The following is a 94,794-nucleotide window of genomic DNA, read 5'->3' on the forward strand; positions in this document are numbered from 1 at the left end:
CCGCGCTGCATTGTCAGCGCCTCAATCGCCACATAAGCCGGTTTGTTATCCGCCAAATACTTATCAAAGGCTTTTTGTACGGTCTTGACCTCGCCGCGCTCAAACAATACCTGTCCGATATGTGCACGCCCAACTGCTTGCGGATTGCCACTGGCTTTAGCAAGAACAGCTTGCCACAGCTCATCGTAATCGATAGTAAGCAACGTACTGAGTTTTTCAGTGATACGTTGACCACGTGTGGCACGGCTGTCTTGCAGCTGCTGTAGTGTGGCGTGCATTTTTTCGCGGTCCGTAAAATCAAGACCAAGTACATGAATGATTTTATTGGTCGATTTATTTTTACCATAGCCGCCGCTCAAGGTATGTTCACAGCTGATTTCTACGCCATTGATCAATTGTATATTGCAAGATTCAGCCATGGCGCGCGCTTCATCGATACCGAGCAAGGTATCATGATCGGTCAAAGCTAGTACATTAATCCCAACGCTATGGGCGCGTTGTACGACTTCTGCCGGTGCATAAGTGCCATCAGAGCGGGTACTGTGGCAATGTAAATCAATTTTCATAAAGCGAGCCTTAGAGTTTTGAATATTCTTGAGTAAAATAAGGTTAAAAGCGCCAAAGCAGGTCATATCAGAGGATTATCGTGTTGATTGCTTTTTTTTGGCGCAGTAGACGTGTAAACTAGCGCATACGTTTTGGTTGGATATTTTATTTGCTATGAAAGCCTTATTAGACTTCATTCCTTTAATCGCGTTTTTTATTGCCGCTCGTTACAATGGTATTTTGGCGGCAGCCGGCGCATTACTCGTTGCCACTATTATCGTCTATGCGATTCACTTTGTGCGTCAAAAAGGCAAATTCGACAAACAACAATGGGTCGTTTTATTGTTAACCATCGTTTTTTGCGGTGGCACTTTGCTGTTACGTGACGATATTTATTTGCGCTGGAAATCACCGATTATTAACGGTATTTTTGCCCTAACGCTATTGGTCAGTGCCGCAATCAACAAGCCTTTGATGCAACTGGCAATGAAAGATGTCTTTTTGCTCACGATGAGTGGTTGGAAAAAACTGACTATCGCTTGGGCATTGTTTTTTGCCATGATGGCTGTCCTACATTATATCACGGCATTTACCATGTCTGATGAGGCTTGGATCAACTTTAAAACTTATGGCTGGATTCCGCTTATGTTGGTATTCGTAGTTGCTCAATTTTTATTATTAAAAAAGCATCTAAACCCTGCATTAACGGATAAGTCTGTTAAATAAAAAAGTTACATCATAGCTGACATCTTGTAGTAGATATTTTGTTATTTCTGAATGCCAATGAGAACCATGATGGTTTATTAAGTCCGATGAGACAAATGATGCATCATGGTTCTCGATTCAAATGCTTTATTTTTATTATTAATTGAGGAAGCAGCATGTCCTTATTCGCCATTATCGGTCACGACGTAGCAGGCAGTAGCACGCAACGTCAGCTGACGCGCCCAGAGCACGTTGAACGCTTACAAGTCTTGAATCGTGAGCAGCGGTTGATTATCGCAGGACCAACCCCCATCGAGCACGGCAAAAATGAGATGTCAGGCAGCCTTATCATCGCTGATTTCGACTCGCTTGCGGCGGCTCAAGATTGGGCAAGCGCTGAGCCGTATCTGCGTGACGGTGTCTACAGTCATGTCGACATCAAGCCATTTATCCAAGCATTACCAGCAGTGACTGACAACTCCGTAGCCAATCTAAAAAACACACCATCAGATGAGGTAACATCATCGTGATTCAGCGGTTACGCTCATTAAAAAAGCCTATTCATAAGAGTGGTTCTGCTAGCATTGGTTCTACTAGCATTGGTTTTGCAAGCATCATATTCATGGCTGCCGTATCGGTGCACGCAGCACCAACACTGACTGCTCAAACCGAACCTACAGCAAGGATTGCACCTGCACTAATTGCAGCCAACAATGCCTCTCAAACTCAAACAGCTACTCCGGTGACAGAAGTAGCTACCGCAACAAAGCCTGCGACCAATATTAACGATACCTTGGCAGCACAACTTCAGCCATCAAATAAAGCCTTATCTGCCGCCAATCAAGAATTGCTAAGCCGTAATGCCCAGCTGCAGCGCCAAGTCAATGATTTGCACACTCAAGCAAACGTCTTGGTTTATGAAAGTAAAGGTCAATTGTTTTTATATGGCGCATTTACCGTTTTGATTAGCCTATTGGTTGGTATTTTTATCTCATGGCTGGTGTTTGTCCGCCGTGAACGCTGGTAGCCGTTATTTCTCCCGCTAACATTGAGTGGCAAACTGATGACACTGGTAATAAAGTGCCGGTATCAGGCGAGTTTGGTGATGTGTATTTTTCGCACGCAGACGGTTTAGCAGAATCGCGCCATATATTTTTGGAGAACAACCAACTTTCAGAACGTCTAGCAAATCTTTCAGCGAAACAATGCTTTACGATCTGCGAATTGGGTTTTGGTACAGGACTTAACTTGCTCGCGACTTGGCAGCTTTGGCGACAGCTTCGATTAACACACCCGCACTTAGCAAGCGCCCGTTTGCATTTTATTACCACCGAAAAGTACCCCATACCCTTTAGCGACTTAGCAAAGATACTTGCTCCATGGCCACAGCGTGCACCTGAACTGGCAGCATTGATTGAGCAATTTTTAGCCAGCTATCCGCCCCTTATCGCTGGTTGTCATCGGCTAAGTTTTATTGAGGATAATTTAACCCTTGATATCTGGTTGGGCGACGCTAATGACAGCTTAGCAAGTTTGGGGTTTGAGACTGCTATTAAACGCCCTTATATTGATGCCTGGTTTTTAGATGGACTTGCGCCTTCTTGCAATGAGATATCATGGACAGAGCGTATTTTTAGCCAGATGCAACACTTGTCACGTGCTGGCACGACTGTTGCTACCTATAGCTGCGCGAGTATCGTCAAACGTGGATTGCAGTCGCAAGGTTTTGTCATTAAAAAGAGCAAAGGATTTGGGCCTAAGCCTGCGATGCTTACGGCCGTTATGAGCGAGATGTCATCTCTAGATGAGCGTATTTCATCCTTATCCAATAAGGCGCCTTTGTCCAATTATCCTAGTAATGCAGTCGTTATTGGTGCTGGCGTGGCAGGACTACTGACTGCATGGTCGCTTGCCAATCGTGGTATAAGCGTCACGGTGCTCGATAAAGACGCGCCGTTAGCTGGTGCATCCGGTAATCCACGCGCCCTACTTGCCCCCAATATGACGCCTATTCATCATGTCTATGAGCATCTGCATTCTATTGGCTATTTATACAGTGGTCGATTATATCGATACTTTAATCAGCAAGCCGCTATCCAAAAGTCGCCATTGATACTTGAGCAAACTGGCACGCTAGATTTGTTGATAAAAACCAATATTGGTACGGCGCAGATTGCAGACTATCCAGATAGCATGGCAACCACCATCAGCACTCAAGAAGCATGCGATATAAGCGGTTTAAACAATAAGGGTTTGGTTAATAACCTGTATCTGCCACAGGCGGGTTTGGTCAATCCACAAGCCTTGAAAACTGTTATCCTTGCGCACCCCTCTATTACCTATCAGCAGCTTCAAATTACCAATATTGAAGAGACTCAAGATAACGTCGTTCTGACAGGCGTTGAAGGTGATGATAGCGATGAAAGTGTTAACCAAAAATCTGTCACGATCACTACCGACCATGTTGTGATTTGCGCAGCTTACGAAAGCCATCAATTGGATAAACGTATCGTTAAGTGCCGTACCATCCGTGGTCAACTGTCTTGGTTTACCCCAACTGCTGAGCAACTGACCAAGCTGCCTAAATTACCGCTTAAATACAGTGGCTACTGTGCGCCATTTATCGGACAAAGCGGTGATGGGGAGCTGAACCCAATTAGCAAAAGCCAGCCACAGTTTTTACTTGGGGCAAGCTTTATAGATGGTGATGCCAATACTGATATCCGAAGTGAAGAAAATCAGCAAAATTATGATAAATTGCTTGAGGATATTCCTGAATTAAGCGATATCTTGCCAGATGATATCCGTGCATGGCAGGCGCGTGCTGGCATTCGCACCCAAACACTTGATTATCATCCACTGGTCGGTCTGCTTGCGCAAAGTCAGCGTTTATGGACCATGTCAGCAATGGGTGCAAAAGGTTATGCCTTAGCACCCATATGTGCCGAAGCCTTAGCAGATATGATGTTAGGCTGTTTTACGCCATTGTCTAGCGTTATGTTGACGCGCTTATCGCCCAATCGGGTACGGCTGCATAAAGTGCAAAAATCACATAAAAGATCGCTTTAACCTTGAGCTAAGCCACTCTACTCATTAATAAATGATTTTAGCTTAAGCGGTAGCCGAGTCTTGTATTTGTGACAACATACAAGCATACTCAGCAAAAATGGCAGATGGCTTACCTTGGTGGTTACCGTAAATATTCTATTAGATAGTACCGCTAATGATAGACTGTCCTTAGCGTTTAAAATGCTTGAACAATCATTATAAATGGATAGCTATCTTATTATGAAAACTTACTTTTTTACTTTTATAAAGTCAAAACCTTACTTTCAAGCTGCAGCTGCCGTTTTTTTAAGCCTATCACTATTGAGTGCCTGCCAAAAAACACCCGAGCCTGAAACAGCTAATGAGACAACCACAGAAGCGGCAACACAAACGACGCCAGTCACCTCTAATATTAATGCACCGACAGTTGCTGATGAAGAGGCCTCTACTACAACTCCAGAAACAGATATTAGCTTAAAAGAGCTAGAAGGCAATCTTGGCACAACTGATACCTCAATCGATAACCCCGCTCCAGCGCCCAATCCAGAGCAAGCCATCAAAGGTGCCCAAATCACCGATGTTCGCTATAAAAGCGCCGCAGGCGAATCGTTATCCGTTACCTTTGAGACCTCGGCAGCAGGTATGCTTAATGCCATCATCACCTTACCGAACAAACCCAAAATGACCTTGAGCGCACCTGAAGGTCAAGGGAACAATCCTACCTATCGCTCAAGCAATGGTCAGATTCAGCTGGTCAGTCATGCTGGCGGCGGCACGATAGATTTCATCCAAAATAATAAAATGACAAGCTTTGATGCTGTTAGTGCCGATGCAGAAGTCATCACAGAGTAAGCGTTATAATCATAGCAACAGGCAATAAAAAGGCGGCAAACGTTGATATCGTTGCCGCTTTTTTTGCTATTGATGTGACTTATTTTACCTTTGATTAAGCAAACCCCGTTGTTTTTCCAAACAAACTCACCAGCCAGCTTATTACCGTCCACAAGCCCCAAGCGATAATAACAATCACCATGAGCCCCAACATATCAGGAATATGCAGATACAGCCAAGCAATCACTGGATTGCGCCAAAAAGCCCCAAAGCGACTCTGCTGCTTATCTTCGAGTGATTGATGCAAAAATGGTCGATCCATATGGATGGTTTCAGTGATGCCATACTCGTTTTGCAAATGTTCATGGACGATACCCAACGTTTTACGACTGGGACGGATAAAGATATCAAGCAGCGTCCCGATACCCGGTACGATACCAACGACCATATCGATAAGCGCCAATCTGACAGCAGGTGTCATTTTATGCGCCGGTACACCCAGCTGACGACCCAATATAAACGCATAACTTGTCAATGCCAGACCCGCCAAGTCACCTGCCAGCGGAATGGTCGAAAGTGCGGCATCAGCGCCCATGCCTTGTTTGGTAAAAGGCACACGCACCAGAGAATCCATGGTATTGGCAAACTTTGCCAGCTTACGCTCAGTAGCAATGACTTGCTCGCGTGTGAGCCCATGCTCAGCAAGTCTTGCCTCATAATCACGCTTAGGCGTATCATGCGCGGCTGATTTTTTGGCTTTTAATCTCGAAAATTTATTAAGCTTATCCATTAAACGTCGTCCATATACAAGCGATGGCTATAAGAGCAAAGACGTAACGCCCTACCCATATATTGGCTAAAAATGCCTGAAAACAGGCTAAAGCGTTGCGACTGGCACAAGCGCTGTTTTGCTTGGCAAACATCATGGCAACTAAAGCCAAGCCAAAGACTGGCGTAAGCCCTAAACTGGTCGGTGCAAAATAATGCCACATCACCACGCCCATGATGATTAAAAACAGCGTCTGTAGTAATGAGATGATAATCACATCATAGCGACCAAATAATATCGCGGTTGATTTGACCCCTATCTTTATATCATCCTCGCGGTCAGCCATCGCATATTGAGTATCATAAGCGACTGTCCAGCACATATAGGCAATGAATAATAACCAACACCAAATATCAGGCGCGCCTTGTATCGCCACATACGCCATCGGTATCGCCCAACCGAAAGCTGCGGCCAAAAATACTTGCGGCAAATGGGTATAACGCTTCATAAAGGGATAAATAAAAGCCAATATCACGGCACCAAGCGACCAATAAAATACTTGAATGGGTAAAAATAGCAGCAGACTGGCGCTTAATAACACCAACACTAAAAAAGCTGCAATGGCCTCTTTAGCAGACAGACGACCATCGGCTAACGGTCGACCTTTGGTGCGGCTGATATGACCGTCGACTTTACGATCGGCAAAATCATTGATCGCACAGCCTGCCGCTCGCATCAATATCGCCCCAAGGGCAAAAATAATAAAGACACTAAGACTCGGTAGACCGGCTGTCACGCCCGCGCCTTGTTGCTGCGCCTGCCCCATCGCAGCGAATAACACGCCCCATAATGTTGGCCATAGTAGCAGCTCAATACCGACTGGCTTATCAAAGCGCGTTAGCTGAATATAGGCTTGTAGTTTGTCATTAAATGTCATGGCGTTTTCATTATCATTGATAGCAGGTTTTGCATAATGGTTTCATGGTCTAAAAATATGAAGCATAAAATTTGATACATAACAGTTTGCTAGCATAAAAGCCGCTAGACTTGTTGCCACATCTTATTTGCTTCAATAAGTGATAACTCAGGATATTGTTTGCGTAAAGCTTTAATGGCAGGGGTTTTATTTTTCTTTGCTGCTTGTTGGCGCAAAAATGCCACTTGCTCTTGTGGGTTACTAAGCTCTCTTAAACGCGCTTCAAGCCTCAAAATTCTGGTACGTAGCATAATATTGATTAGTAATAGCGCCGCACCCATCACCCAAACGATTAACACAGACATTCCCTGCTCCTAAACTCGTTAAACGTAAACACTCTGATTGTATTCACTAAATATATTTATAGTCGATACCATATAAAATAGATACGTTATTTTATGACGCAAGACTGGGATGACTTTTTCTAGTTTGCTGTGCCTACGCCGACAGAGACTACAGTCAGTGAAAAGTAATATCGACACATTATGTACTGCGGGTATAAATTTTTCTTGCTTGCTGTGCCTACGCAGACAGAGGCTGCAAAAAATTTATACCCGCAGCACCGTAGCGTTTTTAGAGTATTTTGACTATACAAAAAAATCATCCCAGTCTCGCGGTATCATCTCTACATTGAACTGACTATATCATTATCAAACGAAGTAGCCGTCAAAACGCAGCGCTTCATTACTCCAGCTCTCACTTGGCGCTAGATGAGCAAGCAGGGGCGCAAATTGTGGACGCTTAACAATGACGCGACCTTGCTTTTGTCCCTGCTGTCTGACCATCTTCTGCGCGCTTTGTAGCAATTGTAGCTCTTCATCTAGCGTTGGCGGACGCGCCAATTGATGTAATGCTTGCATATGCTTACCTACTTTTGCCCCTTTGCCCGTCTTACTGTCTTGATAGCTGTCTTTTGGAAACATAGGGTCAAGATATACCACATCAACGGCTTGATCATTAGCAGTAACTGATTCATTGTCAAAGCTTGCAAAATAACTGAGTGCATTGGTATTAATAATATGCAAACGTGACATCAATTTTTGCCAATTTGGCAACGCATTCATACGCAGCTGTTCTGCTAACAACAGTAGCGCCATCAAAGGCTGCTGCTCAAGCATGGTAACTTGGGCACCAGTACTGGCCAATATTAAACTATCATGACCAAAGCCTGCGGTCGCATCAATCACGTAACTATCCGCGGTGATTCTCGCTGCCTGCAATAACAACTCAGACTTGCGCCCTGCACTGACTACGCGCCTCTGCAGTTTATCCCATTCGGGGGTAACGCTTAATCCATCACTCAGCCATGACAGTTTGTTTTTATCATCTAATAAGAGTACAGGCTGAGTGAATTCTTGACTTAATTGCTGACGACGTTTTTGAGTGATTTTATCGACTAATATCTCAGCAATTAGGACGAGTGGCAATTTATGCTCAGCTATCAGCGCTTGCAGGCTCTCAACTTGGACTGCCTGCGACTCGCTAATATAAAGTAATTGGCAGTGCATAATGTGACCACTCTCTTTAAAATCTGTGCGTGAAGCAGTCATTGCTACTTTCCTTATGCGCCTTATTAAGCCAGCCCTACAATCGACTCTAGCCTGCCATCTGATAGCCAAAACCCCAAGCGGCTACTAATACCAATACACCGGTGATAATACGTAACCATGCAAAGATTTTAAAGTCACGGCGACTGACCCAAGCGACCAATAAGCGAATACAAAGCAAAGCGATGATAAAGGACACGACAGTACCGATACCTAGCACCAACCAATCTTCGCTACTGGTTAAAACGTCACGATGCTTAATAAAATCTAGGAGAGCCGCACCAATGATGACAGGAATACCCAAAAAGAAGGAAAACTCAGCGGACGCTTTACGTGAGACGCCAAGCCATAGCGCACCAATAATGGTCGCACCTGAGCGCGATGTGCCGGGTATCAATGCCAAACATTGCAGCAAACCTATCATCAAAGCTGTCTTTAGGCTTACGTCTTCTGCTTCTTCTGCAATAATGGCTTTCGGGCGATTCTCGACATAAAATATCAGCAGACCGCCGATAATCAGCATAATAGCTACGACAATAGGATTAAATAAGTAGGCTTTAATCTCATCAGCAAAAGTAAAACCAACAATCATCACCGGAATAGTGGCGACAATCAAGCTAAGTCCAAGCTGACGCGGATTACTCATGCCCTCTGCTTTACCCGTCAGCAGCCCCATTAGTGCTTGCCACAATCTGCCCCAGTAGTCATATATGACTGCTAAGATAGCCCCAAACTGCACCACCACCACAAACAAATCGACTTTTTCTTTGGTCCAAAAACCCATCAAATCAGCGGATAAAATTAAATATCCTGTGCTAGAGATGGGCAAAAACTCAGTGATACCTTCAACGATACCCATGATCACAGCTTGAATTAATAAAATGATATCCACAACATTGTTCCTAAAGAAGCCAAAAACAGTACAGGCGTCTGTTTTATATTGTTATATTCATACTGCTATTGTTATCGCTTGCGCGTGCAAAGCTTAAGCACTTTATAAATACTTTATAAGCACCTTATAAACACTTTATCTAGGAAGACCATACTACGCCTTACCTTGTTCTTTGAGCGTTTTCCATGCCTGATTGCGTAAGTACTTTGGTAGCGCTTGCGCCGCTTCCGTTCCACCATTAACCATAAACTGAGCAATGCCGAGCTGCGCTATCGCAGTAGCGTCAGGATGAATGTCAGCATAAATATTCTGAGCGTCATGCAGGCTCAATAAACCGGCACCATTACCAACAATAGGAATATCTAGCGTTGTCTGGCTATCATAATCCAGCAACTGCTCGCTATCTTCGCCATTTTCTTGATTAACGGGCTGCATAATATTATCTATTAATTCATAATGCCCAAAATATACCTGCTGCATACGCGCATCAAGGGCACTATATACTTCGCTCAAACCTCGCCGCTCATACGCTGCTTGCGCAATCGCCTGTAAGCTTGAAACGCCCACACAAGGAATATCATGCGCAACCGATAGCGCTTGTACGACAGCGGTATTAATACGTATACCGCTAAAAGCACCGGGGCCTCGGTTAAAAATAAGCGCTTGTATGTCAGCCAGTTTTAGCTGCGCCTCAGATAATGCCGCGTCAATCATCGGTAATATCTGCTGCGTCTGCTGGCGTTTGCCCGTTTCAGTTTGATTTGATATAACCTTGCCGCTGCTGTCTAAAATAGCAATCGAGCATTGATCAAACACCGTATCCATTGCTAAAAACATCATCACCTCGACTTATTCTCTTGGCATCATAAAACAGCGCCTATCATAGCATTTAGGACAGATTAATTGACCGACTTTCTATATTTTTCATAATTTTTAATAGTTTCTTTGTGAGAATTTACTTAAACGGTTAAAACATAAAAAAACCTCAACGCTATTCAGCCGTCGAGGTTTTATAAAAAAGTATTGCAAATAGCTTTTAATTAATTAAAAACGTGTCTTAAACTTCTTCGGCGCTTGGTTTTGTAGCTCTTGCATCTGCTTTTGCATCTCTTCAGTACTTGGCATATTATTTGAATCCAAACCCATCTGTTTTGCCATTTGCTGCGGATTCACATCTTTTGCGCCGCCTTGCTGACCACCGCCGAATAATGGACCACCGCCGCCAGCTCCACTGCCGCCGCCCATTAATCCTTGCATCGATTTCATCATTTTGCTGATGCCTTCAGGCTTTGAAATCATCTTCATCATTTTTGCCATTTGCTTATGCTGCTTGAGCAAACGATTGACGTCTTGAATCTCACGACCGGAGCCTGCAGCAATACGGCGCTTACGACTTGGATTAATCTTATCTGGATTTTTGCGCTCAAATGGCGTCATAGAGTTAATCAAGGCTTCCATCTCACGTACTTTTTCTTCAGGCTTAGCCTCTTCGACAGCTTTTTGCATATCCGAGCCGCCCATACCCGGCATTTTATCTAAAAAGCCTGCCATGCCGCCCATGCTTTTCATTTGCTGAAACTGGGTCAATAGATCCTCAAGGTCGAAATCACCGCCCTTTTGCATCTTTTTCGCCATTTTTTCGGCTTTATCACGGTCAATTTTTTGCTCAACTTCTTCGACAAGGCTTAAGACGTCACCCATACCAAGGATACGTTGGGCGATACGTTCAGGATGGAACAGCTCTAACGCATCTAACTTTTCACCGCGACCCAAAAACTTAATTGGCTTACCAGTAATGGCGCGCACAGAAAGCGCTGCACCGCCGCGAGCATCACCGTCAGTCTTGGTCAAAATAACGCCCGTTAATGGCAGCGCATCGTTAAAGGCTTTGGCAGTATTTGCCGCATCCTGACCAGTCATCGCATCAACGACAAATAAAGTCTCAGAAGGATTGACCGCAGCGGTTAACGCCTTGATTTCATCCATCATGGTTTCATCGATAGCCAGACGACCTGCTGTATCAATAATCAAAATGTCTTGATATTGGATTTTGGCTTCTTCGATAGCACGTAAGGCGATATCAATCGGATTCTCGTCGCTACTTGAATTGACGAACTTGGCATTGACTTGCCCAGCGACTTGCTCAAGCTGGGCAATCGCCGCTGGACGGTAAACGTCAGCTGAGACCAACATGACTTTTTTCTTATGGCGCTCTTGTAAAAACTTTGCCAATTTACCAGCAGTCGTCGTTTTACCGGCACCTTGCAGACCTGCCAGTAGGTAAACAACGGGAGGCTTGCCTGTCATCTCAAGCTGCTGATTGGCACTGCCCATCATTTCGGTCAGCTCATCATGGACGATTTTGACAAATGCTTGACCTGGTGCCAACTCTTTGAGCACTTCAGCACCAAGCGCTTGCTCTTTGACACGCTTGACAAAATCGCGAGTAACTGGCAGTGCCACATCGGCTTCTAATAGCGCCATACGTACTTCGCGCAAGGTGTCTTTGATGTTGTCTTCGGTTAATTGTCCTGTCCCTGCGATATTGCGCAGGCTCGACGACAATCGTTCTGTTAAAGTATCAAACATAAATAACTCTCAGTTAAAATAATTCTTGATTAAACTTAGCTCTGACTCATATTGAAACTTGGCTCTTAGTAGAGGTTGGCTTCGCGAGTTAAAGCGCTGATAAATACGATTTGAGTATGCGATGGCAGGCATTGAAGCTCAATTGCCAAGCATTTATCAGGAATACATAAGATGGTGCTCAATTGAGTGCCATTTTATGATAAATTGGGTAATTATTCTAATAATACCACTTTAGCATGAAATTAAGCGCGTATTTTGCGCGCATTATGAGATGAGGTTCTTTATCTTGCAACTTGCATTCTTACTTGCTGCGATGGCTTACCTCTTAGTCAGCATCTATATTGGTTGGGCGCTGATTCAGGATAAATCTATCCATAAAAGCACAAGCCTAAGCTTATTGTTTGTGGGTATGTTGGCACATGCAGCGCTGCTCTATCCGCACGTAGTCACACTTTATGGGTTAAATTTTAATCTTTTTAATATCATCAGCTTGATCAGTTTGTTCTTCTTATTTTTCTACGTCATGTTCTCTCTATATCGACCTATTGTCAGTCTGGGTATTCTCGCCGCACCGACCGCCCTTACGGGTATGATAATTGGCTATGTAGGGCGCGCGCCTTATCGTCCGATTACGGATATTAGCATTGGGCTTGAGGCTCATATATTGCTATCGCTTGCGGCTTATTGTGTGCTGCTGATGGCAGCGGTACAGGCGCTATTTCTGCGCATACAAATATGTGAGCTTAAGCATCAATCTATTCACCGCTTTTGGGTCAACAAGCTGCCGTCACTTCAAAGCATGGAGAGTCTATTATTCGATATGTTATTGGTCGGCTTTGTCCTGCTGAGCATTGCACTGGGAATTGGTTTTATCTACGTAGACGACTTGATGGCGCAGCATCTTGTCCACAAGACAACTTTTAGTCTGCTGTCATGGCTGCTATTTGGCGCATTGCTCATCGGTAATTGGCGTGTTGGGTGGCGCGGAAGACGTGCTGCCAACATGACCATTTATGCTTTTATTTTATTAGCCATTGGTTTTGTTGGTAGCAAGTTTGTGCTGGAGATGCTGCTGTAAATACGGTTATCTAATAAGAATATGGTTAATCCACTTCTAAAAGGCTACAGAACTACTGCTTAGCAAATTTCAATCAAAACGATTTTAATTAAAAACCACTGTCTTATTCCCTGCTACGATTACGCGATTTTGTACATGCCAATTGACGGCGCGTGCCAATACATTGCGCTCGATATCACGACCAATGGCTCGCAGCTCGGTGACGCCTTGACGATGGGTCACGCGGTGCACATCTTGCTCAATGATAGGTCCTTGATCGAGCTCAGTGGTCACATAATGCGCGGTTGCACCGATAAGCTTCACGCCTTTATCATAAGCTTGGCGATAAGGATCGGCACCGACAAACGCTGGCAAGAACGAATGATGAATATTGATAATCTGCATCGGCCAGCGCTTTACAAAATCTGACGACAATATCTGCATATAGCGCGCTAAGACTAATAAGTCATTGCCTGCCATCAAGTCATGAATTTGCTCTTCTGCTTCTACCTTATTGTCTTTGGTCACTGGAACGTGATGAAAAGCGATACCAAAGTTTTCTACTGATTGGCGCAAATCTTCGTGATTGCTAACGACTGAGGTAATCTGACAGTCAAGCAATCCGCGCTGATGACGCCATAATAAGTCTAATAAAGCATGGTCAAATTTAGATACTAAGATACCAACTTTGGTTTTAATGCCATTATCATGTAAGCGCCATTCCATATTGTGGCGTTTGGCAACGGTATGGGCAAAGCTGGCTTCAAAGTTATCGATAATCTCGCTCAATCCTGCCAAAGCAAACTCTAAACGCATAAAGTATTGACCGCCTTCATGGGCAGTTGAGTACTGATCTAACGTAATGATATTGCCGCCATAACGATGAATAAACTCAGATACCGCTTGTACGATACCGGCTTGGTCACGGCATTTAATCAATAGTGTGGCTGTAGCAGTGATAGCGGGAATCTCTTTAAATGACACTTGGAGTGACGTTTTCGGTGAAGTAATCGTTGCAGTGTCTGACATAGTGCGCTCAATTAGAAATTAAATCAAAATTTGCTACTGAAAATCTAATAGCAGTACTATAGTCAACGAACAATAAATCCGATACAATAACCGTTATGGCATATTCAAAAGATTACCGACAAATGATATTAAGGAAACTAGAAGACGATCACACCTATCGTCAACTTGCTCTGGAGTATCAAATAAGCACCAGCACCATACAAAGCTGGTGTAAAAACATTGATGGTGTAGAGCGTCAGTTTAAACCAACAAAAATAGATAATAAAGCACTCATACTAGATGTTGAGTTACATCCTGATGACTATCACTATGAGCGCGCAAGACGTTTCAACTGTAGCGATAGAGGCATATCCAAAGCCTTAAAGCGTCTCGGTATTACCCAAAAAAAAGACATTAAAACATCCTAAGGCGGACGCTGAACTAAGATGCCTATTCCTGGAACAATTGCACCAGTTTGAGAAAGATAATAGACCCATTGTATTTTTAGATGAAAGTGGCTTTAAATCTCATGATAACAGGCCTCACGGTTACTCCAACAAAGGACAAAAATGCTTTGGTGAGTATAATTGGCAGTTAAAGAACCAGACTAATGCTATAGGGGCAATTTATAACAATCAATTATTTGCTGTCGGACTTTATGATTGTAGCGTTAACAGTGACGTTTTTCATAGTTGGGTAAGCCAGTTACTACTGCCTAATCTTCCTGAGAACAGTGTTATCGTTATGGATAATGCTACTTTCCATAAAAGACAAGACATACAAGAGCTTATCGAAGATGCAGAACATGCCATTTTGTGGCTTCCACCTTATGGTCCAGATTTAAACCCTATTGAGCAAGTCTGGGCTTGGGTTAAACGCAAACGTAAAGAGTGGCGTCTAGATTGTATTGATACTTTGTTCTTTTATTTCTTATGGCTGTGTGGTAGTTTTTAAGTTCGTTGACTATATTTTATATAGTGAGTTTATTACAAAAGTGTTATAGCGCTATTGGTATGAATTATTCGCAGCCTCTGTCTGCGTAAGCACAGCAAGCAAGGAAAATTCGCCCCAGTAGTGCTTTATAATATTTGTATTTCTTTTGCTTAAGACTGACTATACTAAATATATCCATACAAAAAAATCGCCCTCAAGAGGGCGATTTTTTTGTAGCTTATTTTAAATAATAATTATCTAAACAATAACTAAATAACAATTTACATGTTCGGATAGTTAGGACCGCCGCCGCCTTCTGGCGTTACCCACGTGATGTTTTGTGAAGGGTCTTTGATATCACAAGTTTTGCAATGGACGCAGTTTTGCGCATTGATGACAAATTTAGCACCTTCGGCATCTTTTACGATCTCGTACACGCCAGCTGGGCAATACAAACGTGCTGGCTCAGCATATAGTGGCAAGTTGATAGTGACAGGCACCGTTGGATCGGTCAGTTTTAAATGTACGGGCTGATCTTCAGCATGGTTGGTGTTTGAGATAAATACTGATGATAATTTATCAAAGACCAATTTGCCATCCGGTTTAGCATAGGTTGGCTGATAGGCATGAGCCGCACGCTCCAACTGATCATAATCCTTTTGATTATCATGGATGGTTAAAGGCATTTTGCCACCAAGCAAGTTTTGCTCGATAAAGGTAAAGGCGCCGCCCATCCACTGACCCATACGGTGCATGGCTGGAGCAAAGTTACGCGCTTCATAGTTGTCTTGATACAACCACGACTCTTTATACATGGTGCTATACGCTTCTACGTCATCATGTTGGCGACCGGCTTGCACTGCCTCAAAAATCGCTTCAGCAGCGAGCATGCCTGACTTCATTGACGTATGCGTGCCTTTGATTTTGGCAGGGTTCAAGAAACCGGCATCATCACCTGCCAATACACCACCTGGGAAAGTGAATTTTGGCAAGGAGTTTAAACCGCCTTTGGTCAATGCACGAGCGCCGTAGGACAGACGTTTACCACCTTCCAATATGTTACGAATAAGAGGATGCAATTTTAGACGCTGCATCTCATCAAATGGAGACATATATGGGTTTGAGTAGGATAAATCGATGACCATACCAAAGCTTACTTGATTGTTTTCATCGAAATATAACCACCAACCACCAGACGAGCCAGTGTCCGTCAATGGCCAGCCTGAGCCATGCATCACTACGCCTTCTTCATGCTTCTCAGGCGTCACTTCCCATAGCTCTTTTAGACCAATACCATAATGCTGCGGATCTGAGTCTTTATCCAAATCAAAACGGCTGATTAAGCGTTTGCCCAAGTGACCACGGCAACCTTCGGAAAAGATAGTGTATTTACCAAGCAGCTCATAACCTGGCTCAAAGCTATGCTTCGCTTCGCCACTGGCAGCCACTCCCATATCGCCTGTAAGGACGCCTTTGACTGAACCATCATCATTATATAAGATTTCATCAGCAGGGAAGCCTGGGAACATCATGACTTCTAATTCTTCAGCTTGCTGAGCCAACCAACGAACGACGTTGCCCAATGAGACAATATAGTTGCCTTCGTTATGCATGCTGGCAGGAATGATTGAATCCATCAGTTTGGTAGATTTGGTCGCGGAACCCAGCATATAAACGCGGTCTTCAATTGCAGGAACGTTTAGCGGTGCACCTTTTTCTTTCCAATCTGGAATCAGCTCATCCAAAGCGCGCGTTTCTATGACCGCACCAGATAGAGTATGAGCGCCAAACTCCGAACCTTTTTCGACCACACAAACCATGAACTCATCGTTACCTGCTGCGATGGCAAGCTGGCGTAAACGGATGGCAGCTGAAAGACCGGCAGGCCCACCGCCCACGATGATGACATCAAACTCCATCGATTCACGTTCAACTTCAGGCTCTGCTGCGACAGGTTCGATAGCAGGTTCTGGCGCTTTGTCGACGACAACCGCCTCAGCAACTGGCTCAACGGCTTGCGTCTCTACAACGGCTTGCGTATCTACAATAACGGGCGTTTCTTCAGCGAGCACTTCGGGTGTCACCACTGCTGGCTCTGTATTTGGCGTGTCTGTCACATTTGGCGTGTCGATATTCACAGTATCGCCATCAATAACTGGCGTTTGATTGTCTTGCTCTTGCATACCTACTCCTAAACTTGTAGTGGCTTATCTCAGGGCATCATTAGCTTAACAATTGAATAATAAGGCTTGCGGCGCTAACTTTACTCAGACATATGGCTGCCCGATAAAAAGGGTCTTTACGGTATCAGTTGACGACGTTATGGTGAAAATGTTTTTAAAAAACTTCAACACATAACGTAAGATGTGTCGTTAGTACAACGCCCACCAGACTATTTTAAATAAAAAATCGTTACTTATTATAAAAGAAAAGTCGCACAAACACGATACGCATTTCACAACATCAGTGTTAAGGTAAGATTAAGACGGTGGGGGTACAATGACGATATTGTCTCATCATACCCGAAACTAAAATTTATAGTAATAACAGATTTGCCAAACTTTGATTACTACGTAAAGGATTTTACGATGACAGATAACAATAAAGACATCAATGCCGCGACTGTAAAAGATGCTAAAGCCTCTAATGACAAGCTATCCGAGCTAAATAATATAGACAACTTGAGCCACTACCTAAAGTCTGCGGCAGGGACACGTGAAGGGCGTGCCATACCGCCACTAGAAAACTGGCATCCTAAGCAAATTGATGATATGGATTTGGTCATCAAAGCCAACGGTGAGTGGTGGCATGAAGGCGGACACATGACCCGAGAGTCATTAGTCAGTCTGTTTGCTACTATCTTATGGAAAGAAGAGAAAGACGGGGTGACTGAGTATTTTTTAAAGACGCCCGTACAAAAACTGCGTATCCAAGTAGAAGATGCGCCACTATTGATTAATGATGTTGGCATCGTCAATGAAGATGCTAATAGTTGGCTAGAATTTACCACGACAACGGGTGATGTGGTTCGCTTAGATGATGAGCATCCTATTATTTTACGTCCTTATGACGTTGTTAATAACTTTATTAAGGACAATGGTGATGAAAACGAAAATGATTGCTCTACTGATACGGGTGCGCCTCATAACAACCAAAGTGTAGCAGACAAACACTCAGCAGCTGACGTGCCAATACGCCCTTATATGCTGGTTCGAAATGGGTTGACGGCACTTATTGGTCGCAATGTATTTTATCATTTAACCGAGATTGGCGAATTGACAGAACAAGATGGTAAGACCACACTAACCCTGCAAAGTGGCGGCAGCACTTATACATTATCGATGCCATCTATTTAACGGTGAATAATGCGCTATAATTAGCCAATAATTGCTATCGCTTTCAGGCAAAACCTATTATCTATTTATAGCCCTCTTTATTCATAGATTTATTGTTGAGAGTGATGTTAGTGAGCTTTATCAGTAGGGTCGGTATGACGGTATTTTTAACAAAACGGCGGTAAAATACGATGAAAATCGCCGCTGATGTCGTTACTAATAGGGTCAATGCTCATTCAAATATTTTTGATAACAATACCTCTAAAAAAGCGATGGTCAATAGTGTGACATATAGTCAGAAAATAGATAATAAAAGGATAAAGGCAGATCGTAGTGCGCCCATTGGTGTATTTGATTCTGGCATCGGTGGATTGTCTGTTTATCTACATTTAGCGCAGCAACTATCCGATGAGCGTTACATTTATTATGCAGACACCTTGCACGTGCCGTATGGAAATCGTGATAGTGAAGATATTAAGGCATTGACATTAGCGGCAGTAGATTGGCTATATCAGCAAGGCTGCAAGCTTATTGTCATTGCGTGTAATAGTGCTTCTGCCGATGCGCTAGAGATAGCAAGAAATCATTATCCGCAGCTGCCGATCGTGGGTTTGGTACCAGCATTAAAACCTGCGGTATTGGCCAGTAAAAGTGGCCATGTGGCAGTACTGGCAACCAAAGCGACTTTAAACGGAACGTTACTTAACGATGTCATTGCTAAGATAGCCAGTCCAAGTGCAACCAGAGTGACAAAGTATTTTGACCCGCAACTGGTACCTTGGGTAGAATCAGGCATGCCAGAAAACAGTGAAACTGCTAAAAATCTGCGTCATCAATTACAAGTATTTGCAAAGGATGGGGTAGACCAGCTGGTATTAGGATGTACGCATTATCCGTTCTTCAAAGATTTTGTGATGCAAGAGATCAAAGAGCAAAAACTGTCGATGCAAGTGGTTGACTCAGGGCAGGCAATTGCCGAGCGTGTCAAGCAATTATTGATAGCCAATAATTTGTCAGCATTGCCTATAGATGGGTTGGATAGAAACAGTGTCGTGAATGTCAGTTTGAGTGATCATCAGATTAAGCCACCGTTGATATTTTATGCGACCAAATACGACAAACAGATAGATTTGCTGCTAGCACGCTTACTTGGCGAGCAAACGCATTTACAGCACTACTAGGGTTCGTTATTCGCAGCCTTTGTCTACCTAGACCCAAGGCACAAGCCACAGCAAGTAAGAAAAATCAATCCCAGTAGTGATTGCTAGTATTTCTTTTATTTAGGACTGATTATATGCTCACTTTTATTATTAGTATTAGATGCTTATAGGATTAATGTCAATACAGCTGTTATAATCCCGTAGTATATTAATGGAATTGGAAATAAATTAAACGCATTCTAGCAATAGTATGCTAGGCTTGTATTTGCCAAAAAGAATATTTAAATTGGGTATTATTGCGCTATTTTTAGAGAACTTACGTTTTTTGACCAGCTAACTAAGATTATTTGACCAGCTAACTGAGATTAGAGGTGATCGTGCCAAATCGTCGCTACCATATTCATGTTGTATGTGCTGATAACCACCAGTTGTTGGTATTGGATAGTATTTCGATATTTTTTCAAGGGCGCGCCTTCTTAACCTATGATGTCTCTAGTAAATTACCCAAAGCCTCGTTATATGGGCGTCAATGCATTGATGCTTGTGACTATGCTTTGATGGTCATTGGCGATAGCTACGGTACTGCGCAAAATACCGGTGTCAGTCAAATGCATTTGAGCTATCTAAATGCTAAGGCGAAGCTCAAGCCTCTCTTAATATTAATAAAAAAACATCATACCGGTGCCAATATCAGTCGGCAGTTGCAGGAGTTTACCAGTATGGTGACCTCAAAGACGGATAAGATTTATTATTATGAGACAGAAAATGACATTGAGCAATTGCTTATCCAAGCCTATTATAAAATGGTTGCCAGTCATCAAATAGGTGCCGGATGGGTTAGGGTTGATGAAGAGGCAATGGAGTCTAACAAACCTTCGGTATCTGAGACTCTAGCGGCTAATTTGGCAAATAATAGAATGACAAGGCAAGAGAATACTGTCGCCCCTACTCAGAGTATGGACGATAATGTCAGTAAGCCAATCGTATTGACAGATACCTTTGAGATTCACTATAAAGCTCAAGCTTATGAAGGTGGTAATTTGACCGATGTTACCAGACCTATGGTATTAGCGTGGCAAGACGTGTTAATCACTCTGATAAAAATGCCGGCTACCTTTTCAAGCTATGGCTTACAAAGCGGTATCAACCGCTTAATCGCCACTCGAGCTGAGGTCTATATCAAGCGCGAGATGCCAAATGTCCATGCTGTGGCACGTTGCCAAATCTCTCAAGATGATCTCAATCATCTCCAGCGGCAACTGATTGCTGCTAATTGGATACAACTGACTACCTACGGAACACGGGTCACACAAGAGCTTTGGAAGCTGACTTTTTATGCAAAAGGTTTGCTTGGTGAAAAAAAGACAGCGATAGAAAATACTCTTATACCAATCCCTGCCAGCTAGCTTATAGCATCTGCTATAATTATGAATTATCTTCGCTATCACTCGTATAGTCAGTCCTAATTAAAAGAAATACAAATGTTATAAAGCACCACTGGGATTCATTTTTCTTGCTTGCTGTGTCTACGCAGACAGAGGCTGCGAATAATGAATCCCAGTAATGATGTACTCTTTTAAAAGTAGATCAACTATAGAACCTCATAAAAATCATGTTTTACTAACACGTTTTTTGTCTATGGCTACGTTTTGTAATACAAAGTATACGTCGTACCAGTTGTCAATCCCTTTGATAATCGTAATAATGAAAAGATAAACACATAAGAATACTGAATAATTAAGGAGAACAGACGATGAGTAATGCCAAAAATGATGCGTTAAAAAGTGAGTTGGATGGCTTAGAGCAAACCATGCATGAGGCAAGTCAGTTTCATACGTTGGAAGAGCAAATAGCAGATATGAAGCGCCGCGGTATCGATCCTACCAAAGCCTACAAAGAGTTGGATAGCAAAGAAGAAGATGCAGATTGGGGTGATGCTACATGGAAAGAAAATGGCAAGTGGGAGCCTAAGACGCCGGCAGATTTAGATGACAAAGCCCGTGAGAACTGGGATGGTGACAATGGTAAACCTAATCCACCGCCTATCGTTTGATTCTTGAGTATTAAAGTTATAGTTAAAATATCTCAAAAACGCTACAGTGCTGCTGGTATACATTTTTTGCAGCCTCTGTCTGCATAGGCACAGCAAGCAAGAAAAATTAATATCAGCAGTACTTGATGTATCGATATTACTTTTCTCTGACTGTATGATATAAACTGTGTCAAGCCATAAATAAGTAGACAACTGACAGAATAAAAAAGCCACGCTTAATTAGCGTGGCTTTTTATTTTTAGTCATCATTGAAAGATATTACCCTATTAAGAGCCTTCATCAATACGCACCAGTTTAATGACACCATCAGTACCTGCTACGCGGCGATATCGCATTGATCGCGTTGTGCCTGAGTTTGATGGACTGATCGCTGTAGGCTGCGAGTAGCTGTTAGGGGTAGTGTTTTGCTGTTGGATCAATTGTCCCATACGATCAGCAGGGGCAGGGTTTAAAGGACGACTGTTTGCTGGTTGTCCATATTGATTGCCATATGAGTTATTATGTGTGGTATTACCAACGATGGCACGATAAAATTTCTGCCCTGCGCGTCCATCAGCCGGAAAAATACCACGGCTAGACTGGTATTGCTGAATGGCAGTACGAGTATTATCACCGATAATGCCATCGACTGCGCCAATATCATACCCTGCATTTAATAATGCTTGCTGAATCGCTCTGGATTCTTGACGACCAATACCAGGGTCGTCGGTTGGCCACGCCGTGATAAAGTCAGTTTTACTGCTACTCTCGCGAGTAATCAAATCTGATAAATGAGCAATCGCCAGTGCATAGCTTTCTGAGGCATTGTAGGAATAAAAAGTATCGAAGTTTTTACCGACTAAGAATGCAGGACCGTCAGGACCTGCGGGTAATAATAATCCAGCACTACTCAAGTCAGAAGGCAATGGGCTACCATTAGCAAGGGTTAAGCCTTGATTGCGCCAGTGGCTCATTGATTTTTTATCTTTACGATTAGAGGCTGCCCAAAATCCACTTGGCAGTTTTACCTCATAACCCCATGCTTCGCCTGAACGGTAGCCGCGCTTATCCAAGAAGTTTGCCGTAGAAGCAAGCGCATCGGGAACACTATTAACTAAGTCGCGGCGACCATCACCATCAAAATCAACAGCCAATTCTAAAAACGTGCTTGGCATAAATTGCGTTTGCCCAAAAGCGCCTGCCCATGAACCTGTCATGTCACTTGGCGCAATATCGCCATTTTGCACGATTTTTAAGGCATTGGCATACTCACCTTGAAAATAGCTTTGACGACGATCAAAGCAAGATAAGGTTGCTAAAGACTCAAATAAGGGTTTTTTTCCCAATGTCTGCCCAAAGTTAGACTCCACGCCCCAAACGCCTAAGACATGTTCAGCTTTGACACCATAGCGTGATTCAATTTTACGCAACGTATCCGCCCATTGACGGTTGGCACGGATACCATCATCTACTCGTTCGGTATCAACAAGTGATGACAAATAATCCCAAACGTCTTTTTGAAATTCTGGTTGATAGTTTAGCGATGCAATCACACTCGGGTCAGGCTGAGAGGGGCGATAGTTATTAAAGGTATAACTATCAACATCGCGAAATTTGCTAGAGTTTTTTAGCCCATCTAAACACTGTTGAAACTGAGCATTAGACAAGTTTGGGGCGTCTGATTGAGCAGCTTGGGCGGTGCTGGCAAAGCTTAAGCCAATCGCTGCAGTCAATAAAGATAAGGTGGACAAGTGAGACAAGCGCATATAAATATCCTATAAATATCGAGACAGTCAGTAGAAAGTGGAGCAAGTCGAGTAAAAGTAGATGCTACTTAGAGTAACCAATCTGCATAATAAAGAAAAGGTCTCGAAGTACTCAGTTACTATAAATTGACGCGAGCGTGAGGTTAGGAGAGGGTTTTGAGAAATATAGCATTACATGACTTTAGGAAAGGCTCTTAATGCCAATAATTTTAATGCCAGTGATTTTATGGTCGTTTTACGGTCGTTTTATAAAATTACTTTACCAAAATGCTATCCAGCTCTTTAATAAAACCATGAATACGCTCAGCATTTTTACCCAAATCGCTACCGCCAACCCTTGATTTACTGCGTATATCGACCAGACGCTTGTTACCAGTATCCGTAATACGTACAACGACATCATCTTCAAAACCAAACCACATGGTCGTATCAGTCGCTTCAACAACACCTTCGCTAGTGTCAGTATTTGCTAATTCCCAACCTAAATTTGTGGCGGCTTGTTCGACAGCGTTCACCAATTCAGCTTTTGATTGTAAGTAGCTCAGCGTTTTTAGTTCTGGATAGCCTTGACGTTGTTGCGCGGCAGCTGCTTCACCAGCGTAGGCGATTGGGTTTGGCGCATCAGCACGTAGTGGAGCGATAGCGACAAACTCAGGTGGATTTATCAAATCGGTCGAAATATCATGAATGGGCGGTACGCTTTTGCCCTTGCTCAGCATACTAAGTGGTAATCCAAGAGCAACGGCGGATAACGCAACGGCGATTGCCGCGCTAGCAAGTGTTAGCGTATTGCGCTTGAATATAATTTGTAATGCAAGCAACACAAGCGCTGCAACAGCGGTAAATATGCCATATTTGAACCCTGTAAATACCGTACTTAATTCGATAATGTCATATTTATAAAGCGGCCCTGTCAATACAACTAAAAGAAAAGCAATTAAACTCATGAAACTCACTAAAATTTTCATTAGATTTCTCGCTTATGGTTTATTCAATAACCAAACATGCTCTGTCACTGTCATCTCAGGCGCGGCGTTCAACACTGATGGTTCTCCTTCAAGCTTATGAATATTATAGCGCGCGCTATAGTACTGCTGAATCTGCTCATGACTGATTGAAAAGGGCGGTCCTGCCCATTCGTTTTGGTCGTAATAGAGTGTCAGTAATAACTGAGGAGCATTTTGACTAAGGTCGATTACTTGTTGGCTATATTGCGGACGCAACTCTGTTGGCATGGCAATCAATGCCGCTCTATCATACCCTGCGTCAATGTGACCAATATTATTAGAGTCTAAAGTGAAAATATCAGCAACCCACAACTCTATTGTTTGCTCTAACAATTGCCCTTGATAGCATTTTATATTGGCGTTTTTACTATGTTCTGTGATCGTATAAGCGATAGCTTGTTCAACAAAAAATTCCCGTATTGCTGACTCAACCAATTCAATGCCAACGACACCATAACCTTGGGCTGCTAGCCACACCATATCAATGGATTTACCACATAAAGGGACAAGGACACGGCTACCGGTGGGCAATTCTAGATCTGAAAAGTACTTTATCAATGAGGGATTCACTTCAGACTGATTAAAGCCGATGCGTTTTTCTTGCCAGCGTGTTCGCCAAAATTCTGGATTCATTGATTTAGCCTTTATTTATCAGGATTTATCTTATTTGTTATTATTTCACTTTGAACTCATCATCATAACGTGTTACTAGATACTGTTAAAGCCATTAAAAAGCAGTAAAACTAAGAAAGCCAAATACTTATCTTATAAGCATTTGGCTTTTATGACATTCTAAACTCAGCATTTACGGTAGACAAATGTGCTTTTAGGCAAATTGCCGTTTAATTCACCATATACTGACTGAATTCTTTACGCAGTTTGGCAAGCTTTGGCGGTATCGCAAAGTTACAATAAGCCTGTCCCGGATTACGATTAAAAAAGTCTTGATGTGTGTCTTCTGCTTGATAAAATTCAGCGGCAGGATGTACTTCGGTGACGATACCAATACCCATATCGCGCAGTTTATTAATGGTACGATCGACGGTTGGTTTTTGTGCTTCATCAGTATAGAAGACCACACTACGATATTGGCTGCCAACATCATTGCCTTGACGATCCATCGTGGTGGGATCATGGGTGGCAAAAAATACGTCGAGCAGCACTTCTAATGGGACCGTATTTTCATCAAACTCAACTTTAATGACTTCAACGTGACCGGTATCACCGCCGCAGACCGCTTCATAATTGGCTGATACTGAATCGCCACCCATATAGCCTGATACGACAGACTGTACGCCTTTTACGGATAAAAATACTGATTCGGTACACCAAAAGCAGCCGCCGCCTAATATAATGGTTTGCATAATAATTCCTATTTTTGTTGTCATTTTTTTAGCTATGTAGTATGCGCCAAGCATGTATTACGAATCTAGTTTGCTTAGCGATATACATTTAGCTTAACAGCGCAGTTGACTGCGATAAGTAACAAACAGTAATGTTATAATGGGCTTTTGCTACGCTAAGACGCTCGTTCCTATCAGCTGCTTGTCATCAATAGCGTAAGTCAAAATAATTACATACTTTAAAGTTTAGTTTTATCCCCAAAGAATGAGTCACCCAATGAGCCAAAAGCCTGACACTATTAAACATGATACCCTATTCACTACGCCACTAGATAAGGCGGCGCGCTTTTCATTTGATGAGCAAGTGGTGGCTTGTTTTCCGGATATGATTCGTCGCAGTGTCCCAGGTTATGGTCAGGTCTTGGCGATGTTGCCTATATTTGCTCGTCGTCATTGTAAATATCGACAACAGGGCGATAATGGTCAGCGTGTCAGTCGCATTTATGATTTGGGCTGCTCACTGGGTGCCGCAAGTATGACGTTGGCTGGCGAGTTTGAGCCACAAGATTTGCAAATTAAAGCGATTGATATTTCACCTGCGATGACCAGTGAAGCGACTACTTTGCTGAATGACAATTATCCTAAGCATGACATAGAGGTCATCACTGCGGATATTCGTGATATTGAGCTTGAGCCATGTGATATGGTGATTTTGAATTTAACCTTACAGTTTTTGCCCGCTGCCGATAGAGTGGCGGTACTTGAGAAGATTTATGGCGCATTAAGTGAAGGTGGCATATTGGTATTGACCGAAAAGACGCATGCTTTTGATGAACAATACGATGCGTGGTTGGTTGAGCGTTATTACGATTTTAAACGGGCTAATGGCTATACCGAAATGGAAATCAGCGGAAAACGTAATGCGCTAGAGAACGTCCTGATTACTGATACTTTAGATGAGCATCATGCACGCTTGAGTGACGTTGGCTTTCAGCGTCATCTCACTTGGTTTCAATTTTTAAACTTCATCTCTATTGTGGCATTTAAATAACAGCTACGTTCTTAACGTTAAATGTCAGCCTATCTTTTGATCAACAGAGTAATCCGTTTTTATGCTTAACGACACTATCATCCACGCTGAACGCGAACTATATTTAACCTTACTAGCATGGGCGCAGCAGCAGCCGAATGCTTATGAGTGGCTCAAGCAGTTACCAACTTGGTTAAATGATATAAAAGATAAAGCCAACTACGCTCATGCGCCAGGTTATCAAGCGTCGGTCGCGCGTTTGCCAAACTTAATCGTTGATAATGTGCAGTTAGATAATGATACATTGACAATCAATGCAACATTGACTGACTCTGAGTACAAGCAAGCGACGGCATTATTGAAGCAGCTGATGCCATGGCGCAAAGGACCTTTTCAAATTGGTAATGACGAAGGCAATTCGATATTTATTGATACCGAATGGCACAGTGATTGGAAGTGGCAACGAGTTGCACCGTATTTGAGTCCTCTAAAAGGACGCCGTGTGTTAGATGTAGGCGGCGGCTCTGGCTATCATGGCTGGCGTATGGCAGGCGCGGGTGCTGATACGGTCATCATCATTGACCCATCGTGCTTGTTTTATCATCAGTTTATGGCGATTCGGCATTTTGTAGGTCGCGCCGATGCTGATGCTCATGGCAAAGGCCGTTATCGTACCCACTATATTCCAGTACCGCTAGAAGCACTGCCTGAAAATAGTCAGCTGTTTGATACGGTATTTAGTATGGGCGTGCTCTATCATCGTCAGTCGCCCTTTGAGCATTTACAAAAGCTAAAAGGTCAACTGGTAAAAGGTGGCGAGTTGGTACTTGAGACCTTGGTCATTGATGGCGGTGCCAATACCGTACTGGTGCCGCACGACCGCTACGCTCAGATGAATAACGTGTATTTTTTACCTTCGGTGGCGGCGTTGATTGGCTGGTTAGAGAAAGCTGGTTTTAGCGAGGTGCGCTGCGTCGATGTGGCAGTGACCTCAACCGATGAACAGCGCAAAACTGAATGGATGACTTATCATTCGTTAGCAGATTTCTTAGATTCTAATGATCCAACAAAGACCATTGAAGGCTATCCTGCGCCGATGCGTGCTACTCTAATTGCCAAAAAATGAGTACTATAGTCCGTTCAAAATAAAAGCGATACGATTGTAATAACGTGCTATTGGCTATAATTTTTTCTTGCTTGCTGTACTTACGCAGACAGAGGCTGCAAAAAATTTATAGCCAACAGCACTGTATCGTTTTTAAAATGAATCGACTATAGAAGTGATAAGTCGTCAATAATACTTAGATAAACCAGCGTGTAAATGCCATTTCTAGCAATATCTTTAAGATAAAACCGATAAAACCAGCACCAAGCGCCAAAAACATCCAAAACGTACCGGCGCGACCTGCACCAGACTGTTTTGATAAGTCCCAAATGATAAAGAATAAAAAGGCAATAAAAATGGGCAATAAGATGTAAAGTCCCCAACTGGTAACGGTACTGGCAGCAATAGCAAACATAATTTTATCCTGTATATAAAGGTAGTAAAGTACCACGTTCTCTGTTCGTTATTTTTATGACTTTTGAGTGAAATAATTACGAATAGTTGAATAAGTATTTAAGCGTCACGATATTTAGAGAAAATAGCCAACAAATGGCGTCATTATAACGCGGAATAGGCGAGGTATGAATATGTCACTAAGCTTAGGAAACAGGAACGCTACAATAGCTCTAATATATAAGTTATCTGCACATCATAATAGTCCTCAAACGCCAAATAAACCTTAGATAAGCCCTAGGACTTTGCTATAAATAGGATTTTATCGCTATTTTTGGTACAAATAGTGCAATAGCAGGTAAAGGTTGTTATATTTATAGGTTACTTATCTTTTTGTACTAGTTTATATCCTACCGTTTTTATTATTTATTTATCTGAGTTTATAGTCCTATGTCACAAGCCCAAATCGATACGCTCACCTCACTGTTTGACAGTGCGATTGAAGTCCTCAAAAATGACGGCGAATTACCGGCTGATTGGCAAAATAATAGCCAAATTACGCGTACTAAAGATACTAGCCATGGTGACTTTGCGAGCAATATCGCTCTGACTGCCGCCAAAGCGGCCAAAGCCAATCCGCGCCAAGTGGCTGAAAAAATTGTCAATGCATTGCCTGAGAATCAAGATATCCGCCAAATAGAAATCGCAGGTCCAGGGTTCATCAATGTATTTTTGAACACTGAAGCCAAGTTCGCTGTGTTAGACGACATTTTTAATTTGCAAGATAGCTTTGGCCTAAGCAAGCAGTTCGAAGGCCAAAAAATACAGGTTGAGTTTGTCTCTGCCAATCCAACCTCTAGCTTGCATGTCGGTCATGGACGCGGCGCCGCATTTGGTATGAGCGTATCAAACTTGCTTGAGGCGATTGGCTATGATGTCACGCGTGAGTACTATGTCAATGACGCCGGTCGCCAGATGGATATCTTGGCAACCAGTACCTATTTGCGCTATCTAGAGACCAATGGTGAGACGGTGATCTTCCCCGTCAACGGCTATCAAGGTGACTATGTCAGTGATATTGCTCAAACATTAAAAACGCAGCATACTGATACTTACGTACATCGTTTTGCCAAAATTGCCAAAGGTGTGCCAGAAGATGCGCAGTTTGAAATAAATGCTGATGACGAAAAAGTACTGTTATCAGGTGATAAAGAAGCGCATATTGATGGGCTAATTGCCAATAGTAAAGCTTTGCTTGGTAGTGGCTATGAGCTGTTTTTAAACGCGGCTTTGAGCAGTATTTTGGCTGATATCAAAGACGATCTAAATGACTTCGGTGTGAGCTATGAATGCTGGTTTAGCGAAAGATCAATTGATAGCGAGATTGAGCCAGTCTTACAGATTTTAGAAGATAAGGGCTATCTCTACGAAAAAGACGGCAATATCTGGTTTAAATCAACGGACTTTGGCGATGAAAAAGACCGTGTCGTACGCCGCGCCAATGGTCAAAGTACCTATTTTGCCTCTGATATCGCCTATCATAAAAATAAATTCGATCGCGGTTTTGACAAAGTAGTGAACGTTTGGGGTGCAGACCATCATGGCTATGTACCGCGCGTAAAAGCGGCGTTATTGGCGCTTGGTATCGATGCCGACCGTTTGGATGTGGTGTTGGTGCAGTTTGTCGCATTATGGCGCGGTGATGAAAAAGTACAAATGTCATCACGCTCTGGAAAATTTGTGACCTTACGTGAGCTACGTCACGAAGTCGGCAACGATGCAGCGCGTTTTTATTACGTCGCGCGTAAGCCTGAAGTACACGTTGATTTTGACTTAGAGCTTGCCAAATCGCAAAGTAAAGATAACTTGGTTTATTACATTCAATATGCACATGCCCGCGTTTGCCGTGTGTTAGAAAAACTAGAAGCCAGCGGTTTAAGTGTGGATGATGCGATAGGTGCGGCGCAGCAGGAATTGCTTGTTGCACCAAGCGAAGAGGAGCTCATTAAATTGCTTGCCGCTTATCCTGCTACCTTGATGCGCTCAGCGACAGGTTATGAGCCGCACATCTTGACCAACTATCTTAAAGAGTTGGCGGCATTATTTCATGGTTGGTACGACAGCAATCGTATTTTGCCTGTGAGCCTGACTTCAGGCGAAACACCAAGCGCCGATGAGATGGTGATGATGCAAGCTCGTTTGCGCTTATCTAAAGCAGTACGTCAAGTTATCAGTAATGGGCTTGGTTTATTAGGGCTGTCTGCACCGTCTAGCATGTAATAAAGCTAGCAACTGATAGTAATAATTCGATAATGACAGATAGATTCAGTAGGGAGAATGCGATCCATGTTAGCCAAAAAACCAAGAGGTGCCACTGAAAAGCGCAAAACAAGTAGTGCGTCAGGCTTATTATGGATGTTTGTCGGTGCCGTATTGACACTGATGATTGGGGTGTTTTTATACCTGTCACCATGGTTTAATTTTAGTCCCGCTGATACGGCTGCAGATCCCAATAAGCAAATACAGCAAAGAGTGGATACGGATGCAGACAATGGTGATTATGAGTTCTATGATATTTTACCCAATCAAGAGATGGCAACCGTCCCTGATGAAGAGTTTGATAAGACCGACAGTGACCAATTGGGTGAGATCATAGATTTTGAACCGGATGTGATCGTCAATCAAACTGACAGTACCGTGCCTGGTGCTAATGATGGTACGGGTAATATCTCTGAAGGTACAATAAGTGCACCAAATGCCGGCACTAGCAGTAGTAATGATGATATCGTTATTATTGAAGAAGACGCAACCTATGACGGCACGCCAGCGACAAGCAATACGGGTATGAGTGCAAACAAACCCAATGCTGGTAACGCAAGTATTCAAGCTGCCAAGCCTGCTGCCACGTATATTTTGCAAATTAACAGCTTTGGTGATGCTGATGAAGCTGACCGCCGCCGTGCGCAAGTACTGATGGCAGGTGTCGATGCGAAAGTCGTCAAAAACACGACCGGTAATGGCTTGCCTATTTATCAAGTGATCTCACGCCCGATGACCAGTCGCCAAGCGGTTGCTACTGCGCAGCAGCGCCTACAAAATAACGGTATTGATTCTATTATTGTCGAACAGCGTCGTTAGATTTAAATTTATTTTTTTATAAAAAAGCGTCACAATGACGTTTTTTTTATCCCTTTTTTTTAGTACCTTCTATCAAACTTCATATAAGAGCATAATGATGACTGTCACTAATTCAGAAACTGTACCCGTCGGTATGATGAAAGCATTTTTTCAAAAATACTTTATTGATGCATTTACTGGTATGGCATTAGGGCTTTTTGTCACCCTCATAGCGGGTCTTATCATCTCGCAAATCGGAGGCTGGCTAAATATACCAGCACTCATTGCGGTTGGTAAGCTGGCATCCGTGCTAATGGGCGCAGGTATCGGCGTCGGCATTGCTTATTATCTAAAAGCGCCAACTTTGGTAATGCTTAGCTGCTTAGTCGCTGGTATGCTGGGCGCTCACTCTGAAGCACTAATGGCAGGTAATCTGTTTATTGCGCAAGAAGCAGGTCCTGCCACCTTTGCCGCGTTACCGGGTAATCCGATTGGTGCGTATTTGGCGTCAGTTTTTGCCTATCGTGCTGGTACATGGGTTGCTGGTAAAACTAAGCTTGATATTCTATTGGTGCCTTTGATAGTCTGCGCGGTGGCATTGGCGGTATGTGCGCTACTAAATCCTCCTATCGTTGCCGCAGTCAATGCGATTGGTCAAGGCATTCAAGCAGCAACGACCCTTCAGCCATTATTAATGGGTATTGTTATTGCTGTCGTCGTCGGTATATTGCTGACCATGCCGACATCGAGTGCTGCTATTTGTATTGCAATTGGACTTGGCGGTGTCGCAGGTGGGGCGGCAGTCGTCGGCTGCGCAGCGCATATGATTGGCTTTGCCGTCGCCAGCTTTAAGGATAATGGCATCAGTGGGGTCGTGTCTCAGGGTTTGGGCACCAGTATGCTACAAATCCCTAACGTCCTCAGAAAACCTATCATTTTATTACCTGCTGTCATAGCAAGTGCTATCGTCGGTCCGATAGCAACCGTCGGCTTTGAGCTGGCTTGTACCGCAACAGGCGCCGGTATGGGTACCGCTGGATTGGTCGGCGTGTTTGGTGTGATTGAAGCATCACAAGAGATTATGAGTACCGGTCAGTTATGGACGGCGATTATTTTATTGATGTTTGTATTACCCGCTGTGATTGCTGGACTGGTGGCTTATATGATGCGCCGATTTGGTTGGTTGGTCGATGGCGATATGAAACTGCCTTAGTATCCATTAAAAAACAAAAAGCATTCATTACCTTGATTAAAAAAGCGCTTAAACGCGATAACGTTTAAGCGCTTTTTTAATCAAGATTTTTTATGACAGTTTGCTTGCTATTACTGATTCAATATTAAGTTATTTAGCGGTGATAGCCTTATTAGCAGCATTTTTAGAATGCTTTTTACCTTTGAGTTTACGAGACAGTATATTCATATCATTTAATACCTTGCTATAACGTGATGGGAACACGCGCTGGACCGCATCTATCATTTTGGCGTCACTTCCAATCAAGCAGCGCGGCTGGTTCGTCGCTGCAGCATGCAAAATAATCCAAGCAGCTTCGCTTGCATCAAATTTTAAAAACTTATTAAAGCTACTGATGGATTTACGACCACCACGCATACCGATATCTTTGACGCTGTCGTTACCACGTGCACTATTGGCGATATTGGTTTTAATACCACCAGGATGAATACAGGTTGCTGAAACGCCGCAATGCTGAATATCTAGCTCTTGGCGCAAACTCTCGGTAAAGCCACGTACGGCAAATTTACTGGCGTTGTAGGCGGATTGTGAAGGCTGAGCGGTCAAGCCAAATAGGCTTGAGATATTGACGATATGACCATGTTCTTTAAACTGGCGGGATTTTTTGTTCTTATCATTACTATTGGATTTATTAGCACTAATATCAATTTCGCTTTGTTTAACACTGTTTTTAATCAGTGGTAAAAATGCTTTGGTCCCATAGACGACGCCCCAAAAATTGATATCCATCACCCATTCAAGCTCGCTAATGCTGCTGCCTTCGACCGTGGAGTACAGCGCTACGCCTGCATTATTAAAGATAAAATTCACTTTACCGTGCTCTGCCATGACATTATCAGCCCATGCTTCAACGGCTTTGTTGTCCGAGACATCAAGTACCGTCGTAGTCGCTTTAATATCGTAATTAACGAGCATCTCTTTGGTTTGTATGAGCTGCTCAGCGTTGATATCAGATAATGCCACATGACAGCCCATTTTGGCTAAATGAATGGCAAGCTCGCGACCCATACCAGAGCCTGCACCAGTAATAGCAGCGACATGATTATGGTAATAAGGCGCAATATCAAAGTCGGGATCGACAGAAAAAGGCAAGTGTTGACGTAGGGAGGTTGCTATAGCAAATACGTTATTAAGCATGATGAACAATCCTTTGTTTCATTAATAATATTGGTAGACAATGGTGGTCTACTGGTATTGCTACCTTAGCATGCTTTATGAAAAATACTGATAGCGATTGATAAACGCAGCTGTCATTTTTAAGTATAGTCAGGGAAAAGTAATATCGATACATCAAGTACTGCGGGTATCAATTTTTCTTGCTTGCTGTAGCTAGCCGACAGAGGCTGCAAAAAATCCATACCAGCAGTACCGTAGCGTTTTTGAGATATTTTAACTATATATTAGAGCAAGTAAATAAAGTGAGAACTAAGCAGACATAAAAAAAGCGTCTGGCATAAAATATGCTAGACGCTTTTTCTATAAAGCAAGTAAGACTTTTTAAGCATCTATCGCTATTTGCTCTGAGTCATCGGTAGAGAAGGTGATTTCAGGGATTTTGCCTTCGTTAATCACTTGTTCATCAACGAGTACTGTCTTAGCATTTTTCATAGAAGGCAGCTCATACATCGTCTCAAGAAGGGCATTTTCAACGATAGAGCGCAGTCCACGAGCACCCGTTTTGCGCGCCATGGCTTTTTTGGCAATGGCATCAAGGGCTTCTTTGGTAAACGTAATGTCAGCGCCTTCCATATCAAACAGATACTTATACTGCTTAACCAAAGCGTTTTTTGGCTCCGTCAATATTTGAACCAATGCATCTTCGTCAAGCTCTTGCAGCGCAGCAAGGACAGGAAGACGACCGATGAGCTCTGGGATAAGCCCAAACTTAATCAAATCTTCAGGCTCTACTTGTTGTAGCAGCTCTGAGCTACGTTTACTATCGTCTTTTGAGCTCACATCAGCATTGAAGCCAATGCCTGTTTTTTCAGTACGCTGCTGAATGACTTTATCAAGACCTGCAAATGCACCACCAACAATAATCAAGATATTGCTGGTATCGACTTGGATCAGCTCTTGCTGTGGATGCTTACGACCACCGTGTGGCGGAATAGCAGCAACTGTACCTTCGATAAGCTTTAGCAATGCTTGCTGAACGCCTTCACCAGACACATCACGCGTGATAGAAGGGTTGTCACCTTTTTTGCTGATTTTATCAATCTCATCGATATAGATAATACCTTGCTCAGCTTTGCTTACATCATAATCCGATGCTTGTAGTAGCTTTTGGACGATGTTTTCAACGTCTTCACCGACATAACCTGCTTCGGTCAAAGTCGTCGCATCTGCCATTGCAAAGGGTACATCTAGTAGGCGTGCTAAAGTTTGTGCCAGTAAGGTCTTACCAGAACCGGTCGGACCAATCAGCAAGATATTACTCTTTGCCAATTCTACCATCGCATCATCAGCGCCGATCTTCGCTTTTTTGCTGTCATTGGCTAAAGTTTGACTGACTTTTAAGCGTTTATAATGGTTATAAACCGCAACCGCCAATGCTTTTTTGGCAGCATCCTGTCCAATGACGTATTCATCGAGTTTGGCGCGCAGCTCTTTTGGTGTTGGCAGCTTTTTATTGACCCAAGAAGTATCAATGTCGCTATCGTCATCACCATGGTCATCACTGTCGGCGATAAGGTCAGTACATAGCTCAATACATTCATTACAGATATTGGCATCGTCAGCAGCAATCAGCTGCTTCACTTCACTTTTTTCTTTGCCGCAAAACGAGCAATACGGGATATTATCTTTTGCCATATACAGGCACTCCTAAAATTTTATACTTATAAATAGTCTGATGTTTGCATCAAGGCTTAAGTACCTAATACAGAGTACTTAAGCATGAGGACACGGCTCGGTTACTAGCTACATGGATACGGCTGCTAATAGAGTCGCTATTATAAAGACGCAGGGCGACGCTCTAATACTTCATCAATCAGACCATATTCTTTGGCTTCTTTGGCGTCAAGCCAATAATCACGCTCGACGTCTTTTTCAATTTTCTCGACCGGTTGACCCGTACGCTCAGCCAAAATCTCGTTTAAGCGCGCACGAGTTTTTAGGATTTCACGCGCATTTATTTCGATATCACTTGCTTGACCTTGCGCGCCACCTGAAGGCTGATGAATCATCACGCGAGCGTTAGCCAATGCGTAACGTTTGCCTTTCTCGCCAGCCGCCAAAAGGAATGAACCCATGCTGTAAGCACCGCCCATACAAATAGTCGATACTTCAGGTTTGATAAAGTTCATGGTATCGAAGATTGCCAAACCGGCACTGACTGAGCCGCCTGGCGAGTTGATATATAAATGAATGTCTTTGTCAGGGTTTTCAGCTTCCAAAAATAGCAACTGCGCGACGATTAGATTGGCCATATGGTCTTCGACTTGACCCGTCAAAAAGATAACACGCTCACGTAATAGACGCGAGAAAATATCAAACGAGCGTTCACCGCGTGCTGATTGTTCTACAACCATAGGAACCAATGCAGCTTGAGGTGCACTTTGAGTATATTGCGCGCTTTGAGCAGTATTGTGCGCACTCATCAGCATATCAAAATGTGGGTTGGCAGTGATGCGATCATAATCTGTCATAAAAATATCCTGTTTATAAAGATAGAAGATAAAAAGTGGAAAATCGTTAAATTTTTATTGGTGTTTATCATTGTAAACATTGTCGGTTTATAATAAAACCTATTACGTTAAATGAGACGTGTATCTCGTCAATAGCTGATAAATAGGGGTAATAAAGGCTAATAGCTTAAAATAATTGAGCCAATGGTAACTTTTTTATCGCGTTAATAGTAACTTTTCAATGTGACAAGTGACTTTCTATTCATAACATAAGTAACTCCCTATTAATAGGGCGTTCGTGCGCATTTATCAAGGGCACGGTCTACAATCTATTCATAAAGATAGCCTATAAGCCACCAATAAAAATGCCCTAACAAATTTGTCAGGGCACTGTGTTAAGGCATTTTTGGATCAATCTTAGCAATCAGTGCCAATGAATGACAAAGGATTTGCTAAATTACATCGCTTGCTGTTGTTGCTGCTGAGCAGCTAATAGGTCTTGATAGCTCACTTCTTTGTCAGTGACTTTGCCTTGAGCAATGAGATAATCAACGACTTGGTCTTCTAGTACCACAGACTCAATGTTGGCGCGCTGTTGCTTGTCAGTGGTGTAGTACTCGATTACCTCGCTTGGATCTTCGTAGTTTTCAGCCGCTTCTTTGATGAAAGTCTCAACGCGAGCTTGGTCAACTTCTAAGCCTTTGGTATCGATAACACGAGCAACGATTATGCCAAGGCGTGCCGCACGTAGCGCTTGTTCTTCAAACAGCTCATTTGGCAGCATGTCTTTATCGAAGCTATCAGCATTGGCACCGAACTGCTGAGAAAAACGTTGCATCATCATGTTGCGTTGACGCTCGATTTCTTGCTCTAGCATGGCGTTTGGTACGTCAAACTCGTTCTTTTCTAGTAAAGCATCAAACGTTGCTTGCTTCACTTGGCTACGAGCCGCGTTTTTGATTTCGCGTTCCATGTTTTTGCGAACGTCGTCTTTTAACTTCTCAACGCCGCCTTCTTTAACACCGAACAGCTCAAGGAACGCATCGTCAATTTCTGGTAGCTTAGATTTTTCAACCAATTTTACATTGATTTTGAACTGCGCTTCTTTACCCGCCAAGTTTTCAGCTTGGTAATCTTCTGGGAAAGTCACGTCGATGGTTTTCTCTTCGCCAGCTTTCATGCCTTTGATGCCCGCTTCAAAACCAGGAATCATCTGGTTACTACCGATAACCAGTTTGAAGTCCTCAGCAGAGCCGCCTTCGAATTTTTCGCCGTCGATAGAGCCTTCAAAATCAAAAGTGACTTGATTGCCTTTGTCCGCTTTACCTTTTTTCTCAACGAATTCTTCACGTTGTTTTTGTAGGTTTTCGATCATGGTGTCAACATCAGCTTCATCGACTTTAGCGGTATGACGCTCAACTTCGATCTCATCGATACCTTGTACATCAACTTCTGGGAAGATTTCAACCGTCGCTTGATATACCAAGAAATCGTCTTCAAGTTTTACGTCGTCGATATTAGGCATGCCAACCGCGCGGATGTCTTCAGATTTGATCGCTTCAAACACAGTATCACGGATGACGTCGTTGATGACTTCTTGTTGAATGCCAGCTCCGTACTGTGAACGGATATGTGACATAGGGACGTTGCCTTTACGGAAACCGTCAATCTTGGCAGTTTTCGCGACTTGACGAATACGGCCTTCAACTTTGTTTTGAATCTTTTCAACGGGTACTTTAACCGTTAACTGAGTTTCTTTGTTAGATAACTTGTTGGTTGTGACTTGTAAATCTGTAGCCATGATCATTACACCTTTAGGATTAAATAATAGACAACCATGCCTCAAAATATGGGCGTGTACGATTGGTTGCCGTTGGAATAAATAGAGGATAGTGATAGCGAGTCATTCTCAAATCAATGCCTTTAGCAATCGCTGCTGACATTAACTGGCACTAAAATTTAAAACTTTTCATCTTAGCGGGCGCTATCAAATATCAATAATAAACCGTCAATAGGTCGCATAATAATGCTTTTTGGTGAATTATACGGACAATTAACGGCTTTCAACAAAATTTCAAAAGTAGAACAGTATAATCTATCTGTTTATTAAAGTAAAAGTTATCTGTTTTTAAGCACGATAGTTGGTTTTATAATGTGAATATACCTTTGTAAAGGCTATAAATTGGTGCATAGCTGTCATTAAGGTCATGGTTCTAATCGAACTGACAGCTATAATTGAGCTAATAGCTGTTTAATCGCTTGACCGCGATGACTGATGCTGTTTTTGTCAGTAGCACTTAAACTGGCAGCAGTCGCTTGCAACTCTGGCAGCCAAAATAGTGGGTCATAACCAAAGCCACCATCACCGAGTGGTACTTCTAAAATCTCACCGTGCCATAGACCTTGCGCGATAATCGGTAAGGGATCATCAGCATGGCGCACCATCGCCAGTACGCAAACGAACATACCTTTAATAGGCTCGTTAGGGTGCTCAGCGCGAATAGGCTGTAATTCAGCAACAAGCTTGGCATTGTTTTTGTCATCGTTGCCATGCTCACCGGCATAGCGAGCCGAGTAGATACCGGGCGCGTTGCCAAGTGCAGGTACGCATAAACCTGAGTCATCAGCGATAGCAGGCAATCCACTAATACGGCTGGCATGACGGGCTTTTATGATGGCGTTTTCGATAAAACTCAAGCCATCTTCAATCGCATCGTCGATATCCAGCTGACCTTGCGGTACAACGGTTACATCCAAATCTGCTTCGGCAAACAACCTTTTAAATTCAGTAAGTTTGCCTTTATTATTGCTGGCGAGTACCCATTGATTGTGAAATGTGGGTTGGGTCAAGGGTCGCGATGTACTTGTAGCACTCATAGAGAATATTCCGTCGTGTCGTTAGATCTAAAAAAATAGTTATTTATATCAATATGCTATGGCTATAAATGTTTTCTGCTTGCTACGCACACGCGCTACTAAGGACGCTTTGCATAACATTTAGTAACTGAGATTTGCTGCTACTATTGCTATAATAGCTGCCAAGCTATCGTGAATTATATCTTATAGCTTGTAAATATTAAGTTAATAAATGCCTATAAAGTCAAGTATTTGGCTTGTGAGCGCACAGCAACAAAAGAATAATAGTTAAGTTCATTTTGGATTCATAATAATACGTGATATGGTATTAAGAAATAACACGTAGTAACGATAGTATTCATTTCAAACAATAAACTCAGCCAATTTAGTCGCTTATTTTATAGGGTTTTTTGCGCGGTAAAAATAGCGTAAAATCCAATATTTACCATCAGTTTCTGTAAATTAACGACTAAAACTAGCAAGGATAAAAAAATTATGTCGCATATTACTTTACCAGAATTACCGTACGCAAAAGACGCATTAGAGCCACATATCAGTGCCGAGACGTTAGAATATCATCATGACAAGCATCACAATGCATACGTGACTAAGTTAAATGAATTGCTACCTGGTTCTGGTCTAGAAGACAAAACCTTGCCAGAAATCATCGAAGCCACGGCGAAAGATGACAGCAAGCAAGGCATGTTTAACCAAGCAGCCCAAGTATGGAACCACACCTTCTATTGGAACTGCATGACGCCAGACAATGGCGGCGGCGAACCTACTGGCGATCTAAAAGGCAAAATCGAAGAAGATTTCGGTAGCTATGATAAGTTCCGTGAAGAGTTCAAAAACGCAGCATTGACTCAGTTCGGTTCAGGTTGGGCATGGCTAGTCGCTGATAAAGTCGGTGGCAAACTGTCTATCGCCAAAACAGCTAACGCTGATACGCCACTTGCACATGACCAAATCGCGGTATTGACTTGTGACGTGTGGGAACATGCGTACTACATCGATTATCGTAACCGTCGTCCTGATTACGTCGACACGTTCCTAGACAAACTAGTGAACTGGGACTATGCAAACGCTAAATATAAAGGTCAAGATGCTGGTGTTGAAGAGTAATCTTTAAAACTTAAGGTTTTGATTGATAAAAAAGGACGCTGAGAGGCGTCCTTTTTTTTGGTTTCATTTTCTTCTTCAAAATTTGATATAAATCAAATTCTATAAGTAAGTGTTATCAGATAAAATTGTTATATGAGAATTTAATAGGCATCAACATTTAATTACTTTTAGTTGTATCTCTATATCTTTCAGACCATCAAATACTTGAGAAAATAAATTTAATGTAATAGAAGGTGAGTCTACGTGTCTCGTAACTCCTTTAAGATGAGTGTGAGCTTCCGCATTGCGTATAATCTTGAGAGTACCAAGGGCTGATAAAAGGAGAGCATTTTTCGATGCATCAAGTTTTTTTTCTAATCTTTCAATATTCATGAAACCAATTACAGATGAGAGCATTTTAATAAAATGGTTTTTATATTCAAATCCGTAGTTCCGGTCTATAATTTGTCTTTTTATATGAGTTTTAGTTGCTTGTAACTTTAACAAACGATTTGCACACATCTGGATAATGTTATCCATAGATTCTTCAATCCACCCACAGAGCTCAAGAATTGCAAGTTTCGAATAATACAACTTTCTTTTATGGCTATTAGTGCCGAAATATAGTTTATTTAATTGTTTGAGGTTATTTTCTATATATTTACGCACAATCATAATTAGATACACTATGAAAAAATTTGTATGGATGCTGATATGCGAGCTTGAACTTTCTCTTTTTTAGCAACACCATCATTGAGGTACTCGGTCGCTAGTGAAGAGTGTTCTCGAAGCTTTCTAAAACGTAATTTCAGATCTTCTTCTGATAATTTTTCAAGTTTATCTATGTTTTGAGATATACCTGCTAAAAGAGCCTCTAATATTGAAACACCTATTCTTTCATCTTCATTAAGAATTTTTGTTGCTATTAACCCTACAGTTCTAGTAAAGTTTATGTTTTTACTGTTTAAGAAAGACTCAGTAGGGTTTCTATTAACTCTCATGTATTCATTCAAAAACTTAGATAAAATACCTTTATATGTAGATAGATTATCGTTGAACGCAAAATGTCTTAATATCATTTCAACATTTTTAAATCTTGAGTCATCTTTATCTTTTAACCTATTTATTGATCTCCAATGAGTATTTTCGTTTAACTCTTTTAAAAGAGTGTTAAAGGTACCACTAAATATACAGTTTCTTATCTCTTGGTTGTTTAATTTAGTACCTCCAGTGTTAAGTCTATGAAATATAGTGAACAAATATTCCATATGTGATTTTTTACTATGGTCACATCTTAAAACGGTTACTGGTAGAGTCAGGTTCTCTAGTCTTTGATAAAGGATATGATCAACACTACTCTCATCTTTGAAGTGAGAGACTTTCTTACCAGCTAATTTCTTATCAATATCATCAAGATCAGATAAGCGCCATGTTTTATCTTCTAAAAAACGAATAATGGCAGTCATTCGCTGTAGACCATCTATCACTTGCCATTTTTGGGTCTTAAAATCTAAACTAAAACACATGCTTGGTATAGGCAGCTGCTTTATTAATGAGTCAATAAATCTTGTTTGAGCGGGTGGGCTCCAAACTGAATTCCTTTGAAAGTCAGGTGTTATATTCAGTATGCCTTTGTCATACATTCGATATAAATCTGCACAAGAGCGCAGTTCATTATAGGCAATTATATCTGATGGTGGTTGCTGATCAGATTCATCTTCATAGAATAAGTTTTCTTCTTCTTTTTCTAATTCTAGTTCTAGATTTATCACTTCATCTATACTCATAAGTCATCTCAATTAAATTATAGCGTAAAGGTTTTGAATATATATAACCCACATTGTAATAGTATTTAGCTTTTGCATCTTAAAATTAATTTTTTCTTTAAGATGGGTATTAATTTTACAACACCTCAAATCCAAACCTCCCCAACGCCTCCCTGAGCATCGCAATATTATAATATGCATGCGCATTGACCGTATTTTGAAAGAAGATATATAGCGTATCAAAATGCTGACGTTGATTAGCAATCGCTTGCGCCCAGTCCTGCATCTCTGTCTCGCTATAGCGATAATCATGACGATCAGCGGCGCTCATCGCATCCCACCAGTTTAGATTATTGCCATGCATACGCAGATAGCCAGTGCGCTCGGTAAATATCAACCTTGACGGCGGTAAACCGCTGACTTTGGGATAATCGACGCTGCACCAAATCAAACCTTGCTCGATAAAGCTGTCGACCACTTGCGGCGTATGCCAGCCGTTATGACGAAACTCGACGGCGAGTGGATAATCTTGAAACCAACTGACAAGGTTTGCGAGATATAGACGATGCTCACGGGTACGGTCAAAGCCGTGCGGAAATTGTAATAATAGTGGCGCGAGCGCATTGGCTTCGATAAGTGGCGTGAGCGCAGTCAGGAATGCTTGGGCGTGATCGCTAGTGCCTTTACGTGCATGAGTAAAGTCTTGATGCAGCTTGACGGCAAATTTAAGCTGGCTATCGGTTTGCACATAGGCTTTATTGACCATACCCGCAAAGGCTTTTTGTCCGATAGGCGCATAAAAAGTGCTATTGATTTCGACCGCGCCATAGTGTTTGGCGTACTCCCGTAAGAAGTCCGTTTTTTTGGTGCCAGTGGGATACAGCGTACCAAGCAAGTCGGTATCGCTATAGCCACCAGTGCCTAGATAAATACGCGGAGTAGGGGCACTATCCATGTTGACCACCCTTTGTTATTTTTACTGATTAAAAGATTGAGCGTGTTGTTTCTAAGCTTAATGCTTCTTTTGGCTATTTTTTACGCGCCCAGAGCCACTCGATGAGTGCCATTAGCGCATCATTGTCTGTGCTGTCGTCCAGCTCATCGCTGCTCAACTCACGACTATTTAATTCACGAGTAAGGGCGGCGCGTCCCTCATCAAACAGCGATTGCGCATAGTTGGTCGCCTTATCAACACCTATTAACTTCACATAGGTAGATTTATCTAACTTTTCATCACTGCCGGCAGGTTTGCCAAGCGTATCGGTAGAGGTTGTTACGTCTAGAATATCGTCCTGTACTTGAAAGGCGAGACCGATATGCTGAGCACATTCTTGTAATGCCATGCGCTGCGGAGCTGTTGCACCTGCACAGATACCACCCATCAGCATTGCCGCTTCAATTAATGCGCCCGTTTTATCACGGTGAATGGCTTCTAAATCGTTTTGTGAGATACCAACAGTAGCTTCGGCATTGAGATCAAGCATTTGACCCGACACCATACGTCTGGCACGTGGGGCAAATATGGCAAATAACTGGCTTGCGATAGCTGAATCGAAAGGTGCAAAGGTTGGCATCTCGGCGGTCAGTACTTCAAAAGCCAGTGTCTGTAATACATCACCTGCGAGCAGTGCAGTCGCTTCTTCAAAGACGATATGCGCGGTTGGCTGACCACGGCGTAGCTCGTCATCGTCCATACACGGCAAGTCATCGTGCACCAACGAATAAGTATGCAGCAGCTCCACCGCCAATGCTGCACGGCGACACATATCATAATCTGAGTCGTTTTCTAACAAATCTTCCAAACCATCAGCGTCAGCCATGCTGTTTTTATTATCAGCCTCATTATGGCTATAAGTACTGGCAAAGGCGCTGGCGACCAATAGCGGACGTACCAATTTGCCAGTACCTGTCATTACATAACGGCAAGCGTCAAGCAGCGGACTTGGCAGCTCAGCATAAGCAAACAACACGTCGATATCTTTTGCTAATTGCGCGCGCACATCATGATGGAATTGCTCGGTGCTAATAAAGGGAATAAAGCTAACAGGCATAATACTCGGCGTAGAAGAAACAGACATAACCCAACCTTCTATCAGGTAAATAATAAGAATATCGTTAGTGTAACATGATAGATTATATTCCTTATGCCACACCTATCATCCCTAATGTATTTTTTAAAGTTCTATATCAAAAATATAGTCAGTCCTAAATAAAAGAAATACAAATAGTATCAATCACTACCGGGGTTAATTTCTTTGCTTGCTGTGCCTACGCAGACAGAGGCTACGAACAATCAACCCTAGCAGTGCTGTACTCTTTTAAAAGTGGATCAACTATATAAAGTGCGGTGTCAAAAACAGAAAGCTTAATATGAAAAACGGCATGAAATAATGCAACAAGCCCTCGTTACGTATTGGCGATTTAACTTAGCAGTTGAATATGTTTTGATAAGAGGCTGTATTTAGAGGTCAATCGCCACAGTCTAATTTAAATATACAAACAATCACTTAAGGGAGATTGGTAGTCAGGTAAAGGGCTGCTGGCGATTTAAGAGTGACTTGTGAGTATGGTATTAGCTTGTGACAGTCGGGGGCATAATCCCCTACACTAATTGGCGTGCAAATAGTCTGAAGACAACACTGACGATGCTATTGTGCTTTTGAACACCGCATCTGATTGATAACGCTCAGTATTGAACCAAATTCCAATCAGCATCTACAACATCAGTACCCATAGCAGTACTATATAAATGAAGCGCCTTATCTATCGGTGCAATAAAGTTAGTACCGATAAATAGCAATGAGCGCTGGATAATAAAGATATCTTCACTGGTTAATCTGTCATGTATTTATGGTTATGATACAGCAGGTTGGCAGTGCTATTACCTGTTTTACTAACAATAACCGGCTATATTTTTTAAACGTAGCTTTTCAGTTGTAAATTTTATCACACAGCCTTTATAACATAGCAAGGAGTTCCACATGGTATACCAAGGAAATCGCATTACGGTGACAATGCTAGAGGATGGCATCGCCAACATGCAATACAACGCCGAAAATGAGAGCGTGAACAAGTTTGATACTGAGACCAATAAGCAGTTTGCTGAAGTCGTTAATGCGTTAGAAAAAGCGGATGACATTAAAGGCTTAATTGTGACGTCAAGCAAAGGCGTGTTTATCGCTGGTGCGGACATCACAGAGTTTGTGGCTTCTTTTAAGCAATCAGAAGAAGAGATTAAAGAGTGGGTTATTAATATCAATGACGCCTTTAATCGCTTTGAAGATTTGCCATTTCCGAAAGTAGCTGCCATCAATGGTGCAGCGATGGGCGGTGGTTGTGAGATGACATTGGTTTGTGAATATCGTGTCATGAGCGACAAAGCGATCATCGGTCTACCAGAAACCCAACTGGGTATTTTCCCAGGTTTTGGTGGTACGGTCCGTAGTACGCGTATCATCGGTATCGATAATGCGCTTGAGCTGATTGCAACGGGCGCACCTAAAAAGGCCCTTGACGCTTTAAAGCTAGGCTTGGTTGATGCGACTGTTGCTGCTGATGACTTGCAAGATGCTGCCATTGACTTGGTCAAAAAATGTATCTCAGGTGAGCTTGATTGGAAAGCGAAGCGTGAAGAGAAGCTGGTTCCTGTCAAATTGAATCAGCTTGAGCAAGCAATGGCGTTCAATAGTGCAAAAGGTATGATCTTTGCCAAAGCCAATCCTAAACAGTACCCTGCACCAGCGCTTGCTATCGCGGCGATCGAAAAACACGTTAACTTACCACGTGATAAAGCGATTGAAGTAGAAGCCGCTGGTTTTGCAAAAGCGGCTAAAACCCCACAAGCAGAGAGCTTGGTTGGTTTGTTCTTAAGCGATCAGTTGGTTAAAAAGTTAGCCAAGCAACACAGCAAACAAGCACATGAAATCAATGAAGCTGCGGTACTTGGCGCAGGTATCATGGGCGGCGGTATCGCTTATCAAGCAGCTAGCAAAGGCTTGCCCATCATCATGAAAGACATCAAGTCTGAGCAATTAGACCTTGGTATGAATGAGGCCAGCAAGTTACTTGGCAAAATGGTCGATCGCGGTAAGATGACCGCAACTAAAATGGGCGAAACCTTAAGCCGTATCCGTCCTACTTTGAATTATGGTGATTTTGCTGAAACGGATATCGTTATCGAAGCAGTGGTAGAAAATCCAAACGTGAAGCGCGCGGTACTAAAAGAAGTTGAAGGCTTGGTAAAAGATGACTGTATCTTAGCCTCAAACACTTCAACGATCTCTATTACTTTCTTAGCTGAAGCACTTGAGCGTCCAGAAAACTTCGTCGGTATGCATTTCTTTAACCCGGTAAGCCGTATGCCATTGGTTGAAGTCATTCGTGGTGAAAAGTCCTCTGAAGAAGCCATTTCTACTACGGTCGCCTTGGCTACTAAAATGGGTAAAGTACCCGTTGTGGTTAATGATTGCCCAGGTTTCCTAGTAAACCGTGTGCTATTCCCATACTTTGGCGCGTTTGATTTGCTACTTAAGCAAGGCGCTGATTTTGCTCATGTCGATAAAGTCATGGAAAAATTTGGCTGGCCAATGGGTCCTGCATACTTAATCGACGTGGTTGGTTTAGATACCGGCGTACACGGCGCAGAAGTGATGGCAGAAGGTTTCCCTGACCGCATGAAGCCTGATTATAAAGGCGCGATTGAGCTTTTATATGAAAACAAACGCTTAGGTCAGAAAAACGGCGTTGGTTTCTATAAGTACGAAACTGACAAGCGCGGCAAGCCAAAGAAAGTTGCTGATGAAGCAACTTATGAGCTATTAAAAGCCACCACTGATAGCGACAAGCAAACGTTTGAAGATCAAGCCATCATCGATCGCACCATGCTGGCTTTCTGTAATGAAACCGTACGCTGCCTAGAAGACAACATCGTCAGCACGCCTAGTGAGGCTGATATGGCGATGATTATGGGCGTTGGCTTCCCGCCATTCCGCGGTGGACCTTGCCGTTATATCGACCAAATGGGTCTAGATAACTACTTGGCACTGTGTGAAAAATATGCGCACCTTGGCAAAGCTTATGAAGCACCGCAAAAGATTCGCGATATGGTAGCAGCAGGCGAGACCTTTTACGCCACGGCGTAATGGGCAGTCATGACTAGGATAAAGTGCAGTACACGTGCTCGATAAGATTACTGGTAATTTATTTATTATCAGTAACCTTCTAAATTAGATAGGCGAGCATAGCATTACTGCCACTGACAATAAAAATTGAAAAGGAAAATAGTATGACAATTTTAAGTCCAAAAGACGTGGTCATCGTAGATGGCGTACGCTCAGCGATGGGTAAAACCAAAAACGGTATGTTCCGTCATGTCCGTGCTGATAGTATATCTGCTGAATTGGTCCGTGCATTGGTTGAGCGTAATGACTTTGACCCACGTGATGTTGAAGACATTATCTGGGGCTGTGTCAACCAGACACTAGAGCAAGGTCTAAACATCGGTCGTAACATCGGTCTGCTGGCTGGTATTCCAAAGACAGCGGGCGGTCAAACTGTCAATCGTCTATGCGGCTCATCTATGCAAGCGCTACATACTGCAGCGGCCCAAATCATGACCAACCAAGGTGATGTGTTCATCATCGGTGGTGTTGAGCATATGGGTCACGTCGGCATGATGCATGGCGTTGATCTTAACCCTGAAGCGTCAAAGCACTATGCAAAAGCTTCAAACATGATGGGCTTGACCGCTGAAATGCTTGGTCGCATGAATAACATCAGCCGCGAAGAGCAAGATGCCTTTGGTCTTGAGTCGCATCGCCGTGCATGGGCTGCGACGGTAGAGGGTCGTTTTGACAATGAAATCATCGGTATCGAAGGTCATGACGAAGCGGGTCGCCTGCAACTATGTACTGTCGATGAAGTGATTCGTCCTGATGCCACGATGGAGCAAATGCAAAAGCTACGTCCAGCCTTTGATCCAGTAGGCGGTACGGTAACGGCTGCGACCTCATCTGCATTATCTGATGGTGCATCAGCCATGCTAATCATGAGCGCACAAAAAGCCAAAGAGCTGGGTTTAAAGCCACGTGCTCGTATTCGTAGCATGGCAATTGCTGGTTGTGATGCTGCTATCATGGGCTATGGTCCTGTACCTGCGACTCAAAAAGCACTTAAACGTGCTGGCATGAGCATCGATGATATGCAAACGATCGAGCTAAATGAAGCGTTTGCAGCGCAGGGCTTATCAGTACTAAAAGCCTTAAACTTGACCGATAAGCAAGACATCGTCAACATCAACGGCGGCGCGATTGCTTTAGGACATCCACTAGGCTGTTCTGGTGCTCGTATCACAGTGACCTTGCTAAACGCCATGGAGCAGTCAGATACTGAAATCGGTCTTGCGACGATGTGTATCGGTCTTGGTCAAGGTATCGCGACTATTATTGAGCGTGTTTAAGCCTGTAATATTGCAATGATTTTAAAATAATTAATTGTTTTAATAAAAACCCCTAGTCATCATGGCTAGGGGTTTTTGCATTTATGGATCATAGTGGTTTTATAAAACTTGGATTCAACATCGAAGTGCAACGCACCCGAAGCTAGATTTTACCTCAAGCGGTGTTCTAAACCCTAGCACCTTTCTAGGTCGATTATTTAAACTATCTTCAATCGACTGAACTAAGCGCGTGCATAGGTTATCAAGACGCATCGACTTAGGTAGAAACTGACGAATTAAACCATTGGTATTCTCATTCGTTCCACGCTCCCAAGAATGATAAGGCTGAGCAAAGTAAATATCAGCCTTCAACGCGGTTGCCATCGTTTCATGGTCAGAAAACTCTTTACCGTTGTCAAAGGTGATGCTTAACGCCTGTTCACCTTTTAGCATGCCAATACAAGCTTGTGTGACGGCTACTGCCTTGCGATTGGGTAGCGCTTTGATCTTAGTCTCTCGAGTCGTTCTATCTACTAAAGTAACCAGAACACCTTGATGTCCATGACCAACCACCGTATCTCCTTCATAATCGCCCATACGACTGCGCGTATCAATGATACTTGGACGCTCAGTGATATCACAGCGGTTCGCTATCTTTCCACGCCTATCATTGCCTTGCAGATACCGTCTCTTATAACGCTTTTGACATCTGAGGGCGTTGTGTAGATCACCCCCTGCCTTTTTGTCAGTATAGATGCGTTGGTATATCGATTCATGGCTTGGGACCTCTTGCCAACCCAGCATTCTCAGTCGCCCTGTGATTTGCTCAGGTGAGCAGTGCTTGCTGAGTAGATGATCAATATAGCACCAGCCAAAGCGGCTGATCTGTGCGCTATTCACAACTTTGCGCGCGTTTGCCAAACGATGGGCTTGTTTGGGGCGATAACCCCTTTGTCCCATGTTTCGCCTTATCTCTCGACTCACCGTTGATTTATGACAGCCAATAATTCTAGCTATTTCACTGAAACTCTTTTTAGCTTGCAATAGCGCTGATATTTGATATCTTTGCTCTTGGGTAAGATGTGTATAGTGTGTCATAACGTTCTGATATGTAGGAGTTGAAGTTTGAAATGCAACACGGCACATCTTACTCTTCAACTCATTCTTTTAAAACGTTGCACTTCTTATTTGAATCTAGGAAATAAAAAGGTCATAAGTTGTTACTATCGCTTATCTCCATTGACGCATTCAGCAAACTATGACTAAATGATAGAGGATTGAACGATGCTAATATCAACTATAAAATGATAACAGCTTTTAATAATAAAATAAGCCGTACAAGGAGTGTGCTATGTCCACCATGATTACTGATCGTACCTACCGTATTGACCGTGAAAATACCCAAGCGATGATAATCGACGTCCAAGAACGTCTGACCCCGCATATTTATGACCATGAAAATATTATCAAAAAAATAACGACTTTGATTAAAGGACTGCAAGCGCTTGATATTCCAATTATGCTCAATGAGCAGTATAAAAAAGGCTTAGGCGAAACTTTACCTGAGATTTGTGAGTTATTAGAAGGTGATAATGCCAAAGGTTTTGAAAAAGTCACCTTTAGTGCCTGCGACAATGATGATTCATGGAATCATCTTGCCCAGCAGAATCGAAGCATTGTTTTATTATTCGGTGTAGAGGCGCATGTCTGCGTGCTACAAACAGCGCTTGATTTGCTTGATAATGGTATGCAGCCAGTCATTATTGGTGATGCGGTTGGTTCGCGTTTTCCCTATGATAAAAAGCAAGCGATTCGCCGTATTCGCCGTGCTGGTGGGGTGATTACGACGGTTGAAACCATTCTGTTTGAGCTATGCCGCAGTAGTCAAGACCCTGCGTTTAAAACCATTAGTAATTTGATTAAATAGTAGATGCAATAAAGGGTTGAGAATGAATGGCGAACTCTTAGCGTTGTTGTTTCAATCATTGTAAATTATTTTCGTAGATACAGCGCTTGATAAGACAGGCGCTGTATTGCATTTAACCAGAGAGAAACATGTCCTTAAACACGCCTATAACGCTGACCGACCCAACGCTTGCCTCAAACATTGATATAGATAATGTCACTCATTTCCTATTAGAGCTTGATGCTCTTAAACGGGTAAGTCGACGTAGCTATGTGACAGGCACCACTCGTTTAGAGAACTCTGCCGAACATTCTTGGCATTTAGCGATGGCATGTTGGTCAATCGCTGAATTATTCGATTTAGATGTCAATCATGAAAAATTGCTTAAGATGGCACTGGTGCATGATTTGGGCGAGATTGATGCTGGTGATACTTTTTTATATGCCGATACTCGTATTGATGCGCACGTTGAAGAGCGGGCGGGCATTGTCCGCTTACAAAGCGAGTGTGGTAATGGCATTAAAGATTTAAATGAGATTTGGGAAGAGCAAGAGACGGGTAGTAGCAAAGAAACCCAGCTGCTAAAAGTGGTAGATCGTCTATTACCGTTTTTGCTTAATTTGCATACCAATGGCAAAACGTGGACTGATTCTAACGTTACGCGGTCACAAGTGAGCGGGGCGCATATGTTTATTAAAGACAGTTTTCCAAGTATCTATGATTGGTTAGCCGCGCAGATTGACTTTGCCACTCAGCAAGAATGGTTGATTAATGCGTAAATTTATACCAGTATCGCCTTGCTAAAAACCTATCTCTTTTAGGTTGAACTGACTATAGTCAGTGAAAAGTAATATCGATACATTACGCACTGCGGGTATTAGTTTTTCTTGCTTGCTGTGCCTACGCAGACAGAGGCTACAAAAAATTTATACCCGCAGTACCGTAGCGTTTTTAGGATATTTTGACTATATCATGTGAAGTAAAGAAAATGCTATTTAGAATGTTGTCTACCCAAGCCTGCATCCGTGGTCTGCTGGACAATTTGTTCTACTCGTAAAAAATCCGTATGACGCACATCTTTGCCACTGGCACAAAAAATGACCAGCTCCGCAATATTACGTGCATGATCGCCAACACGCTCTAATGCGCGCAATACCCATAGGATATTAATCACCTTGGACACATGACGATTGTCTTCCATGATATAAGTCATCAATGAGCGCGTGGCAGACTGATACTCTTCATCGACCGCCGTATCGCTTTGCAATACTGAAAATGCCTGCTGCGTATCCATACGTGCAAACGCTTCAAGCGCATTGAGTAGCATCAAGCGTACCTGATTGGATAAATGCTGAACCTCTGAGTAGCCTTTTGGGGATGCGCCATCCTCAATCAACTGGCACGCCATACGGGCGATTTTTTCTGCCTCATCACCCACACGCTCAAAGTCGACAATCCCTTTACTGAGTGCCATCACCAGACGTAAGTCATTGGCGGTTGGCTGACGTTTGGCAACCAGCAAAATGATTTGCTCATCGATTTTGATTTCTAATTGATTGATTAAACTATCATCAGCAATCACTTGTTTCGCAGTTGTCTCATCTGCTGCTATCAAAGCACGGGTTGCAATCATGACTTGCTCTGCTGCCATACGCCCCATTTGCATAAACAACTCAACAACTTCATTTAAATCATTATCAAAACTCTTTGATAAATGCTTTTCAGTGATTGGCATGGTAACCTCTTTAATCGTATCGGTCTTAATCGTATCGGTCTTAATCGTATCGGTGTTGGTCGTATCGGTGTTGGTCGTATTGGTGTTGGTCGTATTGGTGTTGGTCATAAGGATACTGCCAAAATGATGGTGGTTATAGATGACCGCGCTAAATAAAAGCAACTTAGCCATAACGCCCGGTAATATAATCTTCAGTCGCTTTTTGTGCTGGGTTGGTGAATATTTGATCGGTTTCACCCATCTCTACCATGTCACCCAAATACATATAAGCGGTGTAATCGGATATGCGAGCAGCCTGCTGCATATTGTGCGTCACGATAGCAATCGTATAGTCATTTTTTAAATCCGTAATCAAATCTTCAATTGCACCGGTTGAGATAGGGTCAAGTGCTGAGGTTGGCTCATCTAATAACAGAACTTCAGGTTTTGTCGCCACACCGCGAGCAATACACAGCCTTTGTTGTTGACCGCCAGATAATGACAGCCCTGACGCGCGAAGTTTGTCTTTGACCTCGAGCCATAACGCCGATTTTTTCAATGCCCACTCGACACGCTCATCCATTTCTACTTTGCTCAGCTTCTCATATAGACGTACCCCAAACGCTACGTTGTCATAGATTGACATAGGAAACGGCGTGGGTTTTTGAAATACCATACCGACACGCGCACGTAGCAAATTGACATCCATCTCTTTTGCCAGAATGTTGCTGCCATCAAGGATGATTTGACCTTCGGCATGCATGTTAGGATACAAGTCATACATACGGTTAAGCGTGCGCAATAGCGTTGATTTACCACAGCCTGAGGGGCCGATAAAAGCAGTTACATTCTTTTCTGGGATATCGATATTGATATTTTTTAACGCTTTAAAATCACCATAATAAAAATCTAAATCCCGAATGGCAATCTTAGCAGGAGGCATATTGTCGGGCATGTCTGCCATGGTTTGTTTAGTCAAATGAGCGCTATCTGGCTGCTTTTTCTGGCTATTAGTAGATGTTGGCTGACCTAGTAAACGACCTTTGATATTGTTTTTACCTATTTTCTGCTTAGCGGCTTTTCTTTCTAGTAAGTCTGTCATCATCTTATCCAATTATTTTAGAATGTTGTCAATACGGGTGCTGAATATCGGTGTTAAAGGCGCGCTAAAAAATTGGCTATTCAGTCTTTTTTTAGATAAGCAGTTTTTAATAAGCAGCTATCTTGTGTGGTCTTTACCGCCAATGAAGCGCGCGAGAATATTGACCACCAATACCGTTGCGGTAATCAGCAACGCCGCCGCCCATGCCAACGCATGCCAGTTGTCATAAGGGCTCATGGCAAACTGATAAATGGTGTTCGGTAAGTTTGCCATCGGCTGGCTCATATCGGTACTAAAGTATTGATTGTTTAATGCGGTGAATAGTAACGGCGCGGTCTCACCAGTGATACGGGCAAATGCCAGTAGCACCCCTGTGGTCAGACCTGCTTTAGCCGCTTTGAGCGTGACCGTGCTTATTAGCTTCCATTTTGGCGTGCCGAGTGCATAAGCCGCTTCACGTAAAGTGTTTGGTACAAGATTTAGCATACTCTCAGTGGTGCGCACGACGATTGGAATCACAATCAAGGCAAGCGCGAATGCACCAGCCCAGCCGGAGAAGCTTTGACCTTTTACCATCAATGCATAAACAAACAAACCAATAACGATAGAGGGTGCCGATAGCAAGATATCATTTAAAAAGCGGGTCACTTTACCTAATAGACTGCCTTGTGAGAACTCTGCTAAATAGATACCTGCCATCATTCCAATCGGTGTACCAATCGCGAGGCCTGACAATGCGATCATCGCTGAACCAATAATAGCATTACGTAAACCACCTTCACCCATGGGCGGCGGTGTATCTGCCATAAATACTGGCATCTCAATTAACCCTTGAAAACCCTCAACAAAAAGCGTTATCAAAATCCACGTCAGCCAGAACAAACCAAAAGCGATGGCTGAGATGGCAAAACCAAGGCCCAATCTATTGATAAGACGGCGCTTGTTATATAAGCGCTTGTCATAGCGATCTTCAAAGCGTAAAGCGGCCGGGCTGGTTTGGTCAATATCAGTCGTGACAGTCGCTAAAGTCATTAGGCGTTTGTCCTTGGTTGGTCGAAGAATTGGGTCAAGTGGTTGCTTAAAACGGTTGCTTGAAATGATTGCTTAATGACCGGCTTTTTGGTCAATACGCATCAACATCAGCTTAGAGATGGACAATACAATAAAGGTAATAACAAACAGGATTAAGCCCAAATGCAGTAGCGACGCCAAATGTAATTCACTTGATGCTTCGGCAAATTCATTAGCGAGTGCAGAGGTAATCGTCACCCCAGAGGTAAACAGACTTGGGCTGATATTAAAGGCATTACCGATTAAAAAGGTCACCGCCATCGTCTCACCCAATGCGCGTCCAAGCCCTAAAATTACGCCACCAACCACGCCCGCTTTGGTATAAGGTAAGATGATTTTGAACATGACCTCCCACGTCGTAGCACCCATGCCGTACGCGGATTCTTTTAATAAATCAGGCACCACAGAAAAAACATCCCGCATGGTGGCCGCAATAAAAGGAATAATCATAATGGCCAGTACTAAGGAGGCGGTAAACATGCCAAGTCCCATCGGCGCGCCGGTGAATACTTGACCGATAATAGGCAGAGGACCGATATTTTCAATCAACCATGGCTGAATGTTTTCGCTAAAGTAAGGGGCAAACACAAACAAGCCCCACATGCCATAAATAATAGAAGGGATACCTGCCAGTAGCTCAATTGCAATACCCAACGGCTTTTTCAAAAAATTGGGGCACAGTTCGGTCAAAAAAATAGCAATCCCAAAACTCACTGGCACTGCAATACCGATCGCGATAAGGGAGGTGATAACCGTACCGTAAATAGGCGCAAGCGCGCCGTATTGATCGTTCACCGTATCCCAGTTATTGCTGGTATAAAACCCCAGTCCAAACTCCGTAATACTTGGCCAAGCACCCACGATTAATGAGAGAAGAATGCCACCAAGCGACAACAGCACCAAAATTGCAAAGGCTTTGGTGGCATTGACAAAAATAGCATCGTAGCGTTTTTGTTTTGCCAGTTGGTGTTTTAAATCTGCCATAAAAGTCTCAATAATCTGATACGCTTGTTCTAGGACTGGGGAGTAGGTTAAATAATAAAAGTCTTAATTTATCTAATCTTGACGATAGACAGGTTGACCGTTGCTATCAACGACTTCATTCCATTTTGCTTTAAACAAAGCAACGGCAGTATCAGAAAACGGCACATAATCGAGCGCCATTGCGTCCTCATCACCTTGCGTATAAGCCCAGTCAAAGAACTTTAATACGCCAGCAACTTGCTTGGCATCTTGTGGCTGCTTATGTACTAAGATAAAAGTCGCCGCGGCGATTGGCCAAGCTTGGTCCGTTTCAGAGTTGGTAATGACTTTATAAAAGCCTTCTTGCTTTGACCAATCGATGTCACCTGCTGCAGCAAAGGTTTCAGCAGAAGGTTGTACGACATTGCCTGCGGCATTTTTGAGGGCGACGTGTGCCATGCCGTTTTGCTTAGCATAAGCATATTCGACATAGCCGATAGAGTTTTTCATACGTGTGACATAGCTCGCCACACCTTCATTACCTTTACCACCAGCACCGGTAGCCGACGTTGGCCACTTGACTGTCTTATCGACGCCAATCTTGTCTTTCCAATCGCTTGATACTTTTGCTAGATAGTCAGTGAAGTTAAAGGTCGTACCAGAACCATCTGAGCGAAATACCGTGGTAATGGTAGCGTCTGGCAATTTAAGCTCTGGATTCATAGCTACGATGGCAGGGTCGTTCCATTTACTGATTTTACCAAGATAAATATCGGCAAGCATTTTACCATCGAGCTTTAACTGACCAGGCTTGATACCATCGACATTAACGACAGGTACTACGCCACCGATGACACTTGGGAACTGAATCAGACCAGCTTCCTCTAATTCTTCTGGTGTCATGGGCGCATCAGATGCGCCAAAATCTACGGTCTTTGCAACGATTTGTTTGATACCGCCTGATGAGCCGATAGACTGATAGTTTACCTGACCACCTGTGGCTTTATTGTAGGCATCTGACCACTTAGCATAGATAGGCTGTGGAAAAGAAGCACCAGCACCGGTAATATTCATCGAGGCACTTTCATTTGCGCTAGCACTAGCGTCGGCACTAGCAGCGGCATTTGATGGCGCTGCGGTGGCTGCTTCGTTGGTTGTATCGCTCTTGTCGCTCTCGTTGTTACTAGTCGTTTGGTTACAAGCGGCTAATGCCAGAGTGCTAGCGATTGCTACTGCTATGAATGAATAACGCATTATTTCTCCTAAAATTAATCAGTTTTGAGTATTAAGTATTTGTAAAAAACAATGTCAATGGTTTTCTGAGGTTTGCTGAAAATGATGCTGTGCAGTTAATGAGGAGATTGTGCCAAATGAATATGACAGTTTAATGACATGAAGCGTTGCTATCAAAAAAACGACTGAAAAAAGACAGTGTTAAAAAAACGATGTTAAAGGAGTGGGCACAAAAAAAGCATAGGCAGTATTCTAGTTACTGTCTATGCTCATTTTTTTTCAACATTACTTATTACACGTGTTTTTTACTTAGATAAATGGTGTTAGATTTTAGTATTGCCTAATAGTTGACCCATTTGTACCGTTGAGCCATGTTTCATGGTGTCTTGCCAATCCGTTTTTGCCGCTTTTGGTAGCACCACAATCGCTGTTGAGCCCAGATAAAAACGACCAAGCTCATCGCCTTTTTTCAAGCTCATATCATGGTCCGCTTCTTGAATATCATCGGTACGGATAATTTTACCCGTCGCGACCGTCTCGATGCCAGCGACAATCATCGCACCGACCATGATGACAGCCGCTTTACCATAGGCCGTATCAAACAGACAAACCAGACGCTCGTTGCGAGCAAACAAATCAGGCACGTTAGCTGCTGTGGTGTTATTGACCGAAAATAGCGTACCAGGGACATAGCGGGTTTTGGTTAACATGCCGTCAAATGGCATATGGACACGGTGATAGTTGCTTGGGGCAAGATAGACCGTGGCAAAACTCCCATCAGCAAAATAATCTCCGTCGGCACTGTCAGCTAAAAGCTGACCGATATCATAGTCGCGACCTTTGGCTTGTAGTATTTTATGGTCATGAATTTGTCCAAGCTGAGATATCATCCCATCAGCAGGACTGACGATACCATTAATACTGGCATCTATAATACGGGCATTATCTTGGAGCTCACGGGTAAAAAAGTCATTAAAGCTCTCATAAGCGTTTAGGCTTTGACGCTCATATTCATCTAAGCTAACATCATATGCTTTGGCGAAACTACGAATAAACGTACGCTTGACCCAAGGGTGGCGACTGGCGGCTAAGCGCCCTGCGACTTTACTGATTTTTTGCTGCGGTACAAATTGCTGTAAGGTAGTAAATACATTCATAATAGATGACCAAAGTAAGGATTAAGAAAACAGTTATTAAAATAAAAATTCGTATGAGCAAATTATAGATAGATAGGTGTTTTATAGCCAGATTTATGCATAAATGCAGTTGTAGATAATCACATTTTATCATGGTCAGCAGCAGACTGTATGACCATAATCGTTAAAGGAAGTAAGCAATGAGAGCGCTAATCCAGCGAGTCAAACATGCCAACGTCAGCATTGATGGGCATGATGTCGGTGCCATTGAGCACGGAATACTGGCGTATATTGGCTTGGGACACGATGATAACTTACCAAGTGCGCAGCGTTTAGTCGATAAAATCCTGACTTATCGACTCTTTGAAAATGATGACGATCCAGACAAATACGGTAAACTGGATAAAAATGTCCAACAAGTGGGCGGTGGTCTATTATTGGTCTCACAATTCACCTTGATGGCAAAGACCGATAAAGGTCGTCGTCCTGATTTTGGTGGCGCGATGGCACCTGATGCGGCGCAAGCGTTGTTTGCACAGTTGGTTGATTACGCAAAGACGCAACATCCAACTGTTGCAACCGGTCAATTTGGTGCTGATATGCAAGTCATGAGTGTCAATGATGGACCATTAAACTTTTTATTAGAAGTAAATTAATCCATTAGAATGACTACTAAGTATCATGAATTTAAAGGTAAATGTCATCAAGCTGTCATAATTAAGTTCTTTAATAAAGGAACGCTTATCTGCATTTATTGCTGTTTTTATAAGCGCTATTTTGTCCTCTAACACTAAGAATACACTATGTCTAAAGAGCAAATTTTGATTGTTGAAGATGAAGATGCCATTCGTGAAATGGTCGTCATGACGTTAGAGATGGCAGGCTTTGATAGTTTGCAGGCGGCTGATGTGTCAGAGGCGCATCAACAGGTGGTGGATCATAGGCCAGCGCTGATTTTGCTAGATTGGATGTTACCGGGTGATAAAAGTGGTATTGATTTTTGCCGTATGCTAAAAAACGATGCGCTGCTCGCTGAGATACCGGTCATTATGTTGACTGCCAAAAGTGAGGAAGACAGTAAGGTACATGGTCTTGATGCAGGTGCCGATGATTATATGACTAAGCCGTTTTCTACCCGTGAGCTCATCTCAAGAATCAAAGCGGTATTGCGCCGTAGTAGCGCGCTAAGCGGCGACAAACCTATCAATATAGGCAAGCTAACTTTAGATGCCAAAAGTCAACGCTTTATGGTGGGTGATGATATCATCGATATGGGTCCGACAGAATACCGCTTATTGGCGTTTTTTATGAGTCATCCAGAACGTGCTTATACTCGTGCTCAACTGCTCGACCAAGTATGGGGCGGTAATGTCTATATCGAAGATAGAACCATTGATGTTCATGTAAAGCGTTTGCGCACCTTACTGCGTCCACATGATTGCGATACATTGATACAGACGGTACGCGGTACTGGTTATCGATTTTCTAGCCGTATCGAAAAAAGTTAATGGTTATTAATATGAGCATCGTAGGGTGTCGCCTCTCATTTAGAGCGACAATAGTAGAGAAGCAGTAAAAAATGACGGATAAATATAGTTGATCCAGTTTTAAAATAGCGCAGCACTACTGGGGTTAATTATTCGCAGCCTCTGCCTGCGCAGGCACAGCAAGCAAGCAAGAAAAATTAACCCCAGTAGTGATTTATAATATTTGTATTTCTTTTATTTAGGACTGACTATAAAAATGCCTATCCAAGATAATGAGCAAGATCAATTAGATTTAGCCATGCAACAAGATGCCACGGATCAACTTAAAAAAATTGGCAGTGCCTTACGAGCACTACGTGATGCCGTGATTTTGCTCAATGATGATGATGGGCTTGAATGGTGGAACCAAGCGGCGCAGGATTTATTATTGTTACAATCTACCGATAAAGGTAGGTGTATTTTTAACTTCATTCAAGTCCCTGATTTTCTTAAATATTATCAAGAAGCAACGACTCATATGGATGCCCATGAGGGCGTGCACCTCGTCTCGTGGCAAGATCCAAATCGTTATCTAAAGTGTGAACTGACACCCTTTGGCGATGAAAAAATACTGATTATTTATGATGTGACGCGCTTGCAGCATTTGGAGGGGATGCGCCGCGACTTTGTGGCCAATGTCTCGCACGAGTTACGTACGCCATTGACAGTATTGATGGGCTACCTAGAGAATTTCTCGCATCAACCCGATATGCCTGCGCATTGGCGGCGCGGTTTTGAGCTGATGACCCAGCAGACGGCGCGCATGAATAGAGTCGTCAATGACTTGCTGCTGCTATCGCGCATTGAAATCGAAGAAACGCATGAGTTTAATGAAATCGACATGACCAAGCTGCTGACTCATGTCTATGATGATGCACAGGCGTATAACCAAGAGTATAAGCACACCATTCATTTGCATATCGATACCTATGACGGGCTATATGGCTCAGAGATGTACCTAAATAGCGCATTGTCCAATCTGGTGATTAACGCCATTAAATACACACCAAAAGGTGGCAATATCTCTATCAGCTGGACTAAGACGCTTGAGGGCTGCCGATTTGCTGTTGAGGATGATGGTATTGGCATTGCCGCGCAGCATCTTATGCGTTTGACTGAGCGTTTTTATCGCGTTGACAGTGGGCGCAGCCGAACCACAGGCGGGACAGGGCTTGGACTGGCAATTGTAAAACATGTGTTATATCAGCACGAAGCATGCTTGCAAATTGAGTCCGTCGAAGGGGTTGGTTCGACATTTAGTGCGGTGTTCCCAAACAACCATGTACGATCTACTGCAATGAATTGATGCTTAATCCACTCTACTCCTTTTGCAAAAGTGGATAAGGGTTGACCGCACTACCATTAATATAAATCCCATAATGAACATGCGGCGGTGTGCCTTTAGCATTGCCGCTATCACCCACATAACCAATGGTATCACCGGCATTTACCCAGTCATTGGGAGAGAGGTCAGCATAGTCTTCCAAATGGGCATAATAATGTCCTGCGCCGCCTGGTCCAATCACGACCACCACACGACCGCCTAACGTATTCTCACCAACTTTGCTGACGATGCCTTGTGTCGTGGCTTGTATCGGTGTGCCACGCTCGGCAAAAATATCAATCCCTTCATGAGAGCGACCTTGGCTACGCGCAGCGCCCCACGTGTCTGTTAGATGCTGCTTGGGTAGCGGATTTGGTAGGCTGTTCTCTGTTGGTAGCGGTTGTTGCAATAGGCTGAGCTGCTGCCATTTTGCCATCACAAATGATTGGGTTTGTTGGCTGATACTTGGCAGTAATTTGTCAACTATGAATAACAGCATCAGCAATACTGCCGCCTTGATAAGTACGCCAATTGCGCGGCTGATAAACGTAGGCTTTGGTTGTTCGTGATTGCCATCTGCTTGCATCGACATCTCTTTTTCTGGTTATTCCTGTCATTTATATTATATAGATATTACCCTTTGCTCTTCGTATAGCATTGTTATATCTGGTTTTTATCCCCATAAATGAAAAGCTACTGAATCTAATGGCATCTATTATATAGTGGGTCCTAAATAAAAGAAGTGCAAATGCTATCAATCACTACTTGGGTTAATTTTTCTTGCTTGCTGTAGCTAGCCGACAGAGGCTGCGAGCAATTAACTCCAGTAGTGTTGTGCTCCTTTAAAAGTGTATTAACTATAACGCTCTTTTTAAACGATCAAAATGGGCTATCATTTATGGCCAACTGGCTATGGTTAAATTTTTATGACGGCTGCTTTTAACATGACTGATACTGCGCTTGTTATCGATACCGAAACCGATCAAGGTCGGGATCCACGTCCTATCCAAGTGGCGACGATTAACGTAGCCACGGGTTTTGAGTGGATGAAATACTTTAATAGTGGGCGCTCGATATCGCCGGTTGTGATTAGAGTCCATGGCATTACCGATGACGATGTGGCTGGGCTTGAGCGTTTTGAGCTTGAGCAGTTTGAATTGCCTGAGTACCTTATCGGTCATAATGTACGCTTTGACTGGCGGGTGATTGGCAGTCCTTCCGCTAAGCTAATTTGTACCGTTAGGCTGGCGCGCGCCGCGTTTCCAGAATGGAGCGCCTATGGTCAGTCCAAATGTATTGAGCAATTATTGGGCAAGGGCGAAGCAAGTAGTATGACGATTGCCGCTCATGATGCGCTCGGCGATGCTCGTATGTGTTATCTGCTATATCAGGCTTGCTGCGAGCGTTTAGAGATTGCGCCAACTGATTTTGCGGCAGCGCATGCTATTGCCAATAAAGCCAATCCAGTCGGTAAAATGCCCTTTGGTAAACACAAAGGTATGCCGATTAAAGACGTCCCTATTAGCTATGTCAAATGGATGCTTGGTAATATCCATAATATGCAGCCGTCGCTTTATTCTGCATTGACCAAACGCGTCAAGGCAGAAGCGGCAAAAAACGTGAAAGAATCAATAGACAAATCCGTAATTAAATAGGCTCTGAAGTCTATTGATTCTTTAGCCAATCAATCGCCATTTGCCACAGTTTTGGTGCTTTAGCATTGGTCCTGCTGCTAAAATAACGCATGTGACCGATGCTACTAACACCAAAATCTTTGGGATCTAAAAAGCGTTTTTCTACTGGCATTTTGGTAAATACCTGAATCATATCATCCATATTTTTGCTATTGGCAATCTCATCATCACTAAATCCTAGCCACAATGCTGGCATAGCAATCTCATCATAAAAGTGCGTATGTATGCTTTTTCCAAAGGCGGTCTTGATATAACCTGCGCCATTACACCACTCGCGCCACTGACGAGCGACGCCGCGCGGTAGCGGTTCGCCCATGCCGATTTTATCCGATGGCGTGTAGCCTAGCGTCAAGTTAGTAAGTGGAATAAATGCCGCCATAAAACCCATGGCTTTGAGCTTGTAAGGCATGTCCATGTTTTTGATGCGACCCGATGAGCAGGCGACATTAAATACTGAAGCAATAGACTGGTAATTTGGCATCAAGCCAATCAGCTGACCACCGGCGCTATGACCAATCAAATGATAAGTGGCATCGGTAAATTCATCTTGCAAGGCATCAAGGACGGCTGGCATGTCATGGCGACCCCAACTGATTAGAGATGCATCACATTTTGCCAAATCAGTGGACAATGACTCTCCGATACCTTCATTGTCAAAAGTCAGTACGCCAAAGCCATGCTCGGCTAAGTAAGTGGCAAAGTTATGATAAAACTGACGTTTGATACCCGTCGCTGGCGCTATCATGACGGCCGTCTTTACAGGCGTTTTGGGACGATAGACAGTCGCGGCCAATGCCTGATTGCGATCATTCATGATGCTTAATGAATAAGCCTCGGTTTGAGTAATAGTAGAGCTATTTTCCATGGTTTAACCTTGATATATTATTATCGTTTTTAATCGATTTTATGAATGAGCTTTGCTAGTAAATATCGCCTGCTATATTTGCAATAAGCTGCCAGTGCGCAGTCTTAAAAATGTAGTAATTGCGTAGTGATAAATCGTTGCGCCCGCGTGATAGCATTGCTTATGTTAAAATAAATCTCAGTAGGGAAGGCGCTCAAATATGACTTCTAAGTTCTATCCCCATTTATCTTGCATAATATGATGTATAAAGACTGGAATGAATAACTATTTTGACTATTTAATATGTACGGATAAACAGGCATTAATAAACACGTTCTTAATAAAAACAATTGATATAAAAATTAAGGAAGCTATATGCAAATGAAAATTAACAATGACACGTATGAAGTGATTACCAGTCAAGATATTACTGATATCGAAAAAGCCGTGGATAAATCAGCGTTAACCATGCCGCTGGTGGCAGTCTATTGTGGGTCGCGTTTGGGTAATGATGTCATATATGAGCAAGCCGCACGAGAGCTTGGGATGGCGTTAGCAGACAATGGCATGGGCTTGGTATACGGCGGCGCAAGTATCGGGCTGATGGGCGCAGTGGCTGATGAGGTGATTCGAGGCGGTGCAGAAGCAGTCGGTGTTATTCCAACCTTTATGCTCAAGCACGAAATTGCTCATGAGCAGCTGACCCGTCTACATCTGACGGATACTATGCATACGCGTAAAACAGTGATGGCAGAATATGCCGATGCCTTTATCACTTTGCCGGGCGGGCTTGGTACCTTAGAGGAAATCATGGAAATCGCCACTTGGCGTCAGCTGTATCAACACGAAAAACCGATGATTATTTTAAACATCAACGGTTTTTATGATCGTATGATTGAGCATTTAAAATATACCACTGAGCAAGGGTTTATGAAGCAAGAAGATCTTGAGCGCTTGGTAGTATGTAATACGATTGGTGATGCCATTGATTTACTGCAGACGATGGTCAAAATAGATGCCGCTGTCAATACAGAAAAGATGGCTGGCAACTAAAAGCAAATATATAAGCAAATATGAAAAAGGGAGAGAAGGGCTAAAATAAGCCCTTCTCTCCCTTTTTTTGTCCGTTAATTAAAAACGTCTTTCTTAAGTATAGTTAACATATCTCAAAAACGCTACAGTGCTGCTGGTATAAATTTTTTGCAGCCTCTGTCTGCGTAGGCACAGCAAGCAAGAAAAATTAATATCAGCAGTACTTGATGTATCGATATTACTTTTCCCTGACTATACTAGTATTATCTGAATCATTGCTTGAACCATTATTGGTACTTAAATCCTCTAGCGTTTTCTCGCGAATACCGCGATTGACGCCTGCCATTGCCAGCGGAAAGCCACGCTCTTTTGCCAAATCACGGGCGACTGCCTCAATGGCAAGACTGTCGTTGTGCGCCAGATACGCCCACTCATGAGCATAGCGATTGCGGTTCACGGGCGTATCAAGTTCAATCAAACCAAGCTCGCTCAATTCATCAACGATTTGATCTGCCGCAATTAGAGTTGAAGATGCTTTGACATTTTCAGCACGGGCATAGCGAATATTAGAGTATAAGCTCACATCAGCGACCCGCAGCGTATCATCCTCACCAGGAATTTGCTGCCCACCGTATAAAGCATTGCCGACAGTACGGGCACTATGAAAGGTCGGTACAAACTCTGCCACATAATCGATCGCTTGTTGGCTACGCGCTTGTAGTGGTGCTTTGTCCCAACCATCTTCGATATAGTGCACGTATTGCGGCGGCAGTTTTGGTTGGGCGCTGTCTTTGCTTGAAGCCACCAAGCCATCATTGAACAGCGTGATAAAATTACTCATGCCATGTATCTGAAAATAGCCACCCGGATAGGGCGTTAGTTGTGCCATCCCTTCTGGTGTACCGCGATTGCCATAAACAATAATCTCTGGTATCTGTCCACCGGTATCTTCCCAATGAGTGATATAAGAGGATTTAAACTCTACCATACGCGTGACTTTGACACCGACCATATCATCAATCACCCCTGTACGAAAACCACAGGCATTGACGAGGTAATCGACTTCGATGGACTCGGTTTTGCTATGAGATTGCGCTTTAGGATCTAAACCAGCGCCTTGCTGATAATCAATACGCCATTTGGTCACATGATGATCAGCGTTTGAGCAGTTTTCACAATCGACCGGCATGACCTGCTTTACTTCAGTATCAGTAAAGACATGCGCATGCTCATAACCATCTAATGCCAATTGCGCCGATGCTGCCAAGCGGAAAATATTCCAGCCATATTCTTGTACCACAATCAGCGGAAATTTAACCTTATTTAAATCCAAATACTTTGCAACCGGTATTATCCATTCATCAACGGTAGTTGGCACAGTCACTTGCTCACGCTCAGACAATGCAATCAGTTGATCATGGCTATAGAGCTGATAATACTCTTCTGGTTCACCCAGTACTTTGTTATTGGCATCTTGAGCAATCAGCTCACGATACGCATCGGTCAATATCTCAAGCCGCGGTAGCAAGTCTTCGGGCAAACCCTCATCACGAGTCGGCACCGCAAATACGGTCGGGCGTACATCAATGGTATAAGGATAAAGACGTAAAATATCGATACACTGCTTGAGGAGGGCGACGCAGTCCTCGTCAGGAATTTCGCGATAGAGATTGCCACCAGCATGCAAATGGCACATAGGCGGACCATCAATCAGCGATTTGTTTTTTTCAAACACGTAAGTTTCAAGCCCTAACGCCGCCAATCGAATGGCAATGGTTGCCCCTGCTGTACCACCACCGAGGATACCGACACGTTGGGTCGCAAGTACTTGATTGTTCATAAGAGAATGAGTCATTGTCGAGGTTATATCCTTAATAGCATTTGCATCAAGTGGTACTTAAATTGGTGCTGAAAAGTGGTACTTAACTGGTAATTAACTGGTAATTAGCATAGTCATGAGATGGCTTATAAGTATTGATATGCGTGCAGAGGCAGTCAAGTTCAACAGTGATAATAAACCCCAATGGTCACATTAGGCATTGTGTAGTCATGCTTAATTTCTATAGCGATATTCTACAAAAAACATCAGTCAATAAGAGGGCAAATTGGTAAGTGCATACATGATTTTTGTCAACGTTTAACCCAAAATTCTATTGGGTATAAAATGATTCAATCAAGACAATATCTTTAATGCAGTCTAAAAGCCTCATCCTACTACTAGCATAGGGGGTAAGCAGATTTGCTTTATCTTAAAGCGGCTAACTATTGATAGTATTAAGTGTTTTTGTTTGGCGAAATTGTAATGTTTATGGGCTTTTGTAAATTTATATAAGGACAAGAATAACAGCTATAAACCCTATGCTATATTTAAAATCTCAATAATGGGTTTAAGATATTTGATTAGGGCTTAAATCCTAGAGCGATGAGAACGATTTAATAACAATTAATAATCTATGATGACAATGACAAGGAAGTGATTATGAAACATATATTTTTATTATCTGCTTTTAGTGGCGTGTTAGCGCTTAGCGGTTGTTCAACACTCAATAATATGGTCGGCAATGACGACTCTGGTATGCACGACGTGCAAGCCACCAATAAAAATACAGCACCGGTCATGAGTAAAAACGGCATGTTGGTTGATACTAGCAACCATATGACCTTGTATACCTTTGATAAAGATTCGATGAATAGATCAGAGTGCGGCAGCGCTTGTATGCTAGTTTGGCCAGCATTTATGGCACCTAGTGATGCTAAAGCCTCAGGTCAGTTTGCAGCTTTCCAACGTGAAGACGGTAAGTATCAATGGGCGATGAATGGCAAGCCTTTGTATTTTTATGCCAATGACGTCAATGTTGGGGATAAAGATGGCGACAATAAACTTGGCGTTTGGCATATCATTAGAACCAAGTAAAGGCTAAACATAAAGCTTAATTTTTCTGATCAAAAGCAGCTATCTGATGGCTGCTTTTTACTACAATATTTTTGACTGATGATTGCATTAAAAGAGAATAAGATTCGTTGTTGTGATTTTATATTATTTTGCTTTATTCTTCGTAGTTGCTTTTTTCTCAATAAGCTCACCATCGATTTGAATGGGTACTTCTGTTGTAATGCCACTTGCAAAAGCCGTCATGCCATAAGCAGCGCGGTCGATAGTACCGGTGGCACGAAAACCGATAACTGGCTCTTTGGTCATCGGGCTATTGGCTATTTTATTCAAAGTCACATCTAGGGTCAGTGGCTTGGTTTGACCGAGCATGGTAAAATCACCCGTGACTGTGGCTTGTTGTGGATTTCTAAATGTGACGTTAGTCGATTTAAAAGTTATGGTTGGATATTTTGCCACATTAAAAAACTCATCTTTTTTCAAATGAGCATCTCGAGCATCCCAATTGGTATCAATGCTGTCAGTGGCAATGGTGAAATTCATATTGGCTTTATTGGGTGTTTTGATATCGTAATTGACCATACCTTTGACATCATTAAAATGACCCATAGTCGTCGAAAACCCTAAATGATTAACCGAAAATCCGACACGGGTATGGGAGTCATCTAGCTGCCATTGAGTTGGCAGCGCCGCACTTGCTAGTGTTGTCATCGCAATTGCTGAGCCAAATAGAACAGCTCTGATACTGTTTTTTGCTATTGTATTTTTCATTATCTTCCTCTTATTAAATGTTAGTATTTTATATGCATTGACAAGTACAGTACCACTACTGATTAAATAATATTATTAAATTAATCTAAAAAATTGATAGTTATTGATTATATTATCTAATATTGAATTATACTTTGCTCGTATGTCGTTCTCAATACTATCCACGTTTTAGTGACAAATCAGTACTGATAATGCTTATAACTGCTGCTTGCATCAAACGCCAAAAACCGGTAAAATCGCGGTTTAATTTTCCCGCTGGGGAAAGGCTAAGCGAGCAGAGGTGTGGTATTGGGTACTGGAATAAGCCAGTGACGCAGTTGCCAGACTGAAAGATGTCCTTAGTGCCTCAGTTACGTATGTCATCGTTTGTTGAACGCATCGTTAAAAATGCTGTTTTGCAAAGGCGTTGTACATACATCGGACATAGAGAGTTTCTTATGCGTAAAGATATCCATCCTAATTACCAAGAAGTTTTATTTCACGACACAAACGCTGACGTGTTCTTTTTGACTCGTTCAACCGTTAAGACCAAATCTACTCGTGAATATGAAGGGTCAGAATATCCATACTACCCACTTGATGTTTCAAGTGCGTCGCATCCATTCTATACTGGCGAGCAACGTAAAACTTCTACTGAAGGTCGTGTTGCAAGCTTCAACAAACGCTTTGGTGCGTTTGGTGGCCGTAAAAAAGCGGCTGATACTGACGCTGCAGAATAATTCACACGTATTGCGTGATATTATTTTGAGCATGTGTTTTCTTAAACATGCACAGCAATAGTATTAAGAATATAAAAAACCGCTGACTATTCAGCGGTTTTTTTTGTTTAAATTTTTAGAAGTAACTGCTTAACGGCTCTTACTCAGTCAACTCAGCATCAGAAGGGTTCAGTAACTGTATAATCAGCTCTGACAATTGCTGCGCCCAATAGCCATACATCAGGCTGCTTGGGTGAAAGCCGTCGCTTGCAAACATCACCTTGATATCGATGGGTGTGCCATTAGAGTGCTCTGCTATCATGCGTGGAAAATCCGTTGCCATATAAGTAACGTTGTCATAAGTCAGGCAGGTTTGCTGCAATATTCCGTCAAGGATAGACGCTTTTGCGCCAACAAAGTTATTGAGCGGAGTAGGTATCGCCGGCATTTGTGCCATCGGCGGTAGACTCAAAAAAACCAACTCGCGCACGCCAAACTTACGCTGGGCAATGGTAATAATATCTTTGATTTGCTGATGCCACCTGTCTACAGACACGCTACTTGTTGTATCATTAACACCGACACTCAATACCATGATATCGATAGGCTCGCTTGGCGTTGGCATGATATATAAACGGCGCAAAATATCAAAACTGGTATGTCCTGTTGTCGCTTGTAGGGACCAGCACAGCGCCTCAAATTGATCGGAAATAGTAGCCTGCTTTTGCAAGATAGGGATGAGCTTGCCAACGAGCGCTTCTTGCTGCGTCTCACTACCGACGCCAGCGGCTGCCGAATCACCAACGATCAAAAGGTTTAATGTCTGCTTGGGCTGAGCTGATGGCTCGCTATTTCCTTTTCCCAGCTGCACAAACCCATGTCTTTCTCCATTTGGCTCGGGCAAACGGACAGTATCACGCTTGATTTTGCGACCTTGATAAAGATACACAGGAGCAAACAAGACATCCTTTGCGACAGTGGCTAATTTATTCTGTATTTTTTTAGTAGCTACCATCCTGCACGCTCCCGAATAGTGGTGAGACTGTCTTCAATTAATAATGTGCCATCAATATAAACATCACGTAGTAGGTTGTCTGCACCGGCGGGCAACTCATCAAATTTGATGGTTTTTAGCTGCTTTTTACTATTTTCAACCAAAGCTAAACGTCCTTTTTTGGAGCGTTTGGAGCGACTGGTAATTGGGTCTTTATAGATGTCTTTCCATACGCCATCGATAGAGATGGCACTGGCTTTCATCGCCCAACTCATGGTATCGAGGTTGACTTGTTGCAGTAGCCCGCCGCCCATACCAAAGGTTACATTTTCGGCGCTAAAACCGGCTTTCATCACCACATCGATAATCTTGCTCAAGCTTTGCGGACTGATGCCATCACCTTGGATAACACGCACATAGTCGGGTAGAACTTTATAGCCTTTACTATTGGTCGTTGTACCGAACTTTACTGCCAAACGCTCTAATGCTTCGCGGACCACTTTAGCCGGATCGCCACTGTCTGGTCTGATGACCAAGGTACCGCCCATGTTTTTGACATTGTCTTTTAGGCTGCCACCCCAAATATTGTCAATGGCATTCCATAAGTCGTAGCTGTCAGAAACCACAGAAAAGCTTTTACCTTCGCCGCCGAATTGCTCAATCATATTGGCAAAGGCAGCGGTTTCACCCTCGCGTCCCCATGCGGTCATCGTACTATGCTCAGCAGCCGGAATAGAAAAAGCAGGCATGTCTTTATCCATTTGATACCAGCGACTGGCAGCTACCAAAGCGGTCATCGAATCGGTACCGGCAAAATTGACCAAATGGGCGAGACTGCCGATGGCGACCGACTCTTGGCTAGAAGCACCGCGTGAGCCAAAATCATGTAAGCGAAAAATCAAGGAATCGCTATTGTCTGCCGATTTCTCTAGCGCTTGACGAATGATACCTTTGCAATAGTGCGAGACACTAGCGACGGTTGACGGATACCAAATCGCGCGTAGCAGCGCTGTTTCAATATAGCTTGGCAACCAATAAAACTCAGGGTCGGTATTGATGACTTGGCAGACGACATTCGATACAGGTACGATGCTGCCTTCAGGTATGGCTTCGATGCGTAGTGGCAAATAACCACCATGCTTATCAACCAATCGCTCCCAGCCAGCACGGTTAAAGGTCAGGCCATGCGCTTGAATCATCGCTTCAGCTTCATCAATATCTTGATGGGTAATGGGGGTGCTTAAGTATTCTTTAATAAACGCTTGCAAACCAAAAAATACCACATCATAGTCGCCTTTACGCGCCTCAATATAGCTTGAGAGATACTCACTACCTTTTGGATATTGCACCCAATGTGAGGTTTTATAGCTGTCGCTATTTAGGATTAAATTATTCAAATTACTGGTGTACATCACAGAACTCCTCTGCTTTGAGATGCCGCAACGATGGCGGCGATGAGCCTTTACCGTCTATCGGTTTGGGCGGGGAAAATTGTTAATAAAAAATTTAGTCGTCGTCTAATGAAATTTTACAAACCAACCATCTTGGTGATAATGGCATAATGGTCTTCAAACATCATGGTGGCATCAAGCTCAGCAAGCGGTAACCAAAACGCTGTGGCTGCGTCATCGCCGCCTTTTACTTTTGGCAAGCCTTTTGGGTCGTTTTTTAGCTGAAAGTAAAATGCTTGAGTAATGGTGCGCCCACGTGCCGAGCGATACGGATCGTCAAAAGTATGCTGACTGTGACAAGAGCCGCGCAAGACCGGTTCAGGAACTTTAAGACGAGTTTCTTCACGCAATTCACGGAGACAGGCGTCAAAGAGCGTCTCTTTTGGATTCAAGAACCCGCCCGGTAGCGCCCACAATCCGCGCCCTGGCATACTACGGCGTTCAACCAGCAAGATATGCCCTGATTGTACGACTAGCGCATCGGCAGTCATAAAGGTTGGCGGATAAGGGGCAGATTCCCATTGTCTTTTATATTTATCAACAAAATCTGCTTCTTCATGCAGCTGTTGATAATCGTCGGTCTTTTTAAAATTATTTAGGACTTCGCGCGTTGATTCGGGGGTACGCTCGGGCGTTGGCGTGGCACCCATCAAATAGCTGTCGCGTATAGGCGTTGCGGATAAATTATGATAATTGGGCACAGAGACTGATGCCCAGTTGGGGAATAGCGATAAATAATACGATGAGCTGTCTTTTGAATGACCAATCAGACCGATATCAGTCTGTAAGTCACCAGTGACAGATTTGACGCCCGCTTGCACATATTGTAGCCAGCGCGTGTCATTGTAGAGTGCATCATCGAGCCCGACGCAATGTATACGTGCCGCATCTGCTGGCGAGTAGGCATTCTTTATCATCATCGCACGCTCATCGACACTAAACGGATTGCGCAGACTACGGGGCAAATTTGCAGAACCAATCAGCATAATGACGTTATCAGCACGCTTTAATGCTTCATCAACGACTGCTTTATGACCACAGTGAAACGGCTGGAAACGACCGATAAATACCAAATAACGATAGTGTTTGTTTTTATCTGAATGTTGATCTGATGAATCACTCATATACGCCACTTTCCCACTGCTAATATTTCATTGATTAAAAAAGTAATGCCGCCAATACTGCCACAGCATAGGAGTTGCTGACAAGTGTAAAGATGTTTAGGGGTGTGTCATTATTGGCTATATTGGCTATATTGGCTATTGTCTGTATTAAGTTTTGCTCAGACAAATAAGTACGCGACTCTGTCAAGTGGCATGTTTCTCAATCCACGCGGCGACTGTTGGCCACACCTCCTTAGTAGCAGGGCGACTATTTAAAATACGGCTGTGACTATAATCGTCTAGGTCACCATGACCGAGCGAGTACTCACGAAAGGTATTCGCATGATTGTTAAAATCATTAAACAGTGCGCGACACCCCAAAGTGGGTGAGATAAATCTGTCACCTTTTGCACTAATAGCATATATGGGTATGGTAATGGTTGGCATATGCTGTCGGTAATCAAAAGGCTGATTATCAGCAAATGTATATGGCGCTCTGTTCTTATTCATATCGCTTTCATTCATATCGCCTTGTTTTATAAAACTACTGTGAAAGTTTTTACGCAAGTTCCAGTTGTACCACTGACTCATGGTGTAGTAGCTTTCATTGAAAGGACCGAGCTTGAGTTTTTTGGCAGGGATATAGCCAAGCAGCCGCGTTAGTAGTTTTACCACAAGAATTTTAACGTAGCTGATTGGGTTTGACGCCGCACCATAGGCTTGGCAGGCAAACATACTGGCGCTATTAATTTTGTCGATATAGTGTGGGTTTTGTATCAAAAACATGGTTAAACCAATCCCGCCGCCGCTATGAGTGACGCAGTGTAGGTTGTTGAGCTTGAGTGCCTCAAAGAAATATCGAAAAGTAGCTTCATAGTCATAGGTTGCGACGGTTTCGAAGTTAAATTTATCTTTTGGTGTTGAGCTTGCGCCATGAGCGCGCCACTCCATGATATAGCAGTGATGTCCCAGTATTGCCAAGTATTCCGCGATTCTTAAGCAGGTTTTTTTGTCCGAAAAAGTGCCATGAGTTAAGAAAATATTTTGAGCTTTATGAGTAGTGCAATCAGCTAAATGGGGCTGTTTTTCACTATCAAAGATATGCCAAATAGCGATTTGCACATTATCTTTTGTTCTTACAAATGTTAGGTTTTCAGTCAACATATAAGGCTCTCTTAAGACTTAGATTTCTGAGCAAAGTTCTTTAGCTGCTTTTATTGCATATACAAGATTTTCACTGCATTCAATGCGTTATAGACTTGATAAGTCAGCTTACTGTCTTTATATACAATGAAGATACGGTCAGCTCACTATAAATGAGTATCATGAAAGATAGCCACTGCTAATTCGCACCGCCACAGTCGGAATAGTCGACTAAGTGCGCTATAATGAGCCGTATAAATAGACAGCTATTATGGTTAAAGCAATAAAACGATAAGCCATGGTGGTTGCTAACACATATTCCCTTGCATTGACGACACAAGAGGCGGGTACACAGCACGCTGGTGTCATAACACAGATAGGACGCATTATGAGTGAACACAACCCAACGGATACTCAAGTAGAACCTGCTGCCGATTACGAGTCAGCGTTAGATACTGAGCAAACGGAAGCCAAAAGTAACATTACCATCACGGAAGCCGCTCAAGGTTACTTAGCAGACTTACTATCCAAGCAAGACACCGATGGTATTGGTGTACGTATTTTTGTTGAGCATCCGGGCACACCGCGTGCTGAGTGCTGTATGGCTTACAATCAGCCGGGCGAAGAAGACAGTGCTGACCTGAAATTTAGCTACGATAATTTTTCTGCCTTTATTGAAGCGGCATCAGTGCCTTATTTAGAAGATGCGGTTATCGACTATAATAAAGACCGTTTTGGTGGTCAGCTGACTTTCCGTGCGCCAAACTCTAAAGTACCAAAAGTCGGCGCTGATGCCAGTGTTGAAGAGCGCATCAACTATGTATTGCAGTCTGAGATTAACCCAGGATTGGCGGCTCATGGTGGTGATGTGCAGTTACTTGAACTGATTGATGAAGAAGGTATTGGTTTGACTGCGGTATTGAAGTTCGGCGGCGGTTGTCAGGGCTGTTCAGCGGTTGATATGACCTTGCGTCAAGGTGTTGAGGTGCAACTGAAGCAGCAAATACCCGAGCTGACGCAAGTGATTGATGAGACTGACCATACTCGTACTGAAAACGCGTACTATAAATAAGAATGCTTTTATAAATAGAGGCTAATTATCGGTTAGAAATACGAATAGAATGCTTGCTTTTTTTATCGCTTATGAATTTTTGTCATTAAGTGACAGATAATTTGCTATTCTTTTCATAAAAAAGTTGAGTTATGATTAACTCAGCTTTTTTTATGCCTATCGTTTAGCGATAGCTATAGTCAGTGAAAAGTAATATCGACACATGATGTACTGCTGGTATCAATTTTTCTTGCTTGCTGTGCCCATGCAGACAGAGGCTGCAAAAAATTTGTACTAGCAGTACTGTATTCTTTTTAAAATTAATCGACTAAATAACGCTAAGTATTAGGCTTGATTGGTTAAGCAGAGAGCACGCGTTTGGCAATATCTTGATAATCTTTTGACGCTAAACGTGGACCGAACTGTTGAATCACTTGCGCGGCAACTGCGCTGGCAAGACGACCACATTCTGGCAAGCTATATTGCTGTGATAAAGCGTATAGAAATGCACCGGCATAGTTATCACCGGCACCATTGGTGTCGATGACACTATCGACTGCTGGCGTAGGAATGTCATAAATCTCAATATCAGAATCATCATCTTTTTGATGAGCAATCACCGCCCCATTTGCACCGTCAGTAACCACTGCAATTTGGCAATACTCAAGTAGCGCACGCGCCGCTGATTTGTATTCTTTTTCATCGGTGAATAAACGCGCTTCTTCACTATTGCAAAATATCACGGCTACCTTGTTGCCAAGCATATTCAGCAAACCGTCTTTGGCGAATTTTACGACGGCTGGATCAGCAAAGCTAACGGCAATCTTTATGCCATTTGCAGCCGCTTGCTGACGCAATTGATCCATCGCTGGCTGAATGCCTGCAGACATGGCAAGGTAGCCTTCCAAATACAACCACTCAGCTTGAGTTAAGGCATCAAAGTCAACGTTATCAGCGGTGATATCGCTTGAAGTACCTAGGAACGTCTGCATGGTGCGCTCGCCATCTTCGGTGACCGCAACCACACATGAACCCGTCACGCCGCCTGCATGAATGGACTGTGCAGAGGTAGCAACGCCTGCTTCATGTAAGTCTTTTAGATAAAACTCACCTTGCTTGTCATCACCAACGCGGCAGGCATAAAAAGGTTTGCCGCCCAAACTTGAAAAGGCGACCATCGTATTGGCCGCTGAACCGCCGCCCGCTTGTTTTGATGGGTCGATTTCGGCCAGCTTGAAATACGCCAATAATTGCTGTTGCTCTTCAATATCTGCCAGCGTCATATTGCCTTTGGTCAGCTCAGTCTCTTCTAAAGCTGCATCTGATAACAGATATTCGTGGTCAACCAGGGCATTACCTATCGCCATTACATCGTACATTGCGTGTCTCTCCTCAATAAATTTATAAATGTGTCTGTTGTTTTTATCTAAAAGCTATTCAGCTTGCAGCTCAAGCAAGCGCTGATAAAGCGCATTCTTTTTTACGCCAGTAATATCAGCAGCCAAAGCAGCGGCTTTTTTAACCGACAAATCCTCTAGTAGACGTTGCAATAATTTATCATGAATACTGATATCGTCATCATCTTGGGCGACGTTAGCGCCAGCGACTACCACCACTATTTCACCGCGCTGCTGATTGTCATCCGCTTTGACAAATTCAACCAAAGCGCCAAGGGTACTCTTATTGACGGTCTCAAAGGTTTTGGTTAATTCACGGCAAAACGTCACTTCGCGTTCAGCACCAAATACAGTTGCCATATCTTCTAAGCTTGCAATAATACGGTGCGGCGCTTCGTAAAATATCAAGGTTTCAGTACGAGAGTGCAATGCTGCCAGCTGCTTTTGGCGACCATGGGTTTTTGCTGGCAAAAAACCAATAAAGCTAAAGCGGTCTGAGGGCAAGCCTGCTACAGACAGTGCCGCAATGGCAGCAGAGGCACCAATAATAGGAGATACGCGAACACCAGCCGCATGTGCTGCCTGTACCAATTGGTAGCCTGGGTCACTAATGAGCGGCGTGCCAGCATCACTAATCAAAGCAACAGAATGACCTTGTTCAATCATCTCAATAATTTTGGGTGTTTGAATGGCGCTGTTGTGCTCATGATACGCCCATAGCTTATTATGACCTTTTTGCTTAACGGTGCTATCAGTATCAAGGTCGGCATCATTTTTATTATTGTGCGCCGTTACTTCTTCGGTATCATCACTCTTATTGCCTTTGGTGTTGATGCCAAAGTGTGATAACAGCTTACCTGAGGTTCGCGTATCTTCGCAGGCAATGATAGCAACTTGCTTTAAGACGTCAATCGCATGCGGTGTCATGTCGCTCAGATTGCCAATCGGCGTGGCAACGATATATAGACAAGCTGGCATCGCAGTAGGGCTAGACATGAAAACCTCGGGTCATTAAGATATTAAATAAAGAATATGGCGCACTGACTGATAAAACTGGCTAACAACATTCAACATTAAAGGCAAAAGTGCCTTATCAAAAAAGGCAAAAGTGTCCCATCAAATAAAGTTTAAGCACAGCATAAAAAACCACACCAGCATCTGCACGCGAAAGTGGTTAGTTTAGCATGATGTGCTATGATAATTCTGAAATGTTGAGCAGACTGATAGACGTCATGGCAAATGATAAACCTTTAATGCTAACTTCTCCAAAGCAGCGCCAAGGCAGTTATTTTGAGCAGCAGGCGTGTGAATTTTTGCAGGGACAAGGGTTGATTTTGATTGCGCAAAACTGGCAACAGCCCAAAGTTGGCGAGCTTGATTTGGTGATGTTAGAAAAAGGACAAGCGTGGTCGATACTGGTATTTGTGGAAGTACGGCAAAGACAGTACTCAGATTTTGGTGATGCGGCACTCAGCGTCACAGCCGGCAAGCAGCGCAAAATTATCAAAGCAGCACGTTACTTTTTACAGCAAAACCCTCGATATCATTATTATGAATGCCGGTTTGATGTGATTGCTTATAATACAGTCAATAAAAATGAGACAGATGTCACGTTGGATAATCAACCAAATCAACGGTTCGAGAACAATCGGCCTGAATGGCTGCAAGGCGCATTTATCGCGTCAGCTTGGTCATAAAGCTGGTTTGGGATTTATTTAAGCGTGGCTAATTTTATAATGTCAAAGCATATTAAATGAAGTAGTCGTTACCAAAAGCCTAACTGTAAGCAGTAAAAATTCAGTAGAGTAGCGGCACTACAAGAATTTTATTGAATCAAGTTTTTGTCATATTTGTTAAAATAAAAACCATTAACTGTTGCTATTATTTATTATGACTACTCATGTACTAAGAGGTAAATCATGACACAGATGCATCTGCGCACTGCTATTTTTGGCTCACCGCGCCGTAACGTGATAGGTATTATATTAATGTCGAGCGTGGTCACAACGGGCTGTACCACCAACTATTTGACCAATAGTACAGAAGGTACTTATGGCGTGCCCATGACCGAGCGCACCATTCCGCAGCGTCTGCTTGATCGTAGTATTGAGCATACCGTCAAGATTAATGTTTATGGCTTGCAAGAAAATTTGCAGCAGACCAGTCGCATGAGTATTGATAGCTTTAATAGTATTGTATTACTGACCGGCGAAGTGCCAACTGAGGCAATCAAGGCAGAAATTAGTAAAGTCGTCGGTTCCATGCCAGACGTTCGCCAAGTCTACAACGAGCTGACAGTTGGAGCCTCAAAAGGCTATAGCCAAACTGTCCACGACGGTTATATCACATCAAAGCTGATGGCAAAAACAGCCGCTGCTGATGGGGTTAAAGCATCACAAATTAGAGCAGTGACCAATAATGGCGTAGTGTATATCATGGGTCGTATGACACCGACGCAGCAAAGCCACCTGATTGATATTGCCAATAGTACAGTTGGTATCACAGAATTGGTGCTACTGACCACTGTCGTCGACGATCGAGGCGTCAAGCTCGGTAACGATGACATCATGTATGAGGAAAATGTTGCCAACTCAGCCAATCCAACTAGAGTCGCAGTCGTGAATAACAGCGCAACGCCTGAAGGTAGCGGTTCTATCGCAGCAGATGCCACTATTAGTACCACACCTATTATAGTGACCGAGGATGGCTCGCCAGTTACCGAGCCTTCATCAAGCCCTTATATTGACCTGTATCAAACGCCGTAGATTGAAGGGGTTAAGTGATTCATAATGATAAGCTATCGTTAGTTTGTACTGGTTTTATTTTGAAACAGCACTGACAAGAACACTAAACACCCCTAACAGTAGCAGCACGATAAATCCGCCGTTACTGCGTAAAATATGTGTAGTCAAAAAATACTAACGGTAAATATAGGGAATGCACTGTTAGGTAAGATTATAAATGGTTATGACAGTATAATTGTCTGAATCATTGACGGAATGATAGTGATTAATGAGATGAAAATTGACTGAAATATATCAGGGATACTGCTATGAAGGCTTTAAATAATGATGTACAGCGACCTAAAGTAAGTATGCCCAAATTCGTACGCGTAGGGGTTACTGCGGCATTGGCAGTGGGCACTATTATGCTCGCGACGCAGCAAGCACAGGCGTTCTCAGCGCTTGCTATCGTTAATGGTATTACTGCAAATGGGGGTGTCGGGGTCAGTAAAGACATTCTGTATGGTGACGAGCCATTACAAGATTTGGATATTTATTATCCAAAGCCCTTAGCGCAGGCTATGAAAACCAATACCACTATCAAACAAGAGTATCCGATGGTGGTATTTGTCCATGGCGGCTCTTGGGAGAGTGGTAATAAAGAGGAATATGCCTTTGTCGGGCAAAGTTTGGCGCAAGCAGGTTACGTGACGGCGGTGATTAATTATCGTAAAGCCCCTGAGCATGTCTATCCTGATTATGTCGAGGATACGGCGCAAGCGATTGCGTGGAGCTATAAAAATGCCAAGCGTTTTCATGCCAATCCAGAACGTTTCGCAGTCGTTGGTCATTCTGCGGGCGCGTTTAATGCTGTTGCTGCAATCGCCAATGAGGATTTTTTAAAGCCTTATGGTATTAAGCCAACAGATATCAGTGCAGTGATTGGTATTGCCGGTCCTTATAGTTATGACTTTCGTAAATTTAGTAGCGTCACCGCTTTTGCAGCCGACGCGACACCTGATGAGGTGATGCCAGATCGTCAAATAAAAGGTGCGCAGCCGCCATATTTATTATTGACTGCTGAAAAAGACAAAGTCGTCTATGCGACCAATACCATCAAAATGACACAGGCATTAAAGGCGGCAGGTGTTACCGTGCAGACAAGTGAGATTAAAGGCGCCAGTCATGCCACCAGTATTGGCGCGATGGCACCACCACTACGCTGGGTCAATGATGTACGTGCGCAAGTATTAAGTTATTTGGACAAAACCCTCAAATAGGGGGCCTCATTAATAAGTCTGGCATGGCTATTGTGTTTATTTAAGGCTAACAATGGTTATGCACCGTTGTGTAAGACAGTACTGTAAGATGGTCAAACTCTTGTTATAATGTCATCACTTTACCTCTATACCCTATCCAAAACCTTAAGGCAGAATATTCTATGAGCATGAACGCTGACGATTTGATTGCATTTTTACAAACGCATTTTCCGGATGCCTTTATTCAAGCTGCCAATCAAGGAACTAAGTTTGATGTGCGTGTGGTTGATGCCAGTTTTGAGGGCAAACGCGCCGTGCAGCGTCAGCAAGCAGTTTATGCTTTGGTCAATGATAAAATTGCCAGTGGCGATATTCATGCGCTCAATATTCAAGCGTTAACGCCTGCTGAATGGGATGTTCAATCGCAAGGCTAGAGTTAGAGTAGTTCGCTTCTTATTTACGACTGGATTGTTTATTGTGAGCAAGTATTTTTGCCACTGATAAGCGATTCGGTTTTTCATTGTTTTTATACTTATCGTTAGGTTGTCACCTTTATGGATCAATTTTTAATCACTGGTAGTAGTCGTATTGCAGGGGAAGTTACCATCTCAGGCGCCAAAAATGCCGCTTTGCCGTTGCTTGCGGCTATGATATTGGCTGAGACGCCGACGACATTGCATAATGTGCCATCGTTGCAAGATGTGCGCACTTTGATTGAGTTGATTGGTGGCATGGGTATCAATATCCAAAAGCAGGGCGATACGGTAACGTGCGATACCAAGAGTATTGATAATTTTTATGCGCCTTATGATTTGGTCAAAACCATGCGCGCCTCAATTTTAGTATTAGGGCCATTGTTAGCACGTTTTGGTGAGGCTGAAGTATCATTACCAGGTGGTTGTGCGATTGGTTCGCGCCCTGTTGATCAGCATCTTAAAGCTTTTGAAGCGATGGGTGCTACTATTACGGTAGAAAACGGCTACGTAATCGCGCAAGCGCCAAAAGGCGGCAAGCTGTTAGGGTGTAAGTTCTCATTTGATATGGTGACGGTAGGCGGTACTGAAAACGTCATCATGGCAGCAGCCTTAGCTAAAGGCACGACTATTTTGGGTAACTGTGCGCTTGAGCCAGAAGTGGTTGACTTGGCCAATATGCTGGTCGCAATGGGTGCTAAGATCAGTGGTATCGGCACAGCAACCATGACGATTGAAGGTGTTGAGCGTTTGCATGGTTGCGAGTATTCAGTTGTGCCAGATCGTATCGAAACAGGCTCTTATCTTGCTGGTGCTTTAATGACGCGCGGTGACGTATTGACCAAGAATACCTCGGCGCTGTTATTAGCACCTGTATTAGAAAAATTTGAAGACATGGGTGCGATTATCACTACGGGTGAGGATTGGATTCGTGCGCAGATGAAAGGTCGACCAAAATCAGTTGATATTCGTACTCAGCCGCATCCAGGCTTTCCAACGGATATGCAAGCGCAGGTGATGGCGATTGCCTGTTTGGCTGATGGCACCAGTACTTTCATCGAAAATATCTTTGAAAATCGCTATATGCATGTGCCAGAGCTTAACCGCTTAGGAGCATCTATCCAAGTAGATGGTCATACTGCTGTGGTAAAAGGGGTTGAATGCTTTACAGCCGCGCCTGTGATGGCAACTGATTTACGCGCTTCTATGTCATTAGTGATGGCTGTTGCCGCTGCTGAAGGCGAGAGTTTAATTGATCGCATTTATCATATCGACCGTGGCTATGAGCACGTTGAAGACAAATTGCGTGCACTTGGCGTCAATATCGAGCGTATCAATAGCAACAATTAATATGGCTTCTTAAAACTTGTAACGTCAGTAAGGAGTAATACTGGTGTTATAATTTTAAAATAATTTTAAAGCCCAGCGTGATATTATTAAAAATGCCCTTTAGCGGCGACAACTTTCAGCACCATCAGCACACGGACCAGCGTTACTATGACTGAAGCAACCAACAGCTTACCAACCAGTGGTTTATTAAACGAAGTAAATGATGAGTTTTCAGGCTTAACACTGGCGTTATCGAAGGGTCGTATCTTAGATGAGACGATGCCACTTTTGCGTGCCGCTGGTGTTGAATTATTGGAAGACCCTGAAGCCTCACGCAAGCTTATTTTTCCAACCTCAAACCCCAATGTTCGCGTATTGATTTTACGCGCAAGCGATGTGCCCACCTATGTAGAGCACGGCGCCGCGGACTTTGGTGTGGCGGGTAAAGATGTGTTGCTTGAGCATGGTGCCAATCATGTTTATGAATTATTAGATCTAAAAATTGCTCAGTGTAAGCTCATGACCGCTGGTGTGAAAGATGTGCCATTACCAAATCGTCGCCTTCGCATTGCCACCAAATACGTCAATGTCGCTCGTGCTTACTTTGCAAGCCAAGGTCAGCAAGTCGATGTGATTAAGCTGTACGGCTCAATGGAGCTTGCGCCTTTGGTCGGTTTGGGTGATTTGATAGTCGATGTCGTTGATACGGGCAATACCCTACGCGCCAATGGACTTGAAGCACGCGATCATATCTGTGATGTCTCATCCCGTCTGATTGTCAATCAAGTCAGCTATAAGCGCAAGTTTGCACTGCTTGAGCCTATTTTGGATAGCTTTAAAAACAGCATCAGCAGCGCTTCATAAATCAGTGCATGATGGTGCCTTATCATAGATTGATAATATCAAGTATGGTCATACAAAATTCCAAACCAGTTTAACGCGCTAAGGAGAACATAGCGTGCTAAACTGGTTTTATTGTATTTGCTTGCCAGCGAATAAAAGCACCGTATAATCTGAACAAGATCAGTATAAGTAAGCGGGTATAGTTGATTCATTTTAAAAACGATACAGTGCTATTGGCTATAAATTTTTTGCAGCCTCTGTCACGCCTGCGAACAGCAAGCAAGAAAAAATTATAGCCAATAGCACGTTATTACAATCGTAGCGCTTTTATTTTGAACTGACTATATGTAAGCCCTCATATTATCCCTTTTACCGCCGTATCTATGCTCAAATATAGGACAAAGCCATGCGCCAATTAAGTACGCAAGACGCCGATTTTGACAGTCAGTTGACAGAGTTGCTTGCTTTTGAAACCGTTAATGATGCCGATTTACTCAAAACGGTAGATGACATCATTGCAAAAGTACGCCATGGCGGCGATAGGGTGGTTCTAGAATTGACACAGCAGTTTGATCAACATCCAGCAACGACAATACAAGCTTTGGAGTTGTCTCAAGAGGCGCTCGCTGAGGCATTTATCAATCTTGACGATGTCGTGAAGACGGCTTTGACCACAGCGGCGACGCGCGTACAGAATTTTCATGAGCGCCAAATACAAGAGACATGGCAGTATGAAGATGAGCTCGGCAATCGCTTGGGTCAAAAGGTCACAGCACTTGATCGCGTCGGTATTTATGTGCCGGGCGGTTTGGCATCTTATCCATCATCGGTATTGATGAATGCTATCCCTGCCAAAGTTGCTGGCGTCAAAGAGGTGATTATGGTCGTGCCCGCTCCAAAGGGTGTATTAAATCCTCTGGTACTGGCAGCTGCTCATTTAGCAAAAGTCGATCGGGTCTTCACTATTGGCGGCGCACAGGCAGTTGCCGCATTGGCATATGGCACTGAGACCATTCCAGCGGTAGATAAAATCACTGGACCGGGCAATAAGTATGTTGCTGCTGCCAAACGCGCGGTATTTGGTCAAGTGGGTATCGATATGATTGCCGGTCCATCTGAGGTACTGGTTTATGCAGAAGGCGAGGCACAAGACTGTGCTGATTGGCTTGCGATGGATTTATTGTCACAGGCAGAGCATGACCGTATTGCTCAAGCGATTTTTGTGACCACCAGCGAAAAGCAGCTTAAAGAAGTCGCTATTGAAATTGAAAAAGCCTTGGCTAAATTGCCCAAGGCGGATATCGCTCGTGATTCATTAAAAAATCGTGGCGCGCTTATCTTGGTCAAAGACCGCGAGGAAGGTATGGCGGTGATCAATCGCGTCGCGCCTGAGCATTTGGAGTTATCTGTTGATAATCCTGATGCGCTGCTTGATAGTATCCGTCACGCGGGTGCTATCTTTATGGGACGTCATACGCCAGAGGCAATCGGTGACTACTGTGCAGGACCGAACCATGTGCTACCGACATCGGGTACGGCGCGTTTTTCGTCACCGCTTGGTGTGTATGACTTCCAAAAGAAATCCTCTATTATTTATTGTTCTGAGACTGGTAGTAAGCCTCTCGCGCAGACGGCTGATATTTTAGCGCAACATGAGGACTTAGAAGCCCATGCGCGTTCAGCCCGCTATCGCTATAAGTCTTAGTCTTGTCATAACAATTTTTACAATAACAGCTTTTATAAATAGCCGCCTCTGTGATTAATAGTAGGATAGTTTATGAGTGAGTCAAAGATAGATACCAGACTTTGGTCATCTAAAGCGCGTAATTTATCGCCGTATGTTCCTGGCGAGCAGCCTCAGCATGACGATTTGTGCAAGTTAAACACCAATGAAAATCCATTTCCACCTTCACCAAAAGTCGGTGAGGCGATTACCAAAGTTCTAGCGCAGCAAGCGGATGATTTGCGTTTGTATCCTGCACCTGAGTCTGAAGAATTGCGCGGTGCATTGGCAGCGCTTTATGATCTTGACATGAATCAAGTGTTCGTTGGTAATGGCTCCGATGAAGTATTGGCGCTAGTATTTGCCAGTTTTTTCTTAAAAGAGCGCCCTATTTTAGCACCTGATATCAGTTACAGTTTTTATCCAGTTTATGCCAATACCTTTGGGATAGAGCTGGTACAGATACCATTAGAAGCAGATTTTAGTATCAGTCCTGATGCCTATCGTAGGCCTTGTAGCGGTATAGTTATTGCTAATCCGAATGCACCAACCGGTTTATTATTGTCGCTTGCTGACATCCGTAAGCTTGCAGGCGAGCACTCAAACTCAGTGATTGTGATTGATGAAGCTTATATTGACTTTGCTCAGTACGAGGAGGGAAGTGCAGATTCTCAGGTGTCAGCCGTTAGCCTCATCAATGAGTTTGATAATTTACTGGTGACGCAAACCTTTTCAAAATCACGCTCGCTCGCTGGATTGCGTGTCGGTATGGCGTTTGGTAGTGCCTCATTGATTGAAGCATTGACACGTATGAAAAATAGCTTTAACAGCTATCCGCTAGATAAGTTGGCACAAGCTGGTGCGATGGCCAGTATTTTAGATGTTGCATACTTTGAGCAAGCTCGCCAGCAAGTCATTGATTTGCGCACATCGTTGACTGCTGAGTTAACGGCATTGGGTTATGACGTACTGCCATCGCATGCCAATTTTGTCTTTGCGCGTCCTCATGATGGTGCTGCCAGTCAAGTAGCAAACGTATTACGTGAGCAAGGTATCATCGTTCGTCATTTTGATAAACCACGTATTAATGAGTATTTGCGTATTACGATCGGTACGCCCGCACAGCATGAGCGTCTAATTAATGCATTAAAAGCGCTGCAAGCAGTGGCGGATGTCGAGGTGAGCTGATATTTAGCTTCAGTGTAATTTTGAAGTGGAATAATATTCTATAGTCAAAATACCCTAAAAACGCTACGGTACTGCGGGTATAATTTTTTGCAGCCTCTGTCTGCGTAGGCACAGCAAGCAAGAAAAATTGATACCCGCCGTACATAATGTGTCGATATTACTTTTCATTGACTACACGTACTAAGAAAAGCCTGCTAATGTGATGTTAACAGGCTTTTTTTGGCGCTTTAAGATGTCTTTAAATATAAAGCTTAATAGTTAGCAAGGACAGATAGTAGGTTACCAACTTTATCGAGACATTCTTGATATTCAGCATCGCAGTCAGAAGCAACGGTGATGCCGCCGCCTGCCCATAAACTGACTTGTTTGCTATTATATGCTGTGCTGGTCGCTTGCAATGTACGAATCAGTACATTCCACTGACCACTGCCATCAAAGTTCATATAGCCCATAGTACCGCAGTAAGCCCCGCGCGGCGCGACTTCTAATTCTGAAATAATCTCCACCGCGCGTTTCTTTGGCGTACCAGTAATAGAACCTGCAGGCAAACAGCCGAATAACACACTTAACGGATGAGTATCTGTCTTTAGCTCGGCAGTAATGGTGCTGACCATATGATGAACATTACTAAAGCTTTCAATCGCAAATAGCTGTGGCACTTTCACGCTACCGATTTTGGCATATTTACCCAAGTCATTACGCAACAAGTCCACAATCATGACGTTTTCGGCACGGTCTTTTTCGCTATCGATTAACTGCTGCTTATAATTATTATCTTGTTCGGTTGTTAAGCCACGCGGCATCGTGCCTTTAATCGGTTTGGTACGTATATGATGCTTACCTGTTTTATTGTTTTTGCTAAAGGTAAAAAACAGTTCAGGCGAACAGCTGAGTAATTCAAACTGACAGTTTGACGTATCTGTTTGGCTTTTATAATCAAAAGTATTAGTCGCTACATATCCTGCAAAGGGCGCTTGAGTATTAGCGTGCAAAGCAGGTAAATAGTCGATGAGGCTTATGTCTGATTTATCGTCATAAGCGCTTAAATAGCCATTCCATAATTGAGTCAAATTGATTTGATAACAATCGCCTTGCTGTAAGTAGTTTTGCGTTTGATGAAACGCCTGCTGATAATGCTGCTTACTCCACTGAGCTTCTAGTAATAAAGGTAGCGTTTTATTCGCTCGTTTTTTAGTTGCACCTTCATTTAATAGGTGATTATCCAAACTATCTAAATAAGATATCAGCACTGCGACTAATGAATTTGTCTCCTGCTGAACTGAGCTGTTATCGGGATTACTATCATTAGTTACCTTTAGCTGCCAGATTTTTTGCTCAGCGTTTGCCATTAGATAAATATCATAATGTCCTAGTAGCGCACAGGGCTGTGCTGCCCGCTCAATATTGGCGGTTGGACTGAGCTCATGAGCCGTCATGTCATAGCCGATGAAACCTATCAATCCATGATGATAATGCGGCAGCTGATTATCCTGATTTATTGAGAGTGAGTCATCGTTATTGTTGTTATTGTCATAAGCTTGACTGTAGGCAATCAATTCGTCCTGCCAGTCGCTATAACTGATATATCTTGTGGCAGCTGCGCTATCACTGGCATTATTGCTATAAAGGGCAACATTTCCACGGCATATTTTTTTGACTTTATAAAGACCTACCTGCTTAGCGGAATACGGTGTTTCATCAGCCACAGGATAAACACACCAGCTCGTCTTTGGTAATAAGCCAATGACTGCTTGCCCGTCATTATTGAGCCAAATCAATTGCCAATTTGCCGTATTATCCTGCTCTAGCAAATGTCGCTGTAGTTGCGGCATCAACTCTGTGGCAGATAAGTCACCAAATCGCCAGCTCGTTTTGCTAGCTGGCGGTAGGGTAGAGTCTGTCTGTGCCATGATATCAGAAGGTAGTACAACCATAGCCTAGGCATCAAACTTTTTGATGATTAATGTCGCGTTGGTACCGCCAAAGCCAAAGCTATTGCTCATAAGCGTTTCAAGCTTAACCTCACGCTTTTCAGTGACGATATCAAAGCCTTTGGCAGCCGGATCTAATTCTGTAATATTGATACTTGGGGCGATAAAGCTATCTTGTAGCATCAGTAGGCAATAAATCAGCTCTTGCGCACCGACCGCACCCAAGCTATGTCCTGTCATGGATTTGGTTGAGCTAATCGCAGGGACTTTACTGATGTCATTATCAAATACTTTGGCAATGGCTTTAAGCTCTGTGATGTCCCCAAGTGGCGTGCTGGTACCGTGGCTATTGATATAATCCACGCTTTCTAAACCAGCTTCAGCAAGTGCCAGCTTCATACAGCGTACTGCGCCTTCACCGCTTGGTGCGACCATTTCTGCGCCATCAGAGCTGGCACCATAACCGACGATTTCAGCTAAAATATTGGCACCGCGTGCTTGGGCATGTTCTAAGCTTTCAACCACCACCATCGCACCGCCCGCAGCAATGACAAAACCGTCACGGTCTTTATCATAAGCCCTTGAGGCAAGCTCTGGGGTATCATTATATTGAGTACTGACTGCGCCCATGGCATCAAACATACAAGACTGGGTCCAGTGTTCTGCTTCACTACCACCAGCGAGTATCACATCCGCTTTACCCAACTGAATCAGCTCGGCAGCATGACCGATACAATGCGTCGAGGTTGCACAAGCTGAGGTCAACGAGTATGAGATGCCTTGTATTTTTAGACCGGTAGCAAGTGCCGCTGATACTGAGCTGCCCATCGTTTTTGGTACTGCCATCGCACCAACGCCGCGCAGCCCTTTTTCTCGCATGGCGTCTATTGCATTGGCGATATTTTCTGTTGACGCGCCACCTGAGCTGGCGACTACGCCCACACGAGGGTTATTATTGATGGTTTCCAAAGAGAGTCCAGCGTGCTCAATTGCACTCAATGCACTAACATAAGCATAAAGGCTTGCGTCACTAAAAAACCGTTTTAGTTTGCGGTCAATAGCCGAGGTATCAAGCTGTGAGTGATCAATACTGCCGCTGACCTGTGATTTGAACTCGTGCTCAGCATAAGAGTCGTTAAATGTGATGCCAGAGCGTCCTTGTTTAAGAGCCTCTGTGACAGTAGCCAAATCATGTCCGATACAAGAGACAATCCCTGCTCCAGTGATAACAACGCGGCGCATACAATATTCCTTATTAGTAATGATTTTTGATAATTACTTTTAATCATCGTTCTCAAATATCTATCTTTACCATATCACGTCACACCTCTCTATCTCTGATAATAAATGTGTTGTTATATCAAGGCATCTAAATGCTAGAAGCAGCCTCTAGCATTATCATCGATTCATAATAGGATAGATAAAGAGTGCGGGTAAATAATGGTACAAGTGTACTTTGAATTATGGCATATGATAGCGTATCGAGGTGGCAAAATGTTTGAGCAAATGCAAAATAATCATAAAACTTGGCCGATTAACCATCATTGTTATTCTATAGCTTTTGTAGTTTATTCTTAAGAGATAGATGATGAGGACAATGCACGTCATGGTACAAAATTTTTTAATATCAACTGATGCAATAACTTGACTATGATGGTTAAGTGATCATCGACTAATGACACTTTTAGATACAAAAGGGCTGATAGCGATAACATTGTTCGCACTGACACTCACAGTAGGGGTTCGCTAGAATGGCAAGCAGCGTACTACTATATAAGCAAGGCTATTATAGCAGCACTTTAATTAATGGTGCTTTAATACCCAGTACTTTAACCACGGTTACTTTATAACAGTTACTTTACAACAAATACTTTATAACAGACATCATATTAAGGATATTAAGATGGGAAAGCGTAGCACTTTATCTAAAGGTATCAGTACGGTTGGGTCTTTCACTCGTGGCAATCTAGAGCGTATTGGCGCCATGATTGATAGCGCGAATGCAAAAACTGGCAAACCGCGTCAATTTAAGGCAGTAAACTTAGGCGATGAGGATTACCAACAAGATTTGTTTCGTGAGCAAACCTTAAAAGCAACACAGCAGTTACTAGGTACGCGCTTTGCCGCTTATGGTAAATATGCCAAAAAAGTCGTACCTAACAGTTTTTTTGAGTCGACTATTGATGGTGCTTTTGCTCAAATTGCTAAGCTTGCCGACAATTGGAGTCAAATTGACTTACCCAATCAGCACCGCTTTGCCAATATTGCCAGTCTAGACGATGAGCAGCGTTATGCGCTAGCAACTGATATCGCCAATCAAAACCGTGCTTTAGCCACGCTTGGCGGTATTACAGGTTTGGCAGGCTTACCGGGTTTGCTTGCGGATACCTTATGGTTATTATTGGTGTCTTTGCGTACCGTTTATCAATTGGGCGCTGTTTATAACAAGCCATTGACTGGCAAACAAGGGGTCAAAATGGCGTATGAGTTACTGGCCAATGCCGATCTCAGCAAAATGCAAGAGAAGCAAGCGCTACTAGCAGGTATTGGTATCGGTAAAGGCTTGCTTGATAGTGCCCAAAGCAGTGGTTTGCACAATGAGCTCAAAAACTTAGGTTTACAGAATAAAAAGGTTAACTTTTATGCCGAGCAAGTTGACAGTATTGCCAGTCAGGTCGGTATTGATTTGGATCAAATAAACTTAGTATGGATACGCCGATTCCTGCCAGCCACCGCCGTTATCGTCGGTATGCGCTATAACAGTCAGCTGATTGACGAGGTCATTGGCGTTGCTCAAGCAACCTTTGCGCCAGAAGCCAAACTTGCCAATCGTGCTATCACTGATGACAGTAGTAGCGAAGTAAAGGTGAGTAAAGCAACGGGTAACAATGAGCACAAAGAAGATAAAGCTCAAGCTTCAAAAAATACGAAGTCAGATGAGAGTACTACAGAAGATACTCAGAAAAAAGCTGACGATAAGCAAGCTAGCCAAAAGAGAGCTGAAAGTACCAAGGATGAGATGCAGGGTAGTGCAGATAAATCTTCTTACAGCAAATCAAAAAAAACGGCTACTAAGTCGAGCAAATAACAAGCTCTTAGGAGTTGTTGATTACTTTGTTTTAGCAAATTGAAGCGCTACGTATTTGCTATTTATCTTTAATGTTGGCGATATCGGCTTACTTCTCTTGAATAATAAGACGATATCGCCATATAGTTAAAAGAGACGACTTTTTAATTTCTAAATATCCTATCTAAACTGTGTATTCATCTACTTTTGATACCGTATTTAGTTGGCGGTTTTTTCGGTTATGCCGTCAAAAACAGATAAAGTGGTATAGTGGTAGACTGAATACATATCTATCCGCTGCTGTAAAGTCCAACTGCTCATAAGTGGTTGAAATAGCAGCAACAAGTCTTTATAATACACTGTCCTAAAAATGGGTGTACCAAAATCTGTCGTTAAAGTCAGATGGATGGTGCGTTTCCCTATTTTTTTGTTTTTTACCAAACGGGAGAAGGATGCCTCATGGCAACAACTAACCAATTGATTCGTAAAGGTCGCAAAACCATCAAGGAAAAGTCAAAAGTTCCTGCGTTGGAAGCGTGCCCACAACGTCGTGGTGTATGTACTCGCGTATATACTACTACCCCTAAAAAACCTAACTCAGCCATGCGTAAAGTATGTCGTGTACGTTTGACTTCAGGTTATGAAGTATCAAGCTACATCGGCGGCGAAGGTCATAACCTACAAGAGCACAGTGTTGTTCTTATCCGCGGTGGTCGTGTAAAAGATCTACCAGGTGTACGTTATCACACCGTTCGTGGTGCACTAGATTGCGCAGGCGTTAAAGACCGTAAGCAAGGTCGCTCTAAATATGGTGCTAAGAAACCTAAAGTTTAATAACCAATCGTTATTAAATGAGTTTCTTTGTATCAAACATTAACTGTGCATGGATCTGATGTGAGTGATTTTTGACCAAATGAGTCATTAACCTTTATCACACACCGCCATGCAGTAAGGCTGACTGACAACTCGATATAACGCCATCCAATATTAATTGGTGCGAGATTGTGAATGTCAGACACTCCTGAAGAAAAGGATATTTATTATGCCAAGACGTCGCGTCGTTGCTACCCGTGAGATCCTACCGGATCCTAAGTTTGGTAGCCAAACTGTTGCAAAATTCATCAACCATGTCATGAGTCATGGTAAAAAATCTACTGCTGAGCGTATCGTTTACGGTGCACTTGAGACAGTAAGCCAAAAGCGTAACATTGAAGATCCAGTTTCTTTCTTTGAAGAAGTATTGGAAAATGTTCGCCCAATGGTTGAAGTAAAAGCTCGCCGCGTTGGTGGTGCAACCTACCAAGTACCAATGGAAGTACGCCCCTCCCGTCGTACTGCCTTGGCTATGCGTTGGTTAGCTGAAGCTGCTGCAAAGCGTTCTGAGAAATCAATGGCTTTGCGTTTAGCTGGCGAATTGAATGATGCTGCTGACGGTAAAGGTAATGCCATGAAGAAGCGTGATGAAGTTCACCGCATGGCAGATGCTAACAAAGCATTCTCTCATTACCGTTTCTAAGCTACTCTTAATTAAGCTATTCTTTTAAATATAGCTTTTTAAAAGTAGTTTTGGATGACTGGTGTATACCAGTTATCCAGATGTAATTTATTCTATTGATTGTCGCCATTGTTAATAAATGATTTGCTTGTATTTATCGAAAGATAATAACAGAGACGCTCATTTTAGATGGCGGACATCTGTCAAGATGCTGTTTTAAACAGGGATGCTACTCTGTAAAGCCTATAAAGCCTGCACAGAAGATTTCCTGGATTTGATGCCGCACTATTCTTAGTATTTACTCTTTTTTGTCCGTATTAGGTCCAATAATTAGTAATATTGCAAAGCAAAGTGGCTTTGCCATAGAGTAGAGGTAGAGACACAACACATTAATATATACACGAATTTCCCTAGGAAAACACTATGGCTCGTAAAACTCCCCTAAAGCGCTATCGCAATATTGGTATCTCTGCGCACATTGATGCTGGTAAAACGACCACTACTGAACGTGTTTTGTTCTATACCGGTGTTAGCCACAAGATTGGTGAAGTTCATGATGGCGCAGCCACCATGGATTGGATGGAGCAAGAACAAGAGCGTGGTATTACTATCACCTCAGCGGCGACAACTTGTTTTTGGTCAGGTATGGCAAAACAGTTTGACGAACACCGTATCAATATCATTGACACCCCAGGTCACGTTGACTTCACCATTGAAGTTGAACGTTCTATGCGTGTACTTGATGGCGCTTGCATGGTTTACTGTGCAGTAGGCGGCGTTCAGCCACAGTCTGAGACCGTATGGCGTCAGGCAAACAAATATAAAGTGCCACGTCTTGCATTCATTAACAAAATGGATCGTGTTGGCGCTGATTTCTACCGCGTTGTCGAACAAATCAAAACTCGTCTAGGCGGCAAGCCAGTACCATTGGTTATCCCAATTGGTAAAGAAGACGACTTTGAAGGCGTTGTAGATCTAGTAACGATGAAAGCCATCTATTGGGACGAAGCGTCTCAAGGTATGGAATATGATGAGCGCGAAATCCCAGCAGAACTACAAGAAAAAGCGGAAGAGTATCGCGAATATCTGGTAGAAAATGCGGCTGAAGCGACAGAAGAGCTCATGAATGAGTATCTTGAAAATGGTGAATTAACCGTAGAGCAGATTAACGGCGCTATTCGTCAATTAACCATTGATAATGAAATCATTCCACTACTTTGTGGTACTGCCTTTAAAAACAAAGGTGTACAGAAGATGTTGGATGCGGTTATTCAATATCTTCCTGCACCAATGGATGTACCTGCTATTAAAGGTATCCTTGATGACAAAGATGAAAGTGAAGGCACTCGTGAAGCATCAGACGAAGCACCGTTCTCAGCTTTAGCATTCAAAATCATGAATGACAAGTTCGTTGGTAATTTAACCTTCGTTCGTGTTTATTCAGGCGTTCTTAAGCAAGGCAGTAGCGTTTATAACCCAGTAAAAATGAAGCGTGAGCGTGTTGGCCGTATCGTACAGATGATGGCAAACTCACAAGAAGAGTTGCAAGAAATCCGTACTGGTGATATCGCAGCCTTGGTTGGCATGAAAGATGTGACCACTGGTGATACGTTATGTGATGAGCAAAATGTTATCACTCTAGAGCGTATGGAATTCCCAGATCCAGTCATCAGTCTAGCGGTTGAACCTAAGACCAAAGCTGACCAAGAAAAAATGTCAATTGCTTTGGGTCGTCTGGCGAAAGAAGATCCATCGTTCCGTGTACATACTGACGAAGAGTCTGGTCAGACTATCATCAGTGGTATGGGTGAGCTGCATCTTGAGATTCTTGTTGACCGTATGAAGCGTGAATTTGGTGTAGAAGCCAACATCGGCGCGCCGCAGGTTGCTTATCGCGAAACGATTCGTAACACTGTTGAACAAGAAGGTAAATTTGTACGTCAAACTGGTGGTCGTGGTAAATTCGGTCACGTTTGGTTACGTCTTGAGCCTATGGACCCAGCTGGCGACGTGTTGTACGAGTTTAAAGAAGAAGTGGTTGGTGGTACGGTACCAAAAGAATTCCACGGTGCGGTTGATAAAGGTATCCAAGAGCGCATGAAAAACGGCGTACTTGCTGGTTACCCAATCGTTGGCGTAAAAGCGACTTTGTATGATGGTTCTTACCATGATGTTGACTCGGATGAGTTATCATTTAAAATGGCTGGTTCTATCGCTTTCCGTAAAGGCTTCATGGCTGCAAACCCAACACTACTTGAGCCAGTAATGAGAGTAGAAGTTGAAACGCCTGAAGATTACATGGGCGATATCATGGGCGATCTTAACCGTCGTCGTGGTATGGTTCAAGGTATGGAAGACTTACCTGGCGGCACTAAGCAGATTAGTGCTGAAGTACCATTAGCAGAAATGTTTGGCTATGCCACGCAAATGCGCTCAATGTCACAGGGCCGTGCAACTTACTCTATGGAATTCCAAAAGTACGCTGAAATTCCAAAATCAGTTGCAGAAGCTATCATCTCTAAATTCAACAATAAAGATGATGACGAGTAAGCAAAAATCTATCGATAATGGCAATATAGGGCATATCTCTATATTGTCAGTAGATAATCGAGCAATAATTGGTTAAAAGACTTGTTATTGCTCGTGATTTTCTTATAATATCTGCACATTAGTATGTGCACCCTTTTAACAGTTATCTTAATGTGGTCAGTATTCGCTTGATTACTTTATATACATTAAGCATTTGACCCCAAAAAAAGAGGAAATACCCATGGCAAAGGCCAAGTTTGAACGTCTAAAACCCCATGTTAACGTCGGCACCATCGGACACGTTGACCACGGCAAAACCACCCTTACTGCTGCTATCGCAACCGTAGCTGCCAAAACTTCAGGTGGCGAAGCCAAAGACTACGCGTCTATTGACTCAGCACCAGAAGAAAAAGCACGTGGCATCACCATCAACACCTCACACGTAGAATATGACACCGCAGCACGTCACTATGCTCACGTTGATTGCCCAGGTCACGCCGATTATGTTAAAAACATGATCACTGGTGCCGCCCAGATGGATGGTGCTATTTTAGTAGTATCAGCCACTGACGGCCCTATGCCACAAACCCGTGAGCACATCCTGCTTTCACGTCAGGTTGGCGTACCATACATCGTCGTATTCATGAACAAATGCGACGTTGTTGATGACGAAGAATTGCTTGAGCTAGTAGAGATGGAAGTTCGCGAATTATTAAGCGACTATGACTTCCCAGGTGACGACACCCCAATCATCAAAGGCTCAGCCACTGAAGCCCTCAAAGGCAACGACGGCAAATACGGCGAACCTGCTGTCGTAGAACTGCTACACATTCTAGACACCTACATCCCAGAGCCTGAGCGTGACATCGACAAAGCATTCCTAATGCCAATCGAAGACGTATTCTCAATCTCAGGTCGTGGTACCGTTGTGACTGGCCGTGTTGAATCTGGTATCGTGAAAG

Annotated in this window: 87 protein-coding genes (1 of these 87 cut by a window edge); 43 read left to right on the forward strand and 44 right to left on the reverse strand. The window is 43.1% G+C overall.

Translation table 11 applies throughout. The annotated features are described in order from the left end of the window. A protein-coding gene (locus tag JMW90_RS05905; RefSeq protein ID WP_201562162.1) for a PHP domain-containing protein crosses the window boundary here: on the reverse strand, positions 1–566 show its 5' portion. 316 nt of this gene lie to the left of the window's left edge; only the first 566 of its 882 coding nucleotides appear in the window; the start codon lies at positions 564–566; its stop codon lies beyond the left edge, outside the window. A gap of 154 nt (positions 567–720) precedes the next feature. Between JMW90_RS05905 and ispZ the strand changes: the two genes are divergently transcribed. The 5 genes from ispZ to JMW90_RS05930 all read left to right on the forward strand — a co-directional run bounded on the left by ispZ (position 721) and on the right by JMW90_RS05930 (position 5,151). Then, positions 721–1,272, forward strand: a complete 552-nt coding sequence (gene ispZ / locus JMW90_RS05910) for a septation protein IspZ (protein ID WP_201562164.1) — start codon at positions 721–723, stop codon at positions 1,270–1,272. 155 nt (positions 1,273–1,427) lie between these two features. After that, on the forward strand, positions 1,428–1,781 hold the full coding sequence (locus tag JMW90_RS05915; RefSeq protein ID WP_201562166.1) for a YciI family protein: 354 nt from the start codon (positions 1,428–1,430) through the stop codon (positions 1,779–1,781). Then, a complete protein-coding gene (locus JMW90_RS05920) occupies positions 1,778–2,278 on the forward strand; it encodes an SH3 domain-containing protein (RefSeq protein WP_227691879.1) in 501 nt (166 codons plus the stop codon). The genes JMW90_RS05915 and JMW90_RS05920 overlap by 4 nt, the downstream gene beginning before the upstream one ends. Next, entirely contained in the window at positions 2,272–4,320 is a 2,049-nt protein-coding gene (mnmC1, locus tag JMW90_RS05925; RefSeq protein WP_201562325.1) for an FAD-dependent 5-carboxymethylaminomethyl-2-thiouridine(34) oxidoreductase MnmC1, read from the forward strand. Before JMW90_RS05920 ends, mnmC1 begins: the two co-directional genes overlap by 7 nt. Positions 4,321–4,539: 219 nt before the next feature. Next, positions 4,540–5,151 (forward strand): hypothetical protein, encoded by a 612-nt coding sequence (locus tag JMW90_RS05930; protein ID WP_227691881.1) that lies wholly within the window; start codon positions 4,540–4,542, stop codon positions 5,149–5,151. Positions 5,152–5,245: 94 nt separating this feature from the next. Here JMW90_RS05930 and JMW90_RS05935 read toward each other — a convergent pair whose 3' ends face one another. The 7 genes from JMW90_RS05935 to ffh form a co-directional block, all read right to left on the reverse strand. Further along, the gene (locus tag JMW90_RS05935) at positions 5,246–5,920 is read right to left on the reverse strand and encodes a DUF4112 domain-containing protein (RefSeq protein WP_201562170.1); all 675 of its coding nucleotides are present in this window, start codon (positions 5,918–5,920) and stop codon (positions 5,246–5,248) included. Then, positions 5,913–6,836: a 4-hydroxybenzoate octaprenyltransferase gene (gene ubiA, locus JMW90_RS05940; RefSeq protein ID WP_201562172.1), complete on the reverse strand. Its 924-nt coding sequence runs from the start codon at positions 6,834–6,836 to the stop codon at positions 5,913–5,915. Before ubiA ends, JMW90_RS05935 begins: the two co-directional genes overlap by 8 nt. 104 nt (positions 6,837–6,940) lie before the next feature. After that, entirely contained in the window at positions 6,941–7,180 is a 240-nt protein-coding gene (locus JMW90_RS05945; RefSeq protein WP_201562174.1) for a hypothetical protein, read from the reverse strand. Between the two features lie 345 nt (positions 7,181–7,525). Next, complete coding sequence (locus JMW90_RS05950; protein WP_201562176.1) at positions 7,526–8,425, reverse strand: class I SAM-dependent methyltransferase; 900 nt, start codon at positions 8,423–8,425, stop codon at positions 7,526–7,528. A 46-nt stretch (positions 8,426–8,471) separates the two neighbouring features. Further along, positions 8,472–9,314, reverse strand: coding sequence for an undecaprenyl-diphosphate phosphatase (locus JMW90_RS05955; protein WP_201562178.1), 843 nt, complete (start codon positions 9,312–9,314; stop codon positions 8,472–8,474). Between the two features lie 153 nt (positions 9,315–9,467). Beyond that, entirely contained in the window at positions 9,468–10,151 is a 684-nt protein-coding gene (gene tsaB / locus JMW90_RS05960; protein WP_201562327.1) for a tRNA (adenosine(37)-N6)-threonylcarbamoyltransferase complex dimerization subunit type 1 TsaB, read from the reverse strand. A 207-nt stretch (positions 10,152–10,358) separates the two neighbouring features. After that, on the reverse strand, positions 10,359–11,903 hold the full coding sequence (gene ffh / locus JMW90_RS05965; protein ID WP_201562180.1) for a signal recognition particle protein: 1,545 nt from the start codon (positions 11,901–11,903) through the stop codon (positions 10,359–10,361). A 271-nt stretch (positions 11,904–12,174) separates the two neighbouring features. Between ffh and JMW90_RS05970 the strand changes: the two genes are divergently transcribed. Then, on the forward strand, positions 12,175–12,981 hold the full coding sequence (locus JMW90_RS05970; protein ID WP_201562182.1) for a cytochrome C assembly family protein: 807 nt from the start codon (positions 12,175–12,177) through the stop codon (positions 12,979–12,981). Positions 12,982–13,065: 84 nt separating this feature from the next. Here the strand turns inward: JMW90_RS05970 and purU are convergent, their stop codons facing one another. After that, positions 13,066–13,989, reverse strand: coding sequence for a formyltetrahydrofolate deformylase (purU, locus tag JMW90_RS05975; RefSeq protein ID WP_379607248.1), 924 nt, complete (start codon positions 13,987–13,989; stop codon positions 13,066–13,068). Between the two features lie 95 nt (positions 13,990–14,084). Between purU and JMW90_RS05980 the strand changes: the two genes are divergently transcribed. Both JMW90_RS05980 and JMW90_RS05985 read left to right on the forward strand, forming a co-directional pair. Then, positions 14,085–14,396, forward strand: coding sequence for an IS630 transposase-related protein (locus JMW90_RS05980; RefSeq protein ID WP_201562184.1), 312 nt, complete (start codon positions 14,085–14,087; stop codon positions 14,394–14,396). Positions 14,397–14,424: 28 nt separating this feature from the next. Continuing rightward, the gene (locus JMW90_RS05985) at positions 14,425–14,922 is read left to right on the forward strand and encodes an IS630 family transposase (protein WP_227691885.1); all 498 of its coding nucleotides are present in this window, start codon (positions 14,425–14,427) and stop codon (positions 14,920–14,922) included. Positions 14,923–15,182: 260 nt separating this feature from the next. Here the strand turns inward: JMW90_RS05985 and JMW90_RS05990 are convergent, their stop codons facing one another. Continuing rightward, positions 15,183–16,820, reverse strand: a complete 1,638-nt coding sequence (locus tag JMW90_RS05990; protein ID WP_201562329.1) for an electron transfer flavoprotein-ubiquinone oxidoreductase — start codon at positions 16,818–16,820, stop codon at positions 15,183–15,185. A 669-nt stretch (positions 16,821–17,489) separates the two neighbouring features. Between JMW90_RS05990 and JMW90_RS05995 the strand changes: the two genes are divergently transcribed. The 4 genes from JMW90_RS05995 (at position 17,490) to JMW90_RS06010 (ending at position 21,449) form a co-directional block, all read left to right on the forward strand. Then, positions 17,490–18,257, forward strand: a complete 768-nt coding sequence (locus JMW90_RS05995; RefSeq protein WP_201562186.1) for a DUF1285 domain-containing protein — start codon at positions 17,490–17,492, stop codon at positions 18,255–18,257. Positions 18,258–18,427: 170 nt separating this feature from the next. Then, on the forward strand, positions 18,428–19,417 hold the full coding sequence (gene murI / locus JMW90_RS06000) for a glutamate racemase (protein ID WP_201562188.1): 990 nt from the start codon (positions 18,428–18,430) through the stop codon (positions 19,415–19,417). Positions 19,418–19,773: 356 nt separating this feature from the next. After that, a complete protein-coding gene (locus JMW90_RS06005; protein WP_227691882.1) occupies positions 19,774–20,802 on the forward strand; it encodes a DUF4062 domain-containing protein in 1,029 nt (342 codons plus the stop codon). Positions 20,803–21,149: 347 nt separating this feature from the next. Then, positions 21,150–21,449, forward strand: a complete 300-nt coding sequence (locus JMW90_RS06010; RefSeq protein ID WP_201562192.1) for a hypothetical protein — start codon at positions 21,150–21,152, stop codon at positions 21,447–21,449. A gap of 266 nt (positions 21,450–21,715) precedes the next feature. Here the strand turns inward: JMW90_RS06010 and JMW90_RS06015 are convergent, their stop codons facing one another. The 4 genes from JMW90_RS06015 to msrA all read right to left on the reverse strand — a co-directional run bounded on the left by JMW90_RS06015 (position 21,716) and on the right by msrA (position 25,565). Further along, a complete protein-coding gene (locus tag JMW90_RS06015; RefSeq protein WP_201562194.1) occupies positions 21,716–23,194 on the reverse strand; it encodes a lytic murein transglycosylase in 1,479 nt (492 codons plus the stop codon). 254 nt (positions 23,195–23,448) lie between these two features. Beyond that, the gene (locus JMW90_RS06020) at positions 23,449–24,141 is read right to left on the reverse strand and encodes a DUF1499 domain-containing protein (RefSeq protein WP_265089225.1); all 693 of its coding nucleotides are present in this window, start codon (positions 24,139–24,141) and stop codon (positions 23,449–23,451) included. Positions 24,142–24,174: 33 nt separating this feature from the next. Further along, positions 24,175–24,834, reverse strand: a complete 660-nt coding sequence (gene tmpT, locus JMW90_RS06025; RefSeq protein WP_201562198.1) for a thiopurine S-methyltransferase — start codon at positions 24,832–24,834, stop codon at positions 24,175–24,177. A 209-nt stretch (positions 24,835–25,043) separates the two neighbouring features. Then, complete coding sequence (gene msrA, locus JMW90_RS06030; RefSeq protein WP_201562200.1) at positions 25,044–25,565, reverse strand: peptide-methionine (S)-S-oxide reductase MsrA; 522 nt, start codon at positions 25,563–25,565, stop codon at positions 25,044–25,046. Between the two features lie 244 nt (positions 25,566–25,809). On the opposite strand from msrA, the gene cmoA reads away from it, so the two are divergent. Beyond that, positions 25,810–26,595, forward strand: coding sequence for a carboxy-S-adenosyl-L-methionine synthase CmoA (cmoA, locus tag JMW90_RS06035; protein ID WP_201562202.1), 786 nt, complete (start codon positions 25,810–25,812; stop codon positions 26,593–26,595). 61 nt (positions 26,596–26,656) lie between these two features. Then, positions 26,657–27,700: a tRNA 5-methoxyuridine(34)/uridine 5-oxyacetic acid(34) synthase CmoB gene (gene cmoB, locus JMW90_RS06040; protein WP_201562205.1), complete on the forward strand. Its 1,044-nt coding sequence runs from the start codon at positions 26,657–26,659 to the stop codon at positions 27,698–27,700. A gap of 175 nt (positions 27,701–27,875) precedes the next feature. Here cmoB and JMW90_RS06045 read toward each other — a convergent pair whose 3' ends face one another. Next, a complete protein-coding gene (locus JMW90_RS06045; protein ID WP_020444359.1) occupies positions 27,876–28,094 on the reverse strand; it encodes a DUF2788 domain-containing protein in 219 nt (72 codons plus the stop codon). 428 nt (positions 28,095–28,522) lie between these two features. Here JMW90_RS06045 and argS point away from each other — a divergent pair, with 428 nt between their 5' ends. From argS to JMW90_RS06060, 3 genes are all read left to right on the forward strand, one after another. Further along, positions 28,523–30,352: an arginine--tRNA ligase gene (gene argS, locus JMW90_RS06050; protein WP_201562208.1), complete on the forward strand. Its 1,830-nt coding sequence runs from the start codon at positions 28,523–28,525 to the stop codon at positions 30,350–30,352. 66 nt (positions 30,353–30,418) lie between these two features. After that, positions 30,419–31,210, forward strand: coding sequence for an SPOR domain-containing protein (locus tag JMW90_RS06055; RefSeq protein WP_201562210.1), 792 nt, complete (start codon positions 30,419–30,421; stop codon positions 31,208–31,210). A gap of 94 nt (positions 31,211–31,304) precedes the next feature. Further along, positions 31,305–32,402: a PTS sugar transporter subunit IIC gene (locus tag JMW90_RS06060; protein ID WP_201562212.1), complete on the forward strand. Its 1,098-nt coding sequence runs from the start codon at positions 31,305–31,307 to the stop codon at positions 32,400–32,402. A 129-nt stretch (positions 32,403–32,531) separates the two neighbouring features. Here the strand turns inward: JMW90_RS06060 and JMW90_RS06065 are convergent, their stop codons facing one another. The 6 genes from JMW90_RS06065 to rdgB form a co-directional block, all read right to left on the reverse strand. Then, complete coding sequence (locus JMW90_RS06065) at positions 32,532–33,578, reverse strand: SDR family NAD(P)-dependent oxidoreductase (protein ID WP_201562214.1); 1,047 nt, start codon at positions 33,576–33,578, stop codon at positions 32,532–32,534. Between the two features lie 360 nt (positions 33,579–33,938). Then, complete coding sequence (gene clpX / locus JMW90_RS06070) at positions 33,939–35,252, reverse strand: ATP-dependent protease ATP-binding subunit ClpX (RefSeq protein ID WP_201562216.1); 1,314 nt, start codon at positions 35,250–35,252, stop codon at positions 33,939–33,941. A 140-nt stretch (positions 35,253–35,392) separates the two neighbouring features. Continuing rightward, complete coding sequence (gene clpP, locus JMW90_RS06075) at positions 35,393–36,040, reverse strand: ATP-dependent Clp endopeptidase proteolytic subunit ClpP (RefSeq protein WP_201562331.1); 648 nt, start codon at positions 36,038–36,040, stop codon at positions 35,393–35,395. A 484-nt stretch (positions 36,041–36,524) separates the two neighbouring features. After that, positions 36,525–37,868: a trigger factor gene (gene tig, locus JMW90_RS06080; RefSeq protein WP_201562218.1), complete on the reverse strand. Its 1,344-nt coding sequence runs from the start codon at positions 37,866–37,868 to the stop codon at positions 36,525–36,527. A gap of 19 nt (positions 37,869–37,887) precedes the next feature. Further along, entirely contained in the window at positions 37,888–38,010 is a 123-nt protein-coding gene (locus JMW90_RS13900) for a hypothetical protein (protein WP_265089226.1), read from the reverse strand. A 286-nt stretch (positions 38,011–38,296) separates the two neighbouring features. Continuing rightward, complete coding sequence (gene rdgB / locus JMW90_RS06085) at positions 38,297–38,944, reverse strand: RdgB/HAM1 family non-canonical purine NTP pyrophosphatase (protein WP_201562220.1); 648 nt, start codon at positions 38,942–38,944, stop codon at positions 38,297–38,299. 474 nt (positions 38,945–39,418) lie between these two features. Between rdgB and JMW90_RS06090 the strand changes: the two genes are divergently transcribed. Next, entirely contained in the window at positions 39,419–40,048 is a 630-nt protein-coding gene (locus JMW90_RS06090) for a superoxide dismutase (RefSeq protein WP_201562222.1), read from the forward strand. A 150-nt stretch (positions 40,049–40,198) separates the two neighbouring features. Here the strand turns inward: JMW90_RS06090 and JMW90_RS06095 are convergent, their stop codons facing one another. The 4 genes from JMW90_RS06095 to JMW90_RS06110 form a co-directional block, all read right to left on the reverse strand. Continuing rightward, complete coding sequence (locus JMW90_RS06095) at positions 40,199–40,702, reverse strand: hypothetical protein (RefSeq protein WP_201562224.1); 504 nt, start codon at positions 40,700–40,702, stop codon at positions 40,199–40,201. An 11-nt stretch (positions 40,703–40,713) separates the two neighbouring features. Further along, the gene (locus tag JMW90_RS06100; RefSeq protein ID WP_201562226.1) at positions 40,714–41,814 is read right to left on the reverse strand and encodes a DUF262 domain-containing protein; all 1,101 of its coding nucleotides are present in this window, start codon (positions 41,812–41,814) and stop codon (positions 40,714–40,716) included. A 115-nt stretch (positions 41,815–41,929) separates the two neighbouring features. Next, entirely contained in the window at positions 41,930–42,748 is an 819-nt protein-coding gene (locus JMW90_RS06105) for a DUF72 domain-containing protein (RefSeq protein WP_201562228.1), read from the reverse strand. Positions 42,749–42,821: 73 nt separating this feature from the next. Continuing rightward, the gene (locus JMW90_RS06110) at positions 42,822–43,871 is read right to left on the reverse strand and encodes a polyprenyl synthetase family protein (RefSeq protein WP_201562230.1); all 1,050 of its coding nucleotides are present in this window, start codon (positions 43,869–43,871) and stop codon (positions 42,822–42,824) included. A gap of 903 nt (positions 43,872–44,774) precedes the next feature. Between JMW90_RS06110 and fadB the strand changes: the two genes are divergently transcribed. Further along, positions 44,775–46,934: a fatty acid oxidation complex subunit alpha FadB gene (gene fadB, locus JMW90_RS06115; RefSeq protein ID WP_201562232.1), complete on the forward strand. Its 2,160-nt coding sequence runs from the start codon at positions 44,775–44,777 to the stop codon at positions 46,932–46,934. Positions 46,935–47,077: 143 nt separating this feature from the next. After that, positions 47,078–48,250, forward strand: a complete 1,173-nt coding sequence (fadA, locus tag JMW90_RS06120; RefSeq protein WP_201562234.1) for an acetyl-CoA C-acyltransferase FadA — start codon at positions 47,078–47,080, stop codon at positions 48,248–48,250. A gap of 114 nt (positions 48,251–48,364) precedes the next feature. Here the strand turns inward: fadA and JMW90_RS06125 are convergent, their stop codons facing one another. Further along, complete coding sequence (locus tag JMW90_RS06125) at positions 48,365–49,327, reverse strand: IS30 family transposase (protein ID WP_227691883.1); 963 nt, start codon at positions 49,325–49,327, stop codon at positions 48,365–48,367. 253 nt (positions 49,328–49,580) lie between these two features. On the opposite strand from JMW90_RS06125, the gene JMW90_RS06130 reads away from it, so the two are divergent. Together JMW90_RS06130 and JMW90_RS06135 are read left to right on the forward strand one after the other, a co-directional pair. Then, positions 49,581–50,156 (forward strand): isochorismatase family protein, encoded by a 576-nt coding sequence (locus tag JMW90_RS06130; protein WP_201562238.1) that lies wholly within the window; start codon positions 49,581–49,583, stop codon positions 50,154–50,156. Positions 50,157–50,284: 128 nt separating this feature from the next. Further along, on the forward strand, positions 50,285–50,914 hold the full coding sequence (locus tag JMW90_RS06135; RefSeq protein WP_201562240.1) for an HD domain-containing protein: 630 nt from the start codon (positions 50,285–50,287) through the stop codon (positions 50,912–50,914). A 212-nt stretch (positions 50,915–51,126) separates the two neighbouring features. Here JMW90_RS06135 and phoU read toward each other — a convergent pair whose 3' ends face one another. The 6 genes from phoU to asd all read right to left on the reverse strand — a co-directional run bounded on the left by phoU (position 51,127) and on the right by asd (position 57,375). After that, the gene (phoU, locus tag JMW90_RS06140; RefSeq protein WP_201562333.1) at positions 51,127–51,870 is read right to left on the reverse strand and encodes a phosphate signaling complex protein PhoU; all 744 of its coding nucleotides are present in this window, start codon (positions 51,868–51,870) and stop codon (positions 51,127–51,129) included. A gap of 163 nt (positions 51,871–52,033) precedes the next feature. After that, positions 52,034–52,813, reverse strand: coding sequence for a phosphate ABC transporter ATP-binding protein PstB (gene pstB, locus JMW90_RS06145; RefSeq protein WP_227691888.1), 780 nt, complete (start codon positions 52,811–52,813; stop codon positions 52,034–52,036). Positions 52,814–53,068: 255 nt separating this feature from the next. Next, a complete protein-coding gene (gene pstA / locus JMW90_RS06150; RefSeq protein WP_201562244.1) occupies positions 53,069–53,983 on the reverse strand; it encodes a phosphate ABC transporter permease PstA in 915 nt (304 codons plus the stop codon). Positions 53,984–54,055: 72 nt separating this feature from the next. Continuing rightward, positions 54,056–55,006 (reverse strand): phosphate ABC transporter permease subunit PstC, encoded by a 951-nt coding sequence (gene pstC / locus JMW90_RS06155; RefSeq protein WP_201562246.1) that lies wholly within the window; start codon positions 55,004–55,006, stop codon positions 54,056–54,058. 72 nt (positions 55,007–55,078) lie between these two features. Then, complete coding sequence (gene pstS / locus JMW90_RS06160; RefSeq protein WP_201562248.1) at positions 55,079–56,239, reverse strand: phosphate ABC transporter substrate-binding protein PstS; 1,161 nt, start codon at positions 56,237–56,239, stop codon at positions 55,079–55,081. A gap of 302 nt (positions 56,240–56,541) precedes the next feature. Continuing rightward, positions 56,542–57,375, reverse strand: a complete 834-nt coding sequence (asd, locus tag JMW90_RS06165) for an archaetidylserine decarboxylase (protein ID WP_201562250.1) — start codon at positions 57,373–57,375, stop codon at positions 56,542–56,544. A 179-nt stretch (positions 57,376–57,554) separates the two neighbouring features. On the opposite strand from asd, the gene dtd reads away from it, so the two are divergent. The 3 genes from dtd (at position 57,555) to phoR (ending at position 60,186) form a co-directional block, all read left to right on the forward strand. Beyond that, positions 57,555–58,010: a D-aminoacyl-tRNA deacylase gene (gene dtd / locus JMW90_RS06170; protein WP_201562252.1), complete on the forward strand. Its 456-nt coding sequence runs from the start codon at positions 57,555–57,557 to the stop codon at positions 58,008–58,010. Between the two features lie 147 nt (positions 58,011–58,157). Further along, the gene (gene phoB, locus JMW90_RS06175; protein WP_201562254.1) at positions 58,158–58,862 is read left to right on the forward strand and encodes a phosphate regulon transcriptional regulator PhoB; all 705 of its coding nucleotides are present in this window, start codon (positions 58,158–58,160) and stop codon (positions 58,860–58,862) included. A 235-nt stretch (positions 58,863–59,097) separates the two neighbouring features. After that, on the forward strand, positions 59,098–60,186 hold the full coding sequence (gene phoR, locus JMW90_RS06180; protein ID WP_201562256.1) for a phosphate regulon sensor histidine kinase PhoR: 1,089 nt from the start codon (positions 59,098–59,100) through the stop codon (positions 60,184–60,186). 13 nt (positions 60,187–60,199) lie between these two features. Here phoR and JMW90_RS06185 read toward each other — a convergent pair whose 3' ends face one another. Further along, positions 60,200–60,790, reverse strand: a complete 591-nt coding sequence (locus JMW90_RS06185; RefSeq protein WP_201562258.1) for a M23 family metallopeptidase — start codon at positions 60,788–60,790, stop codon at positions 60,200–60,202. A gap of 358 nt (positions 60,791–61,148) precedes the next feature. Between JMW90_RS06185 and JMW90_RS06190 the strand changes: the two genes are divergently transcribed. Then, positions 61,149–61,859 (forward strand): putative quorum-sensing-regulated virulence factor, encoded by a 711-nt coding sequence (locus JMW90_RS06190; protein ID WP_227691884.1) that lies wholly within the window; start codon positions 61,149–61,151, stop codon positions 61,857–61,859. Positions 61,860–61,869: 10 nt separating this feature from the next. Here the strand turns inward: JMW90_RS06190 and JMW90_RS06195 are convergent, their stop codons facing one another. After that, on the reverse strand, positions 61,870–62,763 hold the full coding sequence (locus JMW90_RS06195) for an alpha/beta hydrolase family protein (RefSeq protein ID WP_201562262.1): 894 nt from the start codon (positions 62,761–62,763) through the stop codon (positions 61,870–61,872). Between the two features lie 354 nt (positions 62,764–63,117). Here JMW90_RS06195 and JMW90_RS06200 point away from each other — a divergent pair, with 354 nt between their 5' ends. Next, positions 63,118–63,795 carry an LOG family protein gene (locus tag JMW90_RS06200; RefSeq protein ID WP_201562264.1) on the forward strand — a complete coding sequence of 226 codons (678 nt, stop codon included), beginning with the start codon at positions 63,118–63,120 and terminating at the stop codon, positions 63,793–63,795. Between the two features lie 217 nt (positions 63,796–64,012). On the opposite strand, the gene JMW90_RS06205 is transcribed toward JMW90_RS06200, so the two are convergent. Continuing rightward, the gene (locus JMW90_RS06205) at positions 64,013–65,629 is read right to left on the reverse strand and encodes an FAD-dependent oxidoreductase (RefSeq protein WP_201562266.1); all 1,617 of its coding nucleotides are present in this window, start codon (positions 65,627–65,629) and stop codon (positions 64,013–64,015) included. A gap of 624 nt (positions 65,630–66,253) precedes the next feature. Here JMW90_RS06205 and JMW90_RS06210 point away from each other — a divergent pair. Continuing rightward, positions 66,254–66,688 carry a COG4315 family predicted lipoprotein gene (locus JMW90_RS06210; RefSeq protein ID WP_201562268.1) on the forward strand — a complete coding sequence of 145 codons (435 nt, stop codon included), beginning with the start codon at positions 66,254–66,256 and terminating at the stop codon, positions 66,686–66,688. Between the two features lie 123 nt (positions 66,689–66,811). Here JMW90_RS06210 and JMW90_RS06215 read toward each other — a convergent pair whose 3' ends face one another. Continuing rightward, complete coding sequence (locus tag JMW90_RS06215) at positions 66,812–67,435, reverse strand: YceI family protein (protein WP_201562270.1); 624 nt, start codon at positions 67,433–67,435, stop codon at positions 66,812–66,814. Between the two features lie 437 nt (positions 67,436–67,872). Between JMW90_RS06215 and JMW90_RS06220 the strand changes: the two genes are divergently transcribed. Beyond that, complete coding sequence (locus JMW90_RS06220; RefSeq protein ID WP_201562272.1) at positions 67,873–68,154, forward strand: type B 50S ribosomal protein L31; 282 nt, start codon at positions 67,873–67,875, stop codon at positions 68,152–68,154. Between the two features lie 139 nt (positions 68,155–68,293). Here the strand turns inward: JMW90_RS06220 and JMW90_RS06225 are convergent, their stop codons facing one another. The 4 genes from JMW90_RS06225 to JMW90_RS06240 all read right to left on the reverse strand — a co-directional run bounded on the left by JMW90_RS06225 (position 68,294) and on the right by JMW90_RS06240 (position 72,845). Beyond that, positions 68,294–69,148 carry an SGNH/GDSL hydrolase family protein gene (locus tag JMW90_RS06225; RefSeq protein WP_201562274.1) on the reverse strand — a complete coding sequence of 285 codons (855 nt, stop codon included), beginning with the start codon at positions 69,146–69,148 and terminating at the stop codon, positions 68,294–68,296. After that, positions 69,142–70,539, reverse strand: a complete 1,398-nt coding sequence (locus JMW90_RS06230) for a nicotinate phosphoribosyltransferase (protein ID WP_201562276.1) — start codon at positions 70,537–70,539, stop codon at positions 69,142–69,144. Before JMW90_RS06230 ends, JMW90_RS06225 begins: the two co-directional genes overlap by 7 nt. A gap of 116 nt (positions 70,540–70,655) precedes the next feature. Further along, the gene (locus JMW90_RS06235; protein WP_201562278.1) at positions 70,656–71,702 is read right to left on the reverse strand and encodes a bifunctional nicotinamide-nucleotide adenylyltransferase/Nudix hydroxylase; all 1,047 of its coding nucleotides are present in this window, start codon (positions 71,700–71,702) and stop codon (positions 70,656–70,658) included. Positions 71,703–71,885: 183 nt separating this feature from the next. Further along, positions 71,886–72,845 carry an alpha/beta fold hydrolase gene (locus JMW90_RS06240; RefSeq protein ID WP_201562280.1) on the reverse strand — a complete coding sequence of 320 codons (960 nt, stop codon included), beginning with the start codon at positions 72,843–72,845 and terminating at the stop codon, positions 71,886–71,888. Between the two features lie 367 nt (positions 72,846–73,212). Here JMW90_RS06240 and nfuA point away from each other — a divergent pair, with 367 nt between their 5' ends. Beyond that, a complete protein-coding gene (gene nfuA, locus JMW90_RS06245) occupies positions 73,213–73,896 on the forward strand; it encodes a Fe-S biogenesis protein NfuA (protein WP_201562282.1) in 684 nt (227 codons plus the stop codon). Between the two features lie 338 nt (positions 73,897–74,234). Here the strand turns inward: nfuA and JMW90_RS06250 are convergent, their stop codons facing one another. Together JMW90_RS06250 and rsmI are read right to left on the reverse strand one after the other, a co-directional pair. Next, complete coding sequence (locus JMW90_RS06250; protein WP_201562284.1) at positions 74,235–75,254, reverse strand: adenosine kinase; 1,020 nt, start codon at positions 75,252–75,254, stop codon at positions 74,235–74,237. A gap of 54 nt (positions 75,255–75,308) precedes the next feature. Further along, positions 75,309–76,268 (reverse strand): 16S rRNA (cytidine(1402)-2'-O)-methyltransferase, encoded by a 960-nt coding sequence (gene rsmI / locus JMW90_RS06255; protein ID WP_201562286.1) that lies wholly within the window; start codon positions 76,266–76,268, stop codon positions 75,309–75,311. Positions 76,269–76,456: 188 nt separating this feature from the next. On the opposite strand from rsmI, the gene JMW90_RS06260 reads away from it, so the two are divergent. The 8 genes from JMW90_RS06260 to hisC all read left to right on the forward strand — a co-directional run bounded on the left by JMW90_RS06260 (position 76,457) and on the right by hisC (position 84,810). Further along, positions 76,457–76,969 (forward strand): YraN family protein, encoded by a 513-nt coding sequence (locus JMW90_RS06260; RefSeq protein ID WP_201562288.1) that lies wholly within the window; start codon positions 76,457–76,459, stop codon positions 76,967–76,969. A gap of 222 nt (positions 76,970–77,191) precedes the next feature. Then, positions 77,192–78,037 carry a BON domain-containing protein gene (locus JMW90_RS06265; RefSeq protein WP_201562290.1) on the forward strand — a complete coding sequence of 282 codons (846 nt, stop codon included), beginning with the start codon at positions 77,192–77,194 and terminating at the stop codon, positions 78,035–78,037. Positions 78,038–78,324: 287 nt separating this feature from the next. Beyond that, on the forward strand, positions 78,325–79,275 hold the full coding sequence (locus JMW90_RS06270; RefSeq protein ID WP_201562292.1) for an alpha/beta hydrolase: 951 nt from the start codon (positions 78,325–78,327) through the stop codon (positions 79,273–79,275). A gap of 161 nt (positions 79,276–79,436) precedes the next feature. Then, on the forward strand, positions 79,437–79,688 hold the full coding sequence (locus tag JMW90_RS06275) for a BolA family protein (RefSeq protein ID WP_011514505.1): 252 nt from the start codon (positions 79,437–79,439) through the stop codon (positions 79,686–79,688). Positions 79,689–79,808: 120 nt separating this feature from the next. Next, entirely contained in the window at positions 79,809–81,077 is a 1,269-nt protein-coding gene (gene murA, locus JMW90_RS06280; protein ID WP_201562294.1) for a UDP-N-acetylglucosamine 1-carboxyvinyltransferase, read from the forward strand. A 147-nt stretch (positions 81,078–81,224) separates the two neighbouring features. Then, the gene (gene hisG / locus JMW90_RS06285) at positions 81,225–81,920 is read left to right on the forward strand and encodes an ATP phosphoribosyltransferase (RefSeq protein ID WP_201562296.1); all 696 of its coding nucleotides are present in this window, start codon (positions 81,225–81,227) and stop codon (positions 81,918–81,920) included. A 385-nt stretch (positions 81,921–82,305) separates the two neighbouring features. Next, on the forward strand, positions 82,306–83,604 hold the full coding sequence (gene hisD, locus JMW90_RS06290) for a histidinol dehydrogenase (protein WP_201562298.1): 1,299 nt from the start codon (positions 82,306–82,308) through the stop codon (positions 83,602–83,604). A gap of 72 nt (positions 83,605–83,676) precedes the next feature. Then, positions 83,677–84,810 (forward strand): histidinol-phosphate transaminase, encoded by a 1,134-nt coding sequence (gene hisC / locus JMW90_RS06295; protein WP_201562300.1) that lies wholly within the window; start codon positions 83,677–83,679, stop codon positions 84,808–84,810. Positions 84,811–85,061: 251 nt separating this feature from the next. Here the strand turns inward: hisC and JMW90_RS06300 are convergent, their stop codons facing one another. Together JMW90_RS06300 and JMW90_RS06305 are read right to left on the reverse strand one after the other, a co-directional pair. Next, a complete protein-coding gene (locus JMW90_RS06300; protein ID WP_201562302.1) occupies positions 85,062–86,744 on the reverse strand; it encodes an anthranilate synthase component I family protein in 1,683 nt (560 codons plus the stop codon). Positions 86,745–86,747: 3 nt separating this feature from the next. Further along, the gene (locus JMW90_RS06305; RefSeq protein ID WP_201562304.1) at positions 86,748–87,983 is read right to left on the reverse strand and encodes a beta-ketoacyl-ACP synthase II; all 1,236 of its coding nucleotides are present in this window, start codon (positions 87,981–87,983) and stop codon (positions 86,748–86,750) included. A gap of 661 nt (positions 87,984–88,644) precedes the next feature. Here JMW90_RS06305 and JMW90_RS06310 point away from each other — a divergent pair. The 5 genes from JMW90_RS06310 to JMW90_RS06330 form a co-directional block, all read left to right on the forward strand. After that, on the forward strand, positions 88,645–89,829 hold the full coding sequence (locus JMW90_RS06310; RefSeq protein WP_201562306.1) for an EcsC family protein: 1,185 nt from the start codon (positions 88,645–88,647) through the stop codon (positions 89,827–89,829). Positions 89,830–90,267: 438 nt separating this feature from the next. Then, positions 90,268–90,642, forward strand: a complete 375-nt coding sequence (gene rpsL, locus JMW90_RS06315; protein WP_011281154.1) for a 30S ribosomal protein S12 — start codon at positions 90,268–90,270, stop codon at positions 90,640–90,642. Positions 90,643–90,850: 208 nt separating this feature from the next. Next, entirely contained in the window at positions 90,851–91,324 is a 474-nt protein-coding gene (rpsG, locus tag JMW90_RS06320; protein ID WP_011514497.1) for a 30S ribosomal protein S7, read from the forward strand. Positions 91,325–91,726: 402 nt separating this feature from the next. Continuing rightward, positions 91,727–93,853, forward strand: a complete 2,127-nt coding sequence (gene fusA, locus JMW90_RS06325; protein ID WP_201562308.1) for an elongation factor G — start codon at positions 91,727–91,729, stop codon at positions 93,851–93,853. Between the two features lie 220 nt (positions 93,854–94,073). Continuing rightward, the coding region (locus JMW90_RS06330) for an elongation factor Tu (protein ID WP_201562309.1) at positions 94,074–94,794 on the forward strand (721 nt) is incomplete at its 3' end.

The organism is Psychrobacter glacincola, assembly GCF_904846215.1.
GTDB classification, from domain to species: Bacteria; Pseudomonadota; Gammaproteobacteria; order Pseudomonadales; family Moraxellaceae; genus Psychrobacter; species Psychrobacter glacincola.

What these genes read in the sequence shown, in the direction of transcription:
- ispZ (WP_201562164.1), top strand. Translation starts at nt 721, where the DNA reads ATGAAAGCCTTATTAGACTTCATTCCTTTAATCGCGTTTTTTATTGCC.
- JMW90_RS05915 (WP_201562166.1), top strand. Translation starts at nt 1,428, where the DNA reads ATGTCCTTATTCGCCATTATCGGTCACGACGTAGCAGGCAGTAGCACG.
- JMW90_RS05930 (WP_227691881.1), top strand. Translation starts at nt 4,540, where the DNA reads ATGAAAACTTACTTTTTTACTTTTATAAAGTCAAAACCTTACTTTCAA.
- JMW90_RS05935 (WP_201562170.1), bottom strand. Translation starts at nt 5,920, where the DNA reads ATGGATAAGCTTAATAAATTTTCGAGATTAAAAGCCAAAAAATCAGCC.
- ubiA (WP_201562172.1), bottom strand. Translation starts at nt 6,836, where the DNA reads ATGACATTTAATGACAAACTACAAGCCTATATTCAGCTAACGCGCTTT.
- JMW90_RS05945 (WP_201562174.1), bottom strand. Translation starts at nt 7,180, where the DNA reads ATGTCTGTGTTAATCGTTTGGGTGATGGGTGCGGCGCTATTACTAATC.
- JMW90_RS05950 (WP_201562176.1), bottom strand. Translation starts at nt 8,425, where the DNA reads ATGACTGCTTCACGCACAGATTTTAAAGAGAGTGGTCACATTATGCAC.
- tsaB (WP_201562327.1), bottom strand. Translation starts at nt 10,151, where the DNA reads ATGTTTTTAGCAATGGATACGGTGTTTGATCAATGCTCGATTGCTATT.
- ffh (WP_201562180.1), bottom strand. Translation starts at nt 11,903, where the DNA reads ATGTTTGATACTTTAACAGAACGATTGTCGTCGAGCCTGCGCAATATC.
- JMW90_RS05970 (WP_201562182.1), top strand. Translation starts at nt 12,175, where the DNA reads ATGAGGTTCTTTATCTTGCAACTTGCATTCTTACTTGCTGCGATGGCT.
- purU (WP_379607248.1), bottom strand. Translation starts at nt 13,989, where the DNA reads ATGTCAGACACTGCAACGATTACTTCACCGAAAACGTCACTCCAAGTG.
- JMW90_RS05980 (WP_201562184.1), top strand. Translation starts at nt 14,085, where the DNA reads ATGGCATATTCAAAAGATTACCGACAAATGATATTAAGGAAACTAGAA.
- JMW90_RS05990 (WP_201562329.1), bottom strand. Translation starts at nt 16,820, where the DNA reads ATGGAGTTTGATGTCATCATCGTGGGCGGTGGGCCTGCCGGTCTTTCA.
- JMW90_RS05995 (WP_201562186.1), top strand. Translation starts at nt 17,490, where the DNA reads ATGACAGATAACAATAAAGACATCAATGCCGCGACTGTAAAAGATGCT.
- murI (WP_201562188.1), top strand. Translation starts at nt 18,428, where the DNA reads ATGAAAATCGCCGCTGATGTCGTTACTAATAGGGTCAATGCTCATTCA.
- JMW90_RS06010 (WP_201562192.1), top strand. Translation starts at nt 21,150, where the DNA reads ATGAGTAATGCCAAAAATGATGCGTTAAAAAGTGAGTTGGATGGCTTA.
- JMW90_RS06015 (WP_201562194.1), bottom strand. Translation starts at nt 23,194, where the DNA reads ATGCGCTTGTCTCACTTGTCCACCTTATCTTTATTGACTGCAGCGATT.
- JMW90_RS06020 (WP_265089225.1), bottom strand. Translation starts at nt 24,141, where the DNA reads ATGAGTTTAATTGCTTTTCTTTTAGTTGTATTGACAGGGCCGCTTTAT.
- tmpT (WP_201562198.1), bottom strand. Translation starts at nt 24,834, where the DNA reads ATGAATCCAGAATTTTGGCGAACACGCTGGCAAGAAAAACGCATCGGC.
- msrA (WP_201562200.1), bottom strand. Translation starts at nt 25,565, where the DNA reads ATGCAAACCATTATATTAGGCGGCGGCTGCTTTTGGTGTACCGAATCA.
- cmoA (WP_201562202.1), top strand. Translation starts at nt 25,810, where the DNA reads ATGAGTCACCCAATGAGCCAAAAGCCTGACACTATTAAACATGATACC.
- cmoB (WP_201562205.1), top strand. Translation starts at nt 26,657, where the DNA reads ATGCTTAACGACACTATCATCCACGCTGAACGCGAACTATATTTAACC.
- JMW90_RS06045 (WP_020444359.1), bottom strand. Translation starts at nt 28,094, where the DNA reads ATGTTTGCTATTGCTGCCAGTACCGTTACCAGTTGGGGACTTTACATC.
- argS (WP_201562208.1), top strand. Translation starts at nt 28,523, where the DNA reads ATGTCACAAGCCCAAATCGATACGCTCACCTCACTGTTTGACAGTGCG.
- JMW90_RS06055 (WP_201562210.1), top strand. Translation starts at nt 30,419, where the DNA reads ATGTTAGCCAAAAAACCAAGAGGTGCCACTGAAAAGCGCAAAACAAGT.
- JMW90_RS06060 (WP_201562212.1), top strand. Translation starts at nt 31,305, where the DNA reads ATGATGACTGTCACTAATTCAGAAACTGTACCCGTCGGTATGATGAAA.
- JMW90_RS06065 (WP_201562214.1), bottom strand. Translation starts at nt 33,578, where the DNA reads ATGCTTAATAACGTATTTGCTATAGCAACCTCCCTACGTCAACACTTG.
- clpX (WP_201562216.1), bottom strand. Translation starts at nt 35,252, where the DNA reads ATGGCAAAAGATAATATCCCGTATTGCTCGTTTTGCGGCAAAGAAAAA.
- clpP (WP_201562331.1), bottom strand. Translation starts at nt 36,040, where the DNA reads ATGAGTGCGCACAATACTGCTCAAAGCGCGCAATATACTCAAAGTGCA.
- tig (WP_201562218.1), bottom strand. Translation starts at nt 37,868, where the DNA reads ATGGCTACAGATTTACAAGTCACAACCAACAAGTTATCTAACAAAGAA.
- JMW90_RS13900 (WP_265089226.1), bottom strand. Translation starts at nt 38,010, where the DNA reads ATGTCAGCAGCGATTGCTAAAGGCATTGATTTGAGAATGACTCGCTAT.
- rdgB (WP_201562220.1), bottom strand. Translation starts at nt 38,944, where the DNA reads ATGAGTGCTACAAGTACATCGCGACCCTTGACCCAACCCACATTTCAC.
- JMW90_RS06090 (WP_201562222.1), top strand. Translation starts at nt 39,419, where the DNA reads ATGTCGCATATTACTTTACCAGAATTACCGTACGCAAAAGACGCATTA.
- JMW90_RS06095 (WP_201562224.1), bottom strand. Translation starts at nt 40,702, where the DNA reads ATGATTGTGCGTAAATATATAGAAAATAACCTCAAACAATTAAATAAA.
- JMW90_RS06100 (WP_201562226.1), bottom strand. Translation starts at nt 41,814, where the DNA reads ATGAGTATAGATGAAGTGATAAATCTAGAACTAGAATTAGAAAAAGAA.
- JMW90_RS06105 (WP_201562228.1), bottom strand. Translation starts at nt 42,748, where the DNA reads ATGGATAGTGCCCCTACTCCGCGTATTTATCTAGGCACTGGTGGCTAT.
- JMW90_RS06110 (WP_201562230.1), bottom strand. Translation starts at nt 43,871, where the DNA reads ATGTCTGTTTCTTCTACGCCGAGTATTATGCCTGTTAGCTTTATTCCC.
- fadB (WP_201562232.1), top strand. Translation starts at nt 44,775, where the DNA reads ATGGTATACCAAGGAAATCGCATTACGGTGACAATGCTAGAGGATGGC.
- fadA (WP_201562234.1), top strand. Translation starts at nt 47,078, where the DNA reads ATGACAATTTTAAGTCCAAAAGACGTGGTCATCGTAGATGGCGTACGC.
- JMW90_RS06125 (WP_227691883.1), bottom strand. Translation starts at nt 49,327, where the DNA reads ATGACACACTATACACATCTTACCCAAGAGCAAAGATATCAAATATCA.
- JMW90_RS06130 (WP_201562238.1), top strand. Translation starts at nt 49,581, where the DNA reads ATGTCCACCATGATTACTGATCGTACCTACCGTATTGACCGTGAAAAT.
- JMW90_RS06135 (WP_201562240.1), top strand. Translation starts at nt 50,285, where the DNA reads ATGTCCTTAAACACGCCTATAACGCTGACCGACCCAACGCTTGCCTCA.
- phoU (WP_201562333.1), bottom strand. Translation starts at nt 51,870, where the DNA reads ATGCCAATCACTGAAAAGCATTTATCAAAGAGTTTTGATAATGATTTA.
- pstB (WP_227691888.1), bottom strand. Translation starts at nt 52,813, where the DNA reads ATGGCAGACATGCCCGACAATATGCCTCCTGCTAAGATTGCCATTCGG.
- pstA (WP_201562244.1), bottom strand. Translation starts at nt 53,983, where the DNA reads ATGACTTTAGCGACTGTCACGACTGATATTGACCAAACCAGCCCGGCC.
- pstC (WP_201562246.1), bottom strand. Translation starts at nt 55,006, where the DNA reads ATGGCAGATTTAAAACACCAACTGGCAAAACAAAAACGCTACGATGCT.
- pstS (WP_201562248.1), bottom strand. Translation starts at nt 56,239, where the DNA reads ATGCGTTATTCATTCATAGCAGTAGCAATCGCTAGCACTCTGGCATTA.
- asd (WP_201562250.1), bottom strand. Translation starts at nt 57,375, where the DNA reads ATGAATGTATTTACTACCTTACAGCAATTTGTACCGCAGCAAAAAATC.
- dtd (WP_201562252.1), top strand. Translation starts at nt 57,555, where the DNA reads ATGAGAGCGCTAATCCAGCGAGTCAAACATGCCAACGTCAGCATTGAT.
- phoB (WP_201562254.1), top strand. Translation starts at nt 58,158, where the DNA reads ATGTCTAAAGAGCAAATTTTGATTGTTGAAGATGAAGATGCCATTCGT.
- phoR (WP_201562256.1), top strand. Translation starts at nt 59,098, where the DNA reads ATGCCTATCCAAGATAATGAGCAAGATCAATTAGATTTAGCCATGCAA.
- JMW90_RS06185 (WP_201562258.1), bottom strand. Translation starts at nt 60,790, where the DNA reads ATGCAAGCAGATGGCAATCACGAACAACCAAAGCCTACGTTTATCAGC.
- JMW90_RS06190 (WP_227691884.1), top strand. Translation starts at nt 61,149, where the DNA reads ATGACTGATACTGCGCTTGTTATCGATACCGAAACCGATCAAGGTCGG.
- JMW90_RS06195 (WP_201562262.1), bottom strand. Translation starts at nt 62,763, where the DNA reads ATGGAAAATAGCTCTACTATTACTCAAACCGAGGCTTATTCATTAAGC.
- JMW90_RS06200 (WP_201562264.1), top strand. Translation starts at nt 63,118, where the DNA reads ATGCAAATGAAAATTAACAATGACACGTATGAAGTGATTACCAGTCAA.
- JMW90_RS06205 (WP_201562266.1), bottom strand. Translation starts at nt 65,629, where the DNA reads ATGACTCATTCTCTTATGAACAATCAAGTACTTGCGACCCAACGTGTC.
- JMW90_RS06210 (WP_201562268.1), top strand. Translation starts at nt 66,254, where the DNA reads ATGAAACATATATTTTTATTATCTGCTTTTAGTGGCGTGTTAGCGCTT.
- JMW90_RS06215 (WP_201562270.1), bottom strand. Translation starts at nt 67,435, where the DNA reads ATGAAAAATACAATAGCAAAAAACAGTATCAGAGCTGTTCTATTTGGC.
- JMW90_RS06220 (WP_201562272.1), top strand. Translation starts at nt 67,873, where the DNA reads ATGCGTAAAGATATCCATCCTAATTACCAAGAAGTTTTATTTCACGAC.
- JMW90_RS06225 (WP_201562274.1), bottom strand. Translation starts at nt 69,148, where the DNA reads ATGGTAGCTACTAAAAAAATACAGAATAAATTAGCCACTGTCGCAAAG.
- JMW90_RS06230 (WP_201562276.1), bottom strand. Translation starts at nt 70,539, where the DNA reads ATGTACACCAGTAATTTGAATAATTTAATCCTAAATAGCGACAGCTAT.
- JMW90_RS06235 (WP_201562278.1), bottom strand. Translation starts at nt 71,702, where the DNA reads ATGAGTGATTCATCAGATCAACATTCAGATAAAAACAAACACTATCGT.
- JMW90_RS06240 (WP_201562280.1), bottom strand. Translation starts at nt 72,845, where the DNA reads ATGTTGACTGAAAACCTAACATTTGTAAGAACAAAAGATAATGTGCAA.
- nfuA (WP_201562282.1), top strand. Translation starts at nt 73,213, where the DNA reads ATGAGTGAACACAACCCAACGGATACTCAAGTAGAACCTGCTGCCGAT.
- JMW90_RS06250 (WP_201562284.1), bottom strand. Translation starts at nt 75,254, where the DNA reads ATGTACGATGTAATGGCGATAGGTAATGCCCTGGTTGACCACGAATAT.
- rsmI (WP_201562286.1), bottom strand. Translation starts at nt 76,268, where the DNA reads ATGTCTAGCCCTACTGCGATGCCAGCTTGTCTATATATCGTTGCCACG.
- JMW90_RS06260 (WP_201562288.1), top strand. Translation starts at nt 76,457, where the DNA reads ATGATGTGCTATGATAATTCTGAAATGTTGAGCAGACTGATAGACGTC.
- JMW90_RS06265 (WP_201562290.1), top strand. Translation starts at nt 77,192, where the DNA reads ATGACACAGATGCATCTGCGCACTGCTATTTTTGGCTCACCGCGCCGT.
- JMW90_RS06270 (WP_201562292.1), top strand. Translation starts at nt 78,325, where the DNA reads ATGAAGGCTTTAAATAATGATGTACAGCGACCTAAAGTAAGTATGCCC.
- JMW90_RS06275 (WP_011514505.1), top strand. Translation starts at nt 79,437, where the DNA reads ATGAGCATGAACGCTGACGATTTGATTGCATTTTTACAAACGCATTTT.
- murA (WP_201562294.1), top strand. Translation starts at nt 79,809, where the DNA reads ATGGATCAATTTTTAATCACTGGTAGTAGTCGTATTGCAGGGGAAGTT.
- hisG (WP_201562296.1), top strand. Translation starts at nt 81,225, where the DNA reads ATGACTGAAGCAACCAACAGCTTACCAACCAGTGGTTTATTAAACGAA.
- hisD (WP_201562298.1), top strand. Translation starts at nt 82,306, where the DNA reads ATGCGCCAATTAAGTACGCAAGACGCCGATTTTGACAGTCAGTTGACA.
- hisC (WP_201562300.1), top strand. Translation starts at nt 83,677, where the DNA reads ATGAGTGAGTCAAAGATAGATACCAGACTTTGGTCATCTAAAGCGCGT.
- JMW90_RS06300 (WP_201562302.1), bottom strand. Translation starts at nt 86,744, where the DNA reads ATGGTTGTACTACCTTCTGATATCATGGCACAGACAGACTCTACCCTA.
- JMW90_RS06305 (WP_201562304.1), bottom strand. Translation starts at nt 87,983, where the DNA reads ATGCGCCGCGTTGTTATCACTGGAGCAGGGATTGTCTCTTGTATCGGA.
- JMW90_RS06310 (WP_201562306.1), top strand. Translation starts at nt 88,645, where the DNA reads ATGGGAAAGCGTAGCACTTTATCTAAAGGTATCAGTACGGTTGGGTCT.
- rpsL (WP_011281154.1), top strand. Translation starts at nt 90,268, where the DNA reads ATGGCAACAACTAACCAATTGATTCGTAAAGGTCGCAAAACCATCAAG.
- rpsG (WP_011514497.1), top strand. Translation starts at nt 90,851, where the DNA reads ATGCCAAGACGTCGCGTCGTTGCTACCCGTGAGATCCTACCGGATCCT.
- fusA (WP_201562308.1), top strand. Translation starts at nt 91,727, where the DNA reads ATGGCTCGTAAAACTCCCCTAAAGCGCTATCGCAATATTGGTATCTCT.